This is a genomic window from Halalkaliarchaeum sp. AArc-GB (assembly GCF_031432225.1).
Taxonomy (GTDB): domain Archaea; phylum Halobacteriota; class Halobacteria; order Halobacteriales; family Haloferacaceae; genus Halalkaliarchaeum.
The window spans coordinates 1-83,276 of record NZ_JAVKGM010000016.1 but is presented as its reverse complement, the minus strand read 5'-3'; the positions used below and the strand labels follow the sequence as shown (position 1 = coordinate 83,276).

Genomic DNA, 83,276 nt, shown 5'->3' with positions numbered 1-83,276 from the left:
ATACACTCCCACAGCCGGCCGATCGGGATACACTCCCACAGCCGGCCGATCGGGATACACTCCCCCACAGTCGGTTGGAATTACATACGTAATTTTGTCACGCAAACACCGTCGAGAGCGACGCGAGAGAGTATTGAAATTACAACAGTTCATTATTGTCGAATTTTGTAGTTAGAAGAGCTCTTCACCGGGTTTTGATGTCGCTCTCGATTCGGTACGTCAGGTCCTGGTAGGTGATGTTGATGTTCAGTTTCCCGATCTTGTACTGCAGTATCTCGGCGATCTCTTCGACGCGTTCGTCGTCGAATCTGAGCGACGGTGCAGCGACGACGACGGCGCCGTGAAACCGGTCCTGGTTGTCCACGATCGGTGCCGCGACGGTGCCGACGCTCTCGACGATCGACTCGCGCCCGTACGCGAAGCCGTCCTCCCGAATCCGTTCCAGTTCGGCGGTGAGCGAGGCTCGTCCGATCCTGTTTTTGAGCGGGAATTTGAGCTGGTCGAGGAGTCGCGATCGTTTCTCTTCGGGGAGATACGCCAGGATGAGTTTTCCTTCGGGAGTCGTATGGAGCTCGGTACAGAACCCGGCGTGGATGTCAGTCTGAATTCCTTCTTCGCCCCGTTCGTTTCCCATGAAGACCATCTTCCCGTCCGATTCGACGACGTAGGTCACGCTCTCTCCGGTCTCCTCGGCGATCTCCTTCAGGAGTGGCCGCACGTGCCGGTACGCGGTGCGCTTTTCACGGACGATACCGCCCAGTACGAAGAATCGGAGACTCAGGTGATAGCTGTTGTCCTCGTCCTGGACGACGTAGCCGCGACGTTCGAGCGTCGAAAGATGAGAGTGGATCGTGCTCTTTGCCATCCCCAGATCCTCCGCGAGTTTCGACACGCCTGCACCGTCAACGTATTGAATGTGTTCGACGATATCGAACATTCGATCGATCGCCCGGATCCCGTTTCGGCTCATAGCTGCGATGTTCATGAGTAACAGTTAAAGTCTTTTTCACACAGGAATCAGTCGACTGAAGCCGTATTGGAAACCGGGAAGAAGTCAGAAGTCCACCGGCTGGGTTGTCGTGTCCGTAGCGTTTTCTCCTCACTTTCGGGGACACCGGAGGGATTCTGTATGATCGAACGGCTGACGTTCACTCGGCGAGCGATTCGGAGAGCGGAGCCGCCTTCGTCGGCTCCGGGACGGGCGTTCCAGCCGCGTACCGTTCCACGTCGCGAGCCGTGTCTGGGGTATCGAGGATCTGTTCGAGACGAAGGTGATCGCCGTTCATCACCGAAAGGGAGACGCTTGCCGACGGGGAATCGTCGCCGCCGACTTCGGCGACGAACTCGCAAAACTCCTCGGCATACTTTTGATGGAACGGGTAGAGGTTCCCCGTATCCAGAAGCACGACGTGGTGATAGCAGCTGACGACGTCACGGACGAGTGTTTCCGGAGGAGTTCGCATGCTCTCGCTCCGTGCCGTGGCCTGTTCGATCCGTTCGCTTCGGGGCCAGGTCACGCGCAGGTCCGGATGTCTCTCCATTGCCTCCTCGAATCGATCGGTTACCTCGTCGAGCTCGCCCGCGTACGCCTTGTACACTTTATAACAGTCCAGTCCCACGTCGATCCAGCCCCTGGTCAGGTAGTACGTTCCCGCAGCCTTCCGTTCCCCGTGAGGGCCCTTCGGACGATCGGTGAGAAATAGTTCGATGCAATCGCCGCCGTGATGGACGTACAGGGGCACGTCGGAGGTTCGAATCCCGGCAACGCCATCGGGATCGTGATACAACACCAGGATTTCGTCGACTCCCGCCTCCTCGAGTGTCCGGATTCGCTCTTGGATCGCGTCGTGTATCCGTTCCGATTCGGGAGCGTGAATCGGAAACTCGTGGTACCACTGGGGGATCAGTTCGATCACGGCGTCGGGAGCCGACCGCCGAAGTTCGTCATACAGCGTTTCACAGGCGACGATACCGAGCATTGCCCGGTGATTTGTCGGGCGATAAAATAAGCGTTCGTACCGGTACCGAATGAACGCCGGTCAGTTCACTACAGCCGTGGGATCACGCATCGAGCCACTCTTTCGCCAGATTGACGCCGCCCGGTGCGTCGGTTTCGTAGCCGTCAGCTCCCACGTACTCGCAGACGTCGTCGGTGATCTGTCCGCCGCCGATCATCACTTTCACTCCTTCTCGAAGCCCGTCCTCGTTGTGTTCCTCGATGAGTCCCGCCTCCTCGAGCGCGTCGACGGTCTCCTGCATCGAGTCGAACGCCGCGGTCAGGAATCCACTCAACGCGAGGATGTCGGGATCGTGCTCCTCGACGGCGTCGACGAAGTCCTGCACGGGGACGTCGATCCCCAGGTCGTGGACTTCGAACCCGTTCAGATCGAACATGAAGTACACGAGGTCCTTCCCGATGTCGTGGATGTCGTCCTTGACGGTGCCCAGGACGACGACGCCAACCGGATCTTCCTCGTCGGCGTCGGGCATCTCTGTCTGGAGGATCTCGGATACCTGCTCGATGATGTCGCCCGCGTACATGAGGTCGGGTATGAAGTAGTCTTCCGCCTCGTACCGGTCGCCGACGATCGCCATTCCCGCCTTCAGATCGTCGAGGATATCGAGCGGGTCTTCGCCGGCCTCCAGACGTTCTTCGGCCATTTCTACTGCTTTCTCCTCCTCGAGATCAGCCAGCGCTTGCACAAATTCGTCTGACATCGGTAACCAGTTGAAACGTCAAAGTGGGATTCCTTAAAGATTGCGGGTCTCACGGCCTGAGATGGCCGTTTCGTACATCTTGAGTTTAATTATTACAATCAGGATTGTTTCTTCGGGGGAGATGGATCGCTTGGTGACAATCGCACGCACGGGTATCACTTTGTCGTCAGTCAAGGCGTTCTCCGTGCGCTAGACTGGCTCTCGATTGTGGTTGTCACACGTAGCACAATCCTTTTACTGGCGCGCGGTGTCATTTTAACCGGGTAGTATGTCACTACAGACAACCGTACAAGGTGCCGGCGACCCGATCACTCTCGACCGAACCGAACAGGTTCATCTCATCGGCGAACGCATCAATCCGCGACCGGATTCCGATCTGGCTGCGGCGCTTTCCGAGGGGAACATGGAGCCGGTACGCGAACTGGCAGTGGAACAGGTCGAAAACGGTGCAGACCTGATCGACGTCAACGTCGACGCCGACGGGGTAGACAAAGACGAAATCCTCCCGAAGGCGGTCGAAACCGTTGCGGACGCGGTGGACGTGCCGATCGTGATCGACACGAACTACGAGGACGCCGACGCCCTCGAGGAGGCGCTCCAGGTTTGTCCCGGTAAACCAGTCGTCAATTCGGTCAACGGTGAACAGGAGTCGCTCGAAACGATCCTTCCGCTCGTAGCCGAGTACGAGACGGCTGTTATCGGCCTGACGATGGACGACGACGGGATCCCGAACGACGCGGAAACGAGGTTCCAGATCGCCGAAACGATTCTCGCACGCGCGGCCGAACACGATATTCCTGAAGAGGACGTGATCGTCGACTGTGCGGCGCTTCCGCTGTCTACCGATTCGGAGGCCGGTCGCGTCACTCTCGACACCATGGAGAAAGTCCGCGACGAACTGGGCAACAACATCACGCTCGGTCTGAGCAACGTCTCCTTCGAACTCCCCAACAGGGAACTGATCAACAACGTCTTCTTCGCGATGGCGGTCAACGCCGGACTGAACGTGCCGATCATTCACGCCGAATCCGCGAAGGAAACCGCGCTGGTCGCCGACCTCGCGATGGGTCGCGACGACTACGCGACGCGGTATCTCGGCTATTACCGCGGCCGATAGTTCCTGTTCCCGCGGTGGGAACAGCCTTTTTCGGGGAGACAGCGTCCTGATGCCAAAAAGTATAATTACTATCCCTCTAGTTTTGCGGATGGAGGTTCGAGTTAGACATGTCCATACTTAAGCGAGGAGTAGGTCCAGATAGACGCTGGTTCTATCCGGCATCAGGCACCGGTTTGCGATTCATACTGGCGTATCTCGGGATCTGGTCACTGTTTTATCCGTATCTACAGAACGTTTACGGGCTAGATACGGTCGCACCTCTCGCGGCGGGTGCCTCCGCCGTCGGTGTCGGTGTGATGGTGATCGGGCCGCCGATCGCTGGAACGATCCTGGATTACCTGGAAACGCCGAAAATTCCGTTTGCGATCGCGGCTGCGTCGTTCTTCGTCGGGATGTTGCTGCTCGCGTCGATGTTCGCGATCGACAGCTGGGCGGAGGCGCAGTGGTTCTACTACGCGGGTAGCTTCCTCACCGGTATCGGGGTGGGAATGACCGCTGGAACCGCAGTTCCCACACTGTCGAGGTGGTACCGGGGCGACAGAATGGGTCGGGCAATGGGTATCATCAACATGGGCGACCCGCTGGGACGCGTTGCCCTCGCGCCGATCGTTGCGGGCCTGATCGCTTACATTGGGTTCGGCTACGACCTGTTCCTGCTGATCGGTATCGTCGGTGCGGCCGTGGTCGTCATCGTCGGCGTCGTACTGTGGCGGAACCCGACCCAAGAGGAGATCGATTCCGGTGTGCTTTCGGCGTCTCTCGACGACGAGGACGACGACGGGGCCGATGACGGGGAAACCGACGAGGCGATGTCCTCGGACGCGGCTTCCGAAGAGGATTCCGGAGCGGAAGACGACGGTGAAGACCGGATCGAAGAGGAGGGGGTTACGATCGGGGAGGCGGTGAAGATGAAGGAGTTCTGGATCCTCTACTTCGCAATGATGGGCGCGGCCTTCTCGTACATGGGCCTGCTCCAGAACATCTCCACGATCATGATCGAGGGACTGACCATCGGTGGGTACAGTGAAGCGTACGTTGCCGATTGGCTAGTTCCGACCTTCCTGTCGCTCACTGGGCTGCTCACTGCGGTCGGTGCGTACGTCTGGGGCGACCTGATGGACCGGCTCGGCGGCCCCTGGCGGACGCTCCCGTTCATTTACGGTATCCCTGCGGTGCTGATCGGGGTGTTCTACTTCGGTTACACGAACCTGTATCTCATTCTCGGTGTCGGTGCAGTGATGTTCTTCTTCTTCGGCGGCGAACCTGCTGTCCATTACGCCGCGGTTCCACATCTGTTCGGCCGGAAGAACATCGGCATGGTGATGAGCTACATCAACGCCTTCTCCGTCGGGACCGGGATCGTGCTCGGCCCGACCGTGATGGCGTACATCAACGACCTCTGGGGAGGATACGCGCTCGCACTCGCGCTCGCAGTCGCGTTGCGGCTCCTCTCTACTGGGCTGTCGTTGTACGGACTCCGAGTCAGCAAGGCGAAGGGCAAGTAACGCGGTAGCGCTGGGTTATCGCTGCTTCAGCCTTTTGAGAAAAGACTAAATGGATACCTTCGGTAGGTCCGAACGGATATGGTAAGCCTCGAGTCGTGGGCATCAGGCGAAGGTATCGAATTCGAGAGCGAAGAGGCCGAGGAAGCGTACAAGGCCCGTGCTGGCCGCATGAAGACCGCGATCGAACGTGGGGAACCGGATCGGGTTCCGGTGCAGGTCAGGGCCGGCTACCTCGCGGGCCACTTCGCGGACGTCACGTTCGAAGAGCTCATGTACGACGGCGAAAAGGCGAAACGCGCCTATCGAGAGTTCATCGACGCGTTCGACCCGGACAACAATCCGGTGATGCCGATCCCGTCGGGGAAGATCTTCGACATCCTCGATTACAAGCTGTACAACTGGCCGGGTGACGGTCTGGAGGAAGACGTCGCCTACCAGGCGGTCGAAGACGAGTATCTCAAGCCCGACGAGTACGACGACATCATCGAGAACCCTGACGCGTACTTCCTCCGCAAGTATCTCCCGCGCGTGTTCGGGGAGGCGGAAGGGCTCTCGAAGATCCCACAGCTCGCGACCGCGTCGGAACTCCCGTTCGCGAACGCGATGATGCTGTCGTTCGGGGACCCGGAGGTCCAGAGCGCGCTGGACACGCTGAAGGAAGCCGGCGACGAAGCCGTCCGGTGGCAGATGGAGGTCGGCTCCGTGTCGGGAGAGGCAAACGCGAAGGGGTATCCCTCGGCCTCCGGGGGGTACGCGAAGGCACCGTTCGACATGATCGGCGACACCCTCCGTGGCACCCGAAAGACGATGATCGACATGCGCAAGCGACCCGAAAAACTCAAACAGGCATCGGAGGCGCTCGTTCCGATGATGACCGACCTCGCAGTCGGCGGGCCGAAATCGACCGGCGTTCCCATCGTCATGTTCGTGCTCCACAAGGGTGCCGACTCGTTCATGTCGAAAGACGACTTCCGGGAGTTCTACTGGCCAACTCTGAAGGAAGTGATGGAAGGCGTACTCGAGGAGGGGTACGTCCCGTGGATGTTCGCGGAAGGGAGCTACGACGACCGGCTGGAGATCCTCGCCGACGACCATCCCGAGGGCGGAAACGTCGTCTGGCACTTCGATCAGACAGATATCCGTCGCGCGAAGGACGTGCTCGGGGATCAGGCGGCCGTCGCCGGCAACGTTCCCACTGGCGTCCTGAAGACCGGCTCGCCCGAGAAGGTCACGGAGTACTGTGAGGGGCTTATCGAGGACGTCGGCCCCGACGGCTTCATCCTCACCCCCGGTGCGACCGTCTACCGGGCGCCCGCGGAGAACATCCACGCGCTGGTCGACTCCGTGAAGTAGGATCGGGTTTTTCCTCTTCGTTTCGGGTCGTCGTCCGGTAGCCCCCTCGTCCGGCAGACCCGACGTGATCGGCCGTTTCACGCTGGATGGACCCATCAGTCGAGAGATCAGCTCTCAGTCACCAGTCTTGCAGTAAAAACGTCAGGTGAAAGTATAAGTTCCGCCCCAACAAAGAACAACTGTCGGGAACTACCATGAACGACGATCGACTGTCGGATTGGGATGTCATCTCTCCGAACCGCGGAGTTACCGAACGTACCCGACTCGACGACAGCAACTCATGAAACCGGAACACGACGTCACACTGGAGAACTGGGAGAACGGAGTGGGAATCGACTTCGAGGACGAGGCGGCACGGGACGCCTACCGGGAACGCACGGGCCGGTTCGCGGCCGCCATTCGGGGCGAAGAGCCGGATCGGATCCCCACTGCGCTCAGCGCCACCTTCTATCCGGTGTTTCATGCGGGGATCACGCCTGAAACAGCGATGAACGACGCGGCAGCGCTCGCCGCTGCGCTCGAGGAGACAGTGTACGATCTCGAGCCCGACTGCCACCAGCTGTCGGCCGCGTTGCTCCCGTCAGCGAAGATGCTCGAGATGCTGGATTACAACCTGTACGCCTGGCCGGGGGACGGCGCGTCCCCCGATACGGGATATCAGGCGCTCGAAAAGGAATACATGGGTCCGGACGACTACGAACAGCTCCTTCAGGATCCGACCGACTTCTGGCTACGCCACTACATCCCGGAAATCGTCGGTGCGCTCGAACCGTTCCGGAAGCTGCCACACTTCACCGATCTCGTCGAGATTCCGAGCATTCACTTCATGGCGATCCCGTTCGGATTGCCCGACGTCCAGGAGGCCCTCGAGACGCTCATGGACGCCGGCGAGGAGGCGCTTCGATGGCAAGAGATCGTCGGCGGAACCGTCGAGGAGGTCATTCGATCCGGGTATCCCCGGTCGTTCGGTGGCTTCACCAAAGCACCCTACGACACTCTCGGGGATACACTTCGGGGAACAAAAGGGATCGCGATGGACCTCAAGCGGCAACCCGACGTGCTCGAGGAAGCCGTCGACAGTCTCACCCCGACGATGATCGAGATGGGGATCCGCTCGGCGCAGGCCGCCGGGAATCCGTTGGTGTTTATTCCCCTGCACAAGGGGGCCGACGGGTTCATGTCGGACGAGGAGTTCCGGACGTTCTACTGGCCGCAGCTCCGGGATGTGATCGACGCACTCACCGACGCCGGACTCGTCCCCTGGCTGTTCGCGGAGGGGAGCTACGACGACCGACTCGAGGCGATCGCCGATCAGCCGGACGGGAACGTCGTCTGGCAGTTCGACCGGACCGACATGCGCGACGCGAAGGAGGCGCTTGGCGACCGGGCAGCGATCGCGGGCAACGTCCACAGCTCGCTTCTCAACACCAAAGAGCCGGAGGACGTCGACGCATACTGTCGTGAACTCATCGAAGACGTCGGCCCCGACGGGTTCATCCTGGCGCCCGGCGTCGCGATGGACGAGGCGAAGCCAGAAAACGTGCGGGCGATGATCGAGGCACCCAGAAAGTACTGTTAGGCCCTCGGGTTTCGAATTTTTGGAGCTCCCGGTACGTGTTAGTCGGTACCTCACAGGGAGCGATCGGCGTCGACGTCAGCGAGTCTGGCTTTCACCTCGGGATACGCCTCCAGGTTCCGGTGGGGGAGATACATCGCTTCCATGAACTCGTCGTGGAACCCGTCCCAGGCGGCGAGTTCGACGTAGTCGACCTCCTCGACGATCCGTTCGGCTTCGGCTCTGGCGTCGCCGTCGAGCAGGGCGTAGATCGCTCCGTGACCGGCGGCGTTACCCAGGAACTCCACCCGATCCGCATCGACCCGTGGGTACATTCCGAGCAGCTTCGCAGACTCGGGATCGAGATAGTTGCCGAAGCCTCCGGCCATCACCAGCCGATCGACGTCTTCGATTCCCGCCTCCGAAAGCAGAACACTCGTGCCGGTCTGGATGGCCGCCTTGGCGTTCTGGATGTCGCGGATGTCCTCCTGGGAGACCACGATCGAGGATCCGTTGCCCGACGCGTCGGCCTCGACGAGGACGAACTCCCGGTCGCCCCCGTCCGTCTCTCTGATGCGACCACGCCCGTTCTCGGGATCGACCAGGCGTCCCCGACGGTTGATCGCCCCAACGAGGAACAGCTGGGCGACGACATCGACGATCCCGGATCCACAGATCCCGATCGGCTTCTCGTCGTCGATGACCTCGAGAGTGGGGTCCCAGGTTTCGGGGTCGAGTGACACCGCCTCGATCGCTCCGGGTTTGGCTCGCATTCCGTGAGAGATCTCCGCTCCTTCGAGTGCTGGCCCGGCCGGAGCCGAGGCTACCCACGCCTGCTCGCCGTCATAGACCGCGATCTCGCCGTTCGTGCCGATGTCGATACAGACCACAGTGTCGGACCGATCGAGCAGTCCCGCAGCGAGGATGTCCGCGACGAAGTCGGGACCTACCCAGCCGCCGATGATCGGAAGCCATGACAGATACGACGACCGGTGGATATCGAGACCTAACTCCCGAGCTTTCACTGCCGTCGACGACTGCATCGCTGGCACGTATGGGTTGGCCGCGACCGCGCTCGCGTCGATGCCGAGAAACAGGTGATGCATCGCGGTGTTCCCGACGAATACGGCGTCGTAGATCTCCTCGGTTGCGACGTCCGCCTCCTCGGTCACCTCGGCAATGCTCTCGTTTACTGCCTCGACGATTTCCGACTGTAGTTCTTCCCGTCCGTCCGGCTTCTGGGAGTGCTGAACACGACTGATGATGTCGCCGCCGTGTCTGCTCTGAGGATTGATCTGAGAACTGACGCTCACGATTTCGCCGCTCTTGAGGTCGATTAGATACACCGCAAGGGTCGTCGTGCCGATGTCGACCGCCAGCCCGTATGCGGACAGAGAAGTCCCGGGGACGACCGAGAGCAGCTCCTCCCGGTCGTACACGATGGCGGTACACTGGAGGGTCCCGTCGTCCGCTCGTTCGCGGATTCGAGACGGGAGATCCGTCATCGCGAGGCGATCCACCTCCGTGACGTCGATCCCGTAGTCACGTTCGAGTGCTGCGAGGACGCGTTCGCGATCCGCAATGTTGTCTTCCAGAGTCGGCGCGTCGAATTCCAGACGGTACAGACGGACGTGAGGAGCGAGATCGACGTCCATCTCTACGCCCTCGGTCATCACGATCTCTCCCTCACTTCGTGAAGACGCCGGGACGTGAACCGAGACGTCACCGTCTACTACCGCACGACAGCCCAGTCGATACCCGTCCGCCAACTGTTCTTCCGACAGAACCGTTCGCTCCTCGTCGGTCATCGGTGAGAGGTTGTCGGCACCGTCAGTTACCTGTACCGCACACGTTCCACACAATCCGTTACCCCCACAGAGAGCCTCGATTCGTCCGTTCATCCCGTCTGCGACTTCCAGCAGTGTTCGGCCGGATTCTGTCTCGACGTTGACTTCCCACGGGCTGAAAGACACGACAGGCTCTTGTGCCATGTAGTGGGATACGGACAAGGGTCTAATGAAGTTGGTGACTGGAGGGAGACCACACTGTCTCGAAAACTGGACTGGATTTCGATCCGTATCGATCCAACATTCTTGCGACTAATAAACTACAATATAATAGATAGGTTTGACGAATAATAATCTATCAGATATTTATATGCAGGCACCCAACAACTCCGTCGTCGTAGCGACAAGAAGGTGAGCTCGGGTCCGAGTAAGGATGCATGAGGATAAATGACGTTCTAACAGTTCCGACACCGATCTGATGCCAGGGGGAGCTATACTTTCTAATTTATTAGTGAATAGATTTAATTGGATTCGAAAATGATAGATTGTGGAAGTCTTATCAGTACTATAACATGTATTATTTATTTTTAATATGTAAACACTACATATCACTATATCAACCGTCCCGAGTCAGCGTTTATCGTAGGCAATCGAGTAGTTCACGAAAGCGCTCACCGAAATCTCGTCCCGCCTAACAGCGACCAGCAGTAGTTCGCGTTTTCAGAATATTAGTATCGTACCCACCATTTATTTTGTCTGTCGGAGTATCGGGGGATATGTGTGCTAATAACTACCAAATATCTGCCCAGGGAAAACAGCCGGACGACGGGGGTCGGTTTCCAGTTGATTTCCAGTGTGCTGGAGCTGAGAGCAACGTATGAGCACTGTCAACGCCGAATCCCAGGCGAGTGAAGAGCGGGGAGAACCGGCCGACCCCGACGTTCCAGTAGACGTGGAGGTGGAACTGGAGTTTTCCGAGGCCACAATCGAGGAGATCGAGGCGTACGCGTCACACTCGGGAGTGTCGAGGACGGACGCCGTCAGGCGTATCGTTCGGAAACACTTCGAGCAGACCGAACGGCGAACGATCCGGCTCACGGCGTTTACTGCGGGTCTCGCGTGGGTCGCCGCAATCGGGCTGTTCGGAGCGACCAACGTCGCGAGCGTCGTCGGGGCGATTTACATCGTCGTGACCCTGTTTTGGGCGAGCTATCCACTCATGCGGTCGTCCTGACCGACGAGCGTCTCCGGCCTGACCCACGAAAGGCCAACGCTTATTCTTTCGAACGGGCTACAGTTCACGGAACGATGGCAGGACGGAACACGAGTGGTCGAACCGAACTCGACTGTGGTGGGTCCCGAGCATCCGTTCCCCTGCCACGTGTCGTGATTTCGGCCATCGTGTTTGTCGCGGTAGCTGTGGTCGTCGCAACCGCACTGGGTAGCGGTCCGTTCGCGGCGGTCACGCCTGGTGCCGTCCTCGATAGCTCGGAATCCGACGGCCCGAGTCCGACTGTCGAAGCCTCCGAACAGGGAACTGTCACGATCGAGTACCGCACCGAATCAGGTAGTTCCGATCGGCTCGTCGTCGACGACGTCGATCCCCGGCTGATAGACGCCAGGGCGGGATGGGTCGTCGTCGACAGAAGCCTCTTGCCGCCGGCGCTCGAAACCGCAGCCGGCGATCCCGAGTCCGGGATCGTGACCGTCGGCGATAAAGCGTTGGTGGGCAACCTTTCCGTATCCAGTCGGGATGCCGGAAACGCAACCGTCACCGTCGTCGTCCCGGCGGGTATGGACGCGGATTCCCAACTGAAGTCGTATTTCCTCGCGGAGTTTGTCTCCCCGTACGATCTCGGGCCCCACGGGACAGACGCCACGATCGTCCTCGCCCCGGACGCGCTCCCGCACAGAGGCGCGACGTACGCCGACGGGACCGCGTACGTAACCGTCCCGCAGTTCTGGGACGGCCACGTCGGGAGCGTCTGGTTACACGAGTACGTTCATCTCCGCCAGGGATACGACGCGGAAACCGAAATGGTCTGGTTCACCGAAGCCAGCGCGGAATACCTCTCGTATCGAATCATGGCCGAACAGTACGAGGAAGTCACCGACGACGACGTGCGGAGTCGACTCGAATCCCTTCCCGAACATCCCGACGCGACGTTGTCCGAGCCGTTGACCTGGAACGGCGAAAGCGTCGATTACACCAGGGGACCCCGCCTCCTGTACGCCGTCGACGCTGCGGTTCGGGACGGCAGCGACGGCGAATACACCCTGTTCGACGTGTTCCGTGCGATGAACGAACTCGACGACCCCGTGACAGTCGAGGAGTTCCGAAGTCTCGTCGAGGAACACTCCGGGGAAGAGGAACCGTGGATCGAGGACGCGATCACCGATCCCGGGCCGATGGATCAGTATCGCGAGTACGACGAACTGTTCTCCGAGAGCTGAGACGGCGGGCGATTTACGCCGACTCGAGTGCGTCAGCGAACCACGCTGCGGTCTCTGGAAGCGTTCGCGCACGCTCACCTCCAACTTCGTAGTGTCCCATCGCGTACACGGCACCGCGGTCCCCTCCGTACCGTCCCTCCTCGAGGTCTCGATCCGCCAGGCCGATAGCGGCAACGCTCGCGGAGATTCGATTCCCGATCAGGTGCGGATACGAGTCGACGTCCAGGGCCGCCTCGATCGCTTCGATTGCCGATCGTTTGACATCCGCTACCGCTTCGACGTCGTCTGGACGGTCGAGGTCTCCCTCCGAGATCCGATCGCGAAGACGCTCGAACGTTCGCCGTTCGTGTTCGAGTTCATACAGCGCCAGAAGCGCCCGGGCGTCGCGATCGTTCTCGAGGTGGTCGTCGACGCGCGAGCGATACCGGTAAATCGTCCTGAGCACGTCGGACCCGCCGATACCGTCGACAACAATCTCTCGAGGAGTGCCAGCCACCGGAACGTCGAACACCTCCTCGGGGTCAGAGTCGGCTGGAGGGAGCGCCTCCACGTTCGGATCTATCTCTGCCAGTAGTTCCGAGGTAGCGCGTTCGATCGGTTCATCCAGGGGAGTATCGCTGCCCTGCTTTTGTCGATCGAGCAGCAGCTCGACCAGTTCGAGCCGCGCTCTCGACGACTCGAGGCGCCCTGCAGCCTCGCCCACAGCCTCGACCTCGGAGGTGAGCGGGGACTGGGTGTCGACACGATCGAGCCTGCCCTCGAGACTGTCGAGACCTGCTTCGATCGCGTCGTACACGAGCACTGCTTCGTGTATGACGTCTCCCGTTTGTTCGAGATCGGATTCGATCTCCTGACGCGTTCTGTCGACGGATTCCACTACCTCGTAAACGTCCTCTCGGACCCGACCGGCGGTGGCGACGGCGTAGGCAGCTTCCGCCTCCGCTGCGTCGCGTCTCGACCGCCCGAGTGTCGTAAGCCGGTCGTAGTTGGATTCGACCTCCTCGAGGTCGGTGAGTCGCTCCCGGGCACGCTGGCGATAGTCGGCGATGTAGCTCCGGACGGCCTCGTTCGGAATCTCTGGTGCGAGATCCGACGGGATCGGATCCAGCAGTGACTCGAAGCGGTCCCAGCTCTCTTCCACCGATCCGTCGCCGAGTGACACCGGAAGACGGTCGGTTACCTCTGGAACGTCGATGGCAGCGATCTCGCGTAGTTCCTCCTCGTCTACGCCGATCGGCGGTGGATCGTCGGAGGGAAGCGAGAGACAGCCGGAGAGCGACGCCGCAAGGGACGTCACGCCCGTTGCGACGGCCGACAGGATCGTCCGTCTCGACTGCGGACGGTCGGAACCTCGGCCGGTTGTTCGATCGTCGGAGTTCATTTGTGGTCTCCCCCCAGTTCTATCGGCTTCGCACCGCTCGCGGGATGATCCGGCGGCAGTTCACAGCGACTGCTCCAGCCGCGGCCGGAACCGCTCGGCGGCGACTCGAAGGGGACCGGAACCCGGATAAACGTAATCTGGTACTGGTTCTCGTCGGCGGAACAGTCGACGGCGGGATCCCGCATCGTCGAACAGAACTGGGGAGCCAGCCGGGATCCGGAGGATCGACGGTGGACGTACTGGAGGCGATTTCGACGACACGCCGACACCGACGACTCCTCGATCAGCACCGACGCGTCGTCGTACTCCGTCTTCTGGAGGAACTCCTCGACCCGTCCGGGATCTGGGAGTTCCCGACTGAACTCGAGGAGACCGACGTGGGTCGAATCGATCACGTACGGCAGCCTGAGGGACTGTCCCTCGGCGTCGTCGTGGCTCTCGTCGTAGGTGACGATCTGCTCTCCACGATCGATGTCGATCTCGAGTCGCTGGCTGAGGACGGTCACGTCCGTGATGACGTTCTCCGGATCCGGACCGATGTCCGACTCGGAGTCGGATGACTCCGGGGCGTCGAGACAGCCGGCAAGCGGGACCGCAAGGAGACCGGCGGTCCACCGAAGGACGTCTCTCCGTTGGGGGCTTCCAGTCGAGGGGACCATACCGATTCTCCTACGTCCGTTGTCAAGTACCTTGGGGAGCCTTCGTGGCGGGAACTGCGACGGCAACCCGTGGCAGTCAATATCGCTGACGCGAGTCAGGTCTTCCGTTCGATCTCCTCGAGCGCTTCCGGGTTCTCGAGACTCGAGAGGTCACCGAGCTCTTCGCCCGTGTAGGCGGCCGCCATCGCTCGACGAATTATTTTCCCGGATTGGGTCTTCGGGAACTCCTCGACGAACAGAATCTCGCGGGGGCGGAACGGCTTGCCCAGCTGCTCCCCGACCGTCTCCTGGAGGCCCTTCATCAACCCCTCGGCGGCGTCGACGTCGGGTTCGAGGATCACGTACGCGATTACGGCAGTGCCGGTCGTCTCGTCGGGAACGCCGACGGCTGCAGCCTGATTGACTGCGTCGTGTTCGATCAGCGCACCCTCGACCTCCGCGGGTCCGACTTTCCGTCCGGCGACGTTGAGCGCATCGTCGGCCCGGCCGTGGAGATACCAGAAGCCGTCCTCGTCTTTTCTGGCCCAGTCTCCGTGATCCCACAGGCCCTCCCAGCTCGACCAATACTCCCGGAGGTAGCGTTCGTCGCCGGACCAGAGCGATTTCGTCATCGACGGACAGGAGTCTCGAGCAACCAGGAATCCGCGTTCGTGATCGTCTGCGACCGATTTCCCGGACGAGTCAACGATGTCGACGGCCATCCCCAGCCCGGGACCGCCCAGCGTACACGGCTTCAGCGGCTGGATCGGCATCGGCATCAGGAAGCACCCGCAGATTTCGGTACCGCCGGAGATGTTGATGATCGGCGTCTCGCCGCCCCCGATCTCTTCGTAGAACCACTGCCAGGATTCCGGATCCCACGGCTCGCCGGTCGATCCCAGCAGTCGGAGCGACGAGAGATCGTGCCCGTCGACCCAGTGGTCGCCTTCCTTTCGCAGCGCCCGGATCGCCGTCGGGGAGATGCCGAACTGGGTGATCCCGTGTCGATCGATTATCTCCCAGAACCGATCCGGCTCGGGATAGTCCGGGGCGCCTTCGTACATGAACACCGTCCCGCCGAAGGCGTGGTTCCCGATCAGGGTCCACGGCCCCATCATCCACCCGATGTCGCTCACCCAGAAGAACCGGTCGGCCGGTTGGAGATCGAATCCGAAGTACAACTCCTTTGCACACTGCAGCAGGACTCCCGCGTGCGTGTGAACGATTCCTTTCGGTTGCCCTGTCGTTCCCGACGAGTACAGTAACATCGACTCCTGTGCCGAGGGGAGTGACTTGGTGTCGTACTCGTCGGACTGGGAGCCGACGGCCTCGTCCCACCATTCGTCGCGATCGTTCCAGGGTATCGCCGGGCGGTCGCCCTCCTCGCGCGCCGGTTCGCTGGACCCCAGGCGATCGTAGACGATCACTCGCTCGACGTGGCCGGCCTCCTCGATCGCCCGATCGGCGGTCTCTTTGAGATAGATCGGCTCTCCCCGCCTGTAAAAGCCGTCACCGGTGAACAGGACCCGACACTCGCTGTCTTCGATCCGGGTCGCGACGGCGTCGACACCGAACCCCGAAAAAATGGGCACCGCGATCGCGCCGACCGCAAAGCAGCCGTACAGTATCGGGATCACCTCGGGGACCATCGGCATGTAGAGGCCGACCGTGTCCCCGGTTTCGATCCCGCGTTCCTCGAGCGCGTTCGCCACCCGGTTCGTCTCGCGGCCGAGTTCCTGGAAGGTCAGGGTCCGGACCTCCCCGTCCTCGCCTTCCCAGAGACACGCGACCTTGTTGCGCGTCTCCGATTCAGGATCGGCGTGACGGTCGACGACGTTGTGTGTGATGTTTAGTTTCCCACCGGGGTACCACTTCGAGAACTGTGGTCCCTCAGAGTCGTCCCGTACTACCTCGTACGGCTCGTCGAATTCGATGTCGAGGTAGTCGACCAGCTCGTCCCAGAACCAGTCGACGCCGCTTTCCTCGACGCCCGGAACGTCGGCCGTAGTCCGTTCGATCAGTTCGTCGTAGTCTTCGATGCCGTACTCCTTCATGAAGGCGTACACGTTCGTGGACTCGACGAACTCCTGGGTGGGCTCGTGAACGATCTCGGTTCCGGATTCAGCGTCCATGACGTCGTCGAACTACCCGCTCTTACGCGAAATACATTATTATTTATAATGTGGTATGTTGCGAGCCACTCCGTCAGCGCACTCGAACCACCGAAAGCAGTTCGATCAGCGGACGAACCCGCTCCGATCAGCGGGTTCCGAGTTCGTCTTTGTCCTTGAGGACCCGCGTTTCGGCTTCGCCGCTCGACACCTCGTTGACGAGGTCGTAGAAATCGTTTTGTAACCCCGCAGGGAAGGTGATGACCCCCACCCACGAGCCGTCGTTTTGCCACTCCTCCCGTTCGAGTTCGCCGAACTCCCGTACCTTCGCCTGGCCGCTACCGGCGTGTTCGGGGGGCAACTGGACTGCGATCGTAATTTCTTCGAACCTGATCGGCAGCACGGGGCGAAGGGCCTCCAGCGCCTCGTCCACCTGACTTTCGACGGTTTCCATCGGATCGACCCGGAACCCCGCCTCCTCGAGGGCTCGCTCGATCCGTTCGGGAGGATGGGGGGCGTCGTCCATCTGGGGATTGACCGCGTTGCGAGTAATCGTGTTGATCAGTTGCTTGCGCTTCTGTTCTTGCATCTCGCGGCGCTGCTCGGCAGTGATCTGTATCTCGCCGTCTTTCACGACCCGCGGAATGATCTCCATTGGATCGGTCGTCTCGAAGACGGTCTCGAGGTCGTTCTCCGCGGGACGGTCTCCCCGGGAGGCGTCCTCGAAGACGTCTTCTGCCGCGATCACGTCCTCGAGCTCCCCGTCGAACTCGCCGCGTTTGATCGCAAGCGCTGCGTCCGGGTCGATCAACACCTCGAAGCGAGCGCCGTGGGATTCCAGTCTGGCAGTCACGGCCTCGTCCAGCGATATCATGTACCGATGGTTTCGTCCGAAATTATAAAAAGCCCCTCCCGACACTACGGTTCGAGAGCCGGGATCGGGGGAGCTGTGGACGGCGGTCACAGGTGGGTCAGCGCACGGCAGCGACGGCTTCCTCCATGACGTCGATGGCCTCTCGGAGTGTGTTCTCGTCGGTCGCATACGAGATCCTGGCGTATCCCGCCCCGTTCTCGCCGAACGCCTCCCCAGGGACGACGATCACGCCGCGGTCGAGACACTCCTCGACGAACCCGTCGGGCACCTTCGGCATCGCATAAAATGCGCCCCGTGGCGTCGGACAGTCGATACCCGCGTCGTTCAGCCCCTCGAGGAGGAGGTCCCGACGGCGCTTGAAGGAATCGGACATCTCCCGAACGATCTCCTGTGGCCCGGTAAGCGCCGCCTCCGCGGCGTATTGGGCGGGCGCGGACGCACACGCCTGGATGTACTGGTGAACTCGAAGCATCCGTTCGATCCGTCGCTGTGAGGCGGCGACCCACCCGAGCCGCCACCCGGTCATCGAGTAGAGCTTCGAGGCGGCGTTTATCAACACCACGTTGTCCGTTTCGGCGTACTGAGCAGGGGAGTGGTGTTCGCCGTCGAAGATCGTGTACTCGTACACCTCATCGGAGACACAGAGCACGTCGTGTTCGTCGGCGATCCGGGCGAACTCTCGCGTGTCCGCCTCGCTTGCGACCGCGCCGGTCGGGTTGGCCGGCGAGTTCACGACGAACGCCGCGGTGTCGTCGGTGATCGCCGCCTCGATGGCGCCCGGATCGATGGTGAGGTCCTCCCTGAGGGGGACAGGAACCGGCGTTCCACCGGCGAGTCGGGTCAACGCGTCGTAAGAGACGAAGCCCGGATCCGGGATCAGGACCTCGTCGCCGGGGTCGACGTGGGCCTCGAGGGCCAGATGGAGCGCTTCGCTGCCGCCAGCAGTCGCGATCACACGCTCGGGATCTAGATCCAGTCGCTGATCGCGCCCGTGTTTCGCGACGATCGCCTCCCGGAGGGATTCGATGCCCTTGTTCGAGGTGTACGCGTCCGCCTTGCCCGCCCGGATCGCCTCCACGGCCGCCTCCCTGGCGTGTGACGGCGTCGGGAAGTCCGGTTGCCCCAGTCCCAGGTTGATCGCGTCCTCACCGGCCGCCTCGAACACCTCACGGATTCCGCTTATCGAGATCTCCTCGACTCGCCTCGAAAATTCGGTCATACCAGCAAGCGCTACCTCCCCGGCCATAGTTCTGTCGCGTCGCAATGATTATTGTAGTGATTACCGGTCGATCGGCCACCCGGCCCGCCGATCGTTCGGGTACGGCCGAGAATACTCAGTAGCAGTCGGCTGATTTCAGACGCAAATCGTCGGAGCGTTCCGCCCCACGGGAATCGCCGAAACCCCTATTAGTTTAGGCTCGCCTAACTTCTCGCATGAGGACACGAGACGTCCCCGACGAGAACGCCACCGACGCATCCCCGAGACGGGAGCCGAGGGACCTTACGCCGGAAATCTGTACTGTCAGGACCTCGCCCGGTCGGCTCCTCTTTTCGGAGACGGACAACCCGGACGGGTGGATCGCGACGGATTCGGCCGTCGATCTCGAGCGATAGCTGTCTAGGCCTCGCCATACACCGGAACTGCGGCGCCGCTCGTCACCCGGGCTGCGTCCGAACAGAGGAACAGAATCACCTGTGCGACGTCAGCCGGGTCGACCCAGTCGTCGCTCGGTGTCATCATCTCGCGGTTCATCGGCGTGTCCAGGACGCTCGGCATCACCGCGTTCGCGCGAACGACGCCGGTGTTCTCCTCGGCGATCGTTTCAGTCAGTAGCCGAACGCCGGCTTTCGACGCCCGGTAGAGTCCGTCGCCGCTGCCTCCCTCCAGGGATGAGCGTGCCGACACGGACACGATCGCCCCCTCCGACTCCTGGAGGTGCGGAAGCGCGTGTTTCGAGGCGAGAAACATGGTCTTCAGGTTGACGTCGAACAGGAAGTCGAAAAGCTCCGTGTCGGTGTCTTCGACCGGATCCCCGCCCCTCCAGGTTCCCGCGATATTACACAGCGCGTCGATCCCGCCGAACTCTGAGGCGATTCCCTCGATTGCCTCGAGAACGATCGTCTCCTCGGTGAGATCGACCTGATAGAAGTGGATCCCGTCGGCAAGCTCGAGCAGGGAGTCGTCGCTCTCGACGTCGACGACGTCTACTGCCGCCACGGTCGCCCCCGCCCGATGAAACGCCTCACAGACGGCGCTTCCCAGCGCGCCACAGGCTCCGGTCACGATCACTACGTCCCCCGAAAAATCGAATTCGGCTTCCATATCGTGTGGTTTGTTCGCATACGTATAAATCGACCGTCGATCGGCCCCCGTCGGCGGCAGACATCCCGGGCGGTGCCCGCCACTGTCGGACGGTCTCTGGCCGGGCTAGGTCCACCGATCGAGACCCGTCTGTGTGAGGGCCTCCTCCAGGCGTTCGAACCCACGGGCTACCTCCTCGGCCGGGATTTCCCACTCGTCGGTCACGTACTGTTTCGCGGCCGCAACGTCCGGATCGATCGATTCGTCGAACTCGTACTTCGTCGTGACCGGCGGATCGAAGTACAACTGTCGAACCTGCTCCGCGTCGGGGATCTCTGTGTCTCTCGCGTCGAGAACGCCCCACAGGTCACCGTGTTCTTTGATCTCCGTTACTGCGGTTTTCGGCCCGACACCGGAGATCCCCTCGTTGAAGTCGGTCCCGCAGAGAATGGCGACGTCGACGAGCTGTTCGAGGGTGAGATCCAGCTCCGCAAGCGTCGCCTCGAGATCCATCAGTTCCGGGTTGCCGGAGCTCGTCAGCTGTCTGAGCGTAAGCGGTGCCCCGAAAAGCAGCGTGTCGTAGTCCTCGCTTCCGGCGTAATCGACGTCGCCAACCCTGGCCATGTACGCACACTGTGCTTCGCCTTCTGCCGGGGCTTCGACGTACGGAACGTCGAGACGGTCGAACAGCCCGCGGGTCGTTTCCTGGATCACGTCGGTGAGACGCTGGGTTCGCGCCTCGAGCCGCGCAGCCGCAATCGCGTCACCCCGATCTCGGGCGTCTTCGAGTTGCTCTTGGGCGGATTCCCGTTTCTCCCGTCGGCGCTGCACCTCGTCGCTTTTGAGCTCCGTGACGCCCCCGTCGAAGACGAACACCGGCGTCAGATCGTGTTCGAAGAACTTCGGAAGCCCCTGTACGACCCCGATCAGGTTGGCGACCTCCTCGCCGTCGTCGGTCGTGTAGATGCGCTCGTCGGTGAACTTCACCGTCGTCGTGAGATACCGATACAGCCAGTTGTGTGCGTCGACGGCGACGAACGTCCCGTCCAATTCGTCGAACGACACCTCCCGGATCGACGCGAGCGCTCTGAGATCCGCGTTTCCCATCGCCCGTAGTTCGGACGCTCACGGTTTCAAGTCACCGAGTCGTGACGAGTGTGAGGAGAGTCGGTACCGCGGTCGGGGTCGCAGTACCGATGTAGCGAGTAGTCGGATTCGGTCGGCTGTACCGCGGCGTCACACGCCCGTCCCGGCCGGTGTCGCCGGGACGGTCGGTTCATCCTCCCGTGCGGGGTTCCAGGCTCGATCGATCCGTCGGGCACTCGGTCCGCGCAACGGCACGTGAAGCGCCGAAATCGTCTGACGCCGCAGGCGGAACGGGACTCCCCGTTCACATAAAAGCGTCCGTCGAATTATCAGCGAAGATATTTCCTGACGTCGATCCGAGAGGCTCAGACAGGGATCGCTGCCACGTGGAGGGTCCGACGATTCACCCCGGAATCGTTCTGGAACTGACTACGCTGGTCTCTCCTGCGCTCCCCTGCCAGACGATCCGAATCGTCGATCCTCCCGACCAGTTTTCGCCTTCCTGTCCAGTCTCGTATTCGATCGTCGCACTCGATCCGGCAGTCACGATCTCGTCGTCGAACACTTTCTCACCGGGGATCGTGTCTGCACCCTGGATCTCGATTTCGATCCTGTCGGCTCGAATCTCGTCGCCCGCGGCGTGAGTGATGGTTATACTGTCGCCGTCTCCCCACCCGTCGTCGTACTCGTAGTCGTACTCGAAGCTCGCACTCGGCCCGACGTCCGCGATCTCGTCGGCGACGCCGAACGCCGAGAGCCCGACGACAGCCGCGAGGCTCACCGCGATGGCGACCATCATCACGATTCCGAGCACGGGTGCGACCGCTCTACGGTTCCTCCGACGTAGCTCGCGACTCTCCGACATCGTCTACCCTGGAGTTCTCCGTTCGTTCCTATAAACTGGCCGGACGAGATATCATTCCTAATAACTCGGAGGGGGAAACAGTTTACACCCGGGCCGAGAACCGTCGGTCGATGGGAGGGGAGTGCAAACAGCCGACAGAATCCGACGGTCCGTTGTCGGGGATCACTGTCCTCGACGCTTCCCGCGTACTGGTCGGGCCGTTCTGTACGATGCAACTCGGCGATCTGGGTGCCGACGTCCTCAAGGTAGAACGACCGGGGACGGGCGACCAGACACGGGACTGGCGCCCGCCGGCGTTCGACGACGAGAGCGCATACTACCTCAGCGTCAACCGGAACAAGCGTTCGATCGCGTTGAACCTCGCGACGAGGGCGGGACGGGAGGTGTTCCGGGATCTCGCCCGAGAGGCCGACGTGCTGGTCGAAAACTTTCGGGTCGGCAAGATGGCCGAGTGGGACCTGGAGTATTCGTCCCTCCGAGAGGAGAATCCAGGTCTCGTCTACTGTTCGCTTTCCGGGTACGGCGAGTGGGGCCCCGACCACGACGAACCGGCATACGACATCGTGATGCAGGCGCGTGGAGGGTTGATGAGCGTCACCGGGATCGAGGACGGTCCACCGGTGCGTGTCGGCGTCGCGCTCGCCGACATCGGGGCCGGGATGTACGCGACGCAGGCGATCCTGGCGGCGCTGCTCGAGCGCGAACTCGGTGACGGAACCGGCCAGAAGATCGACGTGAGTCTGCTCGACGGCCAGGTCGCGTGGATGAGCTACCAGGCGCTGAACTACTTTGCGACCGGCGATCCGCCGGGGCGAATGGGGAGTCGACACCCGAACATCGTGCCGTATCGGGCGTTCGAAACGGTGGACGGGTACGTGGTGGTCGCCTGCGCGTCGAATGGGTTCTGGCGTCCGTTCTGTGAGGCGATCGATCGACCGGATCTGGCCGACATCGATCGGTTCGACGCAAACGAAAAGCGCGTCCGCAACCGCGAGGAACTCGAACCGATGCTGGAAACCGAGATCCGGTCCTTCCGAACCGAGGAACTGCTCGACCGGCTGAAGGAACGCGGAGTTCCGGCAAGCGACGTCCGGGACATGAGCGAGGTATTCGCGGATCCACAGATCGAAGCCCGCGGGATGTGCTGGACAGCCGAACATCCGACTGCAGGGGAGGTATCGATGCCGGGGTCGCCGATGCATTTCTCCCGCACACCGGCGTCACTCCGTCGGTATCCTCCCCGTTTGGGCGAACACACAGACGAGATTCTCAAAGAGTACGGCTACACCGGAGCCGACCTGGCGGAACTTTGCAACCTGGATGCGATCGCCGGCGTCGAGTGAAAGTGTGGCGCTTTTATCAGACCCGAGCACGTGCGGTTCGGCATGTTCGAAGATCGGGAGAGCCGGGAACGCTCTCCGGCACACGCGACCGCACTCGACTGTCTCGAGGCGGGAATCCAGGCTGCCCACCCTGGTTCGGTCACGAAGTCGTGCGTCTCCCTGACAGGATCGCGACTGCAGGTCGGGCCGTCGGCAGTCGACGATGCGGTCGAGACGATTGATCTCGCCGGTTACGACGAGATCGTCGTCGTCGGCGGAGGGAAAGCCTCGGTCGCTGTCGCAGCACAACTCGAAGAGATCCTCGGGCCACGACTCACCGGCGGCGTGGTCGTGACCGATCGGGACAAGAGAGGTGACGCAGATAGCACGGAGCGTCCCTCCGGCAGCGAACAACGAGAGGAAACCGATCTCGACCGCGTCGAGGTCCGGTACGGTTCGCATCCGGTGCCCGACGAAGCCGGCGTCGCCGGTGCCCGGGAACTGCTCGATCTGGTGACGGCGGCCGACGAGAACACCCTCGTTGTGGGGTTGATAACCGGCGGCGGGAGCGCGCTGTTGCCGGCACCGGCCGAGGGGATCTCACTGTCTGATCTCCAGGAGACGACGGACGCGTTGCTCGCGGCGGGGGCGACCATCCACGAGATCAACGCCGTTCGGAAACATCTCTCGGCCCTGAAGGGCGGCCGACTCGCGGAGGCAGCCACGCCGGCCCGTGTCGTCGGGCTGGTGGTCTCGGACGTCGTCGGCAACGATCTCGACGTTATCGCCTCCGGACCGTTCGTTCCCGATCCGACGACGTACGCCGATGCGGCCGACGTACTGAATCGGTACGACCTCGAGGTCCCCGAATCGGTCCGCCGACGGCTGGACCGCGGCGAAGCCGGCGAGCTCGCCGAAACCCCAAAGCCCGGAGATCGTGTGTTCGACCGCGTAACGACGCACGTGTTGGCCGACGGATACACTGCCGTCGACGCTGCCCGAAACCGGGCCGAAGACGGGGGGTACGATGCGATGGTGCTCTCCTCGCGAGTTCGCGGTGAATCACGGGAGGCGGCGAAGACGTTCGTCGCAGTCGCCGAGGAGATTGCCGCGACCGGGGAACCGATCTCCCCGCCGGCGGTCGTCGTTTCCGGCGGGGAAACCACTGTCACGATCCGGGGTGCCGGGCGGGGCGGACCGAATCAGGAGTTCGCACTCGCGGCCGCCGCCGAACTGGCAGGCGGAGAGGCGAACTCGATCGTCGTCGCCGCCGCCGACACCGACGGCTTCGACGGCCCGACCGACGCCGCCGGCGGAATCGTCGACGGGAACGCGGTTCCACGGACCGAAGCCGCCGACGCGCTCGCCGACAACGACGCCTACACGGCACTGAACGACCGGGAGCTGCTGTTGAAATCCGGAAAGACCGGAACCAACGTGAACGATCTTCGGGTTCTGGTCGTCGAAGAGTGATCATTTACCCCACGAGACCGCAGACGGCGTATGGAGATCGGAACGATCGACGTCTCTCCCGGCGAGTTCGACACGGGCTGGCTCGAGGTCACCGGACTGCCGACCGGCGGCGCGGAACGGCTTCCACTCGTGGTTGCTCGCGGCGAACTCGAGGGGCCGACGCTGTGGCTCACCGGCGGCGTCCACGGCGACGAGGCCACCGGGATCGTCGTCGCACAGGACGTCGTTCACGAACAACTCACCGAAACGCTGTGTGGAACGTTGGTGTGCGTGCCGGTGGTGAACCCGGCCGGACTCCGCCGGAACGCCCGAACGTCCTACTACGGGGATCACGATCCGAACCGGTATTTTCCGGATCCGGAGTCGGATTCCGAGCGCCCACCGAACACGCAAGAGCGGATCGACCGCCGGCTGTTCGAGGAGATCACCGACACGGCAGACTGGGTGATCGACCTCCACACCGCCCGGATCGACTCGCTGCCGTTCGTCATCAGGGACCGGGTGCTGTACGGTGACCGCCGGAACAGCGACGACGCCGAGGAGTTGTCCGAGCGCGTCGGAACACTGGCGGCGGCGTTCCCGTTCCCGACGATCAGGGAGTATCCGGCCGCGGAGTACCTCGAGGAGAACCTCCAGCGGTCCGCAGCCGGGGCCGCGCTCAACGGCGCCGGGATCCCGGCGATAACGGTCGAACTCGGCGGACACAGCGTCGTCGACGAGGGGATCCGTGCGGCTGCTGTCGAGGGAGTGTATCGGGCGATGGCGAATTTCGATATGTTCGACGACGGGCCGCCATCACCACCCAACCGAACGTCAGTCGGGAAGCGAGAGATCTCTCCACCAGTCGAGTACGACGTTCGCCGTGCGCTTCATCCGCGAACGGAGACGGCCGGACTCGTTCGACACCGCGTAAAGCCGGGCGACGTTCTGTCTGCCGGTGATCCCGTCGCGGACGTCGTCACGCCGACGGGGGAACGGATCGACGTCGTCGAGGCCGATCAGGACGGGTTCGTGATTTCGCGGAACGAGGGACTGGCAGTTTTCGAAGGCGATCCGGTCGCGAGCATGGCCGTTCGCGACGATGGAGCTCTCGTTGCAGAGCGGTCGTAGGGTCGGGGAGTGGTGAGATACCGGGTCGTCTCCCTTCCCGTTTGCCCGGGAGGACCTCCACGAAACGAAGCCCTTAATTAATGGACTCGCGTTAGTCGAACTGCGGGACCGTGGGGTAGCGGTATCCTCGGCGCATGGGGTGCGTCGGACCTGAGTTCGAATCTCGGCGGTCCCATCGTTTTCGAAGAAAAGGTGGGAGCACGAAGACGAGCGAACCGAGTCTTCGGCGATCCCATCGTTTTTCTGCGAACTACTACTCGAGCAGCAAATGCTGGCAGTTCCGAGATTCGAGCAGGATCAATCCTCCGTTTCGTAGGGTTCGCCGACCGAGGACGGCATCCGAGTCTTGCCCCACACCGTGAGGACGATGACGACCATCACGTACGGGAACAAGTTGACGAGCCGGCTCGGCACATCGATCCCGACTGTCTGGAACTGGACCTGCAGCATGTCCAGGCCGCCGAACAAAAGCGCCGCGGCCGCGGCTCCAAGTGGGTTGTAGTTGCCGAACAGGTAGGAGACGATGGCGATCCAGCCGCGGCCGTTGACCATCGTGTCGCCGGTGCCGACGAAGTTGCCAGCATGGGCGAGCAACACTGCGCCGCCGAGACCTGCCATCGCGCCCGAGAAGATCACGGTCGCGTACCGGACGCGGTTGACGTCGACGCCGGCGGTGTCGAGCGCAGTCGGGTTCTCGCCGGCCGCCTGGATCCAGTAGCCGTACCGGGTCCGGTAGAGGAACACCCATGACGCGATCACGAGGCCGACCGTCCCGAGCACCAGCGGCGACTGGTCGAACAGGATCGGGCCGACTCCCGGGATCTCGACGAGACCGGGAACCTCCAGCCGGTTGATGCTCGCGAGTCCGGGACTGTTCCGGCTCCCCCAGATGTACGCCGCAGTGAAGGGCGCGAACCCGAGGCCGATGAACCAGACTGCCAGCCCAGCGACGATCTGATCGGCCTTGTACCGGATCAGGAGGACCGCGAAGAGTACCGTCAACACCAGCGACACGACGACCGCGACCAGCATCGCCAGCCAGATGTCTCCCTGATTCGGTGACGTGCCGCCGAGCGCGAACAGCACGCCCGCGGTGGTGATCGCGCCGATGATCATGAATCCCTCGAGGCCGATGTTGAACACGCCGCTCTTTTCGGCATAGAGGCCACCGATCGCGGCGAGAGCGATCGGGGTCGCCATCTGGAGCGAGCGGTTGATGAATCCGACTGTGATCAGCCGCCGTGTCGTGGTGAGCGACTGCTCGACGAACGCGACCATGGCTGCGACCGTGGGGACGCCGCCCGCGAGAAGCACTGTGACCGCTCCCACCAGGAGGACGACGAGCGCGACGCCAACGCCGATCTCGCGACGCCCGAGGCCGTCGAGCCGGGTTTGGAGATCGCCGAGGCCGCTCATTCGTCTTCACCTCCTCGGTCCCAGCGGATCGCTGCCATCCTGAAAAGCTCCGGCGCGGCTACGAACAGGACGACCAGCCCAATGATCCCGTCGATCAACTGGACCGGGACGTCGCTGGCGATCTGGATGTGGGAGCCGGCGGAGTCGAGAGCCCCGAATAACAGTGCTGCGGGGACGACGCCGATGGGATTATTCGCCGCAAGCAGGCTCACCGCGATGGCGTCGAACCCGTACCGACCGATCCCTGCCGGATCGGTGAAGTAGCCCTGGATCATCACGGCGAAGACCGCGCCGGTCAGGCCGGCGACCATTCCGGAGAGGGTCATGGTCACGACCGTCGTTCGCTTCGCATTGACTCCCGAGTATCGTGCGGCCGCGGCCTGGTTCCCGCTCGTCACCATGTCGTAGCCGACGTTCGTCCGTGTCATGAGGTAGGTGACGAGGGCGACGACGACGAGTGCGACCGCCAGGCCGACGATCGAGAGGTTCGGGTCGTCGAAGACGATCCGCGGTAAGGAGACGTGTTCGGGGAGCCGCTCCGTCCGGACCGAGGTCGCGCCCTCGCCGCGGAACCGGCCGCTGACGAGCCAACCGACAAACCCGATCGCGATGAAGTTCAACATGATCGTCGTGATGATCTCGTTGGCGCCCGCGTACGCCTTCAGCGCGCCCGGGAGCGCCCCGTAAAGGCCGCCGCTGACGATCGAAGCGACGGTGCCGATGAACAACAGCAGCACCCCGCCGATCATCCCGGTCGGCAGGTACGGTGCGGTCCAGACGATCGACATGACACAGGCGATTCCGCCCATCACGAACTGGCCCTGGACCCCGATGTTGAACACGCCGGCGCGGAACGCGATCGCTACCGCGACGCCCGCCAGCGTCAAGAGTGTGGTGAACCGGAGCGTGCGGGCGATCCCCCGCTCGCTGCCGAACGCCCCTATCACCAGTTGCGCCGAGAAACGGAGCGGGTTGAATCCCGCCATTGCGACGATGACGATTCCGATGAAAAGCGCGAGCGCGGTCGAGGCCGCGCCGATGGCGACACGTTCCATGACGGTTGCGTTGACGAGACGGTCGGCTGCGCCGACGATCAGTCCGCGCACGCGTCCCCCAGTGTCGTCGGTCACGTTCCGTCACCTCCTTCGACGCGGTCGACGGCGGCGTCCACGTCCGCATCGTGGCCAGCCATCATGAGTCCGAGGTCCTGCTCGGTCACGTCGTCGGGATCGACAACGTCGATGAACTCACCCTCGTACATGACCGCGATCCGGTCGGCCAGCTTCTGAACCTCCTCGAGCTTGGAGGAAACCAGCAGAATCCCCAGGCCGGCGTCCCGCATCTCGAGCATCCGGTTGTGGATGAACTCGATGGCGCCGATGTCGACTCCGCGGGTCGGGTGCGAGGCGATCATGACGTCCGGGTCGTGTTCGATCTCCCGGCCGACGATGAACTTCTGCTGGTTCCCGCCGGACAGCGATTCGGCCTCAGTTGCGGGGTTCGGCGGCTGGACGTCGTACTCCTCGACGATCGACTCGGCGTGGTCGGCGACGAGCGGCCAGTCGACCACCCGGCCGTCGACGAAGGGTTCGATCGTCTGGTTGCCCAGAAGTGCGTTCCTGACGAGGTCGTAGTTCTGGACGAGGCCTTCGGCCTGCCGGTCCTCCGGGATGTATGCGATCCCCGCTTCGATCCGGTGACGGCGGCTCGTCTCGGTGATGTCCTCGCCTTCGAATCGAATCTGCCCGGATTCGACCGATCTGAGTCCGGTGACAGCCTCGACAAGTTCGCTTTGACCGTTGCCCTGCACACCCGCGATTCCGAGGATCTCGCCTTCATGGACGGTACAGGAGACGCCGCGAACCTGCTCGATCTCGCGGTCGCCGCGGACGTGAAGGTCCTCGACGGCAAGTGTGGGATCGCCGGGCGTCGTCTTTCGTTCCGTTCGCTCGAAGAGCACCTCCCGGCCGACCATCATCCGCGCGAGGTCCTTCTCGGTCGTCTCGGCCGCGGCGACGGTGCCGGACACTTTCCCGTCGCGCAGGACGGTGATCTCGTCGGCGGCCTCGAGCGCCTCCTCGAGTTTGTGCGTGATGAAGATCAGGGAGTGACCCTCCCCTGTCAGGTCCTCCATCAGATCGATCAGCCCGTCGACTTCCTGGGGTGTGAGGACCGCAGTCGGTTCATCGAGGATAAGGATCTCCGCGCCGCGGTAGAGACTCTTTACGATCTCGACGCGCTGGCGGATACCGAGGTCGAGTTCGCTGATCTGTGCGTCCAGATAGCGGACAACGTCGAAGCCGTAGGTCGAACTGATCTCCTCGATCTCCTCGCGGGCGGTCGCCTCGTCGACCATTCCCCTGCGCACCGGCTCGTGGCCGAGGATGACGTTCTGGAGGACGGTCATCGGCTCCACGAGCTGGAAGTGCTGGTGGATCATGCCGATGCCGGCGTCCATCGCGTCCCGAGGTGTCTCGAAGCTCCGGGGTTCGCCGTGGACGGAGATCGTCCCGGCGTCCTGATCGTACAGCCCGTAGAGGACACTCATCAGTGTCGTCTTCCCGGATCCGTTCTCGCCGAGGAGGGCGTGGACAGATCCCTGTTCGAGTTCGAAGTCGATCCCATCGTTGGCAACGACGTCGCCGAACCGTTTGGTGATCCCCTCGAGTGCGACGGCAGGCGGTTCCGTGTCGTTCGTCATTGTCCTCCCGAACTAGTAGTGGTCATTGTCGTGGTGTAGAGTCGATTGGTCGCTGGCTAGAGTCCGCGCTGGCGAGAGCATAGCGTATCTCCGCCCGGTAGCGGCCGTTCTCGAAAGTACGGAACTGAATCACGTCTGTCTTCCTCCGAGACTGGTTTCGGTCCGATTCACCATCTCTCTCGCTGCAGTTGACGGCCAAACAAAAAAGTGTCAGGACTCGTCGCCTCCCGAAGAACGGAGTATCTGCGGACAGCTCCCTGTCGGTCAGCAGCCGGTCGGGCCACAGGTCAGTTCGATCTCGCCGTCGATGAACGCCTGCCGGGCGTCATCGAGAGCCTCGTCGAGCGCGTCCGGGAGCCCTCCCTCGAAGTCCTGTCCGACGACGAAGTCGATACCGCCCTGTTCGATGCTCAGGTTCTGCTCGCCGGAGACGCTGTCCCAGTCGTCCTCGGCGACTGCCGAGCCGACCTGGTAGGTAGCTTCGTCGAGTGCCTTGACCGCCGAGCCAAGGATGACGTCCGAGTACTGCTCGGCCGTCACTGACTGGTCGACGTCGACGCCGAGGGCGAAGCGATCCGCGTTTTGGGCGGCGGCGAACACGCCACGCCCGGCCGCGGAGGCGGCGTGCCACACAATGTCGGCACCGTCGTCGATCTGGGACTCGGCGACGTCCTGTGCCGCGCTGGTGTCGGAGAAGCTCCCACCGTAACCGGTGAGCACCTCGACGTCGTCGTTCACCCACTCGACGCCCTCGATGTACGACTGTTCGAAGGCGTTGATGAGGTCGATGTCTTCCCCGCCGACGAAACCGACCGTCGTCCCGTCGGGATCGGTCGAACTTCCGTCGTGGGTGATGTCCTCGGTCGTCAGTACGCCCGCGGCGACACCCGCGAGGAACGACATCTCGTTGTTCATTTCGATCCAGCCAGAGACGTTGTCCTGGCCCTCGATGTGATCGTTGATGAGCATCCAGTTCTGCTCCGAGTACTCGGGGGCGTTCGTCTCCAGCGCATCGAGGTGGTTGAACCCGACCAGTACGATGACGCCGTAGCGGCCCTGCTCGGCCAGTTCGGCCTGCACCGACTGGTATTCGGCCTCCTCGGTTTCCTCGACGGCGTTGACCTCGTAGCCATGCTCCTCGGCGGCCCGTTCGAGACCCTCTCGTGCGTTGTCGTTGAAGGCCTGGTCGTCGAACCCGGCCGGACTCGACACGATCGCGAACTCGTCCCCCTCCCCTTCTTCACCGAGACACCCAGCGATCAGAGTAGTCCCTAGTACACCCCCGCCGGCCGCGAGGACCTGACGGCGATTCACAGTTCCTGTAACGTCCGGTTTGGAACCTTCTGACAGCATATCTGATGGATTCACCATGAATAAGTGTTTGTGTCCTGACTACTTATAAGCTTACTCATTCAAAAATAATCGGAAGGGACTCCTAGATTACGAACCGGGAACGGCGTGATAAGCTCGTACCGTGGAAAGATATAATCTAATGGAAATCTCGGCGATCCTATCGTTTTCGAAGAAACTGAACGCAGAATAGCTGACACAACGGGCTGTGGAGCAGGACAGACCTACAGGATACGTTCGGGAGCGGTTCCGAGTGGATTGTGGGATTGGGTTCGTCGATAGAGTGCTTCACCACCTCCTGACGTACATTGGTATGTCATGACATACCATAAATCTTGTGGAGCAGTCAAATCGCCTTCCCTCCGTGAATTCAGGGTTCGAAAACACCTCGACGCTCGCCCGGTTCACGGTTTGTCTGTTCGACCGAAGGAACCGATACCAACCTCTCTATTCGACGTCGTCTTCCTCGTCACCGAGGCGGAGGTAGGCGTACGTTCCGGCGCCGCCGACTCCCGCGAGCGCAGCCAGCGGACCGAACCCGGGTACTTCGAGGCCTGCAGCCTCTTCCGGGTCGTCTGCCGGATCGTCGGCGTTGACGTCGTCCGCGTCGTCATCCTCGTTCTCACCGTCAGTGTCGTCCTCTTCGTCAGTAGCGTCGTCCGCGTCGTCATCGTCGCCGTCGTCGTCCGCGTCCCCGTTGTCGTCCTGGTCGACGTCAGCAGGCTCGTCATCCAGACCGAGCCGTCCTTCGGAATCTTCGACGGTTCCCTTCATGACGAAGTACTCGTAGCCTGCTGACACCGGGAGTTCGCGCAGGTCACCGTCCTCGTCCTCGTACCCGTACGCCTCGCTGTCGGGGTCGAACCCGCCGAACACGCGCAAGGAAACGTCTCCCGGACCGGTCGAAAGCGTGAGTAGCTGATTGCGGTCGAAGGTGACGAGAATTTCGTCGTCGTCGACAGCGACGTCCCGGGCACGGACCGGCGACCCCCCGAGATGTTCGGTGATCGCCGTGAAGGTGTCCGGATAGATCCCGAGTGCGTGCTCGGGCGTCTCGAACCGCATCGTGACCGTACCCGCCTCACCGTCGACCTCGAGTCCCGACTCGGCGCCGACGACTTCGTCCACTCTGAGAATCCGCCCCTCGATCGCCGGCTCGACGACTCCCTGTTCGGTGAGATACTCGACGACAGCCGGCCCGTATCGAGTCCCCGACTCGGCGATGACGTCTTCTTCCGGGATTTCGTGGAACGCTTCGTACCCGCTTGCGATGTCCTTGATGTAGTCCGTCGTGGCGACCGTGTACGTCTCGTCGTCCTGTAGCGGTTCGCCGTCCACGTACACTTCGTGGACCGCCGGTTCCTCGTGGCCGCTCCACTCGTACTGGATCCCCGCGACCTGCTGCCCCTGCTGGGCGCCGAAGGTGGCGTCCGGCAGCGCGTCGATCCGCGAACTTTCCTCCTCGACGTCGACCAGGCCGAGCTCACCGAGTGCCGACCGAATCCGCCACCCTTCCGCCTCGAACAGCACGATCTCGTTGTCGAACGGGTTAATCGAGAGGATATCTTCGACCGTGAGCTCTCCGGGACCATAGGTGTCGTTCGTCCTGATCCCGCCGGCGTTCTGGAAGGCGACGTCGGCTTCCTCGTAGTAATCGAGCATCGCGTCGGTGATCAGGTTCCCCATGTGGCTCTCGCGGGAGTAGTTCGTCCCGCCCCAGGCGTCGAGTTCGTACGCCGTCCGCCCGGCGGGCTGGCTCACCTGCTCGTCGATCTCCTCGTGCAGCTCCTCGAGTCGCTGTTTGAACTCCGGATCCGGGTCGATCTCCTCGTCGAGGTCGATCCGCTGCCAGTCGACGAGGTTCCCGTCGGAATCGAGCGTCATCACACCGAGGTGAGCGTAGGCGTAGCCGATCTCGCTGATGACTGTGTTCTCGTGGCTGTCGGCGTCGTCGAACGTGATGTGCGAGTGCGAGCCGAAGATCGCGTCCAGGCCGTCGACGGCCGCCGCGATCTCGTAGTGCGTCTCGTGGTTGACGTGCGAGGACAGCACGACCGAGTCGCAGTCCTCCTCCTCGTAGAGGTACTCGGTCATCTCCGCTGCCCGCTCGACGGGATCCTCCTGAACGTAGTCGTCGGGGTAGTTGGTGATGTTGTGGAACCCGCGAAGCACCACGTTGAAGATGCCAACGCGGATCCCGTCCGCGTCGACGACGTGGTACGGTTCCGTGTCGGGGAGTTGTTCGCCATCGGGCGTCTTCAGGTTCGACGTGATCCAGGGGAACTCGCTGTTCTCGAACTTCTCGAACGTGGCGTCAATCCCGTAATCGAAGTCGTGGTTGCCGACGCCGGCGGCGGTGATCCCCATGTCGTTCATAAAGTCGACCTTGTGTTGCCCCTCCGTGAAAAAGGAGATGAGCGACGAACCCAGTTCGTCACCGGTCGTCACGAACAGCGCGTCGTCCCGATCCGCGATGTGTTCCTGGATCAGGGTCTGATACCGGGCGATGTTCGCCTCTCCGACGTCCCCGACGTCGCTGTGGGAGTGCAGGTCGTGGACGATGGTGTAGGTGTCGTCCTGGTCGGCCGCCGCACCGAGGCTGAACGTCGACGCAGTGATGCCGGCCGCAGCCGCGCCGAGCACCTGTCTCCGCGTCGGCCGGAGGCTTCGGTCGCGGCCGCAGCCACAGCCACAGCCGTTCGTGTGTCGCTCGTGTGATTCGTTCGCGTTTGCCGAACGGTACGCCTCTGGTCGTTTTTTCTCCCCGGAAAGGTACTGTCGGTCGCGTCTTCGGTCGGGATCCGACATATCCCTCAGTATGACGGATGACCTATATAATTATCCCCGGTCGATCTGGATAGCTTAATGAACATCCTGGTGAATGTAAACCACTCTAACTGGATGTAATCTCAGTTACGCGATGGCCACGTATCTGTCGGCCGCCACGGCTAAAGATGGTAATCTGTATCCCTATTAATCACAACAAGGTTATACTTGCTTGTGTCCTATACCATGCAATGCCACCATCGGATCCCGTTGCTGACCACCCGACCGTGCTGGTCGTTGATGATGAACGAACAATCGCCGATCTCTATACTGAGTATATAGCCGAAACGTATAGCGTGCGTACAGCATACTCGGGGGAGGAAGCGCTGGATTTGATGGATTCGACCGTCGATGTCGTCTTGCTTGATCGGCGGATGCCAGGGCTTTCGGGTGATGAAGTACTCGAAACGATACGAGACCGGGAGAGCGGGTTTCGCACTATCATGGTGACAGCAGTCTCGCCCGATCTCGACGTAATTAGCCTTCCGTTCGACGAGTATCTGACCAAACCCGTCTCGAACGGGACGTTACACGACGCTATCGAACGAATGCTCACCCGCAGCACGTACGACGCCAAGATTCAAAGGGTCATGTCACTCGCGTCAAAGATGGCGACTCTCGAATCCAAACTTGATCTCTGCGACCTGAGAGCGAACGACGAGTACGCTGCGCTGGAAGCAGAGTTCACCGAAATGCGGACCGGATTCGACGGGGAGGCGCTGGACGACGATCCGTATTCTGAATTCACGGCAGAAAAAATCCAAACCGTGATTGATTGATGGTTCGAGTGGCCCGGACCGGGTTCGAACCGGCGAACCACTGACGTCTCGCAGTTTCGCTTGGATCGCCACCGGCCATCCGTCCTCGACATCCCAGTTCCTGTCGGGGAACTCTGATCGGCGGTGATTGACTCGATTAATCAGTACATGATCGGATTCGGAAATTCGAGGTTGCTATTCCCCCACCACCCGTATCCGTACTACAACGATGATTGAGCCCACCCAGAACTTGACGACGCCGGAACTGAAATTTGACGATGCAGACATCGAGGCACTACTCGAACGGATCGAGCGGTGCGTCAGGGACGTAAGCCAGGGGTTCGAGCGATGGGGAGATCCCTACGCACGTGGCCCCGGTCTCTATATTGTCGTCGCAGGTGGTTCCCTGACCGAATTCGCGGCTCCGATGGGGTCGAACCGCTGGCCCGTAGAGGACTGTGGGACAGTCTTTGCGGAGACGCAGACAGTTCTCGAGGCGGCACGAAGGGTTGCCTTTTCCCATGATGGCGCAATCGTCGTTCACAGCGACGGCTCGATCGATGAAGCAATGGTCCGGGTCGATCAGTGTTATCCAGCCGAACACCGTCGAACCGACGACCTTCCCTACGCGGAGTGGATGGGAACCCGCCACATGAGTGCGCTGGAAACCTCGACTCGCGAGGAAGTGATCGCGACGATCACACTGAGCGAAGAAGACGGCCGGGTAACGGTTTTCACAGATGGTGCATTCGAGGACACCCAAATGACAGCTCAGTGACTGATTGAGCGGACGTATTCAACGCTGAGATCGAACGACTATCGCACGTGGTGTGAACCGCTTCTCGAACGTCGTCGCCAGTTTCACTTGGGGAAGTTCGCGTTTCGAGGCCCTCACTCCGTTCGGGCCTCGCTATGCGCGGGACAGGATTCGAACCGAAGGAAGACAGTCCGGGCTGCGGCCTCGCTTCGCTCGGCCGGTCCGGGCTGTGACTTCCAGGGTTCGAATCCTGCCTGCTCGTTCGTCGCTTCGCTCCTCACTGCGCGGGACAGGATTCGAACCTGCGGACCCCTATGGGACAGCGTCCTAAGCGCTGCGCCGTTGACCTCTTGGCTACCCGCGCGCACTGATTACTACGCGTGAATCGGCCTAAGAACCTGTCGGACTCGCCGGACGTAACGCCTCCCTATCGTCCGGATTTATAAGTCATGCGGCGCAACCGAAAACCATGTACCATCGGGCGAGCGATCGAGTCGAAAACGAGCCCTGGCTCGCCGAACTCGACCGCGCTGCCGACGACCTCGACGTCGGCCCGGACGCCCGTTCGACCGCTGTCGACCTCTTTCTCTCCCATCTCCCCGAGGAGGAGCGCTCCAAACCGGCTGTCGCCGCAGCGGCACTGTACACTGGCGCGCTGGTGGCCGGGGAGGAACGGTCCCAGGCCGCCGTCGCCGACGCCATGGGCGTCGCCCGCCTGTCGATCCAGACCCGCTGGAAGGAACTGCTCGCGGACGCCGGCTTCGAGCCGCCGACCTGGTGAATGAACGAGCACGCAAGCGCCGACTCCTCGGCGACGATCCCGTGGCGGTCCCGGACGCTGTACTTCGTTATCGCCAGCTCGCTGATCGGCGTGATGGGCGTTTCACTTATCAGTCCGGTGCTGCCGGACCTGCGTCCCGTGTTCGGCGTTTCCGACGCCCAGATCGGACTCGTTATCACGGCCTACACGCTGCCGGGAATCTTCGTCACGCCGTTTATGGGGCTCGTCGCCGACCGCGTCGGCCGCCGGAACACGCTCGTTCCGCTTTTGATCCTGTTCGGCGTCGCCGGCGCCGGAATCGCGTTCGTCGACACCTTTCGGGCTGTCATCGCGCTCCGGTTCCTGCAGGGGATCGGCGCCAGCGCGCTCGTCACCCTGGCGATCACGATCGTCGGGGACGTCTACGAGGGGCCGCGCCGAAACGCTGTGATCGGGTTCAACGGCAGCACGATCGGCGCGGGCGCGGCGATGTACCCGTTGATCGGGGGCGCACTCGCGACGATCCGGTGGTCCGTTCCGTTTTTGTTTTTCGGGATCGCGATTCTCGTCGGCGTGCTCGCAGCCTTCCTGCTCGAGGAGCCGGACACCGGAGTGGCCACCGACGTGCGGACGTACCTCTCGCGACTCCGGGCAGTGCTTTTCCTCCCGGAGGCGCTGGCGATCTACCTCGCGATCTTCGTCGCGTTCACCGTCTTCTACGGTGCGATCCTCACCGCCTTGCCGCTGCTTTTGAGCGACGAGTTCGGCCTGACGTCCGGACAGATCGGCCCGATCCTGGCGATGGTTGCCGTCGCGAGCGCGACCGTCTCCTCCCAGTTCGGACGGATCTCGCAGTGGCGGTCAGCCTCCCAGCTCGTCGCGCTCGGGTTCGTCGCCTACGGGGTGAGCCTGCTGGGCGTCTGGCTTGCACCCTCGCCGATCGCGGTCGGGGTCGCACTGCTCTCCTTCGGTGTCGGGTTCGGGATCGTGATGCCGTCGATCGACACCACCGTAATAACGCTCGTGTCGGCTGACTTGCGGGCGGGCATGATGGGAATGCGAACCAGCCTGCTGCGGCTGGGGCAGACGGTGGGACCGATCGCGTTTACGTTCTTCGCGGAGGCGCTGTTCGTCACGACCGTCGCCGGCTACCGGACGCTCATCCTCGGCTCCGGTGTCGTCGTCACGCTCGGCGGCGCAGTCGCCTACACACTCCTCCGTAACTGACGAATCGCCGCTCGAACGCAACTCGACCGGGACTCGGATTCTCCACCTCGAGCACAACAATTATGCGTCCCGGTTGACCACTCCCCACCGAGACATGGGGCCCTCGCTCGAGCAGTTCTTCGACTCTCTTTGTGCACCGCCTCGCTCGCTTCTCCTCGTCAATCGTTCACAGCCGGAGCCGCTCGTTCGGATCCTGGAACGGACTTTCGAGGGACAACCCGTGAACGTCTCCGAACGCGATCTCCCCGACGCGGACAGCGACGTGGTCGTGCTGGTCGAGGAATCCGAATCGGAGGCGGATCCCCGGGTCATTGCGACATCGCCGCTCTCCTCGCTCGAAGAGACGATCTTACTCGTGAACTCGGACCTGTACAAGACCGGAACCGCCGGGTTCAGCGACGGGAGCCTCCCGGCGGTTCTTACGGGTCTCGAAGAGGTACCGTTCGTTGTTCGCAGCTACCCCGAGTCGAACAAGGAGAAACTACTGTTGATCGCCATGTCGCGGTTCATCGAACGGCGCGCGTACCGACAGGGGGCGGGGAGACTCAGGACGTCGTTCCAGCGTCTCTCCCGGATCGAAGACGAGCGTGGCACTCGGAAGGTGTACCGAACGCTCGACGACTCCGAAGTGCAAACACACGTGTATGGGATACCGGATTGGCGTCCGTCGACCGACTCGGCGTTGATCGCTCACGGGGGCTACACCGAGGCGTTCAGAAAATCCTGGTTCGTCGTGTACACCCCGTCCGATTCGAGCGACTCCAACGCGGAGTCGAACGAGTGGGTCGCGGGCGAAGCGGAAGCTCCGCATGCCGCCCTGGTCGGAATCGAAACAGAATCCGAACGGTGGCGGGGGTTCTGGACCTTTCGGCCGTCGCTGGTTCGCGAGATCGACGCGTTCATCGCACGGAACCTGTGACCGTCACCGGGTCAGTCGGTTCGACTCCCGACGTCGGGTGCTCCCATCAGGTACACCGCGGTCAGCACGCAGACGGCGATCAGGAAGTCGAATCCGTGTTCGAGGAGATGGTGTGTGCCCATCGGAACGTGTCCGTACAGCGTCCCGAAACCGACGATCGACCGTGCGAAAAGCGCCGCAACCGCAATCACGACAAGGAGATACGGTGTCGACCTCCGCCGGAGATAGCCCCCTACTGCGAGCAGCAAGACCAGCGCCGTTCCGACCGTTGCGAGCGCGAGGACGAACAACAGCGACTCCGGCAGTTCGTACGCCACACTGGCGACGACCCGTTCCAGCGCGATCGGCGGCCCGAGGGCGCTCATCGGTCCTCGTTTCGCTGCCGGAACTATATGTCTCACGCTGATTCGAGACGAACGACGTCCGTCCGGGACGAACGACACACTGACGCCGGTCCCGGTCGTACCTCACTGCGAAACGAATGTACGAGGTCGAACTGAAGGTCCCGGCGACGCACGAATCCGTGCGCGGCCGCCTCGAGAAGATGGAACTGTCGCGGCAAACGTACGTCGAGCAGACGGACACCTACTACGACGCACCTCACCGCGAGTTCGCAGAGACCGACGAAGCGCTCAGAATCCGGCGGGTTCGGCACCTGGATTCCGACTGCGAACGCGCGAGGTCACCCGAGAGCGACCCCCGACATGACGACGACGTGACGCTTACCTACAAGGGCCCGCTGGTCGACGACGTCTCGAAAACCAGAGTGGAACGCGAAACCGGCGTCGACGACGGCGACGAACTGAATTCCATCCTCTCGGTGCTGGGATTCGATCCGACTGCGACCGTCGAGAAACGACGGGAGTTGTTCACCGTCGACGGATACACTGTGACCCTCGACGACGTGTCCGGACTCGGAGAGTTCGTGGAAGTCGAACGCGAGGCCGTGGAGGCCGACATCGAGGAGGTTCGAGAGGGGGCGATCGACGTCCTCGAATCGCTCGGCCTGGACCCGGAGGACGCAATACGAACGTCGTATCTCGAGCTCCTGCTCGAACGGAGTTCCTGAACTGAAGGGAGGCTTCGAAAGCCGAACACAACCGCCTGCAGACGGGGATCAGGCAGCCTCCTACTCGACGGTGCCGGATCCGACACCGCTTTCACGGTGGCGCAACACCGACATGGAAACAAACGATGGTAGACGCAGGAACAATTGCGCTGGTTGTCGTCGCTCTCGGCGCGAGTTTTTTTGCGGCGTGGACGATCGGGGCGGGGTCGACCGGAGCGACGCCGTTCGCCCCGGCGGTCGGGGCCAACGCGATCACGACGATGCGCGCCGCATTCGTCGTCGGCCTGTTGTCGTTTGCCGGCGCCGTGTTACAGGGGGCAGCCGTCACCGAGACCGTCGGACGGGGGCTCGTCACTGACGTCACCCTGTCCCCGCTGGCTGCGACGGTGGCGCTCACGATCGCCGCCGTCTACATCGCGGCGGGCGTGTTCAAGGGGTATCCTATCGCGACGGCGTTTGCTATCACCGGCAGCGTCGTCGGTGTTGGGCTTGCAATGGGTGGAGGGCCGGCGTGGGATCGGTACGCCGAAATCGGTCTCTACTGGCTTTTGACCCCGTTCTTCGTCGCGCCGGCCTCCTACGTGACGACGAAACTGTTGCGCAGCGAGCGAACCTCGGAACTGTACGTCCTCGCCGCGCTCGCGGGCGTCGTCGGCGTCGTGGTGGCCAACATGGAGTTCCTTTTGCTCGGTCCACCCGGGGAGCCGGCCTCGATTGCGAGTAGCGTCGCTCCCGGAATCCCGGGCGGACCGCTCGCCGGTACGGCGGCTGTCACCGTCGCGATCGCCGGGGTTCTCGCGCTCGTCGTCGGACGTGCCGTCGCATACGATCGGGTTGCCGCCCAGCGGTGGTTCCTACTCGTACTCGGGGCACTGGTGGCGTTCACGGCCGGCGGCGGCAAGGTCGGCCTGGCGGTCGGACCGCTTTTGCCGCTCCTCGATGGACTCCTCGCGGGCGACGTTATCACGCCAACGCTCGTCTTCGGAGGAATCGGGATGCTTCTGGGCGCGTGGATGGTGTCCGCACGGATGATAAAGGCACTCTCGCAGGACTACTCCTCGCTGGGACCGCGACGATCCGTCGGCGTATTGATCCCGTCGTTCGTCATCGCACAGATCGGCATCTTCTACGGCATCCCGATGTCGTTCAACGAGATCTTTATCAGTGCGATCCTGGGAACCGGCTACGCGGTGGGAAGCGAGGCTGTAAGCCACAAGAAGATGGCGTACACCGCCCTCGCGTGGGTCGGCTCGCTCGTGTTCTCGCTTTTTGTCGGCTACGGCGTCTACTGGGGGATCAGCTCCCTCCTGGGAATCGCTTGAAAAGGGCGACTCCTGGATCGGTCGCGCTTTATTCGGGGAGGCCTCAGGTGTAGTATGGAGGAAGAAAACGCGACGAACGGTATCGAGTACGACCCGATCGGCGTCATCAACACGCCGTACGACTCGCTCGAAGGAATGCCGATCCAGCCCACTGGGTCCCGAGGAACACGCGGCACCGTGGCCGTCGACGAAGCGTACGCCGACGGGCTGTCCGACCTCGAGGGCTTCTCTCACTGTTATCTCCTGTATCACTTTCACGGTTCGGAGGGGGACGCCATGACGACCGTCGAACCGTTTCTCGATTCCACGGAACGCGGGCTGTTTTCCACTCGAGCACCGCGGCGGCCGAACGCGATCGGACTGTCTGTAGTCCGGATCGATGGCGTCGACGGATCCACCCTAACGGTACGGGATGTCGACGTGCTCGACGGCACGCCCCTGTTGGACATCAAACCGTTCGTTCCCGCGTTCGATGTCCCCGCCGAAGCGGAGGCAGGGTGGATCGACGAAGCCGAGGAGGACCCGGAACGCCGGCGAGCTGACGACCGATTTCTGTAGTTCGATTCTGTCCTGCCGATCGTGCGCTTCCCGACGTCGACCCGTCATACCGCGGTGGATTTAAATAGTGTAAGATAGTGAAGGTTCTACTATGCGGCAGCATAACACGGTACGACGACGGAAAATACTTCGAATGACCGGTGCCTCCGCAGCATCCGCGGGGATTCTATCCATCGCTGGCTGTGTGGGAGAGGAAGACGACGCGCCGGACGATCCGGACGATCCGGGCGACCCCGACGATCCGGGCGACCCCGACGACCCCGTCGAAGAACTCGACGAGATCACGATCACGCTCTCGCAGTTCCCCGATACAATCGACCCCCTCGACCACATTACCGGTGACTACTTCGACGTATACGACCACATTTACGAGCCGCTGTTCGACTTCGAGCCGGGCGAAGGGATCTTCCCCCGCGTCGCCGATGAGTGGGAGATACAGGGCGACGGCACCACGCACGTGTATCTCCGTGACGACGTGGTGTTCCACAACGGCGATCCGCTGACGGCCGAGGACGTGGCCTGGACGATAAACCGGACTGTCGACCCCGAGAAGGGGGTTCCCAGCCCGATCGGCACCTTCGGACTCGGATCGATCGAAGGCGCCGAAGCAGTCGACGACACCACGCTGGCGATCAATTACGGAGCCGCCCCGGGGCTCGCGGAGTTCGAGTTCGGTAATTACGCGCGGGCGATCAACAAAGACTGGGCGATCGACCAGCACGAGGCCGAGGACGACGCTATCTCGGGGGCGGACGCCGAGGACTTCAACGGGACCGGTCCCTACGAAGTCGTCGAGTTCGAATCTGGGGTCGAGGTCGTCGTCGAGCGGTTCGACGACTACTGGGGCCCGGAGCCGCCGTTCGAGCGGATTACGTTCAACGCCGACGGCGAATCGAGCGGTCGTGCCGCGGCGATCGAGACCGGCGAGGCCGACGTCACGATAAACATCCTCCCGGAGGACGTCTCCACGATCAACGAGGCACCCGACGCCGACGTGAGAAACGTGACGAGCTTCCGGACCGTTTTCTGTCCGATGAAGAACACGGTCCCGCCGTTCGACAGTCAGGAGTTCCGGCAGGCGATGAACTACGCGGTCGACAACGAAGAGATCGTCAGTACGATCCTCTCCGGGTTCGGCGAACCGCGAGGACAGCCGGTGTCGCCGGGAATCAACGGCTACAACCCGGACATCGAACCGTACGAGCAGGACATCGGGATGGCCGAGAGCCTCGTCGAGGAGAGCGGATACGGCGACGTCGAGATCGAACTGTACGCGCCGCAGGGCCGGTATCTCAACGACGCCGAAATCGGGGAGACGGTTGCAGACCAGATCGACCGACTCGACAACGTCAGCTGCGAAGCGAACATCGTCGAGTTCGGCGTCGTCTCGGACGCGAACCAGGCCGGCGTCGAGCCCGACGAGTACGAGGACACCTGGGAGATCCCCTTCTACATGATCGGGTGGGGAGTCATCACCGGCGACACCGACTACGGCGTTCAGGGCTTCTTTACGATCCCGGACAACCCGAACCGGACGTTCCACGACGAGGAACTTAGCGACGCGATCCTGGAGAGCCAGCAGATCGACGACCCCGACGAGCGGCGTGAGCAGCTCCAGTACGTCAACGAACTGGCCCACGAGAAGGCGCCGTTCGTCTACCTCCACACCCAGGAAAGCATCTACGGCGTCAACGAGCGGATCCAGTGGGACCCCCGCGAGGACGAAACCATCTACACCTGGGAGATGGACACGTAAGCTGCGACAGGGGCGATTCTCCGATACGGTCGGGGCAAACGGGGCGGTATCTCCGAAACACGCTCCCGAAAACGAAAGCGTAAACAACACCGACTATCGTCATGAATTCCTATGTCGCTCGGTAAGTTCCTGGTTCGCCGACTCCTCCAGGGAGTGTTCGTCATCTGGGGGGTCGTAACGATCATGTTCGGCCTTCGGGCAGTCTCGCCGGGTGATCCCGCGAACCTGATGCTCGCTGAGGGGGCGACCCAGGAACTCGTCGAGCAAGTGAGACGAGAGGAGGGACTCGACGAACCGATCTACGTCCAGTATTTCGACTACCTCCAGGGGCTCGTCACCGGCGACTTCGGCTACTCCTGGCAGTCGAATCGCGAGGTCGAGATGATGGTGATAGAGCGGGTGCCGGCGACGGTCGAACTCGCGGTCGCCGCGACCGTCGTCGCGATCGTCATCGCGATCCCGCTGGGGGTCATCTCGGCGACCCGTCGAAACCAGCCGTCGGACTACGGAGCGACGCTGTTTTCGCTACTCGGGATCAGTACGCCGAACTTCTGGCTCGGACTCATGTTGATCCTCGTGTTTGGGGTCTGGTTCGGCATTCCGTATCCGACGTTCGGGACGTCGTCGATTTCGGTTCTCGGTGTCAACCTTCCGTATCCGTCCTCGATCTGGTACGGAATGGTCGAGTTCCCCACTGGCAGGCGAGGCCCGAGCTTCGCGGACGCCGTTCTGGCGGTGGTCCTGACCGGATCACTCACCGAGCTGGGTGCGTGGTTGAAGTACATTACCCTCCCGGCACTCACGCTCGGAACCTACTTCACGGCGCTCATCACCCGACTCACCCGCAGCGGTATGGTCGACGAACTCGGCAAGCCGTACGTCACCGCGACGGAGGCGAAGGGGCTTCCGCTGGTGTTGATCCGGTACAAACACGTGCTGCGCAACACGATGATCCCGATCATCACTGTCCTCGGCCTCCAGATGGGGACGCTTCTCGGCGGGGCAGTTATCACCGAAACCGTGTTCAACTGGCCGGGGCTCGGGCTGCGGCTCATCGACGCGATCGACATGCGCGACTGGCCGCTCATGCAGGGGATTGTCGTGTTCATCGCCGTCGCGTTCGTGACGATCAACATCCTCGTCGACGCGCTGTATGCATATCTCGACCCACAGGTGATCGAAGAATGATTTCGCGAAGAGTCAGATCCAACCTCCGACAGACGTTCACCGAGAGCATTCTCCCGAAGATCGGGCTGTTCTTGCTCGTGTCGATCGTTCTGATGGCGGCGTTCGCACCGATCCTCGCGACCCACGATCCGACCGAGACCGGGTATTTCGACGAGCAGGGTGCGGAGTATCCGCCGCTTGGTCACAGCTACGATACTCAAATCGCACAGGAGGGTGAAATCACCGACGTGACCGTCGAATCGACCAGAGAACACGTATTCGGCACGAACAACGTCGGCCAGGACGTCTACTCCCGGTTCGTCTACGGCGCCCGGGTTTCGATGCTGGTGGGCATCACCGCAACGATCATGGCGCTGTTTATCGGCGTACCGATCGGACTGGTCGCGGGCTACTACGGTGGACGCGTCGACGACGCACTGATGCGCGTCGCCGACATCATGCTCGCGTTTCCCGCGCTCGTGCTCGCACTGGCGCTCATCGGGGTATTCGGCGAATCCCCGATCCACGTTCCCGATCCGATCGTGATGGCAGGACTCGCGGAGGGAATGCCCGAGACCATACCGATCCCCGGAACCGTCACGATCGTCTCCGCGCTGGTGATCTGGGTGTGGTTCGCCCGCGTCGCCCGCGGGGAGGCGCTGTCGCTTCGCAACCAGGAGTACGTCAAGGCGGCCCGGAGTTTCGGGACGAGTCACCGGGAGATCCTGCGGAGACACATCCTCCCGAACAGCCTCACGCCGATCATCGTGCTTGCGACCATCCAGGTGGCGGTGATCGTCTTGCTCGAGGCGTCGCTCGCGTATCTGGGGTTCTCGGGGACGACCCTCTCGTGGGGGTACGAGATAGAACGGGGACAGGACGTTCTCCGTACCAGACCCTGGGTTTCGATATTTCCGGGGGTCGGTATCATGCTCGCGATCATCAGCGTGAACCTGCTGGGCGACTGGTTCCGCGACGCGCTCGATCCGAACATCGAAGGCAGCGAACGAGGTGCCTGACATGACCGGGGACATACTTCGCATCGGCGGCCTGTCCACCCGGTTTTTCACAGGCGAAGGGCAGGTCAACGCCGTCTCGAACGTGACCCTGACGATCGAACGTGGAGAGGTGTTCGGTATCGTCGGGGAAAGCGGCAGCGGGAAAAGCGTCACTGCGCTGTCGCTCATGGATCTGGTCGAATCACCGGGCGAGATAACCGACGGGACCATCGAGTATCGCAACGAATCGCTCGCGGAGAGCCTACGCGAGAGCCATCCGGATGCCGTCGACGGCGAGTTCGTCGATCTGTTGTCCGTCCCGGAGGACGTCAGGCGGTCGCTTCGCGGCCCCTCGTTCAGCATGATCTTTCAGGATCCGGAAAGCAGCTTCAACCCGAGCCTCACCGTCGGCGAACAGATCGCCGAGGCGGTCGAGGTCCAGCGACGGGCGAGGGCGAACCCGCGATCCACGCGGGCCAAAACACGTTCGGCCGACTACTCGCTGTCGTCGCTGATCACCTCGACCGTGCTCCCGTCGAAGCGGTTCGTCACCGAATCGAGTAGAGAACGGGCAATCGAGTTGCTGGAACTGGTGGGTATTCCGGACCCAGTACAGCGGGCCGACGAATATCCACACCAGTACTCGGGGGGAATGCTCCAGCGTGCGATGATCGCCCAGGCACTGGCCGGCGAGCCCGACGTGTTGATCGCCGACGAGCCGACGACCGCCCTCGACGTGACAATCCAGGCACAGGTGCTCGACATCCTCGCCGACCTCCAGTCCGAGATCGGTATGACGATCGTCCTGATCACCCACAACCTCGGCGTGATCGCGAGGATGTGCGATCGCGTCGGTGTGATGTACGCCGGCGAGATCGTCGAACGCGGAACGCTCGAGGACGTCTTCGAGGACCACGTCCACCCGTACACTCGGGGGCTTCTCGGCTCGGTTCCCGATCTAGCGCACGTCGGCGGACGTCTCGAGCCGATCGAGGGGAACGTCCCGAGTCTGCTGGACCACGAGATGGGCAGCGGCTGTTACTTCGCCGACCGGTGCCCGAAGGCGATGGAGGAGTGTCTCGAAGATCCTCCCGACTTCCGGGCGAGCGGGAGCGACGATCACGTCGCGAAATGCTATCTCGCGGATCGCGCGTACGATCCGGATCGAGCGCTCGCGGACGACCGCCCCGAAGAGGCGACCGGAGACGTTCCCGAAGAGGTTCCAACCGATGACTGATCCAGAGCAGACGGCGACGGAAACGACGAGCGACACCGACGCAGAAACGGCCGACGGAGTCCCCTCGAGCGACGGAGCGCTGGTCGAAGTTCGAAACCTCACGAAGTACTTCTACGAACAGGACACGCTTTTGGATCGGCTGTTCGGCGAAGACCCGGTCGCGGTTCGGGCCGTCGACGGGATCGGCTTCGACATCGAACGCGGGGAGACTCTGGGGCTGGTCGGCGAATCCGGCTGTGGCAAGTCGACTGCCGGGGAGACGCTGTTGCGGCTCCAGCAACCGACCGACGGCGTCGTCCGGTTCGACGGACAGAACGTTTACGAACTCTCCTCGAACGGCCTCGACCGCTTCCGACGAAACGCACAGATCGTCTTTCAGGATCCGTTCTCCAGCCTCGATCCGCGGATGACGATCGGTGAGACTGTCAAGCAGCCGCTCGACGTTCACGGCTGGCCGCTCACCGACCCCGACGTCGAAACGGACGCGACGGTATCGACCGACGGGATCAATCCGGACGCGGTCACCGTCACCGTCGCCGACGACGTCGACAGGGTCGTCCCTCCAGAGGGCGGGGCAGTTTCGGTCTCGGTGACAGTGGTCGAACGCTCCGGGAACGACGATCCCGAGGACGACCGTCAGAGAGCCACCGATGACCGTCGAGTAGACGCCGACGGCGACGTTCTGGCGATCGTCGAGGAGGACCTCGCGGTCGACGTAACCGCGACCGGGGACGGGGTCGACGTCGCGGTTGCGGTCGAGCGCTCGGACGAACAACTGCGGCGCGAACGCGTGGGGTGGCTCCTCGATCGCGTGGGGCTCTCCAGGGACCAGTTCGACAGATACCCCCACGAGTTCTCCGGCGGACAACGGCAACGCGTAGGCATCGCGCGGGCCCTGGCGCTCGATCCAGAGTTCGTCGTGCTAGACGAACCGACGAGCGCACTCGACGTCTCGGTCCAGGCACAGATTCTGAACCTGCTGAGCGAACTGCAGTCGGAGTTCGGTCTCACCTACCTGCTCATCTCTCACGATCTCTCCGTGATCCGTCACATCTGTGATCGGGTCGCGGTGATGTATCTGGGAGAGATCGTCGAAATCGCGCCCAGCGAGGAGATATTTACGGAGCCTCGACACCCCTACACGGAAGCGCTGCTCGAGAGCGTTCCACGGGTCGACACCGACGAGCGGGACCGAGACATCGAAACGCTTTCCGGCGACGTACCCTCCCCCCGGGATCCACCGAGCGGCTGCCGGTTCAGGACCCGGTGTCCCGTAGTAGTTCCCCCGAAGGGTGTCGATATCGACGAGGAGTCGTATCGCGCAGTGCTCACGGTTCGAGATCGGATTCGGGACCGCGACATCGACGTCGAGGGTGCCCGCGAACTCGTCGGCAAGGAGTCGGCGGAGGAGAACCACGACGATCGTGTGATCGAACGGATCTTCGATCGGCTCCTCGACGTGGAGCTTCCCGGGGAACATCGGAGACAGGTCAGGAACGCGATCGAGGCTGTCGTGACCGACGACTGGGAACGCGCGGAGGCGGAACTGTCTGCGTATCGGAGCATCTGCGAGGTGGTGTCCCCCGAACTTCCACCGCAGGCCGACCACCCCGCAGCGTGCCACCGACGAGAACAACCACCCGACGTTCGAACGGCCGTCGAAAACGCTGACGTCTCTTCCCGGGGGTCGGACTGACGATCCTGTCTCCGGCGGCAGGTGTCGCCACCTCCGATCCGAAATTAACTACACGAGTTGTATTCATATTCTTTACTCGATATCGGGTTTATGAGCCGTCTAACGTCCGTTAATGACTGTCTATCCGAAAGTCCTCCTCGAATCGATGACCAATAATTTTATGTATCTTATTACCTGATTTCGAACCGATGCTACCAGGAGCAGATTCGGGAATCGCTCGCGACGGCAAGGTCCTCGTGTTGGCGTACGACCACGGGCTCGAACACGGCCCGGTCGACTTCGATCCGGTACCGGAGACGGCCGATCCAGCGACCGTCTTCGAGTACGCAACCCACGACGCCGTGAGCGCGATCGCGGTACAGAAAGGAATCGCCGAAGCGTACTACCCGTCCTTCGAAGACGACGTCTCGTTGCTTTTGAAGGTGAACGGCACGTCGAATCTCTGGATGGGTGAACACGACTCGGCGGTGAACTGCTCGGTCGAGTACGCCGAGGAACTCGGCGCCGAGGCGGTCGGATTTACCCTCTATGGCGGCTCGAACCACGAAGTCGAGATGGCAGAGGAGTTTTGCGAACTGCAGGAGGCCGCCCGCGAGCGCGACATGGGCGTCGTGATGTGGTCGTATCCGCGCGGACAAGGGGTCAAAAACGACACGAAACCCGGCGTGATCTCGTATGCGAGTCGCCTCGGACTCGAGTTGGGTGCCGACGTCGCCAAGATCAAGTATCCCGGCTCACCGGAGGCGATGGCCCAGGCCTGCGAGATGGCCGGTGAGATGAAAGTGATCATGTCGGGCGGCTCCAAAACCGACGATCGGGCGTTCCTGGAGACGGTGAAGTCGTCGATGGACGCCGGCGCGGACGGCCTCGCTGTCGGTCGCAACGTGTTCCAGCGGGAGAACCCGATCGAGATCCTCGACGCGCTGGAGGCGGTTATCTACGAGGAGACAACCGTCGACGAGGCGCTCGAACGGGCGACGCTCGCCCCTGCGGACGACTGATGGCGGGGATGGACAGCGAGGCAGGGAGGGGATCGGCACCCGAAAGCGTTCACGCAGCGACGGTCGAGCGCGTGTTCGACGTTGTGGCCGAAACTGCCACCGAAATCCGCGCTGGACTCCCGGGACGTCGCAGCGCGATCGACGAGGAGAACCCCTCCGGGGAAACTCAACTCGCCGCTGACGCGCACGCCGACCAGCTGCTCCGCGAGCGGCTCGGTTCGATCGACGGCGTAGCCAGCTACGTGAGCGAGGAGCGCGAATCGAAAGTAGACGCATCCGACGGGAACGTCTCCGCTGCAGATCCGGACGGCGTTGCGGTGGCGGTCGACCCTCTCGACGGCTCCTCGAACCTTCGGTCGAACAACGCGATGGGAACGATCGTCGGCGTCTACGACGCGCCGCTTCCCGCAGCAGGACGCGAGCTCGTCGCCGCCGGCTACCTGCTTTACGGTCCGATCACGACGATGGTCGTCGCCCACGGCGGGGTCGTCAGGGAGGAGGTCGTGGCTCCCGGTTCGGGCGACAGCGGGGTCGATCGGCGGATCGTCACGCCGGAGCTCGCGCTTCCGGACGACCCGGTCGTGTACGGCTTCGGGGGTCGGGTTCCCGACTGGACTCCGGAGTTTGTGGCGTACGCCGAACAGATCGAACGGGAGCTCAAGCTCCGATACGGTGGCGCGATGGTCGGCGACGTGAACCAGGTTCTCACCTACGGCGGGATCTTCTCGTATCCCGCCCTGCAGGATCGACCGGAGGGGAAGCTCCGCCTCCAGTTCGAGGCCAACCCGATGGCGTACGTCGTCGAAGCCGCGGGCGGTCGGTCCTCCGACGGGGCCGGGTCGATCCTCGACGCCGAGCCGACGGAGCTCCACGAACGGACACCCGTTCACCTCGGCAACGCGGAACTCATCGAACGGCTCGAAGGCTATCTCTCGGAGCCGTAGTTCGGCCCCGTTCGTGTGTCCGAACCGACCCAGCGATCCCGCCATTTTCAAGCGCATCGGTCCCCTGTAGGTGTGCATGAACCGCGGAACCGACGCGAGATTACCGGGACGATCACGGCGCCCAGGCCGGATGGCGGAGTGGAACTGCTGATGGTCGGTCCGAGCCTCTCGAAGGAGGAACGCACCGCAGCGAACGTCAGACTCAAGATCGGATTCGTCGGACTGGTCTCCGCCTCGATGGGATTGATGGCGTTCCAGCTCGATCCGACCCCGACCCAGTTGCTCGGTGCGCTGGCGGGCGGCGCTGTCGCGGGGACCGTTCTGCTGTGGTTCCTGCTACGGAACCTTCGAGCGATGCGTCCGGGATAGCCGCCGATGGGTGCAGATGGGTCCGTAGGGAGTGTCGACTTCAGACGGGATCGACGCGGCGGAGCCACAGCTCCGGTCGGTCCAGCTCTGCGTCCGTCGGCAAGTTCTCCGGGCGTTCCCAGACGACGCCGGCTGCAGCGAGCCCTCGATCGTCGGCGATGGTTTCGAAGAATCGCGTCCCTCGCTCGTACTGACGTCGCTTGAGGCCCAGGCCGAGCAGCCGCCGAACCAGCTGACCGATCGGACCACCCCCCGTGTTCCGGCGTTCGTCCACCTTCTCCCTGAGGTCGGCGTACTCCTCGTCGAACGCCCGATCCATGAGCAGCTCGGCGTACCCCTCGACTGCGGTCATCGCGGCGTCGAGTTCGACGAACGCCTCGCGGTCTATCCCGCCCTGCGAGAGCGTTCTGACGCCGGATTCGAGCCGCGATTCGAGGTAGCCCGGCAGCCAGGGGGCGGCGCCGAACTCCGCGGCGTGTGCAACCTCGTGAAAGACGATCCATCGTCGGAACCGCTCGTAGTCGACGTCGAGCTCGTCTGCCACCCGCAGGATGTTCGGATGCACGAAATACAGCCCGTGTTCCTCGGGGTCGTCGGCCAAAAGCAGCGGATCGTACTGCCCGAGCACGTGACGGGCGAGAAAGCCGAGGGTAAACGCCATCGTCCCCGTGTTCGCCACGCGGGAGGCGTTCGGGAACAGCGTCTCTACCTCGGCCTCGATCGGCTCCATCACTCGGCGGAACGTGTCGACGTTCGCGTCGATCCAGTGGTGTCTGTTCTGGACGGTGAGTCGATCCGGAACGTCGAACTCCGTGTCCGACACCGACCGTAGTCGGTCGCGGGCGGCCCGAACGTCGGCCGCGTAGCCGTCGCGTTCGGCGGGCGACAGGTCCAGCGATCCCGGTCTGGTTCCGGCCTTTGCCGCCTCGCGAACGCCGTCCCAGTCGACCGCACCGTCGCCCGACGCTGTAGTCACCGCGCGAACGCTGCGATACAGATCCATACGCCCTTTCGGGGACGGGGACGCAAATCGCTTGTGCCGGGATCGACCGACGACAGTCCCGATCGGTAAACGGGCCGGTCAGTCCGTCACGGCGTCGAGTTCTTTGGCCGCTTCCAGGTCCGATCCCAGCACCCGCCGCGCTGCGACCGCCACAGTTACGCCGACGAGGAGCCCCAGTATCAGAAAGACCGCGTTTCGCCCCGCATGGCTGTGGCTATGATCGCCGTGGTCGTGGCTCGATTCGACCGCTGGACCCTCACCATCGTGGTTCCTCTCCTCGCCGAGACCGATAGTCTCGCCGACTGTTAGCTGGACGCCGTCGTGGACGTGGAGCTCCAGAAGTGTGAACTTCTTTCCTGTCATTGCGTGTGAACTACGGCGGGCACACTGATAAAACGAAAGGCACGGGATTCTTTTGCCCGTCGCCCCCCTTTCCGGGTATGCACGAGAGACGACGAGAGTTCCTGGAGGACCTTCTGACGACACCGAGTCCGTCGGGATTCGAAGCGGCCGGACAACGAGTCTGGTGTGAGTACGTCCGCGAATTCGCCGACGAGGTCCGAACTGACGCCTACGGTAATGCGGTTGCAGTCCACGAGGGGAGCGAGGGCGCCCACGAGATCGCGTTCGTGGGCCACGCCGACGAGGTCGGGTACATCGTTCGGGACGTCACCGACGAGGGATTCCTGCGCATCGCCCCGATCGGCGGTGCGGATCGGACCGTCTCGAAAGGGCAACACGTGACGATCCACGCAGACGAGCCCGTCCCGGGCGTGATCGGACAGACGGCGATCCACCTGCGCGACGTCGGCGAGGAAGAGTACGACGAACTCGAAGAACAGCACGTCGACATCGGCGCAAGCGACGCCGAAGCCGCCCGCGAGCTCGTCGAGGTGGGCGACCCCGTGACGGTTTCCACGACCGTCTCGGAGCTTCACGCCGGCCGGGTGGCTGCACGCGGCATGGACAACCGCGTCGGGACGTGGGCCGTCGCCGAAGGACTGCGCCGCGCGGTCGAGGCGGACGTCGACGCGACAGTGTATGCAGTGTCGACGGTTCAAGAAGAGCTCGGGCTCAACGGGGCGAGAATGGTCGGGTTCGATCTCGCACCGGAGGCCGCCGTCGCAGTCGACGTCACCCACGCGACCGACTCGCCCGGCGTCCCCGCGAAACAGGAGGGGCCGGTGGAGCTGGGGGGCGGGCCGGTCGTCGGCAGGGGAAGCGCGAACCATCCAGTGCTCGTAGATCTCACACGGGAGGCCGCAGCGGAGATCGACCTCGACGTCCAGCTCCAGGCGGCGGGGATCCGAACCGGAACCGACGCCGACGCGTTCTTCACCAGCCGTGGCGGGATCCCGTCGCTCACCGTGAGCGTTCCGAACCGGTACATGCACACGCCCGTCGAGGTAGTCGACACGGAGGACCTCACGGCTGTCGCGACGCTTCTCGGCAGGATCGCAGAGGCAGCTGGCGACGCAGGCGAGTTCGTCGTGGACGTCTGACACCCGCTGACTCGGTGCGCGCAAAAAACAACCGTTAAAAGTCGGCGACGGGTTCACACACGTATGGCTGGAACTATCCAGGCGCTCGTCCCTGGCGGGCAGGCCACGCCGGGCCCGCCGCTCGGTCCCGAACTGGGGCCGACGCCGGTGGACGTGCAGGCCGTCGTAGAGGAGATCAACGAACAGACCGCCGCGTTCGACGGAATGGAGGTGCCGGTTACCGTCGAGTACGAGGACGACGGCTCGTTCACGATCGACGTCGGCGTCCCGCCGACAGCAGAGCTGATCAAAGACGAGGCGGGCTTCGAGACCGGCTCCGGCGAGCCGCAGTCCGACTTCGTCGCGGACCTCTCGATCGAACAGGTCAAAAAGATCGCCGAGCAGAAGCAGTCGGACCTGCTGTCGTACGACCTGAAAAACGCCGCCAAGGAGATCGGCGGCACCTGCGTCACCCTCGGTGTCACCATCGAGGGGGAGGACGCCCGCACCTTCGACGACCGCGTCGACGCCGGCGAGTACGACGACGTTCTCGCCGAGTAGACCGGCTACTCGTCCGACAGGGAGGTGGGCTGTTCCCACGCCCCGCGTCCGGAAACGGTGCGCTGGGGGAACGGGATCGTGATGTCCTCCGCGTCGAACCGCTTTTTCACGTTCGTGGCGAACTCGCCACGGGTCCTGACGAAGTCGGATCGGGACGGGTTCGCGATCCACACGCGGGCCTGGAGCCCGACCGCCGAGTCTGCAAGCTCCGTGAGCCGAACGGAGGGGGCCGGCTCTTCCAGGATGTCCGGATGGTCGGAGGCTTCCTCGAGGATGAGCTCCGTCGCGTGATCGATGTCGTCCTCGTAGTCGATGCCGAACACGAACTTGAGACGGAGCGTCTCCTTCGCGACGGGGTTTTTGATCACGTTGTCGGTCAGCTCCGAGTTGGGGACGGTGAGCAGCTCGTTGTCGAACGTCCGGACGCGGGTCACCCGAAACGAGATGTCCTCGACGACGCCGTCGTTGTCCCCCCAGATGATCCAGTCGCCGATCTTGAACGGCTTGTCAGTGAAGATGAACACGCCCGCCACGAAGTTCCGGATGACGTTTTGCAACGCGAAGCCGACAGCGAGGGTGGCTGCGGCGGCGATCGTGGCCAGCGACTGCAGGAAGTTACCGTAGCCCGCAAACCCGAACGCGACGCTGATCCCGACGAACAGGACGACGATCGAGACGATCTTGCTCAACGGACTTCTGGCGTGTGGTTCCAGCTCCCGGCGTTCGAACAGCCGTTCGAAAAGCGGGCTGACCACCGTCTTGTCCAGGACGTAAAAGGCGAACAGGACGACCAGAAACACCCCTGCACTGGTGAGCGTCCCCGCGAGATCCTCGCCGACGTACTCCGCGAGCACGTTCTGGAGCGGTTCGATCTGCAACGGCACCGCCGGTTCCGTCGCAATCACCGGCTCGAACAGCGCGTCCGCTCCGACTGTAGTCACCACAACCGAACCGCTCATCAGTGATACACCGCCGTGTTGCCGCGGGTCTCGATCAGTTCGGCGTCGACGGCGGCTGCGAGCTCTTCTGCGAGCTGTTCGGTGGTCGTCCCGCCGCGGGCCGCCCTGAGGAACTTCACCTTCACTAGCTTCCTGTCTTCGAGTTGGTCGGCGAGTTCGTCCACGACAGCGTCGATACCGCTTTTCCCGACCCAGACGGTCACGTCGAGATCGTGTGCTTCCTTCCGGAGTTCTCGGTCGCTCATGGAACGGTCGTCGGGCCGTGGCGGTTTGAAACTTGAGAATCCGGTCGACTACGGCGAGTTTTCCCGTCCCGGTTCGGCGGCTCCCGTCAGTACGTGCACGTACCGGTCGAGGGATCGATGAACCGGACGGCAAAACACGGCATCGACCTCCCAGCCGGCGGAGATCGCGGCCTCGCGCCACGATCGATCCGCGACGAGGACGGTTCGGCCGTCCGAACGACAGACGCGTTTCGCCTCCGCGAGTGCCCCCTCGACGAGTTCGGCGAGTTCGTGGCGGGCGATCTTCGACTGCCTGCCGTACGGGGCGTCGAAGACGACCGCATCGACGGTGTCGGTGTCGGTCTGGGTGCCGGTGTCGTCGGAATCACACAGTGGCAGCGCCGTCGCGTCACCCCGGACGACGCCGAACTCGACCGAGGTGGTCGACGACGCGGAATCCGAAAGATACGATTCGAGGTTCCGCTTCGTGCCGCGAACCATCTTCTCCTGGACGTCCACCCCCAGCACGCGAGCCCCCACGAGTCCGCCTTCGATCAGCAATCCGCCGGTTCCACACATCGGATCGACCACGAGCCGTCCGGGGCCCGCCCCGGCGACGTTGACATACGCCCGGGCGTCGATCGGGGCCATACTCCCCGGCTGGAAGAACGGCCTGTCAGTCGGCTTCCGTTCGGTGAAGTCCCGCGTCGATTCGGCCGCCAGCCAGCCGACGAGACAGACGTCGAGTGAATCCCCGACGACGTCGGGGACCCGCCCGAGCGCGATTTCGTCGGCCTCGACCTCCCCCGACGAAAAGAGGACGCGAAGCACGTGATCCGGCTCCTCGAGATCGACGGCGAACCCGCGGTCGACGAGCACGCTCCCCAGCTCCCGCTGTGCCCGCTGTGTGGAGATCCCGGAGGATCCCCTCACGTCGCGGGCACGCACCGCGACCGTTCCCTCGCGTTCGATCGGTGCCGCCCGCAACAGCGCCCGGGCGCTCTCGACGTCGGCGTCCGTCCGTCCGAGCAACTCGATCGCGCGTCGGGTGTACGCGAGCGTTTCGACGCGGTCGGTTATCGATCCGGCGGTCGCCAACCCCGGCGCCACCAGCTCGACCCCGGCGGCGGCGCTTTTCGCCTCGTACACCGCGAAGGCGTCCTGTTCTCCGGCGAGTTCCAGCCCGTACACGTGCCTCGCTCTGTCACGCGACCGCAAGAGCATGGCGGTTTTCCCGACGGTCGAACCGGCGACCCAGCGGGGGAGAACGTCGATTTCGGCTGCCGGGACGAGTAACCAATCTTTTTAAAGCTTAAATACTACGGTTTAAGTGACGAATGACCAATCCCAAGGATACGATCAACATTGAGAACGTCGTCGCCTCCACGGGCATCGGCCAGGAGCTCGACCTCCAGAGCGTCGCCATGGACCTCGAGGGCGCCGACTACGACCCCGAACAGTTCCCCGGGCTGGTCTACCGGACACAGAATCCCAAGTCGGCCGCGCTGATCTTCCGGTCGGGGAAGATCGTCTGTACGGGAGCGAAGTCGACTGCGGACGTCCACGAGAGCCTCAACATCGTCTTCGACAAGCTCCGCGAACTGGAAATCCCCGTCGACGAGGAGCCCGAAATCACCGTCCAGAACATCGTCACGAGCGCCGATCTGGGGACGAGCCTCAACCTCAACGCGATCGCGATCGGACTCGGGCTCGAGAACATCGAGTACGAGCCCGAACAGTTCCCGGGACTGGTCTATCGCCTCGAGGAGCCCGAAGTCGTTGCGCTGCTTTTCGGCTCCGGCAAACTCGTGATAACCGGCGGCAAGGAGCCTGCCGACGCCGAGGCCGCGGTCGACGTCATTACCGAACGACTCGAGGAACTCGGCCTGCTCGGCTGAGCGTCGTCGCCCTCGATGGTCCCTCTCGGTTATGTCGTCCAGACCGGCGTTTCTCCGCTCGCGGTTGCCGGTACCTTCGGACTGCTGGCGGCGTTTCTTTCCCTTACTGCGTTCCTGGCTGCCAGAAACGTTCTCGGCGACGTCTCAGTTATAAAAGCACTGGGTGTCGGGCCGTTCCCTGCGGCCGTCGCCGTCGTCTCCGGGGCGCTCGACCTCCCTTCCCTCCCGGCGATCGCCGTCGCGCTCCTGCTCGACGGCGCGGCGATTCACTACCTGTACGGGGAGTCAGCCAGCGTCTCCGCGTACATCACCCTCATCCACGTCGTGGTAACGATCCTGCTCGGAACCGTCCTGTTCGGCCTGTTGATCCTTCTCGGGACGTTTCCCGGGTGAACGGAGCGCCTGTGGCGGATGGTCCGTCGCCTCACTCGACGAGCCGTTCGATTTCTGTAACGAGGATGTCGCTCGCGCCGACCGCTTTGAGGTCTGTGATCACCTCGAACACGCGCCGCTCGTCGACGACGGCGTGGACGGCAACCTGACCGGATTCGTCTTCCCCGTCCTCGCCGGCGATGTCCATCACCGTCGGGCCGCCCATTCCGGGGATGACGTCTTTGACCTCTTCGAGCCGACTTGTGGGGGCGTTCATCATCAGATATCGCTTCCCTTCGGCGGCGACGACCGACTCGAACGCGGTTGCGATCTGCGTTACCTTCGGATCGTCGAGGACGTCCTCCCTCGCGAACAGCCGGACGGAACTCTCGAGGACCTCCGCGATCACGGCGAGTCGGTTCACCTGCAGAGTCGTCCCGGTGGAGGTGATGTCGACGATAGCGTCGGCCATCTCGACGTGCGGGGTGAGCTCCGTCGCGCCTGTCACCTCGACGATGTCGGGAGAGAGGCCCCGCGACTCGAAGAACGACCGGGTGACGTTCGGAAACTCGGTGGCGACGGTGCGTCCGTCGACGTCGTCGACGTCGGTGATGTCGCCCTCTTCGGGGGCGGCAAGCACCAGCCGACAGCGTCCGTAGCCCAGATCGACCAGATCGACGAGTGCGGGCCTGTCGCCGTCCCCGCCCCGGGCGCCAGCCCGGGAGCTGTCGTCGACGGCCTCCACTACTGGCCCAGATTCGTGGGCCTGATCGAGGCCGGTAACACCCAGGTCTGCGGCCCCGTCACGGACGTACTCGGGGATGTCCGCCGCCCGGGCGAACAGTACCGTCACCTCGGGATCGACCGTGTGCGCGTACAGCTGTCGGTCGGCCGTTCGTTCGACGTGGAGCCCCGCCCGCTCCAGCAGTTCCATCGTCGGCTCGTGTAGGCGGCCCTTGTTGGGCACCGCGATGCGCATACCGATACCACTCGGAGCGAGCAGGAAACCTTTTCGCGTCGGCCTCGCCGATCTCGACACGGTCTGTGCACGCTACGGCGACCGGTCGCCGAGCTGTGATCGCAGCGTCGCGGCGTCCTTGTTCCCGGCGCCGGTGTTCAACAGGACGACCGTGTCGTCGTCTCCGAACTCTCCCCGATTTGCCAGCTCGAACGCCCCGCTCGCGGCGGCGGCACAGGTCGCCCCGATCTCGACACCCTCCGTCCGGGCGACCTCGATTGCCGCCTCGAGGATCTCCGCGTCGTCTGTCGACACTGCACCGCCGTCGCTTTCGCGGATCGCAGCCAGGATCTGTCGGCTCGCGCCGGGATCGGGGATCGCGATCCCGTTACAGACCGTGTCCACATCCTCGACTAGTTCGTGTTCCTCGCGCCCGGCTTCGTACGCGTCGACGAGCGGGGCGCAGCCGCTCGCCTGGGCAGCGTACAGCGGCGGCAGATCGTCGATCCAGCCGAGGTCGCGAAGCTCTCTGGCGGCCTTGTGCATACCGACGAGTCCGACGCCACCTCCGGTCGGGTAGACGACCGCGTCCGGACGTTCCCAGTCGAGCTCCTCGAGGATTTCGAGCGCCATCGTCTTTTTCCCCTCGTGGCGGTACGGCGTCACGAACGTCTTCGTCGAGTACCAGTTATCTTCGTCCATCGCTGCCGCGTACGCCTCCCCTGCGTCGCCGATCTCTGAGTCTCCATCGATCGGATCGGCGACGTGCAGCTTCCCGCCGTGAATCTCCACCATCGCCTTCTGGACGAATCCGGCCCGCTCCGGGAGGAACACGTGTGCGTCCATCCCCGCACGGGCGGCGTAGGCGGCCGCCGCCTGACCGGCGTTGCCCGCCGAGTTGAGCGCGATCGCGTCGGCGCCGTGCTCGCGCGCGGCGGTCACCGCGAGCGACTGGCCGCGGTCCTTGAACGTTCCCGTCGGGTTCTGCCCCTCGTCTTTTATCAGTACCCGACCGACGCCCATCGCGTCCGCGAGGGAGGGACACTCGACAAGCGGCGTCGTTCCCTCGCCCAGGCTGACTGCGGTCTCGGGTGGAAACGGGAGTAGCTCCGCGTACCGATACATCGAATCATCCCGCCGGTCGGAAAGCGTGTCGGGCGCGAGTTCGACCGCCTCGAGGTCGTACCGAGGGTCGAGGATCCCATCGCATTCGGGACAGCGGTGGGTCGTGGTTTCGGGATCGAACTGCGTCCCACAGTCGAGACACACGAGGCCGACGAACGCGTCGGTCGTTCGCATGGACGAACCGTTTTGCCGGGCGCGTAATGAGCTGTGGGACCCGGCAACCGGCTCCTCTATCGCTCACCGGCGGTTCTGTGGATGCCCCGCGTCGACGAGTACGCGTCGCGGATATTCGATCAGTCGAGGAGAACGGCGTTGACCTGCCCGGTCTGTCCGGGACGGGAGGTGACCCGGGCACGTCCCTCGCTGGTCTGGATGATCGCGCCCTTCGTGATGATGTTCCGGCGAACGTAGTTGACGTTGGACGGGTTCTCGACGACGTCCTCGATTTCGGCGGTAACCGTTTCGCCGTCCGACGTCGCGACCTGCGCGACGTCCGTCGACAGCGCGCGGACCTTCATCCCGGTTCCCCGGGAGTCGATGTACTGGAGACGCTGTTCCCCGACGGTCGTTTCGGCGGGTTCGCGGCCGAGCTGGTAGCGCTTCTTGTTTCGGAACGTCTTGAGTCGTCCGCCCGTGCGTTTCCGCTTCGAGCGTCCCTGATCTTTCATATCCGCGTGAACGGCGAGCGGCTACTTGAACCTCTCGAAGCGGAATCGCCGAGGACCCGATCACTGGAGATACGATGGCTCCTCGGCGTCGCAGTTCTCCTCGTGTTTTTCGGCGTCCGCACGCTCGTCGAACAGCAGGCCACACTTCTCGCATTGATACCACGTCATGTCGTCGCGCTGTGTGGTGGTGACCATTACACGATGGTTCGTCGTCGGGGGCCAAAACAATTCGCCCTGTCGACCGGACAGTGTTCGGATGGACGTCGACCGGGAATCCCGTCATTCCCCGGGGGCGCCCGTGACGATCTCGACGCCCGAGGAGGCGCCGATCCGGTCGGCGCCGGCCTCGAGCATCTCCAGTGCCAGATCGTAGGTTCCGATCCCGCCGCTCGCCTTCACCGGCAGATACTCCGACAGCAGCTCGACGTCCGCGAGGGTCGCGCCGCCGTCGGCGAACCCCGTCGCGGTTTTCACCATGGCCGCGTCGGCGTCCCGAACGGCCTCGGCGGCGCGGTGTTTCTCCTCGTCGGTGAGCAACGGCGCTTCAATTATCACCTTGACAGGGATCGGCACGGCGGCGACAACCTCGGCGATATCGTTTTCGACGGTCTCGAGGTCTCCGGACTTCAGCCGGCCGACGTTCGCCACGAGATCGAGCTCGTCAGCGCCGTCCTGCCAGGCACGGACCGCCTCCTCCCGTTTCACGTCGGTCGCGTGGTGACCGTGCGGGAACCCGATCACCGTCGCGAGCGTCACCGACGGGGCAGCCGTTTCGGCCTCCGGAACGTAACACGGCGGAATGCAGGCGTTCATCCCGTACTCCTCGGCTTCCGCGAGGAGGTGTTCGACGTCGTCGTCGGTGGTTGTCGGGCCCAGCACCGTGTGATCGATTTTCGCGGCGAGTTCCGTTCGATTCATGCGTGGTGCATCGGCGTGGCGGTTGAAAGGCGTATGGTTCAGCCAGGAAGCGAGTCGTACCCCGATGCGGTTTCGTCGCGTTATCGCCGTCGTCAGACACGCCCCTCGAAACAGCAGTCGAGAACGCAACGTTTTCGGGGCGACCACACAGCTTCACGGGTATGCAGTCGCCCGTGACCGTGACGTACCTCTCGACAGTTCACCCGGGGCAGCTACTGCTCCCGGAGGGATTCACGCTGCCCCCTGTCCCGTATCTAGTCGGTCTACTGATAGCGATCGGGCTGGTCGGCTACGGGCTGTACGTTCGCCGTCCTGACGTCGACGCGGTCATCGTGGTCGCGTTCGCGCCGTGGATGGCCGTCGGGTCGGCGCTGCACGTGCTGTACGTCCTCGGCGCTCTCCCCCCCGCGGTCGCGCCGCTTGCCGGCACGCCCTCCGTTTATCTCTCAGTCGGCGCGGTAGCTGGGGGCTTCTGGCTCGCGGGCGTCGAACTGGTCCGTTCGGGCGTCACGATCGGCGACGGGGACGTGACGGTTCCGATCGTCGTTGGCGCGCCCGGGATCGCCGCGCTTCTTGCAGCCGCCGGCGCTACCCTCGCCTTCGGGGCCGCAGCCGGAACGCTACAGCCGGTCTGGCCGACCTTTGCCGCGCTCGTTACGCTCCCGGTGACTGCCGTCGCCTGGCTCGTGTTGGTCCGTATCGCCCCCGGAGCGAGACGGATCGGCGCAGTCGGCGTGCTGGTGATCTTCGGCCACACGCTCGACGGAATCTCGACGGCGATCGGCGTCGACGTGCTCGGGTTCGGCGAGCGGACGCCGCTGTCGCAGCTGATCCTCGATGTCGGTGCGGCGCTACCGACGGCGTCGCTTATCGGCTCCGGCTGGCTGTTCGTACTCGTGAAACTGGCCGTCGCCGGGCTCGTCGTCGCCCTCTTCGATGACTTCGTCCGGGAATCGCCCGCGGAGGCGTATCTCCTGTTGGGTCTCGTCGCCGCCGTCGGCCTGGGACCGGGAGTACACAACCTCCTGCTTTTCGCCGTCGCCGGCGTTTGATCCGGTCACGGCTCCGGTGACGTTCACACTTTGTCTTCGAAAACGCGCTCGTCCCGCAGCGCCCGGAGGACGTCCTGTCTGGCCACGATCCCGACGAGCTTGCCGTCCTCGCCGACCACCGGGAGCCGGTTGATGTCCCGCTGATCGTCCGCGAGGAGGTCGACGATCTCGGCAAGCTCCGTCCCGGGACCGACCGTGATCACCTCCTCCGTCATCACTGCAGAGACCGGCTTGTCCGCGTTTCGCAGGAGGTCGACGCCGAGGTCTATCTCGTCCCAGGAGACGTCGACCGCGTACGTCAGCATGTCGACGAACGGCGGAAAGCCCACCGGAATCCACAGCGTCCGATCCTTGGTCTGAAAAAGGCTTACGAGGTCCGTCTGCGTGACGATTCCCACGACGACGCCGTCGTCGTCGACGACGGGGAACCCGTTGAAACTCGCTTTCGCCAGCCGGCCGAGCACGTCGGCGACGTCGTCGTCCGGCGAGACCGTCTGCACGTCGGTCGTCATGAGATCGCGAGCGTACATACCCGACCCGAGGCGCGGCGGGGACGTAGGCCTTCCGGGAGGCAAACCGCTTTGTGGTTCCCGACGCCATCTGCGTGTATGCGACCCAATCTGGCCCAGCTCGACGCACACCTTTCGGCGGAGGACGCCCACGCCTATCTCATCGAGGCCGACAGCGACGACGCGAACCAGCTGTATCTCTCCGGATTCGACGCCTCCGACCCGTTCGTGACGACCTACGTCGCGGACAAAAGCGAAACGCAGCTTCTGGTCTCTGGACTTGAGTACGGCCGAGCAAAAAAGGAGTCCCGCGCCGGTCGAGTGTTTCGACACGCCGACTTCGGCTTCGAGTACGGCGATCGGGAGGCACGGTACGACATGTACGTCTCGTTCCTCTCCCGGGTCGCGGACGCCGAGGCGTCCGAACTCACGGTTGCGGTTCCGTCATCGTTCCCGCTCGGCTCGGCCGAACAGCTCCGGGAGCGTGGCGTCGAACTCGTCGTGGACGACGACGACACGATCGGCGGGATGCGGGCAGTCAAAACCGACGAGGAGATAGACCACGTCCGGGACGCACAGCGGGCCAACGAGGCGGCCATGCGGACTGCCGAGGGGCTGATCGCGGCGGCCGACGTCGACGAAACCGGGACGCTGGTCTCGGACGGCGAACCACTCACGAGCGAAGAGGTCAGATCCGAGATCGAGATCACTCTGCTGCGTCACGGCTGTTCGCTCGACGAGACGATCGTCGCCTGCGGGAGCGGGGCCGCCGACCCACACGACCGCGGCTCCGGGCCGCTTTCGGCGGGCGAACCGATCATCGTCGACATCTTCCCGAAGTCGAAGGCGACGGGGTACCACTCGGACATGACTCGCACGTTCTCGAAAGGCCAGCCGTCAGAGACGATCCGGGAGTGGTACGATCTCACGCGGGAGGCACTCGAAGCCGCACTGGACGCGGTCGAACCGGGTGCGACCGGCGCGGAGGTCCACGGGGCGGCCTGCGAGGTGTACGAAACCGCAGGCGAGCCGACGCTCCGTTCGGATCCCGAGACGGAAACCGGATTCATCCACTCGACGGGTCACGGCGTCGGGCTCGACGTCCACGAGTCGCCGTCCCTGTCGCCCAGCGGAGGCGAACTCGAGGCCGGCCACGTGATCACGGTCGAACCTGGGCTGTACGACCCCGCACACGGGGGCGTCCGGATCGAGGACATCGTCGTCGTCACCGAGGACGGCTACGAGAACTTGACAGAGTATCCGATCGAACTCGTCGTCGAGTGATCGGTCACGTATTGATCCTCGGGTAAGCGGCCACTGAGCGCCCCGGATATCACAACACCCACAACAGGGGCCGGTTTCGCAAACCGCTTCTACTGGGGTATCCAAAGGCGCCTGTGCGCTGGCGATACGGCTACACCGTTCTCGCGCTGTGTACGCTCGCGTTCGCAGCCACGATGGTCGCCAGACTTGCGATCAGTCCGGTCGTACCGATCGTGCGTGCGGATCTCGGGCTGTCGAACACGCTCGTGGGGGTGGCGCTGTCGGGAATGTGGGCTGCCTACGCGCTCTCGCAGTTCCCCAGCGGCGTATTCGGCGACAAGTTCGGGGAGCGGCGGGTCATTCTGGCGGCCGTCGGGTTGACTGCGGTCGCCAGCCTGCTTTTGGCGCTGTCGCCCAATGCCGTTGCGTTCACACTGTTTGCAATCGTGCTCGGTGCCGGTGCGGGGCTGCATTATTCCGTCGCGACGACGTTTATCACGAAGCAGTTCGACGACATCGGTCGCGCGATCGGCGTCCACGTCTCCGGAGGTCCAGTGGCGGGGCTTCTGGCACCACCGGTCGCCGCGGCCCTGGGTGCCCGGTACGGCTGGCGCGTCGCACTCCTTTTGGGTGCCGCCGTCGCACTCCCCGTGTTCGTCGTGTTCTGGTGGCGCATCGAGCCCTCGCCGCCGGAACGCCCGGAACAACCGGTTCGCGAACGGTTCGAACTCGGTCCCGTCGTGGAACTGCTCCGTCGCCCGGAGATCGCCTACACGACGCTTCTTGCAGTGCTCGGCGCCTTTACCTGGCAGGCGACAGCCTCGTTTCTCCCGGCGTTCTTCGAGGGCCATCACGGACTGTCGCCGGCGATGGCGAGCCTCTTTTTCTCGGCGTACTTCCTGATCCACGGTGCGACACAGCCGCTCACTGGCGCACTGTCTGATCGCTTCGATCGCGATTCTGCGGCGACGCTCACCATGGCGCTGGGCGTGTTCGGATTTTCGCTCCTGGTCGTGAGCGACTCGGCAGTCGCCTGGATGGGCGCCGTGCTGCTGGTCGGTGTGGCGATGTCGTGGGGAGCGCCGGTGCAGTCGCGGTTCATGGATCATCTGAGCCGGGACGAACGGGGGGCTGGGTTCGGGCTGGTTCGGACTGTCTACATGATCCTCGGGGCGTCCGGTTCGGTCGTCGTCGGACTGCTCGCTGACCTGGCCGGGTGGGACGTCGCGTTCGGGTTGCTCGCGGGCGTGATGGCGGTCGGCCTTCTGGCGTTGCTTGTAAACCGGCTCTTCAAACTCGGCGTGTGAGCCGTCACTCTCGTGGGAAAATTTCGCCGACCTCGTACGACAGGAGAACACCGTCGTCGAGCCGATCGACGCCGACGAGATCGAGTTCGGGAAACGCCTCGATGAACCCGTCCCCGTCAGCGAGCGTCGGGGCGTTCCGGCCGCCGATCACGAACGAGCCGACGTACACGGACAGTTCGTCGACCAGACCAGCCTCGAAAAGCGAGTAGACCAGTTCGCCGCCACCCTCGACCATCAGCCGGTCGATTCCCTCCGCCGACAGCGCCTCGAAGGCCGTCGGGAGATCGACCCGGCCGTCGTCGGTGCCCGCAACCAGAACGGTCGCGCCTGCCCCCCGGAGCGCCTCGAGACGGTCCCCGGGAGCGCCCTCGCCGACGAGTACGTAGACGGTCGCTTCCCCGTCGAACAGCTCCGCGTCCGGCGGCGTTCGTGCCCGGGTATCGACGACGACCCGAGCGGGATGGGCCGGACGTCCGTTCTGGAGCCGGGTGACTCGCCGCTGCTCCTCCTTGACGCCGAGGTTCGGATCGTCGGCGAGCACGGTCCCGACGCCAACCGCGATCGCATCGGCTGCAGCCCGGAGCCGATCTACGCGATCAAAGTCCTCGGGACCGGAGATCGGCAGCTGTTCGCGACGGCGCGTCGAGAGCTTCCCGTCGACGCTCGTTGCCGCGTTGACGACGACGTCCATACCGGTTTCTGGCGAGGGTCCCTTGAAAAGGCGACGGAAGTTCTCGGACAGCGTTTTGTGACCGCAACCGGTAGTCCCTCGCGTGAAACGGACGATCCGAACAGTTCTGTGGAACGACGACGAACGTCGCGCCCGAACGCCCTGGCGGCTGCTCGCTTCGAGTTTCGTGTTCGTTGTTTTCACACTGCTTTTCGGGATCGCGGCGGTCGCGGTCGCGGGGGCTGCCGGAATCGATCCGACCGCGTTCGACGAGTTCACCATCCTCGCAATCGGCTCGCTGCTTTCGGTCCCCGCGACGGCGGCGGCACTGTGGGTCGGGGCGCGATACGTCGACCGTCGGGTGCCCAGCGATTACGGGCTCCGGATCGATCGCGAGTGGTGGGTGGATCTCGGGTTCGGACTCGTTCTCGGAGCCGGGCTCCAGTCCGGGATCGCCCTCGTCGGCCTGCTCGCCGGCTGGTACGCGGTGGACGGAGTGTTCGTCGCCGACGGGTCCATCCTCGCCGGGGTGGTGCTCGCACTTGTGCTGTTCGTCTCGGTGGGCGTCGTCGAGGAACTGCTCGCGCGAGGGTGGCTACTCACCAACCTCGCGGAGGGGCTGAGGGCCCTCGGAACGCGTGCTGCGGTCGGGTTCGCTGTGGTGGTCTCATCGGGGATTTTCGGCGTCGCTCACCTCGCGAACCCGGGTGCCTCTGTCGCTTCGGCGGTGGTCATCTCGCTTGCCGGCGTCCTCCTTGCGCTGGGATACGTCCTCACGGGAGAGCTCGGGATCCCGATCGGGATCCACGTTACCTGGAACTTCTTTCAGGGACCGGTGTTCGGACTCGGGGTCAGCGGCCTCGAGCTACCCGTCGCGGTGGTCGCGCTCGATCCGGTCGGTCCCGACTGGGTAACCGGCGGCGGGTTCGGGCCCGAGGCCGGACTGCTCGGGTTCCTCGCCGTCGTCGCGGGGATCGCGGCGACCGTTCTGTGGGTTCGACGTCGCAAAGAAACAGTGGATGTCCACGAGTCGATCGTCGAACCCGGCCTCCGGCACGCCGCCGAAGACTGATCGCCCGAGCCCGGGTTCTGACTCGCTCACGCCTCCACGATGTCGGCTTTGAGCTGTTCGACCGTTTCCTCGTCGAGTTCGAGTTCCGGATGCGCGGCCTCGACGTGTTCGGCCGCCTGTTCCATTACTGTGTCCTCGCTGTCTCCCTGACAAACACCGTCACAGCCGTCGACTGGGCAGTCGAGTCGGAGTGTCATTGCGTCTTTTCGTACAGTCGGACGTGTCAAAGGTGTAGCTCGCTCGCCAGCCACCGGTGTTGTACGCGATAGTTTTAAGTTCGGTTACTCTTCCCAGAACTTCCGGAACTGCGAGGGGAGAAACTCCGGTTTCATCCCGACGAACTCCCGTCGTTCTGTTTCCGGGAAGAAGTCGTGAACGGAGTGGATCGCCCCGGATACGTACCGGTTGCCGACGACGATCCGGACGCCACGCTCCTCGGGGCCGCGGATCACGCGACCCAGCGCCTGGCGAACCTGGCGGACCGCCGGGATCGTGAGCGCGTACTCGAAGGCGTTCCCCTCGCCGAACCGGGCGCTGTAGGCACGCTCGACTGCCTGCACCCGGGGGGAACCGATGTTCACGAGCGGAACCCCGAACACTGCACACGTGTGCAGGTCGTCTCCCTCGTAGTCGACACCCTCCGTGAGCGTCCCGCGAGTGCTCGTGACGAGCACCGACGGGTCGCCGCCGACGAACTCCCGTTTCAGCTCCCGGGTCTTCTCGTGGCCCGTAGACTGATCCAGCAACACCTGTTTGTCGATCTCCTCTTCGAGCCGCCCTGCAGCCCACGCCGCCTCGGCGTAGTTGGGCCAGCAGAGCATCACGTTGCCGTGGCTCTCTGCGATCAGGCGGGCGACGTAGGCGTATCGCTCCCGGGTCGCGTTCCGGTTGTCGATTCTGGGTTCGCCACGGTTTCGCTTCGTGAACGGTTCGACGTCGACGATCCAGCTCGCGCGGTTGGTCTCGGGAAACGGTAGCTCGTAAGTTCGCGAGGAAACCGTCCGCGGCGGGTCACCGTCGCGTTCGAGCGCCTCGAGCCCGGACACCTCCTCGAAGATCGAAAGCGGCGCAAGCGTCGCGCTCATCAGCACGCCGCCGCCGAACTCCTCGAAGACGCCCTTGATCCGGTCGGAGGGCATGCAGTTGTACATGACTAGCGAGGCGTTGTACTCCCGCTGCCAGGGTCTCTCCACGTTGCGACGGTCGAAGTCGGTGCGTTCCAGTTCGATCTCCCTGAAATACTCCGTGTGGTCCCGCTCCCACCACTGTCCGAACAGGGCGCCGACAGCTGTACAGACGGTCTCCCGGTCGATCCCGGACGCCTCCAGCGCGTTCTCGACTGCGGCGCCGACGGCGCTCAGCCGTCGGAAGGCGCCACCGTCGTAGCCGCTCGTTTCGGCCCAGCGGGTGAACTCGTCGGGTTCGGGTTCGGCCGGGTTTCGAAGCTCGATTTCGAGCGTTTCGTCGGGAAGCGATTCCCACGCGAATCCGGCTGCGTAGCCGTCGAACCGATCCCGGAGTTCCTCGTCGACTCGTCGTTCGAGCCACTCCAGGACTTCGCCGTAAAACTCTCTGGCCTCGTCGACGTGTTCGATTTCGACGTCGTTGTAAGCGAGATGCTCCTCGATCGTTTCGGCGCCGCGGCCGGTCTGTCGAACGCGTTCCAGCAGTACGCCGAGGTCCCGTCGCGCCTGTTTGATCGTCGCGTAGCCGACCGTGTCGGTGAGCAGCCCCCGAACGCGTCCCTCGAGACGGTGAGCCTCGTCGAGGATCACCAGGGTCCGCTCGTCGACCACGGGATCGACGATCGCCCGGCTTGCCGAGTCGAACAGGTGGTTGTAGTTCCCGATCACGACGTCGGCGTTGTCTACGAGCACCATCATCGCCCGGTGGGGACAGACGCCGGCACCGACCGAGTCGGGGAGGAACTCCTCGCTGGTGACGACACCGCAGTCCCCCGAGTCGAACGTCACCGGCGAGCCCTTGTCACGGGCATACCAGTCGGCTTCGAACGGGCAGTAGAGGCGCCCGTCCCCAGAGTCGAGCAGTTCCGAGGGTGTTGCCGGCTGCGTTGGCGGGTACGGCGCCGATCGGCCGGCAGTCCGCAACGGGGAACTGCTGGCGTCGGGGTCCAGCTGTGTGGCGTCGACGAGTGCCCTCGCCTTCGCCGGATCCCACCACTGCTCGTCCTCGCCCGACGGCCGCGAGTCACGCCCGTCTCCAGTGGAGACGTATCGCTCGTTCACTTCGAGGCGACTGTCTTCGGAGACGAGTTCCGCGGTCGTCTCCCGGAGCGTCTCACACCGGTCCTGGACGCTTTTTCCCTCCGGGAACGATCCCTCCCGGCCGTACGGACAGAGATCTCGCTTCCCGACGAGGGCAACCCCGGCGAGGGGTTCTTCGAGAGTTTCGTTCATCGTTCGGAGGTCCTCGACGAACTGTCGGCGCTGCTGTTTCACGGGTGTCGCAACGATCGCGTTCTCGTACTGGTCGGTCTCCCGAATCAGATATCCCGCGGCAGTGAGCGCCGCCATCGTTTTTCCTGTTCCACAGGGCCCCTCCATGGCCAGGAACCCCGACTCTTCTGCGGCCGAGATGATCCGTTCGATTGCGTCAGCCTGGTTGGCGTACGGCGAGTCGAAGCCGAAGTACGGCGACCACTCGGGGGACGAACTGTCGGAGGCAGACTGGGAACGATCGGACACGGGCTATCGGTGGATACACACGGGGGAACAAAACCGTTGTCAACTTCCCTCCGGTCGGTCTCCGATCACTTCTTCCCGGTACGGGATCGTTCAGCCGTCCCGTTCCGTGAGGTCTGCCTCGGGTTCGACTTCCGAGACGGCGTCGGTGGGATCCACGACGGTGGTGTTTCCGTTCCGATCCCCGGTCGATACGAGAAGTTCTCGGGTTTCCTCCGGGGACAGCGAGTCGTCTGCGGACTTCACCAGGGCAGCGGTGCCTGCCACGTACGGTGCCGCCGCGGACGTTCCGATCACTTCGCCCCCGGCCGTTTCGACGGTTCCTGGCCCGGCGATCATCGAGTCGTGTCGGGAACTGTCTGCCCGCAGCAGTTCGTCGCGAGTCGCTGCACCGACCGCGAGGACGGACCCGGTCGAGGCGGGTTCGAGGACGCTCTCGTGTGGATCCCTGTGGCTCAAGGGTTGGTGGAGCGAAAACAGTCGGAGCTGTTCGGGCGGGGCGACTTCTTCGGGCGTTCGAACTGCCGCGTAATACGAGCCCTCCGGAACTGTCGCGTCGATGCCCACTGCACCGTCTGTGTCGGTGTCGCTGGCGACGACGACGTCGCGGGCGTCGGACCGGTGTTTGAACAGGTACAGTTCGAACGGGTGGTCCGACTCCCAGTAGAGCCGCAACGACACCGATCCGTCTATCGCCCCCTCGCCGATCTGGTTCGCCTCGGTCGCCCGATCGAACGGGATCCACCCCGACCCCTCGACCGTCCCGGCCCAGTGTTTGTTGCCGTAGTTCCCCGCGGAAGTGACGAACAGGACGTCCTGCTGGGACGTGTACTCGGCGGCCCAGCCGAATACGGCCGCTGTCCCCCTGTCGGTCGGGGCGTAGCTTCCCGCATCGAGTATCACGTCGACGTCGGCGTCCACGAGCCACGCGATCGCACTCCTGTAGGTGTGGCTTTCCGGAGACTCGCCGACCTCAGCGAGATACAGTTCGGCGTCCGGTGCCGAACCGGAGACGACGCTTGCAACCTGTGTACCGTGATCGCTCGTGGAATCTCGTGTCAGCTGTGTTCCCGAATCGTGGAGCCTCGCCCGGTCGGCGACGCCCTGTCCCAGGTTGCCGTAGGAACCGAACGAGGAACCGACGATCCCGATCTTGACTCCTTCGCCAGTTATGCCACGGTCGTGCACCGCCTGGATGTCCTCGTCGGGATCGGCGGCAGCGAGGCCGACCGCGTCGGTTCCGTCGACGACGTCGGTGCGAGTGTACTCTGCGGGCGGTACTGCAAGCACCGCGACCAGTACGATCGCCGATACCACCACCACGCGAACCGTCGGCCGGAGCGTCCGATCGTCCAGACGACCACGGCGATCTCCCGACATTCGTCTCACCTCCAGACGTGGAACGCGAGCAAGACGCCGAGAACGACGAGGCCGCCCGCGAAGAAGGCGACTCCCGGCGGGAGGAATCCGAACACGGGCTCTGCGGCCGTTACGCTGTCGCCGACCCGCGGGAGCGACTCGGGCGTGGTTTCATCGAGCACGGCAGTCGCAAACCACCATTGCACCAGGACGCTCCCGACGAGCAGGGCGATCACAGCTCCGGCGAGATCCTCAATCGAATCCAGGAGACTCGAGGAGTCACCCACACACACCACCAGGGCGTCGTCGCTGGGAGCGTACACCTTCATCTCCCGTCCCTTGCTCGAGTATCGGGTGTCCGCTACGTACACCAGATCCGCCTCCTGGAGGTTCGAGAGGTGGTGTTTGACGTTCTGGAGGGACGTGTCGATCCGGTCGGATAGCTCGGAAGCGGTGGACGGCTCCTCGTGAAGCGACGCAAACAGTTCCCGGGCAGTCTCCGAACTGAGCGAGCCGAGGAGCCGATCCGTGTCGGCGTCCTCGAGTTGAACGACCCGGAGCCCGCGCTCCTCGTCGACCAACTCCGGGTCGGAGTCCGTCGGCAACAGCCCGGACATGTATTCTCCTATGTCCGGGAAGACAAAATAGTTCTGTTACATGTCGGCATGGAACAGGAGCGTGAACGAGCGTCTGAGGTGATCCGGACGTCCGGGACGATCGGAGAGAAATGTGCTTAAAATACACATTACAATACAATACTCACTCTTATACTCCTCGATCCCATATCCACCGTTATGAGCGATATGGACGGGAGCGCCGACGACGAACTCGCAGAGATTCGACAGCGGAAACGGCAGCGGCTTCGCGAGAAAGTCGAACAGGGGACACTCGGCGAGGATGCCTCGGACGGGGCAGACGGCGCCGATTCGAGTGGGGCGGACCGACAGGAGGGATCGCCTGCGCCCGACGAGCCGATCGAACTGGACGACCCCGGACGGTTCGATTCCGTCGTCTCCCAGTACGACGCCGTTCTCGTCGACTTCCACGCCGAATGGTGCGGTCCCTGCAAGATGATGGAGCCGGCGGTGAAATCTGTCGCACGCGATACGGACGCCGCAGTGTTGAAGGTCGACATCGACAGACACCAGGGACTCGCGGGCAAGTTCGGCGTCCGGAGCGTTCCGACGCTCGTGTTGTTCCGCGACGGGGAACCCGCACAGCGGGTGATGGGTGCCCAGTCCGAAGCGGCGCTCAAGCGCCTGGTCTCGAGGTAACTGACGCCGTTGTTTTTATAACTCCGGAGTTACTTCTCCGGAGGCAGCAGCTATAATTTTCTGGACGGTGACGGTTCGCGTATGATTACGAGCCAGCGGATGGCGGCCATCGATGCGAACGCCGAGGCGCTGGGCGTCCCGCGAAAACAGTTGATGGAGTCCAGCGGAAACGCGATTGCACGCGTCGTTCGGCAGCTCGCCGACCCTGGTGACGCGGTGGCGGTCGTGTGCGGTCGGGGCAACAACGGCGGCGACGCGCTGGTCGCCGCACGATTTCTCGAGAGGTACGAGATGACGGTCCACCTGCTGGGCCGCCCCGAAACGATCACCACCGAGATCACCCGTGAGAACTGGGAGGCCATCGTGGCGGCCGAACTGGACGCGACCGTCGTCCGGGACAGCCGGACGTTCGATCCCGGCGAGCCGGATCTGGTCGTCGACGCGATCCTCGGGACCGGGGTCACGGGTGCGCTCAGGGAACCGGAACGAAGCGTCGTCGACCACCTCGGGGATCTCGATGCACCCATACTCTCGGTCGACGTTCCGACGGGTATCGACCCGGACACGGGGGACCGTCTCGGTGGGGGCGACGGGATCGCAATCGACGCCGATCACGTCGTCACGTTTCACGACCGAAAGCCCGGACTCGAGTCGCTCGACGCCGCCGTGACGGTTGCCGACATCGGTATCCCACGGGCAGCCGAACTGTTCACTGGTCCAGGAGACCTGCTCCAGCTCGATCGGCGACCGGACTCTCACAAAGGCGAAAACGGCGAAGTCCTCGTCGTTGGCGGAGGACCATACACCGGTGCACCGACGCTCGCAGCGTCGGCGGCGTTACGTGCAGGGGCGGACCTCGTTCGGGTCGCCTGTCCCGACCTCGTCGCACGCGAGGTCCAGGCGTTCTCGCCCGATCTCATCGTTCGCCCGTTCCCGGGCGAGACGCTCTCACCCGTTCACGTCGATCGAATCGGGGAACTCGCCGCCGATCACGACGCGGTCGTGTTCGGCCCGGGACTCGGGGACGCCGAGGCGACGCTCGAGGCAGTTCATGCATTTCTCGACCAGTTCGAGGGACGGGCAGTGATCGACGCCGACGCACTGGAGGTCGTTCCGGACGTCGACACCGACGCGACGCTCGTCTGTACCCCCCATCAGGGGGAGTTGCGCGGAATGGGTGGCCCGGGAGCCGACGACTGGGAAACGAGGGCGGATCTCGTCTCGGAGTTCGCGGCGGAACTCGGCCACGTTCTGCTGGTAAAAGGGCAATACGACGTCGTTACGGACGGAGAGAACGTCCGGATCAACCGAACCGGAAATCCTGGCATGACCGTTGGCGGTACCGGAGACGTACTCGCGGGCGCCGTCGGCGCGTTGCTTTCGGTCCTTCCGCCGTTCGAGGCGGGTGCAGTCGGCGCGTTCGCCAACGGGCGGGCGGGCGATAGCGCTTACGACGACGCGGGGAACGGACTGGTCGCGACGGACTTAATCGATCGGCTCCCGGAGGCACTACGTACGGATGAGTGAGGACCTGACCCACACCGACGACGAGGGGAACGTGCAGATGGTCGACGTCGGCGACAAGCCCGACACTGCACGACGGGCGGTCGCCCGTGGCGAGATCCACCTGCAGCCGTCGACGATTCAGTCGATCCGCGAAGACGACATCGGGAAAGGAGATGTTCTCGCGACCGCGCGCGTGGGCGCGGTGCAGGCCGTCAAACACACCTGGGAGACGATTCCGATGTGCCACCAGATCCCCATCTCGAACGTGGACACCGACTTCGATCTCGGAGACGACCAGATCACTCTGGAAGTCGCCGTCGAAACAACCGGAAAGACGGGCTGTGAGATGGAAGCACTCGAAGGTGTGACGACCGGGTTGAACGTGATCTGGGACATGGTGAAAGCCGCCGAGAAAGACGCGGACGGCCAGTATCCGGAGACGGCAATCGACAACGTCCGAGTGGTCGAAAAACGGAAACGCCGCATTCAGTAGCTGTTTGCAGTCGGCTGATTCCGGCACCTGTTCAATGGAACCGCTGTCGATAGCCGGGTATCACTGTGGCCGATCACCGTAATACGATTCTACTCAAAAGTATTATTTCGCAACGACGACAACAGTTATTCGAATCACCGATGGCCGCCTTCTCTCGCCGAGCGTTCCTATCCGGACTCGGTCTCGCTGTCGGTTCCGCCACCGCCGGCTGTACATACGGTCAGTCTACGGGCGCAATAGGAGGCGTGGAGCTGACCGACATGGCCGAGAGAACGGTCCAGGTGCCCGCGGAGGTGGATCGCATCGTCGCCGTCGGACCGGGTGCACTCCGGTTGGTGTGCCACCTGGGCGTCGGCTCTGACGTCGTCGCCGTGGAGCACCAGGAACGCGCCACCGATAACTGGACACCGCCGTACAATATCGCATATCCCGAATTTCGCGAGCTGCCCACCGCCGGGCCACAGCACGGCGGCGACGCGGAGGCGATCGTGACGCAGGCTCCGGATCTGATCGTCGCATCCACGGATACACCGGACGGTAGTGCGCAACTGCAGTCCCAGACGGGCGTCCCGACTGTCTGGGTCGACCAGGGGAACTTCGGCGACGATCGCGAGTCGCTGTACACGGCCTGGAGAACGGTCGCTGAAGCGGTCGGTCGAACGGAACGTGCGGAGGAACTGGTCTCGTTCGTCGAATCCCGCCGCCAGGAACTTCAGGAACTGAGTAGTGACGCCGTCGGCCACCCGTCAACGTTCGTCGGCGCCGTAAGCCACCGCGGCGGTCAGGCGATGACGTCGACCGAAGTTCCGTTCCCGCCGTTCTCGATGGTCGGAGCGGAGTCGGTGGCTATCGAACTTGCGCCAAAAGCAGCCGAATCGACCGGTTCGACGGCGAAGCGGGACGTCGCATCCGAGAAGCTCCTGGAGTGGGATCCAGAAGTTGTATTCATCAACCGGGCGAACCTCTCGATTGTGCAAGACGGACTTCGCGGATCGGGACTAGATTCCCTCTCTGCAGTCCGTAACGGCGCTGTTTACGGCGTTCATCCCCATTACTACTACGATTACAATCCGTCGACCATGCTCGCTAACGCCTACTACATCGGAACGATCCTGTATCCCGCGGCGTTCGGCGATGTCGACCCGAAAACGGCAGCCGATCGAGTGTATCGGGGGTTCTTCGACCAGGACCTGTACGAAAGGATGGCTGACGCACACGGCCCGTACGGGGCGGTCGAACTGTAAGGAGTGCTATGTCATCGACGCCAGCACACGTCCGATACAAACGACGGAATCGGCGGAAGCGACTCGTCGGTGTCGGGTCGGTGGGGCTGCTGGTCCTCGCAACTGCGTGGTCTATCGCCGCCGGCGCCGCGGAGCTGTCCGTCGTCGACGTCCTGCAGATTCTCTCTGGCGAGGCGTCAGCGACCAACGAGACGATCGTCTGGCGGATCCGTCTCCCCCGGGTGCTTTCTGCAATCGCTGCTGGCCTCGGGTTGTCCGTCGCCGGGGCGGCAATGCAAAAGGTGTTGAACAACCCCCTCGGCTCCCCGTTTACACTCGGAATCTCGCAGGCGGCCGCCTTCGGCGCAGCCGTCGCTGTCGTCGTGCTATCGGGAACAGGGGTACTCGTCTCACAGTACGTGATTGCCGGCTCGGCGTTCCTGTTCTCGCTGATGTCGGCTGGCGCGATTCTCCTTCTGGTGGTGTACACCCGGGCGACCCCGGAGACGATGATCCTCACCGGGATCGCACTGGGGTCGATGTTCGCCGCAGGGACGTCGGCACTGCAGTACCTTGCAGATCCCTCTGACGTCTCTGCGATCGTGTTCTGGACGTTCGGTGACGTCGGACGGCCGGCGTATCTCGAACTGGGTGTGATGTCGTCGGTCGCCGCTGTGGCGACGGGGTATTTCGTGTACAACAGCTGGGACTACACGGCGCTCTCGGCGGGTGACGAAACGGCAGCCGGTCTCGGAGTCGACGTGAGACGGCTCAGAGTCAACGGGATGGTCGTCGCGTCGCTCGTGACCGCAACGATCACTGCCTTTGTGGGAATCATCAGCTTCGTCGGGCTCGTCGTTCCCCACATCGTGCGGAAGCTCGTGGGCGGCGACGACCGGTACGTGATCCCACTTTCCTGTGTCGTCGGTGGGCTATTGCTTTTGGTTTCTGACACGGTCGCCCGCACCGCTTTTGATCCAGTCGTGTTGCCGGTCGGTATTCTCACGGCGTTTCTCGGGGCACCGCTGTTCCTGTATCTGGTGATTAGAGGGAGGGAGTACTGGTGACCCGATCAGAACGCCTGGTCGATGTCGAAACCCTGCGTTTCGCGTACGACGACACGCCGGTTCTCAGCAGGATCGACCTCGCGATCGACGAGGCGGAACTTCTCGCGCTCGTCGGGCCGAACGGATCTGGCAAGAGTACGTTGCTCAAATGTCTCAACGGGATCCACGAGCCCGATGCGGGGGAAGTTTTCCTGGATGGAACAGCCATCTCCGAGCTGTCTCGGCCCGAGATCGCGCGTCGCGTGGGCTATGTCCCTCAGCGGGAGCGCGGGCGCTATCCAGCGACCGTTTTCGACACGGTGTTGCTCGGCCGGCGACCACACGCGAGTTGGCGACCTGTTGACGAGGACCTCCAACTCGTCACGCGACTGCTCGATCGGCTCGACCTCTCTGAGCTTTCGGACCGCCCCTTCGAAGGCTTAAGCGGCGGCCAACGCCAGAAAGTGACCATCGCGAGAGCGCTCGCCCAGCAGCCGCGATTGCTGGTGCTCGATGAACCAACCAGCGATCTGGACGTCAGACATCAGCTGGAAGTGCTCGAGGCGCTCCGGGAGGAACGCGACCGTGGCCGGGCAGTCGTAATGGCGATCCACGATCTGAACCTGGCGACGCGGTTCGCCGATCGGATCGCGATGCTCCACGACGGGAGGATTCACGCGATCGGTGGATCCGACGTCTTGACACCCGAGACGATCGAAGAGGTGTACGGCGTTCGTGCAGAGGTCGAACGGCGGAACGGACGGACGGTCGTACTGCCCGATGCACCGATCGCGACGACATCACACGACGCTGTGCACTGACGCTACCGCAATGACAGCACCGGGCGGCCGGCGTCCCGGATGATCCGCCTCGTCGTGCTCCCGAGCAGCCGGTCTGGCACTCCCTCGCGCCCTCGCGTCCCGACGGCGATCAGACCTGCGTCGACGCCGTCTGCGTATCCACACAGCTCTGACGCCGGCGCGCCCCGGAGAACCTGACCCGTGGTGGGAACGTTCACCTCCTTCGCGCTCGCGGTGATCTCCTCGACTACCGTCTCGCCACCCTCCCGGAGCAATCCCACGATACTCCGTGGAGCGTCCTCGAGGTCGTACACTGTCGAGTCGATCACGTACACCGCATGCAGTGTCGCACCGAAGCGTTCCGCAATCTGTAATGCGTGGTCTGCGGCACGTTCGGCCGCGTCGCTCCCGTCAGTCGCCACCACGATGTCCGAGAGTGGATCCGGCAACGAATGCTGAACCTCCTCGGTGTCCGGAACAGACACGACGGGCACATCCGCCAGAGTAACGACCCGCTCTGCCGTGCTGCCGAGTCGGCGATCGCCCGCCCCACGTGTTCCGAGCACACACAGATCGACGTCACGTTCGTGGGCGTGTGCGATGATTTCTTCGTACGGTCGGCCGCGTCTGATCTCCCGGTCGACGTCGAGACCCTCCGCACGCTTTTGAATCTCGGCAGTCACACGCCTGCCGGACTTCTCCGACCGATCGAGCAGCGTTCGCCCGTCCTCCGGATCGATCAGCCGATCGATCGACGTGTCGACGACGTACAGGAGGTCCACCGCCGCGTCCGTCGCCCTGGCGACTGAGAGACCGTATTCGACCGCGCGGGCGGCGCCAGTGCTTCCGTCGACCGCGATGAGCAGCCGGTCGTACATGGGTAATTCTTCGCGGAGAGGGATCAAGTACTCTTTCCCGTCACCCCCCAGATCGAAATTGGTAGGCAGTTGTAAAGGCCGCGTGGGCCGGCCCGTTGATTCTCTGACCGAAAGTGCCACCTCGGTCAGCACTGGCGACCCACGCGATCAGGACAGGCGAACCATGATCAATGGACGATCCCGGAGTGGAACAAACAGATTCAGGATTTCGGTGTTCAGATCATGGCAATAGAACTATCGTAACGATTCGTCAATCACGCCGCTTTATCCACCCTGAACCGTGTGTGGCACTACTCGGGAAAGTACATACTCGAAGGTCATTATCCATAAATCGCCTTTTCAGGGGTATAACCCCTTTTCGGAAATTGTTCCCCTCTACACAAAAGAAATAAGCATTCACTCGGTTCGCTATCGCCGGGGTTTCTTGTACCTTTGCAGAACACCCCACCCCGAGGTTTTCATATCGCAATATATGGTTTATGCAGTGTCGGATCCGCCGACGATCGAGTAGATATATGTCTCGTAGGTGTCACGAACCTGGTCGCCCCAGTTGTGTGTATACGTGTCGATAATGTCGCTGGCAACGTCCCCGCGGAGATACTTCACGATGCCGCGGTCGCCGGTCCGGTCGCGGAGGTGGGTGGTAAAGAAGTGCCGAAAGTAGTGGGGAGTGACGTTTTCCGCGGAGCCACCGCCGGTGTGATACCATCCCCACTCACGGGCGTGTTGTTCGACGATGTGCCTGACGGCGGCGGGGTCCAGTCGGGTTCCCCAGTCTTCACTCGTGGCGACGAACAGCGGTTCCGCCGCCGATCTCGCGTCGGGACGGACAGCCAGCCACCGGAGGAGGACGCCCCCGAGTTCCTCGTCGACCGGGATGATCGTCTCCCGCTGGCGCTTGTTCGAAGCTGTTCTGACTTCACCGTTGTACTGTTCGCCCACGGTCGGTTCCGTCGGTACGTACAGTGAATCCGGGTGCCCTGACAGCTGTGCTCTGGGGGAGACACCGTACTCGTCGACGACTTGCGTGTCGGAAAGCCAGAGGTCCCGAAGGTCGAGATTGCACAGTTCGCCGACCCGCATGCCAGTTTTCAAAAGGGTGACGACGACGGCGCGATGCAACGGATGGTCGATGTCCCCGAGGAAAGCGCGCATCTCGGGAATCGAAATTTCCCGTCGCTGGGGGTCTTTCTCGACGGTTTCGTCCATTTCTTCGACGACCAGCGCCATCGGGTTGGCGTCGAACGCTCCGACCTGGGTCATGTAGGCGTAAAAGCGGTGGAGATACGCCGCATACGTCGCAACGGTGCTTTCGCTCACCGATCCGCGCAGGGTGTGAATGTACGCCATACAATCCCGATACGACGCCTCGGCGGGATTCACCGGCCGTTCCTGGGGACTCTGTTCTGGATCGGCGAGAAACGCCTCGAACTCCCGGAGCACGCGTTCGTAAGCGTCCCGGGTGCGCTCCGTCTTGCCGTGGAAGGTGAGGTCCTCGAGGAAGTATGCGATGGGGTCTTCCGGATCCGCCTCGGTGGAATCGACGCTCATTGGGTACTACGTACCTCCCTCTTCGGTCAGGGTGTATCCGCCGTCCCGTCCACTGTACTTCACCTGGTTTCTGTCCTGCAAGCCAGACAGTGCTTCATCCATCCGGTCTTCGAGATCGACAGCCAGTTCCTCCCGGAGTTCGTCCCAGTCCAACGTCCCCTCAGATTCCAGGAGGTCGTGTATCCGGCTTTCGAGGACGTCACCCCCGGGGTTCGTGGCGTTAGAACCACCTTCCTCGGACTTCTCCGCGAGATCGAATCCGCGACGACCCGCCTGCACCATCGTTCGCAGGAACTCGCTTTGGCTCATTCCCAGCTGGTCTGCGTGTTCACGCCACCGCGTTTTTTGATACGCCGGCACGTAGGTCTTCACGGCGACGCGCTCGTCCTCGCTGCCCATGTTTCCTCGCTCTGGCGGCAGTCCCTTCAATCTATCCCCACACTTCGGGATAAGGCCACTTACCCGGAGTTCTAGCCCTAGATATACCCGGCGGAATATCCTGTAATCCGAAATTGTAGTACTATTCTCAATTCATGTAGTACTATAATTCAGGATTAGTATACTCGGGGTGGATTCCGATATTTCGTCGCTTTTGAATCGACGGAAAGGAGTGAGTTATGTCGGCTTTTATCGGACAGATATCGAATACAGTCGTTTAGATATGGTCAAAATTTGAATCGTGGTTTCGACGAACACTCCGTCGGATCCGTCACCTATTTCGTCGTGTTCGTCGGACGAGCATCTCGACGAGCTCTGCTTCGACGGGAGTTCTGAGGTCACCATCCGGCTTGAAAGCGGAGCCGACGATCGCGCCGTCGGCGATTTCGAGATACTGTTCCAGGTTGTCGACGTCGACTCCACTTCCAACGAAAACGGGGGGACTCCGTGAGGTTTCGGTGACGGCCTCACACAGATCGGATACGTATTCGGGATCAGCCTTTTTCCCCGTCGCCGATCCGGAAACGATTACGCCGTCTGCTAACCCTCGTTCGACGACGTCTTCGAGTGCTGTGGCCGGGTCGTACCCCGGTGAAACTGGTTGCGAGTGTTTGACATCGACGTCCGCCAGTACGGCGATTTCGGGGTCGAGTTGTTCCCTGAGGCGGATCGTCTCGTGGGCAGCTCCTTCGATGATCCCCTGGTCGGTGATTCGGGTGCCGGCGTGAACGTTCGCCCTGACGAACTCTCCCCCGACGGCGCCGGCAACTGCGATCGCCGCGGGGACGTCGTTCCGCAAGACGTTGACCCCCAGGGGAACGTCGATCGCCTCGCTGAGCTCAGTTGCGATCCGCGTCATCGACGCGACGGTGTGTTTCGGCACTTCGTCGGGGTAAAACGGCGCGTCGCCGAAGTTTTCCACGAGGATTGCGTCGATACCACCATCTTCGAGTGCTGTGGCGTCAGCTACGGCTCGTTTCAAGGCGTCATCGATCCCAGTACTGTCGGGAGAACCGGGCAACGGCGGTAAATGCACCATTCCGATCAAGAGGAACTCGCTCGGGTCTCGGACGTTCATACAGAGTGGGGGAACGGCTGCCCCAAAGGGGTGCCGACACTCGAGCACACGCCGACAACAACCATCGAAATAAACTATATGGCGCTATATTGAATGCTTGGGGACAGTAGTTGAGACTGGTCGTCTCAATGCATATGGCATTCTGGCGAAGTTCATAAATAGTATGAAGGCGTAGTCTGGGATAGAACGATGGCTCGAATCACCGGCTCCTATCCAGACGATCTCGATCTCCTCATCGAGGGCGCTGTCGAGGCTGGTGTGTTTAGTGGCAAGAGCGATGCGTTGCGAGAGTTCGTGCGTGAATACTTCGAGGACCACGAAAGCGAGCGTATTGCAGCTGCGGTCGCCCTCTACGAACGCGAGCGGATCACACTCGGTGATGCCGCGAGGCTCGCTGATGTCGACCGCTGGACGATGCGTGACATCCTCCGTGAGCACGGTGTTGAACTTCGTCTGGGGCTCGTCGACGAAGACGACGCAGCCTACGAGATAGAAACAGCACGCGAACTCGAATTCGATGATGAGGACTCGTCTGATGAGGAGTCACGTGCTAAATGACAGGTGACGATCTCCCAGCGCACCCGAGCGTCTTGAACACGACTGTACTCTCGAATTTTGCGTACATCGATCAGCTGTGGGTAGTTGCTGACCTATCTGGAATCTGTACGGTACCAGTCGTGCGTGAGGAGCTTGAACACGGCATCGATAATCACCCATATCTCCAGGAAGCACTCGATACGCTTGATGACGAAATCCCAGTCGCGACGATTTCGGATACTGTCGCAAACAGAGAAGCCGTTGTTGGTGGGCACCTCGACCCCGGGGAAGCCCAAGCGTTCGCCCTCGCCGACGCACACGACGGTCGGCTGCTGACAGACGACGGAGATGCCCGATCCTTTGCGAAAGACCAGGGCGTGACCGTTGTCGGGTCGGTTGGCGTTCTGTTGGCTGCAATCGATGCTGGGAAGATCGATGAAGCGACTGCTGACGGGTGGCTGTCGACGTGGATCGATGAGATCGGTTACTACGTCCCGTATCGGACGATTTCCGAGTATCGATGACGGGCTTGCTTGTGTTCGAAACGCCTGATTAGTGTGCCCGTGAACACGTCTATTACCAATGAGTGAAGCCGACAGACGACTATCCGAAGAGAGTGAGCAACGGTTTCTAGACCTGTACGCCCATCTGTTGGTGTATGTCAACGACCGATTCGAGGTCATCGAAGAAATCGAAACGGTCGCTGATCTTGAACAGCACTACACTGACGAGCTTCTCCCGCTCCGAAACACGCTGTACAACGAGTCGACGACAGACTTGATTGAGGACTTCGTTGAAGAGAACCCTCCCGACCTGTCGGAGACTGATCTCGAACAGGTCGCAGCGTGGACTGACTTCGTCGCCGGCGAGTTCGTCGTCGTCCGCTATCGAGAGGACGATGCGATCTTCCTCGATTGGACAGAACCGCCGAAAGCATACGCAGTCCGCCCTGCTCGGCTTCCGTTCGCCGAATTGTGGGACGAGTCCGCACTTCCAGTCCCGGTTTCGAGTGTCGCCCTGTTACCGTTCGAGGACCAGATCGTCTACGACGGGTGGATCGGGGTCAAGAACATCATCTTCGGGGGCTCGCTCAGCGCAGACATCGACGACGAATACGAGGAGGCCAAACATCGCTTCGGCATCATCGACTCGCTTCCAGCACCCGAGGAAGACCAAAAGACGGACGCCGAGGAGTTGCGCTTCTACATGAAGAACAAGCGCAACCGCGAACGATACGCGTCGGAGATCGAGCAGTTGCGGGAGAAAACCGACGAACTGGAGCGGATTTACCATCAAGAGATGGGGAAAGCCCGTGCCCGAAGCTTGGGTCGCGAACTGCGCGAGTTGGGACTCAACGAAGCCTACGTAGCGATCTACGACGATCGAATCATCACCAGTGCTCCCTCCGAATCCGAGGTTCGCGAGCTACTCGAAGAGATTATGCCCGCTGGGAAGGCTGATCACCCCTACGTCTACCACTTCGATCCCTGAACGAGAGTCAATAGCTTACGACTGGAGTTGCGTGACAGTCGATGCGATTTCGCTTTTGCTCGGTTCGCTTGAGAACTCGAATACTCTGTCTCCGACACCGAAGGCGTATCTCCGGTAGGAGACGTCGACGTGAATCCAGCATTCGACATCGCTGTCTGTCGCCTCATATTCGGCTTTACTTGTATTCTCTCCGTGCTTCAGCACGTCGAGCAGGTACTCTTCGATACGTGGCGCATTCGCGATCCGCAAGAGATGGTCGGCAGCGACGTTGTCTAACACGTCTGCTGGGGTTCCGTATCCGTCGCCGACGAGATAGAACTCGCCGTCGTACTCGTGTGACTCGACCTGAACACGGAGTGCGTACGTATTAGCCATATC

General features: G+C 62.9%; 82 protein-coding genes and 2 tRNA genes. 44 read left to right on the top strand and 40 right to left on the bottom strand.

Translation table 11 applies throughout. The annotated features are described in order from the left end of the window. Positions 1-184: 184 nt before the first annotated feature. The 3 genes from RH858_RS13795 to RH858_RS13785 all read right to left on the bottom strand — a co-directional run bounded on the left by RH858_RS13795 (position 185) and on the right by RH858_RS13785 (position 2,718). The gene (locus tag RH858_RS13795) at positions 185-970 is read right to left on the bottom strand and encodes an IclR family transcriptional regulator (protein WP_310562156.1); all 786 of its coding nucleotides are present in this window, start codon (positions 968-970) and stop codon (positions 185-187) included. Between the two features lie 178 nt (positions 971-1,148). Beyond that, positions 1,149-1,979 (bottom strand): DUF1638 domain-containing protein, encoded by an 831-nt coding sequence (locus RH858_RS13790; protein ID WP_259533029.1) that lies wholly within the window; start codon positions 1,977-1,979, stop codon positions 1,149-1,151. An 82-nt stretch (positions 1,980-2,061) separates the two neighbouring features. Then, positions 2,062-2,718, bottom strand: coding sequence for a cobalamin-dependent protein (locus tag RH858_RS13785; RefSeq protein ID WP_259533028.1), 657 nt, complete (start codon positions 2,716-2,718; stop codon positions 2,062-2,064). A 268-nt stretch (positions 2,719-2,986) separates the two neighbouring features. On the opposite strand from RH858_RS13785, the gene RH858_RS13780 reads away from it, so the two are divergent. From RH858_RS13780 to RH858_RS13765, 4 genes are all read left to right on the top strand, one after another. Further along, positions 2,987-3,835 carry a dihydropteroate synthase gene (locus RH858_RS13780; RefSeq protein WP_259533027.1) on the top strand — a complete coding sequence of 283 codons (849 nt, stop codon included), beginning with the start codon at positions 2,987-2,989 and terminating at the stop codon, positions 3,833-3,835. A 173-nt stretch (positions 3,836-4,008) separates the two neighbouring features. Beyond that, complete coding sequence (locus RH858_RS13775; RefSeq protein WP_259533026.1) at positions 4,009-5,340, top strand: MFS transporter; 1,332 nt, start codon at positions 4,009-4,011, stop codon at positions 5,338-5,340. Positions 5,341-5,418: 78 nt separating this feature from the next. Beyond that, positions 5,419-6,693, top strand: a complete 1,275-nt coding sequence (locus tag RH858_RS13770) for a uroporphyrinogen decarboxylase family protein (protein ID WP_259533025.1) — start codon at positions 5,419-5,421, stop codon at positions 6,691-6,693. A gap of 280 nt (positions 6,694-6,973) precedes the next feature. Beyond that, complete coding sequence (locus tag RH858_RS13765; RefSeq protein WP_259533024.1) at positions 6,974-8,272, top strand: uroporphyrinogen decarboxylase family protein; 1,299 nt, start codon at positions 6,974-6,976, stop codon at positions 8,270-8,272. Positions 8,273-8,322: 50 nt separating this feature from the next. On the opposite strand, the gene RH858_RS13760 is transcribed toward RH858_RS13765, so the two are convergent. After that, the gene (locus tag RH858_RS13760; protein WP_259533023.1) at positions 8,323-10,239 is read right to left on the bottom strand and encodes an ASKHA domain-containing protein; all 1,917 of its coding nucleotides are present in this window, start codon (positions 10,237-10,239) and stop codon (positions 8,323-8,325) included. 673 nt (positions 10,240-10,912) lie between these two features. On the opposite strand from RH858_RS13760, the gene RH858_RS13755 reads away from it, so the two are divergent. After that, positions 10,913-11,269 carry a hypothetical protein gene (locus RH858_RS13755; protein ID WP_259533022.1) on the top strand — a complete coding sequence of 119 codons (357 nt, stop codon included), beginning with the start codon at positions 10,913-10,915 and terminating at the stop codon, positions 11,267-11,269. A gap of 74 nt (positions 11,270-11,343) precedes the next feature. Next, on the top strand, positions 11,344-12,489 hold the full coding sequence (locus tag RH858_RS13750; RefSeq protein ID WP_310562155.1) for a hypothetical protein: 1,146 nt from the start codon (positions 11,344-11,346) through the stop codon (positions 12,487-12,489). A gap of 13 nt (positions 12,490-12,502) precedes the next feature. On the opposite strand, the gene RH858_RS13745 is transcribed toward RH858_RS13750, so the two are convergent. The 5 genes from RH858_RS13745 to RH858_RS13725 form a co-directional block, all read right to left on the bottom strand. Continuing rightward, the gene (locus RH858_RS13745; RefSeq protein WP_259533020.1) at positions 12,503-13,870 is read right to left on the bottom strand and encodes a hypothetical protein; all 1,368 of its coding nucleotides are present in this window, start codon (positions 13,868-13,870) and stop codon (positions 12,503-12,505) included. Then, positions 13,867-14,529, bottom strand: a complete 663-nt coding sequence (locus tag RH858_RS13740; protein WP_259533019.1) for a hypothetical protein — start codon at positions 14,527-14,529, stop codon at positions 13,867-13,869. Before RH858_RS13740 ends, RH858_RS13745 begins: the two co-directional genes overlap by 4 nt. Positions 14,530-14,624: 95 nt before the next feature. Continuing rightward, positions 14,625-16,640, bottom strand: coding sequence for an AMP-binding protein (locus RH858_RS13735; protein ID WP_259533018.1), 2,016 nt, complete (start codon positions 16,638-16,640; stop codon positions 14,625-14,627). 127 nt (positions 16,641-16,767) lie between these two features. After that, the gene (locus RH858_RS13730; RefSeq protein ID WP_259533017.1) at positions 16,768-17,493 is read right to left on the bottom strand and encodes a ribosome assembly factor SBDS; all 726 of its coding nucleotides are present in this window, start codon (positions 17,491-17,493) and stop codon (positions 16,768-16,770) included. A 97-nt stretch (positions 17,494-17,590) separates the two neighbouring features. Further along, positions 17,591-18,712, bottom strand: coding sequence for a pyridoxal phosphate-dependent aminotransferase (locus RH858_RS13725; protein WP_259533016.1), 1,122 nt, complete (start codon positions 18,710-18,712; stop codon positions 17,591-17,593). A 215-nt stretch (positions 18,713-18,927) separates the two neighbouring features. Here RH858_RS13725 and RH858_RS13720 point away from each other — a divergent pair, with 215 nt between their 5' ends. Then, positions 18,928-19,107 (top strand): hypothetical protein, encoded by a 180-nt coding sequence (locus tag RH858_RS13720; RefSeq protein WP_259533015.1) that lies wholly within the window; start codon positions 18,928-18,930, stop codon positions 19,105-19,107. 4 nt (positions 19,108-19,111) lie between these two features. Here the strand turns inward: RH858_RS13720 and RH858_RS13715 are convergent, their stop codons facing one another. The 3 genes from RH858_RS13715 to RH858_RS13705 all read right to left on the bottom strand — a co-directional run bounded on the left by RH858_RS13715 (position 19,112) and on the right by RH858_RS13705 (position 21,746). Continuing rightward, complete coding sequence (locus tag RH858_RS13715; RefSeq protein WP_310562154.1) at positions 19,112-19,816, bottom strand: SDR family oxidoreductase; 705 nt, start codon at positions 19,814-19,816, stop codon at positions 19,112-19,114. A 105-nt stretch (positions 19,817-19,921) separates the two neighbouring features. After that, positions 19,922-20,902, bottom strand: coding sequence for a flap endonuclease-1 (fen, locus tag RH858_RS13710; RefSeq protein WP_259533012.1), 981 nt, complete (start codon positions 20,900-20,902; stop codon positions 19,922-19,924). A gap of 382 nt (positions 20,903-21,284) precedes the next feature. Further along, positions 21,285-21,746 (bottom strand): type IV pilin N-terminal domain-containing protein, encoded by a 462-nt coding sequence (locus RH858_RS13705; protein ID WP_259533010.1) that lies wholly within the window; start codon positions 21,744-21,746, stop codon positions 21,285-21,287. Positions 21,747-21,856: 110 nt separating this feature from the next. Here RH858_RS13705 and RH858_RS13700 point away from each other — a divergent pair, with 110 nt between their 5' ends. From RH858_RS13700 to RH858_RS13685, 4 genes are all read left to right on the top strand, one after another. After that, positions 21,857-23,089: a CoA transferase gene (locus tag RH858_RS13700; RefSeq protein ID WP_259533009.1), complete on the top strand. Its 1,233-nt coding sequence runs from the start codon at positions 21,857-21,859 to the stop codon at positions 23,087-23,089. Between the two features lie 42 nt (positions 23,090-23,131). After that, complete coding sequence (locus RH858_RS13695) at positions 23,132-24,541, top strand: DUF4147 domain-containing protein (RefSeq protein ID WP_310562153.1); 1,410 nt, start codon at positions 23,132-23,134, stop codon at positions 24,539-24,541. Positions 24,542-24,571: 30 nt separating this feature from the next. Continuing rightward, entirely contained in the window at positions 24,572-25,651 is a 1,080-nt protein-coding gene (locus tag RH858_RS13690) for a succinylglutamate desuccinylase/aspartoacylase family protein (protein WP_310562152.1), read from the top strand. Positions 25,652-25,755: 104 nt separating this feature from the next. Then, positions 25,756-25,826, top strand: a tRNA-Pro gene (locus tag RH858_RS13685). Between the two features lie 122 nt (positions 25,827-25,948). Here the strand turns inward: RH858_RS13685 and RH858_RS13680 are convergent. The 5 genes from RH858_RS13680 to RH858_RS13660 form a co-directional block, all read right to left on the bottom strand. Further along, a complete protein-coding gene (locus RH858_RS13680; protein WP_310562160.1) occupies positions 25,949-26,929 on the bottom strand; it encodes an ABC transporter permease in 981 nt (326 codons plus the stop codon). Positions 26,930-27,063: 134 nt separating this feature from the next. Beyond that, a complete protein-coding gene (locus RH858_RS13675) occupies positions 27,064-28,122 on the bottom strand; it encodes an ABC transporter permease (protein WP_310562159.1) in 1,059 nt (352 codons plus the stop codon). 71 nt (positions 28,123-28,193) lie between these two features. Continuing rightward, positions 28,194-29,768 carry an ABC transporter ATP-binding protein gene (locus tag RH858_RS13670; RefSeq protein ID WP_310562151.1) on the bottom strand — a complete coding sequence of 525 codons (1,575 nt, stop codon included), beginning with the start codon at positions 29,766-29,768 and terminating at the stop codon, positions 28,194-28,196. Positions 29,769-30,032: 264 nt separating this feature from the next. Continuing rightward, positions 30,033-31,082 carry a BMP family ABC transporter substrate-binding protein gene (locus RH858_RS13665; protein WP_310562150.1) on the bottom strand — a complete coding sequence of 350 codons (1,050 nt, stop codon included), beginning with the start codon at positions 31,080-31,082 and terminating at the stop codon, positions 30,033-30,035. A gap of 483 nt (positions 31,083-31,565) precedes the next feature. After that, complete coding sequence (locus RH858_RS13660; protein WP_310562149.1) at positions 31,566-33,926, bottom strand: bifunctional UDP-sugar hydrolase/5'-nucleotidase; 2,361 nt, start codon at positions 33,924-33,926, stop codon at positions 31,566-31,568. 209 nt (positions 33,927-34,135) lie between these two features. Between RH858_RS13660 and RH858_RS13655 the strand changes: the two genes are divergently transcribed. Next, positions 34,136-34,723 carry a response regulator gene (locus tag RH858_RS13655; RefSeq protein WP_310562148.1) on the top strand — a complete coding sequence of 196 codons (588 nt, stop codon included), beginning with the start codon at positions 34,136-34,138 and terminating at the stop codon, positions 34,721-34,723. Between the two features lie 208 nt (positions 34,724-34,931). After that, the gene (locus RH858_RS13650) at positions 34,932-35,480 is read left to right on the top strand and encodes a diadenylate cyclase (RefSeq protein ID WP_310562147.1); all 549 of its coding nucleotides are present in this window, start codon (positions 34,932-34,934) and stop codon (positions 35,478-35,480) included. A gap of 260 nt (positions 35,481-35,740) precedes the next feature. Here RH858_RS13650 and RH858_RS13645 read toward each other — a convergent pair. Further along, positions 35,741-35,823, bottom strand: a tRNA-Leu gene (locus tag RH858_RS13645). Between the two features lie 105 nt (positions 35,824-35,928). Between RH858_RS13645 and RH858_RS13640 the strand changes: the two genes are divergently transcribed. The 3 genes from RH858_RS13640 to RH858_RS13630 all read left to right on the top strand — a co-directional run bounded on the left by RH858_RS13640 (position 35,929) and on the right by RH858_RS13630 (position 38,365). Further along, positions 35,929-36,240 carry a transcription initiation factor IIB family protein gene (locus tag RH858_RS13640; RefSeq protein WP_310562146.1) on the top strand — a complete coding sequence of 104 codons (312 nt, stop codon included), beginning with the start codon at positions 35,929-35,931 and terminating at the stop codon, positions 36,238-36,240. Further along, entirely contained in the window at positions 36,241-37,446 is a 1,206-nt protein-coding gene (locus RH858_RS13635) for an MFS transporter (protein ID WP_310562145.1), read from the top strand. It begins immediately after the preceding gene. Positions 37,447-37,540: 94 nt separating this feature from the next. Beyond that, a complete protein-coding gene (locus tag RH858_RS13630) occupies positions 37,541-38,365 on the top strand; it encodes a DICT sensory domain-containing protein (RefSeq protein WP_310562144.1) in 825 nt (274 codons plus the stop codon). An 11-nt stretch (positions 38,366-38,376) separates the two neighbouring features. On the opposite strand, the gene RH858_RS13625 is transcribed toward RH858_RS13630, so the two are convergent. Further along, entirely contained in the window at positions 38,377-38,730 is a 354-nt protein-coding gene (locus RH858_RS13625) for a hypothetical protein (RefSeq protein WP_259533001.1), read from the bottom strand. Between the two features lie 116 nt (positions 38,731-38,846). Between RH858_RS13625 and cyaB the strand changes: the two genes are divergently transcribed. The 11 genes from cyaB (at position 38,847) to RH858_RS13570 (ending at position 50,482) form a co-directional block, all read left to right on the top strand. Continuing rightward, the gene (gene cyaB / locus RH858_RS13620) at positions 38,847-39,434 is read left to right on the top strand and encodes a class IV adenylate cyclase (protein ID WP_259533000.1); all 588 of its coding nucleotides are present in this window, start codon (positions 38,847-38,849) and stop codon (positions 39,432-39,434) included. A gap of 125 nt (positions 39,435-39,559) precedes the next feature. Beyond that, a complete protein-coding gene (locus RH858_RS13615; protein WP_259532999.1) occupies positions 39,560-40,756 on the top strand; it encodes an inorganic phosphate transporter in 1,197 nt (398 codons plus the stop codon). Positions 40,757-40,810: 54 nt separating this feature from the next. After that, on the top strand, positions 40,811-41,314 hold the full coding sequence (tsaA, locus tag RH858_RS13610; RefSeq protein WP_259532998.1) for a tRNA (N6-threonylcarbamoyladenosine(37)-N6)-methyltransferase TrmO: 504 nt from the start codon (positions 40,811-40,813) through the stop codon (positions 41,312-41,314). Between the two features lie 133 nt (positions 41,315-41,447). Beyond that, entirely contained in the window at positions 41,448-43,070 is a 1,623-nt protein-coding gene (locus tag RH858_RS13605) for an ABC transporter substrate-binding protein (RefSeq protein ID WP_259532997.1), read from the top strand. 111 nt (positions 43,071-43,181) lie between these two features. Beyond that, positions 43,182-44,258: an ABC transporter permease gene (locus RH858_RS13600; RefSeq protein ID WP_259532996.1), complete on the top strand. Its 1,077-nt coding sequence runs from the start codon at positions 43,182-43,184 to the stop codon at positions 44,256-44,258. Next, entirely contained in the window at positions 44,255-45,256 is a 1,002-nt protein-coding gene (locus RH858_RS13595; RefSeq protein ID WP_259532995.1) for an ABC transporter permease, read from the top strand. Before RH858_RS13600 ends, RH858_RS13595 begins: the two co-directional genes overlap by 4 nt. 1 nt (position 45,257) lies before the next feature. After that, positions 45,258-46,472, top strand: a complete 1,215-nt coding sequence (locus RH858_RS13590) for an ABC transporter ATP-binding protein (protein ID WP_259532994.1) — start codon at positions 45,258-45,260, stop codon at positions 46,470-46,472. Further along, positions 46,465-48,168, top strand: coding sequence for an ABC transporter ATP-binding protein (locus RH858_RS13585; protein WP_310562143.1), 1,704 nt, complete (start codon positions 46,465-46,467; stop codon positions 48,166-48,168). The genes RH858_RS13590 and RH858_RS13585 overlap by 8 nt, the downstream gene beginning before the upstream one ends. 188 nt (positions 48,169-48,356) lie before the next feature. Beyond that, on the top strand, positions 48,357-49,169 hold the full coding sequence (locus RH858_RS13580; protein WP_310562142.1) for an aldolase: 813 nt from the start codon (positions 48,357-48,359) through the stop codon (positions 49,167-49,169). Between the two features lie 8 nt (positions 49,170-49,177). Continuing rightward, positions 49,178-50,113 (top strand): class 1 fructose-bisphosphatase, encoded by a 936-nt coding sequence (locus tag RH858_RS13575; RefSeq protein WP_310562158.1) that lies wholly within the window; start codon positions 49,178-49,180, stop codon positions 50,111-50,113. A gap of 72 nt (positions 50,114-50,185) precedes the next feature. After that, positions 50,186-50,482, top strand: a complete 297-nt coding sequence (locus tag RH858_RS13570; RefSeq protein ID WP_259532991.1) for a hypothetical protein — start codon at positions 50,186-50,188, stop codon at positions 50,480-50,482. A gap of 40 nt (positions 50,483-50,522) precedes the next feature. On the opposite strand, the gene RH858_RS13565 is transcribed toward RH858_RS13570, so the two are convergent. Continuing rightward, positions 50,523-51,485 carry a zinc-dependent metalloprotease gene (locus RH858_RS13565; RefSeq protein ID WP_259532990.1) on the bottom strand — a complete coding sequence of 321 codons (963 nt, stop codon included), beginning with the start codon at positions 51,483-51,485 and terminating at the stop codon, positions 50,523-50,525. Positions 51,486-51,563: 78 nt separating this feature from the next. Continuing rightward, complete coding sequence (locus RH858_RS13560; protein ID WP_259532989.1) at positions 51,564-51,848, bottom strand: hypothetical protein; 285 nt, start codon at positions 51,846-51,848, stop codon at positions 51,564-51,566. A gap of 77 nt (positions 51,849-51,925) precedes the next feature. Here RH858_RS13560 and RH858_RS13555 point away from each other — a divergent pair, with 77 nt between their 5' ends. Both RH858_RS13555 and RH858_RS13550 read left to right on the top strand, forming a co-directional pair. Further along, positions 51,926-52,987, top strand: a complete 1,062-nt coding sequence (locus RH858_RS13555; RefSeq protein ID WP_259532988.1) for a M42 family peptidase — start codon at positions 51,926-51,928, stop codon at positions 52,985-52,987. Between the two features lie 63 nt (positions 52,988-53,050). Continuing rightward, entirely contained in the window at positions 53,051-53,527 is a 477-nt protein-coding gene (locus tag RH858_RS13550) for a 50S ribosomal protein L11 (RefSeq protein WP_259532987.1), read from the top strand. Positions 53,528-53,532: 5 nt separating this feature from the next. Here RH858_RS13550 and RH858_RS13545 read toward each other — a convergent pair whose 3' ends face one another. Genes RH858_RS13545 through RH858_RS13535 form a run of 3 tightly spaced genes read right to left on the bottom strand, consistent with a single transcriptional unit; the run spans position 53,533 to position 55,892 of the window. Beyond that, positions 53,533-54,486, bottom strand: a complete 954-nt coding sequence (locus tag RH858_RS13545) for a mechanosensitive ion channel family protein (protein WP_310562141.1) — start codon at positions 54,484-54,486, stop codon at positions 53,533-53,535. Continuing rightward, positions 54,486-54,731 carry a YhbY family RNA-binding protein gene (locus RH858_RS13540; protein WP_259532985.1) on the bottom strand — a complete coding sequence of 82 codons (246 nt, stop codon included), beginning with the start codon at positions 54,729-54,731 and terminating at the stop codon, positions 54,486-54,488. The genes RH858_RS13545 and RH858_RS13540 overlap by 1 nt, the downstream gene beginning before the upstream one ends. A 48-nt stretch (positions 54,732-54,779) precedes the next feature. Further along, positions 54,780-55,892, bottom strand: a complete 1,113-nt coding sequence (locus RH858_RS13535) for a THUMP domain-containing protein (RefSeq protein WP_310562157.1) — start codon at positions 55,890-55,892, stop codon at positions 54,780-54,782. 155 nt (positions 55,893-56,047) lie between these two features. Here RH858_RS13535 and RH858_RS13530 point away from each other — a divergent pair, with 155 nt between their 5' ends. Beyond that, a complete protein-coding gene (locus RH858_RS13530) occupies positions 56,048-56,608 on the top strand; it encodes a TATA-box-binding protein (protein WP_259532984.1) in 561 nt (186 codons plus the stop codon). A gap of 15 nt (positions 56,609-56,623) precedes the next feature. Next, positions 56,624-57,001, top strand: a complete 378-nt coding sequence (locus tag RH858_RS13525) for a hypothetical protein (protein WP_310562140.1) — start codon at positions 56,624-56,626, stop codon at positions 56,999-57,001. Positions 57,002-57,032: 31 nt separating this feature from the next. Here the strand turns inward: RH858_RS13525 and hisG are convergent, their stop codons facing one another. The 5 genes from hisG to deoC all read right to left on the bottom strand — a co-directional run bounded on the left by hisG (position 57,033) and on the right by deoC (position 60,649). After that, a complete protein-coding gene (gene hisG / locus RH858_RS13520; RefSeq protein WP_310562139.1) occupies positions 57,033-57,959 on the bottom strand; it encodes an ATP phosphoribosyltransferase in 927 nt (308 codons plus the stop codon). 72 nt (positions 57,960-58,031) lie between these two features. After that, complete coding sequence (locus tag RH858_RS13515) at positions 58,032-59,237, bottom strand: threonine synthase (RefSeq protein WP_259532981.1); 1,206 nt, start codon at positions 59,235-59,237, stop codon at positions 58,032-58,034. A 119-nt stretch (positions 59,238-59,356) separates the two neighbouring features. Next, positions 59,357-59,731, bottom strand: a complete 375-nt coding sequence (locus RH858_RS13510) for a 30S ribosomal protein S8e (protein ID WP_259532980.1) — start codon at positions 59,729-59,731, stop codon at positions 59,357-59,359. A gap of 60 nt (positions 59,732-59,791) precedes the next feature. Further along, positions 59,792-59,926, bottom strand: a complete 135-nt coding sequence (locus tag RH858_RS13505) for a hypothetical protein (RefSeq protein ID WP_259532979.1) — start codon at positions 59,924-59,926, stop codon at positions 59,792-59,794. A gap of 84 nt (positions 59,927-60,010) precedes the next feature. Further along, the gene (gene deoC, locus RH858_RS13500; RefSeq protein ID WP_310562138.1) at positions 60,011-60,649 is read right to left on the bottom strand and encodes a deoxyribose-phosphate aldolase; all 639 of its coding nucleotides are present in this window, start codon (positions 60,647-60,649) and stop codon (positions 60,011-60,013) included. A gap of 161 nt (positions 60,650-60,810) precedes the next feature. On the opposite strand from deoC, the gene RH858_RS13495 reads away from it, so the two are divergent. Next, on the top strand, positions 60,811-61,701 hold the full coding sequence (locus RH858_RS13495; protein ID WP_310562137.1) for a DUF63 family protein: 891 nt from the start codon (positions 60,811-60,813) through the stop codon (positions 61,699-61,701). A 23-nt stretch (positions 61,702-61,724) separates the two neighbouring features. On the opposite strand, the gene RH858_RS13490 is transcribed toward RH858_RS13495, so the two are convergent. Then, positions 61,725-62,231, bottom strand: coding sequence for a CBS domain-containing protein (locus RH858_RS13490; RefSeq protein ID WP_259532976.1), 507 nt, complete (start codon positions 62,229-62,231; stop codon positions 61,725-61,727). Between the two features lie 78 nt (positions 62,232-62,309). On the opposite strand from RH858_RS13490, the gene RH858_RS13485 reads away from it, so the two are divergent. Together RH858_RS13485 and RH858_RS13480 are read left to right on the top strand one after the other, a co-directional pair. Beyond that, positions 62,310-63,494 (top strand): Xaa-Pro peptidase family protein, encoded by a 1,185-nt coding sequence (locus RH858_RS13485; protein WP_310562136.1) that lies wholly within the window; start codon positions 62,310-62,312, stop codon positions 63,492-63,494. A gap of 113 nt (positions 63,495-63,607) precedes the next feature. Next, entirely contained in the window at positions 63,608-64,780 is a 1,173-nt protein-coding gene (locus RH858_RS13480; protein WP_259532974.1) for an MFS transporter, read from the top strand. Between the two features lie 4 nt (positions 64,781-64,784). Here the strand turns inward: RH858_RS13480 and RH858_RS13475 are convergent, their stop codons facing one another. Continuing rightward, positions 64,785-65,471: a 2,5-diamino-6-(ribosylamino)-4(3H)-pyrimidinone 5'-phosphate reductase gene (locus RH858_RS13475; RefSeq protein ID WP_259532973.1), complete on the bottom strand. Its 687-nt coding sequence runs from the start codon at positions 65,469-65,471 to the stop codon at positions 64,785-64,787. Between the two features lie 82 nt (positions 65,472-65,553). Here RH858_RS13475 and RH858_RS13470 point away from each other — a divergent pair, with 82 nt between their 5' ends. Next, positions 65,554-66,522 carry a type II CAAX endopeptidase family protein gene (locus RH858_RS13470; protein ID WP_259532972.1) on the top strand — a complete coding sequence of 323 codons (969 nt, stop codon included), beginning with the start codon at positions 65,554-65,556 and terminating at the stop codon, positions 66,520-66,522. 26 nt (positions 66,523-66,548) lie between these two features. Here the strand turns inward: RH858_RS13470 and RH858_RS13465 are convergent, their stop codons facing one another. The 4 genes from RH858_RS13465 to RH858_RS13450 form a co-directional block, all read right to left on the bottom strand. Beyond that, the gene (locus RH858_RS13465; protein ID WP_259532971.1) at positions 66,549-66,719 is read right to left on the bottom strand and encodes a DUF1059 domain-containing protein; all 171 of its coding nucleotides are present in this window, start codon (positions 66,717-66,719) and stop codon (positions 66,549-66,551) included. Between the two features lie 84 nt (positions 66,720-66,803). Then, complete coding sequence (locus RH858_RS13460; protein ID WP_310562135.1) at positions 66,804-69,227, bottom strand: ATP-dependent DNA helicase; 2,424 nt, start codon at positions 69,225-69,227, stop codon at positions 66,804-66,806. A 90-nt stretch (positions 69,228-69,317) separates the two neighbouring features. Next, a complete protein-coding gene (locus RH858_RS13455; RefSeq protein ID WP_310562134.1) occupies positions 69,318-70,604 on the bottom strand; it encodes a S8 family serine peptidase in 1,287 nt (428 codons plus the stop codon). Between the two features lie 5 nt (positions 70,605-70,609). Next, positions 70,610-71,200: a helix-turn-helix domain-containing protein gene (locus tag RH858_RS13450; RefSeq protein ID WP_310562133.1), complete on the bottom strand. Its 591-nt coding sequence runs from the start codon at positions 71,198-71,200 to the stop codon at positions 70,610-70,612. A 177-nt stretch (positions 71,201-71,377) separates the two neighbouring features. On the opposite strand from RH858_RS13450, the gene trxA reads away from it, so the two are divergent. From trxA to RH858_RS13420, 6 genes are all read left to right on the top strand, one after another. Then, on the top strand, positions 71,378-71,857 hold the full coding sequence (gene trxA, locus RH858_RS13445) for a thioredoxin (protein ID WP_310562132.1): 480 nt from the start codon (positions 71,378-71,380) through the stop codon (positions 71,855-71,857). Positions 71,858-71,938: 81 nt separating this feature from the next. Then, entirely contained in the window at positions 71,939-73,384 is a 1,446-nt protein-coding gene (locus tag RH858_RS13440; RefSeq protein WP_310562131.1) for an NAD(P)H-hydrate dehydratase, read from the top strand. Next, on the top strand, positions 73,377-73,856 hold the full coding sequence (gene moaC / locus RH858_RS13435) for a cyclic pyranopterin monophosphate synthase MoaC (protein WP_310562130.1): 480 nt from the start codon (positions 73,377-73,379) through the stop codon (positions 73,854-73,856). Before RH858_RS13440 ends, moaC begins: the two co-directional genes overlap by 8 nt. A 260-nt stretch (positions 73,857-74,116) precedes the next feature. Further along, positions 74,117-75,100, top strand: coding sequence for an ABC transporter substrate-binding protein (locus RH858_RS13430; protein ID WP_259532964.1), 984 nt, complete (start codon positions 74,117-74,119; stop codon positions 75,098-75,100). 8 nt (positions 75,101-75,108) lie between these two features. Beyond that, the gene (locus tag RH858_RS13425; RefSeq protein WP_259532963.1) at positions 75,109-76,146 is read left to right on the top strand and encodes an iron ABC transporter permease; all 1,038 of its coding nucleotides are present in this window, start codon (positions 75,109-75,111) and stop codon (positions 76,144-76,146) included. After that, a complete protein-coding gene (locus tag RH858_RS13420) occupies positions 76,143-76,946 on the top strand; it encodes an ABC transporter ATP-binding protein (protein WP_310562129.1) in 804 nt (267 codons plus the stop codon). Before RH858_RS13425 ends, RH858_RS13420 begins: the two co-directional genes overlap by 4 nt. A gap of 2 nt (positions 76,947-76,948) precedes the next feature. Here the strand turns inward: RH858_RS13420 and RH858_RS13415 are convergent, their stop codons facing one another. From RH858_RS13415 to RH858_RS13400, 4 genes are all read right to left on the bottom strand, one after another. Next, entirely contained in the window at positions 76,949-77,803 is an 855-nt protein-coding gene (locus RH858_RS13415; RefSeq protein ID WP_259532961.1) for a universal stress protein, read from the bottom strand. Positions 77,804-78,280: 477 nt separating this feature from the next. Then, complete coding sequence (locus RH858_RS13410; RefSeq protein WP_259532960.1) at positions 78,281-79,354, bottom strand: tyrosine-type recombinase/integrase; 1,074 nt, start codon at positions 79,352-79,354, stop codon at positions 78,281-78,283. Positions 79,355-79,360: 6 nt separating this feature from the next. After that, entirely contained in the window at positions 79,361-79,753 is a 393-nt protein-coding gene (locus RH858_RS13405) for a DUF5805 domain-containing protein (protein ID WP_259532959.1), read from the bottom strand. 310 nt (positions 79,754-80,063) lie between these two features. Further along, the gene (locus tag RH858_RS13400; RefSeq protein ID WP_259532958.1) at positions 80,064-80,870 is read right to left on the bottom strand and encodes a BtpA/SgcQ family protein; all 807 of its coding nucleotides are present in this window, start codon (positions 80,868-80,870) and stop codon (positions 80,064-80,066) included. Positions 80,871-81,059: 189 nt separating this feature from the next. Here RH858_RS13400 and RH858_RS13395 point away from each other — a divergent pair, with 189 nt between their 5' ends. From RH858_RS13395 to RH858_RS13385, 3 genes are read left to right on the top strand one after another with little or no spacing between them, the layout of a single operon-like run. Further along, on the top strand, positions 81,060-81,428 hold the full coding sequence (locus RH858_RS13395) for a UPF0175 family protein (RefSeq protein ID WP_259532957.1): 369 nt from the start codon (positions 81,060-81,062) through the stop codon (positions 81,426-81,428). Further along, positions 81,425-81,931 carry a twitching motility protein PilT gene (locus RH858_RS13390; protein ID WP_259532956.1) on the top strand — a complete coding sequence of 169 codons (507 nt, stop codon included), beginning with the start codon at positions 81,425-81,427 and terminating at the stop codon, positions 81,929-81,931. The genes RH858_RS13395 and RH858_RS13390 overlap by 4 nt, the downstream gene beginning before the upstream one ends. 58 nt (positions 81,932-81,989) lie before the next feature. Further along, positions 81,990-82,898: a hypothetical protein gene (locus RH858_RS13385; protein WP_259532954.1), complete on the top strand. Its 909-nt coding sequence runs from the start codon at positions 81,990-81,992 to the stop codon at positions 82,896-82,898. Between the two features lie 15 nt (positions 82,899-82,913). Here RH858_RS13385 and RH858_RS13380 read toward each other — a convergent pair. Further along, positions 82,914-83,276 (bottom strand): hypothetical protein (locus tag RH858_RS13380; RefSeq protein WP_310562128.1); only part of this gene is annotated, 363 nt, incomplete at its 5' end.

Bases quoted from the DNA above. Each gene is read 5' to 3' on its own strand.
- RH858_RS13670 (WP_310562151.1), bottom strand. From the start codon at position 29,768: ATGACGAACGACACGGAACCGCCTGCCGTCGCACTCGAGGGGATCACC.
- RH858_RS13390 (WP_259532956.1), top strand. From the start codon at position 81,425: ATGACAGGTGACGATCTCCCAGCGCACCCGAGCGTCTTGAACACGACT.
- RH858_RS13425 (WP_259532963.1), top strand. From the start codon at position 75,109: ATGTCATCGACGCCAGCACACGTCCGATACAAACGACGGAATCGGCGG.
- RH858_RS13505 (WP_259532979.1), bottom strand. From the start codon at position 59,926: ATGGTCACCACCACACAGCGCGACGACATGACGTGGTATCAATGCGAG.
- hisG (WP_310562139.1), bottom strand. From the start codon at position 57,959: ATGCGCATCGCGGTGCCCAACAAGGGCCGCCTACACGAGCCGACGATG.
- RH858_RS13525 (WP_310562140.1), top strand. From the start codon at position 56,624: ATGGTCCCTCTCGGTTATGTCGTCCAGACCGGCGTTTCTCCGCTCGCG.
- RH858_RS13740 (WP_259533019.1), bottom strand. From the start codon at position 14,529: ATGGTCCCCTCGACTGGAAGCCCCCAACGGAGAGACGTCCTTCGGTGG.
- RH858_RS13430 (WP_259532964.1), top strand. From the start codon at position 74,117: ATGGCCGAGAGAACGGTCCAGGTGCCCGCGGAGGTGGATCGCATCGTC.
- RH858_RS13750 (WP_310562155.1), top strand. From the start codon at position 11,344: ATGGCAGGACGGAACACGAGTGGTCGAACCGAACTCGACTGTGGTGGG.
- RH858_RS13655 (WP_310562148.1), top strand. From the start codon at position 34,136: ATGCCACCATCGGATCCCGTTGCTGACCACCCGACCGTGCTGGTCGTT.
- RH858_RS13585 (WP_310562143.1), top strand. From the start codon at position 46,465: ATGACTGATCCAGAGCAGACGGCGACGGAAACGACGAGCGACACCGAC.
- RH858_RS13595 (WP_259532995.1), top strand. From the start codon at position 44,255: ATGATTTCGCGAAGAGTCAGATCCAACCTCCGACAGACGTTCACCGAG.
- RH858_RS13725 (WP_259533016.1), bottom strand. From the start codon at position 18,712: ATGACCGAATTTTCGAGGCGAGTCGAGGAGATCTCGATAAGCGGAATC.
- RH858_RS13690 (WP_310562152.1), top strand. From the start codon at position 24,572: ATGGAGATCGGAACGATCGACGTCTCTCCCGGCGAGTTCGACACGGGC.
- RH858_RS13555 (WP_259532988.1), top strand. From the start codon at position 51,926: ATGCACGAGAGACGACGAGAGTTCCTGGAGGACCTTCTGACGACACCG.
- RH858_RS13650 (WP_310562147.1), top strand. From the start codon at position 34,932: ATGATTGAGCCCACCCAGAACTTGACGACGCCGGAACTGAAATTTGAC.
- RH858_RS13540 (WP_259532985.1), bottom strand. From the start codon at position 54,731: ATGAGCGACCGAGAACTCCGGAAGGAAGCACACGATCTCGACGTGACC.
- RH858_RS13580 (WP_310562142.1), top strand. From the start codon at position 48,357: ATGCTACCAGGAGCAGATTCGGGAATCGCTCGCGACGGCAAGGTCCTC.
- RH858_RS13560 (WP_259532989.1), bottom strand. From the start codon at position 51,848: ATGACAGGAAAGAAGTTCACACTTCTGGAGCTCCACGTCCACGACGGC.
- RH858_RS13510 (WP_259532980.1), bottom strand. From the start codon at position 59,731: ATGAAAGATCAGGGACGCTCGAAGCGGAAACGCACGGGCGGACGACTC.
- trxA (WP_310562132.1), top strand. From the start codon at position 71,378: ATGAGCGATATGGACGGGAGCGCCGACGACGAACTCGCAGAGATTCGA.
- RH858_RS13440 (WP_310562131.1), top strand. From the start codon at position 71,939: ATGATTACGAGCCAGCGGATGGCGGCCATCGATGCGAACGCCGAGGCG.
- RH858_RS13760 (WP_259533023.1), bottom strand. From the start codon at position 10,239: ATGGCACAAGAGCCTGTCGTGTCTTTCAGCCCGTGGGAAGTCAACGTC.
- RH858_RS13515 (WP_259532981.1), bottom strand. From the start codon at position 59,237: ATGCGAACGACCGACGCGTTCGTCGGCCTCGTGTGTCTCGACTGTGGG.
- RH858_RS13475 (WP_259532973.1), bottom strand. From the start codon at position 65,471: ATGGACGTCGTCGTCAACGCGGCAACGAGCGTCGACGGGAAGCTCTCG.
- RH858_RS13730 (WP_259533017.1), bottom strand. From the start codon at position 17,493: ATGATATCGCTGGACGAGGCCGTGACTGCCAGACTGGAATCCCACGGC.
- RH858_RS13715 (WP_310562154.1), bottom strand. From the start codon at position 19,816: ATGGAAGCCGAATTCGATTTTTCGGGGGACGTAGTGATCGTGACCGGA.
- RH858_RS13705 (WP_259533010.1), bottom strand. From the start codon at position 21,746: ATGTCGGAGAGTCGCGAGCTACGTCGGAGGAACCGTAGAGCGGTCGCA.
- RH858_RS13415 (WP_259532961.1), bottom strand. From the start codon at position 77,803: ATGTACGACCGGCTGCTCATCGCGGTCGACGGAAGCACTGGCGCCGCC.
- RH858_RS13450 (WP_310562133.1), bottom strand. From the start codon at position 71,200: ATGTCCGGGCTGTTGCCGACGGACTCCGACCCGGAGTTGGTCGACGAG.
- RH858_RS13640 (WP_310562146.1), top strand. From the start codon at position 35,929: ATGTACCATCGGGCGAGCGATCGAGTCGAAAACGAGCCCTGGCTCGCC.
- RH858_RS13600 (WP_259532996.1), top strand. From the start codon at position 43,182: ATGTCGCTCGGTAAGTTCCTGGTTCGCCGACTCCTCCAGGGAGTGTTC.
- RH858_RS13680 (WP_310562160.1), bottom strand. From the start codon at position 26,929: ATGGTCGCGTTCGTCGAGCAGTCGCTCACCACGACACGGCGGCTGATC.
- RH858_RS13575 (WP_310562158.1), top strand. From the start codon at position 49,178: ATGGACAGCGAGGCAGGGAGGGGATCGGCACCCGAAAGCGTTCACGCA.
- RH858_RS13770 (WP_259533025.1), top strand. From the start codon at position 5,419: ATGGTAAGCCTCGAGTCGTGGGCATCAGGCGAAGGTATCGAATTCGAG.
- RH858_RS13530 (WP_259532984.1), top strand. From the start codon at position 56,048: ATGACCAATCCCAAGGATACGATCAACATTGAGAACGTCGTCGCCTCC.
- RH858_RS13625 (WP_259533001.1), bottom strand. From the start codon at position 38,730: ATGAGCGCCCTCGGGCCGCCGATCGCGCTGGAACGGGTCGTCGCCAGT.
- RH858_RS13455 (WP_310562134.1), bottom strand. From the start codon at position 70,604: ATGTCGGGAGATCGCCGTGGTCGTCTGGACGATCGGACGCTCCGGCCG.
- RH858_RS13405 (WP_259532959.1), bottom strand. From the start codon at position 79,753: ATGGGCAGCGAGGACGAGCGCGTCGCCGTGAAGACCTACGTGCCGGCG.
- RH858_RS13755 (WP_259533022.1), top strand. From the start codon at position 10,913: ATGAGCACTGTCAACGCCGAATCCCAGGCGAGTGAAGAGCGGGGAGAA.
- RH858_RS13780 (WP_259533027.1), top strand. From the start codon at position 2,987: ATGTCACTACAGACAACCGTACAAGGTGCCGGCGACCCGATCACTCTC.
- RH858_RS13590 (WP_259532994.1), top strand. From the start codon at position 45,258: ATGACCGGGGACATACTTCGCATCGGCGGCCTGTCCACCCGGTTTTTC.
- RH858_RS13565 (WP_259532990.1), bottom strand. From the start codon at position 51,485: ATGGATCTGTATCGCAGCGTTCGCGCGGTGACTACAGCGTCGGGCGAC.
- RH858_RS13485 (WP_310562136.1), top strand. From the start codon at position 62,310: ATGCGACCCAATCTGGCCCAGCTCGACGCACACCTTTCGGCGGAGGAC.
- RH858_RS13695 (WP_310562153.1), top strand. From the start codon at position 23,132: ATGTTCGAAGATCGGGAGAGCCGGGAACGCTCTCCGGCACACGCGACC.
- RH858_RS13745 (WP_259533020.1), bottom strand. From the start codon at position 13,870: ATGAACTCCGACGATCGAACAACCGGCCGAGGTTCCGACCGTCCGCAG.
- RH858_RS13635 (WP_310562145.1), top strand. From the start codon at position 36,241: ATGAACGAGCACGCAAGCGCCGACTCCTCGGCGACGATCCCGTGGCGG.
- RH858_RS13465 (WP_259532971.1), bottom strand. From the start codon at position 66,719: ATGACACTCCGACTCGACTGCCCAGTCGACGGCTGTGACGGTGTTTGT.
- RH858_RS13545 (WP_310562141.1), bottom strand. From the start codon at position 54,486: ATGAGCGGTTCGGTTGTGGTGACTACAGTCGGAGCGGACGCGCTGTTC.
- RH858_RS13605 (WP_259532997.1), top strand. From the start codon at position 41,448: ATGACCGGTGCCTCCGCAGCATCCGCGGGGATTCTATCCATCGCTGGC.
- RH858_RS13385 (WP_259532954.1), top strand. From the start codon at position 81,990: ATGAGTGAAGCCGACAGACGACTATCCGAAGAGAGTGAGCAACGGTTT.
- RH858_RS13700 (WP_259533009.1), top strand. From the start codon at position 21,857: ATGGGAGGGGAGTGCAAACAGCCGACAGAATCCGACGGTCCGTTGTCG.
- deoC (WP_310562138.1), bottom strand. From the start codon at position 60,649: ATGAATCGAACGGAACTCGCCGCGAAAATCGATCACACGGTGCTGGGC.
- RH858_RS13410 (WP_259532960.1), bottom strand. From the start codon at position 79,354: ATGAGCGTCGATTCCACCGAGGCGGATCCGGAAGACCCCATCGCATAC.
- RH858_RS13735 (WP_259533018.1), bottom strand. From the start codon at position 16,640: ATGGACGCTGAATCCGGAACCGAGATCGTTCACGAGCCCACCCAGGAG.
- RH858_RS13630 (WP_310562144.1), top strand. From the start codon at position 37,541: ATGGGGCCCTCGCTCGAGCAGTTCTTCGACTCTCTTTGTGCACCGCCT.
- fen (WP_259533012.1), bottom strand. From the start codon at position 20,902: ATGGGAAACGCGGATCTCAGAGCGCTCGCGTCGATCCGGGAGGTGTCG.
- RH858_RS13795 (WP_310562156.1), bottom strand. From the start codon at position 970: ATGAGCCGAAACGGGATCCGGGCGATCGATCGAATGTTCGATATCGTC.
- RH858_RS13790 (WP_259533029.1), bottom strand. From the start codon at position 1,979: ATGCTCGGTATCGTCGCCTGTGAAACGCTGTATGACGAACTTCGGCGG.
- RH858_RS13785 (WP_259533028.1), bottom strand. From the start codon at position 2,718: ATGTCAGACGAATTTGTGCAAGCGCTGGCTGATCTCGAGGAGGAGAAA.
- RH858_RS13615 (WP_259532999.1), top strand. From the start codon at position 39,560: ATGGTAGACGCAGGAACAATTGCGCTGGTTGTCGTCGCTCTCGGCGCG.
- RH858_RS13765 (WP_259533024.1), top strand. From the start codon at position 6,974: ATGAAACCGGAACACGACGTCACACTGGAGAACTGGGAGAACGGAGTG.
- cyaB (WP_259533000.1), top strand. From the start codon at position 38,847: ATGTACGAGGTCGAACTGAAGGTCCCGGCGACGCACGAATCCGTGCGC.
- RH858_RS13660 (WP_310562149.1), bottom strand. From the start codon at position 33,926: ATGTCGGATCCCGACCGAAGACGCGACCGACAGTACCTTTCCGGGGAG.
- RH858_RS13395 (WP_259532957.1), top strand. From the start codon at position 81,060: ATGGCTCGAATCACCGGCTCCTATCCAGACGATCTCGATCTCCTCATC.
- RH858_RS13495 (WP_310562137.1), top strand. From the start codon at position 60,811: ATGCAGTCGCCCGTGACCGTGACGTACCTCTCGACAGTTCACCCGGGG.
- RH858_RS13675 (WP_310562159.1), bottom strand. From the start codon at position 28,122: ATGGAACGTGTCGCCATCGGCGCGGCCTCGACCGCGCTCGCGCTTTTC.
- RH858_RS13490 (WP_259532976.1), bottom strand. From the start codon at position 62,231: ATGTACGCTCGCGATCTCATGACGACCGACGTGCAGACGGTCTCGCCG.
- RH858_RS13720 (WP_259533015.1), top strand. From the start codon at position 18,928: ATGAGGACACGAGACGTCCCCGACGAGAACGCCACCGACGCATCCCCG.
- tsaA (WP_259532998.1), top strand. From the start codon at position 40,811: ATGGAGGAAGAAAACGCGACGAACGGTATCGAGTACGACCCGATCGGC.
- moaC (WP_310562130.1), top strand. From the start codon at position 73,377: ATGAGTGAGGACCTGACCCACACCGACGACGAGGGGAACGTGCAGATG.
- RH858_RS13550 (WP_259532987.1), top strand. From the start codon at position 53,051: ATGGCTGGAACTATCCAGGCGCTCGTCCCTGGCGGGCAGGCCACGCCG.
- RH858_RS13400 (WP_259532958.1), bottom strand. From the start codon at position 80,870: ATGAACGTCCGAGACCCGAGCGAGTTCCTCTTGATCGGAATGGTGCAT.